At 41.3% G+C, this 86,644-nt stretch carries 75 protein-coding genes, 2 pseudogenes and 1 riboswitch (1 of these 78 running past the window's edge); of the genes and pseudogenes, 52 read left to right on the forward strand and 25 right to left on the reverse strand.

Annotation, left to right across the window (positions count from 1 at the left end):
• A protein-coding gene (locus tag J3455_RS08245) for an EAL domain-containing protein (protein WP_349561514.1) crosses the window boundary here: on the reverse strand, nt 1–262 show its beginning. It extends 1,589 nt beyond the left edge of the window; the window shows 262 of its 1,851 coding nt (coding positions 1–262); the start codon lies at nt 260–262; the stop codon falls past the left edge of the window.
• Nucleotides 263–510: 248 nt separating this feature from the next.
• On the opposite strand from J3455_RS08245, the gene panP reads away from it, so the two are divergent.
• Nucleotides 511–2,139 (forward strand): pyridoxal-dependent aspartate 1-decarboxylase PanP, encoded by a 1,629-nt coding sequence (gene panP / locus J3455_RS08250; RefSeq protein WP_130050653.1) that lies wholly within the window; start codon nt 511–513, stop codon nt 2,137–2,139.
• A 33-nt stretch (nt 2,140–2,172) separates the two neighbouring features.
• Here the strand turns inward: panP and argE are convergent, their stop codons facing one another.
• Nucleotides 2,173–3,324 carry an acetylornithine deacetylase gene (gene argE, locus J3455_RS08255; RefSeq protein WP_130050654.1) on the reverse strand — a complete coding sequence of 384 codons (1,152 nt, stop codon included), beginning with the start codon at nt 3,322–3,324 and terminating at the stop codon, nt 2,173–2,175.
• A 221-nt stretch (nt 3,325–3,545) separates the two neighbouring features.
• On the opposite strand from argE, the gene argC reads away from it, so the two are divergent.
• From argC to J3455_RS08300, 9 genes and pseudogenes are all read left to right on the forward strand, one after another.
• Entirely contained in the window at nt 3,546–4,556 is a 1,011-nt protein-coding gene (argC, locus tag J3455_RS08260) for an N-acetyl-gamma-glutamyl-phosphate reductase (protein WP_349561515.1), read from the forward strand.
• A complete protein-coding gene (gene argB / locus J3455_RS08265) occupies nt 4,556–5,317 on the forward strand; it encodes an acetylglutamate kinase (protein ID WP_130050656.1) in 762 nt (253 codons plus the stop codon). The genes argC and argB overlap by 1 nt, the downstream gene beginning before the upstream one ends.
• A 7-nt stretch (nt 5,318–5,324) precedes the next feature.
• Nucleotides 5,325–6,245 (forward strand): ornithine carbamoyltransferase, encoded by a 921-nt coding sequence (locus J3455_RS08270; protein ID WP_130050657.1) that lies wholly within the window; start codon nt 5,325–5,327, stop codon nt 6,243–6,245.
• Between the two features lie 9 nt (nt 6,246–6,254).
• Nucleotides 6,255–7,457, forward strand: coding sequence for an argininosuccinate synthase (locus J3455_RS08275; RefSeq protein ID WP_130050658.1), 1,203 nt, complete (start codon nt 6,255–6,257; stop codon nt 7,455–7,457).
• 52 nt (nt 7,458–7,509) lie between these two features.
• Nucleotides 7,510–9,374, forward strand: a pseudogene (argH, locus tag J3455_RS08280) (argininosuccinate lyase).
• A 251-nt stretch (nt 9,375–9,625) separates the two neighbouring features.
• A complete protein-coding gene (locus tag J3455_RS08285) occupies nt 9,626–9,832 on the forward strand; it encodes a hypothetical protein (protein WP_130050659.1) in 207 nt (68 codons plus the stop codon).
• Between the two features lie 7 nt (nt 9,833–9,839).
• Entirely contained in the window at nt 9,840–10,367 is a 528-nt protein-coding gene (locus J3455_RS08290) for a hypothetical protein (RefSeq protein ID WP_250661191.1), read from the forward strand.
• A gap of 144 nt (nt 10,368–10,511) precedes the next feature.
• Complete coding sequence (locus J3455_RS08295; protein ID WP_349561516.1) at nt 10,512–10,913, forward strand: hypothetical protein; 402 nt, start codon at nt 10,512–10,514, stop codon at nt 10,911–10,913.
• Between the two features lie 48 nt (nt 10,914–10,961).
• Complete coding sequence (locus tag J3455_RS08300; protein ID WP_167658536.1) at nt 10,962–11,495, forward strand: hypothetical protein; 534 nt, start codon at nt 10,962–10,964, stop codon at nt 11,493–11,495.
• Between the two features lie 10 nt (nt 11,496–11,505).
• On the opposite strand, the gene J3455_RS08305 is transcribed toward J3455_RS08300, so the two are convergent.
• A complete protein-coding gene (locus tag J3455_RS08305) occupies nt 11,506–12,882 on the reverse strand; it encodes a capsule assembly Wzi family protein (protein WP_349561517.1) in 1,377 nt (458 codons plus the stop codon).
• Entirely contained in the window at nt 12,879–13,361 is a 483-nt protein-coding gene (coaD, locus tag J3455_RS08310; RefSeq protein WP_130050664.1) for a pantetheine-phosphate adenylyltransferase, read from the reverse strand. Before coaD ends, J3455_RS08305 begins: the two co-directional genes overlap by 4 nt.
• Nucleotides 13,362–13,578: 217 nt before the next feature.
• Here coaD and J3455_RS08315 point away from each other — a divergent pair, with 217 nt between their 5' ends.
• Together J3455_RS08315 and thiI are read left to right on the forward strand one after the other, a co-directional pair.
• A complete protein-coding gene (locus tag J3455_RS08315) occupies nt 13,579–14,232 on the forward strand; it encodes a TetR/AcrR family transcriptional regulator (protein WP_130050665.1) in 654 nt (217 codons plus the stop codon).
• Between the two features lie 108 nt (nt 14,233–14,340).
• On the forward strand, nt 14,341–15,798 hold the full coding sequence (gene thiI, locus J3455_RS08320) for a tRNA uracil 4-sulfurtransferase ThiI (RefSeq protein ID WP_130050666.1): 1,458 nt from the start codon (nt 14,341–14,343) through the stop codon (nt 15,796–15,798).
• A gap of 93 nt (nt 15,799–15,891) precedes the next feature.
• On the opposite strand, the gene J3455_RS08325 is transcribed toward thiI, so the two are convergent.
• On the reverse strand, nt 15,892–16,785 hold the full coding sequence (locus tag J3455_RS08325) for a ketopantoate reductase family protein (RefSeq protein ID WP_349561518.1): 894 nt from the start codon (nt 16,783–16,785) through the stop codon (nt 15,892–15,894).
• Nucleotides 16,778–17,128, reverse strand: a complete 351-nt coding sequence (locus tag J3455_RS08330) for a VanZ family protein (RefSeq protein WP_130050668.1) — start codon at nt 17,126–17,128, stop codon at nt 16,778–16,780. Before J3455_RS08330 ends, J3455_RS08325 begins: the two co-directional genes overlap by 8 nt.
• A 157-nt stretch (nt 17,129–17,285) precedes the next feature.
• Between J3455_RS08330 and J3455_RS08335 the strand changes: the two genes are divergently transcribed.
• The 3 genes from J3455_RS08335 to J3455_RS08345 all read left to right on the forward strand — a co-directional run bounded on the left by J3455_RS08335 (nt 17,286) and on the right by J3455_RS08345 (nt 20,368).
• Nucleotides 17,286–17,768, forward strand: a complete 483-nt coding sequence (locus tag J3455_RS08335; protein ID WP_063703177.1) for a YajQ family cyclic di-GMP-binding protein — start codon at nt 17,286–17,288, stop codon at nt 17,766–17,768.
• A gap of 143 nt (nt 17,769–17,911) precedes the next feature.
• Nucleotides 17,912–18,151 carry a hypothetical protein gene (locus J3455_RS08340; protein ID WP_130050669.1) on the forward strand — a complete coding sequence of 80 codons (240 nt, stop codon included), beginning with the start codon at nt 17,912–17,914 and terminating at the stop codon, nt 18,149–18,151.
• A gap of 173 nt (nt 18,152–18,324) precedes the next feature.
• Nucleotides 18,325–18,480, forward strand: a riboswitch (cobalamin riboswitch).
• 34 nt (nt 18,481–18,514) lie between these two features.
• Nucleotides 18,515–20,368: a TonB-dependent receptor domain-containing protein gene (locus J3455_RS08345; protein WP_349561519.1), complete on the forward strand. Its 1,854-nt coding sequence runs from the start codon at nt 18,515–18,517 to the stop codon at nt 20,366–20,368.
• A 148-nt stretch (nt 20,369–20,516) separates the two neighbouring features.
• Here the strand turns inward: J3455_RS08345 and msrA are convergent, their stop codons facing one another.
• From msrA to J3455_RS08360, 3 genes are all read right to left on the reverse strand, one after another.
• Complete coding sequence (gene msrA / locus J3455_RS08350; protein ID WP_130050671.1) at nt 20,517–21,050, reverse strand: peptide-methionine (S)-S-oxide reductase MsrA; 534 nt, start codon at nt 21,048–21,050, stop codon at nt 20,517–20,519.
• An 84-nt stretch (nt 21,051–21,134) separates the two neighbouring features.
• On the reverse strand, nt 21,135–24,233 hold the full coding sequence (locus tag J3455_RS08355) for an efflux RND transporter permease subunit (protein WP_130050672.1): 3,099 nt from the start codon (nt 24,231–24,233) through the stop codon (nt 21,135–21,137).
• Between the two features lie 3 nt (nt 24,234–24,236).
• Nucleotides 24,237–25,289: an efflux RND transporter periplasmic adaptor subunit gene (locus tag J3455_RS08360; RefSeq protein WP_130052251.1), complete on the reverse strand. Its 1,053-nt coding sequence runs from the start codon at nt 25,287–25,289 to the stop codon at nt 24,237–24,239.
• A gap of 241 nt (nt 25,290–25,530) precedes the next feature.
• Here J3455_RS08360 and J3455_RS08365 point away from each other — a divergent pair, with 241 nt between their 5' ends.
• From J3455_RS08365 to J3455_RS08380, 4 genes are all read left to right on the forward strand, one after another.
• A complete protein-coding gene (locus J3455_RS08365) occupies nt 25,531–26,238 on the forward strand; it encodes a DUF2982 domain-containing protein (protein WP_130050673.1) in 708 nt (235 codons plus the stop codon).
• 33 nt (nt 26,239–26,271) lie between these two features.
• Nucleotides 26,272–26,604 (forward strand): hypothetical protein, encoded by a 333-nt coding sequence (locus J3455_RS08370; RefSeq protein WP_130050674.1) that lies wholly within the window; start codon nt 26,272–26,274, stop codon nt 26,602–26,604.
• Between the two features lie 83 nt (nt 26,605–26,687).
• The gene (locus J3455_RS08375; protein ID WP_349561521.1) at nt 26,688–28,364 is read left to right on the forward strand and encodes an Lcl C-terminal domain-containing protein; all 1,677 of its coding nucleotides are present in this window, start codon (nt 26,688–26,690) and stop codon (nt 28,362–28,364) included.
• Between the two features lies 1 nt (nt 28,365).
• Complete coding sequence (locus J3455_RS08380; protein ID WP_130050676.1) at nt 28,366–28,887, forward strand: Lcl C-terminal domain-containing protein; 522 nt, start codon at nt 28,366–28,368, stop codon at nt 28,885–28,887.
• Here J3455_RS08380 and J3455_RS08385 read toward each other — a convergent pair.
• A complete protein-coding gene (locus tag J3455_RS08385) occupies nt 28,875–29,984 on the reverse strand; it encodes a tRNA nucleotidyltransferase/poly(A) polymerase-related protein (protein ID WP_130050677.1) in 1,110 nt (369 codons plus the stop codon). The two genes, J3455_RS08380 and J3455_RS08385, sit on opposite strands and share 13 nt — an antisense overlap.
• Nucleotides 29,985–30,109: 125 nt before the next feature.
• Here J3455_RS08385 and J3455_RS08390 point away from each other — a divergent pair, with 125 nt between their 5' ends.
• Both J3455_RS08390 and J3455_RS08395 read left to right on the forward strand, forming a co-directional pair.
• Nucleotides 30,110–31,030 carry an ExeA family protein gene (locus J3455_RS08390; RefSeq protein WP_130050678.1) on the forward strand — a complete coding sequence of 307 codons (921 nt, stop codon included), beginning with the start codon at nt 30,110–30,112 and terminating at the stop codon, nt 31,028–31,030.
• Nucleotides 31,031–31,043: 13 nt separating this feature from the next.
• Nucleotides 31,044–32,099: a general secretion pathway protein GspB gene (locus tag J3455_RS08395; protein WP_348708834.1), complete on the forward strand. Its 1,056-nt coding sequence runs from the start codon at nt 31,044–31,046 to the stop codon at nt 32,097–32,099.
• Between the two features lie 16 nt (nt 32,100–32,115).
• Here the strand turns inward: J3455_RS08395 and J3455_RS08400 are convergent, their stop codons facing one another.
• Both J3455_RS08400 and putA read right to left on the reverse strand, forming a co-directional pair.
• Nucleotides 32,116–33,324: a cyclic di-GMP phosphodiesterase gene (locus J3455_RS08400; RefSeq protein ID WP_239976506.1), complete on the reverse strand. Its 1,209-nt coding sequence runs from the start codon at nt 33,322–33,324 to the stop codon at nt 32,116–32,118.
• Nucleotides 33,325–33,486: 162 nt separating this feature from the next.
• Nucleotides 33,487–37,290 (reverse strand): bifunctional proline dehydrogenase/L-glutamate gamma-semialdehyde dehydrogenase PutA, encoded by a 3,804-nt coding sequence (gene putA, locus J3455_RS08405; protein WP_130050681.1) that lies wholly within the window; start codon nt 37,288–37,290, stop codon nt 33,487–33,489.
• Nucleotides 37,291–37,457: 167 nt separating this feature from the next.
• Between putA and J3455_RS08410 the strand changes: the two genes are divergently transcribed.
• Nucleotides 37,458–37,940 (forward strand): winged helix-turn-helix transcriptional regulator, encoded by a 483-nt coding sequence (locus tag J3455_RS08410; RefSeq protein ID WP_130050682.1) that lies wholly within the window; start codon nt 37,458–37,460, stop codon nt 37,938–37,940.
• A gap of 44 nt (nt 37,941–37,984) precedes the next feature.
• Here the strand turns inward: J3455_RS08410 and J3455_RS08415 are convergent, their stop codons facing one another.
• Nucleotides 37,985–38,584, reverse strand: coding sequence for a TIGR04211 family SH3 domain-containing protein (locus J3455_RS08415; RefSeq protein WP_297330628.1), 600 nt, complete (start codon nt 38,582–38,584; stop codon nt 37,985–37,987).
• Nucleotides 38,585–38,797: 213 nt separating this feature from the next.
• Between J3455_RS08415 and J3455_RS08420 the strand changes: the two genes are divergently transcribed.
• The 4 genes from J3455_RS08420 (at nt 38,798) to J3455_RS08435 (ending at nt 43,469) form a co-directional block, all read left to right on the forward strand.
• Complete coding sequence (locus J3455_RS08420) at nt 38,798–40,318, forward strand: CYTH and CHAD domain-containing protein (RefSeq protein WP_167658545.1); 1,521 nt, start codon at nt 38,798–38,800, stop codon at nt 40,316–40,318.
• Between the two features lie 4 nt (nt 40,319–40,322).
• Complete coding sequence (locus tag J3455_RS08425) at nt 40,323–40,976, forward strand: START domain-containing protein (RefSeq protein ID WP_130050685.1); 654 nt, start codon at nt 40,323–40,325, stop codon at nt 40,974–40,976.
• A 98-nt stretch (nt 40,977–41,074) separates the two neighbouring features.
• Nucleotides 41,075–43,057, forward strand: a complete 1,983-nt coding sequence (locus J3455_RS08430; protein WP_349561523.1) for an LTA synthase family protein — start codon at nt 41,075–41,077, stop codon at nt 43,055–43,057.
• A 7-nt stretch (nt 43,058–43,064) separates the two neighbouring features.
• Nucleotides 43,065–43,469, forward strand: coding sequence for a diacylglycerol kinase (locus tag J3455_RS08435; protein WP_130050687.1), 405 nt, complete (start codon nt 43,065–43,067; stop codon nt 43,467–43,469).
• 59 nt (nt 43,470–43,528) lie between these two features.
• Here the strand turns inward: J3455_RS08435 and metK are convergent, their stop codons facing one another.
• On the reverse strand, nt 43,529–44,680 hold the full coding sequence (metK, locus tag J3455_RS08440) for a methionine adenosyltransferase (protein WP_130050688.1): 1,152 nt from the start codon (nt 44,678–44,680) through the stop codon (nt 43,529–43,531).
• A 266-nt stretch (nt 44,681–44,946) separates the two neighbouring features.
• Here metK and tkt point away from each other — a divergent pair, with 266 nt between their 5' ends.
• The gene (gene tkt, locus J3455_RS08445; RefSeq protein WP_130050689.1) at nt 44,947–46,938 is read left to right on the forward strand and encodes a transketolase; all 1,992 of its coding nucleotides are present in this window, start codon (nt 44,947–44,949) and stop codon (nt 46,936–46,938) included.
• Between the two features lie 232 nt (nt 46,939–47,170).
• Here tkt and J3455_RS08450 read toward each other — a convergent pair.
• Nucleotides 47,171–47,443 (reverse strand): annotated as a pseudogene (locus tag J3455_RS08450) (type II toxin-antitoxin system RelE/ParE family toxin); the annotation flags it as partial.
• A gap of 23 nt (nt 47,444–47,466) precedes the next feature.
• A complete protein-coding gene (locus tag J3455_RS08455; protein WP_205987941.1) occupies nt 47,467–47,691 on the reverse strand; it encodes a type II toxin-antitoxin system ParD family antitoxin in 225 nt (74 codons plus the stop codon).
• Between the two features lie 282 nt (nt 47,692–47,973).
• Between J3455_RS08455 and ppnP the strand changes: the two genes are divergently transcribed.
• The 3 genes from ppnP to J3455_RS08470 all read left to right on the forward strand — a co-directional run bounded on the left by ppnP (nt 47,974) and on the right by J3455_RS08470 (nt 50,618).
• Nucleotides 47,974–48,285, forward strand: a complete 312-nt coding sequence (gene ppnP / locus J3455_RS08460) for a pyrimidine/purine nucleoside phosphorylase (RefSeq protein ID WP_349561524.1) — start codon at nt 47,974–47,976, stop codon at nt 48,283–48,285.
• A 182-nt stretch (nt 48,286–48,467) separates the two neighbouring features.
• Complete coding sequence (gene hpf, locus J3455_RS08465; RefSeq protein ID WP_130050692.1) at nt 48,468–48,824, forward strand: ribosome hibernation-promoting factor, HPF/YfiA family; 357 nt, start codon at nt 48,468–48,470, stop codon at nt 48,822–48,824.
• Nucleotides 48,825–49,430: 606 nt separating this feature from the next.
• The gene (locus J3455_RS08470) at nt 49,431–50,618 is read left to right on the forward strand and encodes an NRAMP family divalent metal transporter (protein WP_434784473.1); all 1,188 of its coding nucleotides are present in this window, start codon (nt 49,431–49,433) and stop codon (nt 50,616–50,618) included.
• A gap of 127 nt (nt 50,619–50,745) precedes the next feature.
• Here the strand turns inward: J3455_RS08470 and J3455_RS08475 are convergent, their stop codons facing one another.
• From J3455_RS08475 to J3455_RS08485, 3 genes are read right to left on the reverse strand one after another with little or no spacing between them, the layout of a single operon-like run.
• Nucleotides 50,746–51,933, reverse strand: coding sequence for a vWA domain-containing protein (locus J3455_RS08475; protein ID WP_054551134.1), 1,188 nt, complete (start codon nt 51,931–51,933; stop codon nt 50,746–50,748).
• Between the two features lies 1 nt (nt 51,934).
• The gene (locus tag J3455_RS08480) at nt 51,935–52,783 is read right to left on the reverse strand and encodes an AAA family ATPase (protein WP_063703233.1); all 849 of its coding nucleotides are present in this window, start codon (nt 52,781–52,783) and stop codon (nt 51,935–51,937) included.
• A gap of 52 nt (nt 52,784–52,835) precedes the next feature.
• A complete protein-coding gene (locus tag J3455_RS08485; RefSeq protein ID WP_484581185.1) occupies nt 52,836–53,069 on the reverse strand; it encodes a DUF1653 domain-containing protein in 234 nt (77 codons plus the stop codon).
• A gap of 63 nt (nt 53,070–53,132) precedes the next feature.
• Between J3455_RS08485 and J3455_RS08490 the strand changes: the two genes are divergently transcribed.
• Genes J3455_RS08490 through rpoS form a run of 11 tightly spaced genes read left to right on the forward strand, consistent with a single transcriptional unit; the run spans nt 53,133 to nt 60,709 of the window.
• Nucleotides 53,133–53,615, forward strand: a complete 483-nt coding sequence (locus J3455_RS08490) for a DUF2947 domain-containing protein (protein WP_349561525.1) — start codon at nt 53,133–53,135, stop codon at nt 53,613–53,615.
• 59 nt (nt 53,616–53,674) lie between these two features.
• Nucleotides 53,675–54,307, forward strand: a complete 633-nt coding sequence (locus J3455_RS08495) for a hypothetical protein (RefSeq protein WP_130050695.1) — start codon at nt 53,675–53,677, stop codon at nt 54,305–54,307.
• A 22-nt stretch (nt 54,308–54,329) separates the two neighbouring features.
• Nucleotides 54,330–54,620: a cell division protein FtsB gene (gene ftsB / locus J3455_RS08500; RefSeq protein WP_167658562.1), complete on the forward strand. Its 291-nt coding sequence runs from the start codon at nt 54,330–54,332 to the stop codon at nt 54,618–54,620.
• On the forward strand, nt 54,610–55,311 hold the full coding sequence (gene ispD / locus J3455_RS08505; protein ID WP_178927361.1) for a 2-C-methyl-D-erythritol 4-phosphate cytidylyltransferase: 702 nt from the start codon (nt 54,610–54,612) through the stop codon (nt 55,309–55,311). The genes ftsB and ispD overlap by 11 nt, the downstream gene beginning before the upstream one ends.
• Nucleotides 55,308–55,790 carry a 2-C-methyl-D-erythritol 2,4-cyclodiphosphate synthase gene (ispF, locus tag J3455_RS08510; protein ID WP_349561527.1) on the forward strand — a complete coding sequence of 161 codons (483 nt, stop codon included), beginning with the start codon at nt 55,308–55,310 and terminating at the stop codon, nt 55,788–55,790. The genes ispD and ispF overlap by 4 nt, the downstream gene beginning before the upstream one ends.
• The gene (gene truD / locus J3455_RS08515; protein ID WP_167658563.1) at nt 55,787–56,815 is read left to right on the forward strand and encodes a tRNA pseudouridine(13) synthase TruD; all 1,029 of its coding nucleotides are present in this window, start codon (nt 55,787–55,789) and stop codon (nt 56,813–56,815) included. Before ispF ends, truD begins: the two co-directional genes overlap by 4 nt.
• Nucleotides 56,816–57,580 (forward strand): 5'/3'-nucleotidase SurE, encoded by a 765-nt coding sequence (gene surE / locus J3455_RS08520; protein ID WP_130050700.1) that lies wholly within the window; start codon nt 56,816–56,818, stop codon nt 57,578–57,580.
• Nucleotides 57,570–58,208: a protein-L-isoaspartate(D-aspartate) O-methyltransferase gene (locus J3455_RS08525; protein WP_349561529.1), complete on the forward strand. Its 639-nt coding sequence runs from the start codon at nt 57,570–57,572 to the stop codon at nt 58,206–58,208. The genes surE and J3455_RS08525 overlap by 11 nt, the downstream gene beginning before the upstream one ends.
• A gap of 11 nt (nt 58,209–58,219) precedes the next feature.
• Entirely contained in the window at nt 58,220–58,798 is a 579-nt protein-coding gene (locus J3455_RS08530) for a YqaA family protein (protein WP_349561531.1), read from the forward strand.
• 42 nt (nt 58,799–58,840) lie between these two features.
• Nucleotides 58,841–59,665: a peptidoglycan DD-metalloendopeptidase family protein gene (locus J3455_RS08535; protein ID WP_130050702.1), complete on the forward strand. Its 825-nt coding sequence runs from the start codon at nt 58,841–58,843 to the stop codon at nt 59,663–59,665.
• A gap of 60 nt (nt 59,666–59,725) precedes the next feature.
• The gene (gene rpoS, locus J3455_RS08540; protein WP_130050703.1) at nt 59,726–60,709 is read left to right on the forward strand and encodes an RNA polymerase sigma factor RpoS; all 984 of its coding nucleotides are present in this window, start codon (nt 59,726–59,728) and stop codon (nt 60,707–60,709) included.
• Nucleotides 60,710–60,810: 101 nt separating this feature from the next.
• On the opposite strand, the gene mutS is transcribed toward rpoS, so the two are convergent.
• On the reverse strand, nt 60,811–63,384 hold the full coding sequence (mutS, locus tag J3455_RS08545) for a DNA mismatch repair protein MutS (RefSeq protein WP_286259437.1): 2,574 nt from the start codon (nt 63,382–63,384) through the stop codon (nt 60,811–60,813).
• Between the two features lie 21 nt (nt 63,385–63,405).
• On the opposite strand from mutS, the gene J3455_RS08550 reads away from it, so the two are divergent.
• The gene (locus J3455_RS08550; protein ID WP_130050705.1) at nt 63,406–63,903 is read left to right on the forward strand and encodes a nicotinamide-nucleotide amidohydrolase family protein; all 498 of its coding nucleotides are present in this window, start codon (nt 63,406–63,408) and stop codon (nt 63,901–63,903) included.
• Between the two features lie 58 nt (nt 63,904–63,961).
• Nucleotides 63,962–65,008 (forward strand): recombinase RecA, encoded by a 1,047-nt coding sequence (recA, locus tag J3455_RS08555; RefSeq protein ID WP_130050706.1) that lies wholly within the window; start codon nt 63,962–63,964, stop codon nt 65,006–65,008.
• 206 nt (nt 65,009–65,214) lie between these two features.
• Here recA and J3455_RS08560 read toward each other — a convergent pair whose 3' ends face one another.
• From J3455_RS08560 to J3455_RS08570, 3 genes are all read right to left on the reverse strand, one after another.
• Nucleotides 65,215–65,568, reverse strand: a complete 354-nt coding sequence (locus tag J3455_RS08560) for a hypothetical protein (RefSeq protein ID WP_167658565.1) — start codon at nt 65,566–65,568, stop codon at nt 65,215–65,217.
• Nucleotides 65,569–65,721: 153 nt separating this feature from the next.
• A complete protein-coding gene (locus J3455_RS08565; protein ID WP_349561532.1) occupies nt 65,722–67,845 on the reverse strand; it encodes a TonB-dependent siderophore receptor in 2,124 nt (707 codons plus the stop codon).
• A gap of 192 nt (nt 67,846–68,037) precedes the next feature.
• Complete coding sequence (locus tag J3455_RS08570) at nt 68,038–69,204, reverse strand: DcaP family trimeric outer membrane transporter (protein ID WP_130050708.1); 1,167 nt, start codon at nt 69,202–69,204, stop codon at nt 68,038–68,040.
• A gap of 282 nt (nt 69,205–69,486) precedes the next feature.
• On the opposite strand from J3455_RS08570, the gene acs reads away from it, so the two are divergent.
• The gene (gene acs / locus J3455_RS08575; protein WP_297330876.1) at nt 69,487–71,427 is read left to right on the forward strand and encodes an acetate--CoA ligase; all 1,941 of its coding nucleotides are present in this window, start codon (nt 69,487–69,489) and stop codon (nt 71,425–71,427) included.
• A gap of 96 nt (nt 71,428–71,523) precedes the next feature.
• Complete coding sequence (locus J3455_RS08580) at nt 71,524–72,174, forward strand: response regulator transcription factor (protein ID WP_130050710.1); 651 nt, start codon at nt 71,524–71,526, stop codon at nt 72,172–72,174.
• 55 nt (nt 72,175–72,229) lie between these two features.
• Here J3455_RS08580 and purU read toward each other — a convergent pair whose 3' ends face one another.
• Nucleotides 72,230–73,060: a formyltetrahydrofolate deformylase gene (gene purU / locus J3455_RS08585; protein ID WP_130050711.1), complete on the reverse strand. Its 831-nt coding sequence runs from the start codon at nt 73,058–73,060 to the stop codon at nt 72,230–72,232.
• Between the two features lie 340 nt (nt 73,061–73,400).
• Between purU and J3455_RS08590 the strand changes: the two genes are divergently transcribed.
• Entirely contained in the window at nt 73,401–74,762 is a 1,362-nt protein-coding gene (locus tag J3455_RS08590) for a hypothetical protein (protein ID WP_167658566.1), read from the forward strand.
• A 105-nt stretch (nt 74,763–74,867) separates the two neighbouring features.
• Entirely contained in the window at nt 74,868–77,471 is a 2,604-nt protein-coding gene (locus J3455_RS08595; protein ID WP_349561533.1) for a DUF2339 domain-containing protein, read from the forward strand.
• 23 nt (nt 77,472–77,494) lie between these two features.
• On the opposite strand, the gene J3455_RS08600 is transcribed toward J3455_RS08595, so the two are convergent.
• Nucleotides 77,495–80,935: a PAS domain-containing hybrid sensor histidine kinase/response regulator gene (locus tag J3455_RS08600; protein WP_130050714.1), complete on the reverse strand. Its 3,441-nt coding sequence runs from the start codon at nt 80,933–80,935 to the stop codon at nt 77,495–77,497.
• Between the two features lie 387 nt (nt 80,936–81,322).
• Here J3455_RS08600 and J3455_RS08605 point away from each other — a divergent pair, with 387 nt between their 5' ends.
• The 5 genes from J3455_RS08605 to J3455_RS08625 all read left to right on the forward strand — a co-directional run bounded on the left by J3455_RS08605 (nt 81,323) and on the right by J3455_RS08625 (nt 86,369).
• Nucleotides 81,323–81,586, forward strand: coding sequence for a DUF4212 domain-containing protein (locus J3455_RS08605; protein WP_130050715.1), 264 nt, complete (start codon nt 81,323–81,325; stop codon nt 81,584–81,586).
• A gap of 10 nt (nt 81,587–81,596) precedes the next feature.
• Complete coding sequence (locus tag J3455_RS08610; protein WP_130050716.1) at nt 81,597–83,321, forward strand: sodium:solute symporter family protein; 1,725 nt, start codon at nt 81,597–81,599, stop codon at nt 83,319–83,321.
• 119 nt (nt 83,322–83,440) lie between these two features.
• Nucleotides 83,441–85,279, forward strand: coding sequence for a DUF294 nucleotidyltransferase-like domain-containing protein (locus J3455_RS08615; protein ID WP_167658570.1), 1,839 nt, complete (start codon nt 83,441–83,443; stop codon nt 85,277–85,279).
• Nucleotides 85,280–85,287: 8 nt separating this feature from the next.
• A complete protein-coding gene (locus J3455_RS08620; RefSeq protein ID WP_130050718.1) occupies nt 85,288–85,911 on the forward strand; it encodes a 3'-5' exonuclease in 624 nt (207 codons plus the stop codon).
• Nucleotides 85,908–86,369, forward strand: coding sequence for a methyltransferase family protein (locus J3455_RS08625; RefSeq protein WP_239976523.1), 462 nt, complete (start codon nt 85,908–85,910; stop codon nt 86,367–86,369). The genes J3455_RS08620 and J3455_RS08625 overlap by 4 nt, the downstream gene beginning before the upstream one ends.
• Nucleotides 86,370–86,644 lie beyond the last annotated feature (275 nt).

Here is an 86,644-nt window from a genome sequence, read left to right on the forward strand (position 1 = left end):
GTTTTGCATATTCAGAAAGGGCACGACTTTTTTCTTTATACATTGATGCGGAGATAGGTAAACCTGCATTGACTATATTGTGGTAGTCATCACCGAGGATATGTCTGACACTGACCGCGGCATTGAACAATTTACTATCGATATTCGCCATGATCTCGCTACGCGAAGTTTCATAGGTGTAATAGATATAGCCAAATAAGCTAATAAAAAATGCGGCGAAGCCATATAGTAGCCAACTGGTTTTTTGCAATCCTTTGGGCATAGACGTTCCCTTAGCAGTTATCACTTGATTATACTAAAAAAACATTTGTCTGATAGTAGAAAATAACCGTAAATTTCATTAACGGTTCACTTTTTTGTCATCGAAATTAGGGCTTTTTTGCTTTATACGAGACATTTTCGTGATATTCCAGTAAAGTTAGCCAATTTCGTAGAAACAGTGCCGCAAAAGTGCTCTCTTAGGTGTTCCATCATCGGGTGCATTTTTAGCTGCTAATTATGGGTATTAGGATGGATCAAAAGCGTTGTGCCGTCGCCTCTAAAGAAAGCTTGATTCGTATTTTTACGGTGCCAGAAGCACCAGACTCGACATTAAGTAAAATCGAATCTGAAATTTCTAGTAATTTAGCTGGGTTCTTGAATGAGAACATAGCTGCAATTGAAAAGCCTTTGCACGAAATTGAAAAAGACTTTCAAACGGCCACTATTCCAGAAGAGCCAACTTTTGTTTCTGATTATGCTCAAGACATTATGGAGCAGTTAGTTGCTCATTCTGTTCATACGGCTGCACCAAGCTTCATTGGTCATATGACCTCTGCGTTACCGCATTTTGTATTACCGCTTTCTAAGTTAATGGTAGGTCTTAACCAAAATTTAGTAAAAATTGAAACTTCAAAGGCATTCACACCACTTGAAAGACAAGTCTTAGGGATGATGCATCACCTTGCTTATGGCGAAGCTGAGAGTTTTTATAGCAAGTGGATGCACAGTGCAAAAACCTCTTTAGGCGCATTTTGCTCAGGCGGAACCGTAGCTAACATTACTGCGTTATGGATTGCTCGCAACCGCTTATTGAAAGCCGATGGCGATTATAAAGGTATTGCAGCACAGGGATTAATCGCTGGGATGCTGCACTATGGTTATAAAGGCTTAGCGGTACTGGTTTCTGAGCGAGGTCACTATTCATTAGGCAAGACTGTTGATTTGCTAGGTATTGGTCGCGATAACATTGTCGCAATTGCGACAGGCGAAAATAATAAAGTTGATGTCGATGCTATGCGCAAAAAAGCCCATGAACTGGAAGCGTCTGGTATAAAGGTAATGGCACTCGTTGGTGTTGCTGGGACGACAGAAACTGGCAGCATAGACCCGCTAAATGAAATGGCTGATTTAAGCGAAGAGCTTGGCTGTCATTTTCATGTGGACGCCGCATGGGGTGGGTCAACCTTACTTTCTTCAAACTATCGCCATCTTTTAAGCGGTATTGAACGTGCTGACTCAATTACTATTGATGCGCATAAACAAATGTATGTGCCAATGGGCGCGGGTCTTGTGTTATTTAAAGACCCCGCTGCGACAGATGCTATTGAGCATCATGCTGAATATATTCTTCGTAAAGGCTCTAAAGATTTAGGTAGTCATACATTAGAGGGAAGCCGCCCAGGTATGGCAATGTTAGTGCATGCTTGCTTACGTGTTATTGGCCGTAAAGGCTACGAGATGTTGATTGACCGTAGTATTGTTAAAGCGCGCACTTTTGCCGAAATGATCAAACAAGATGAAGATTTTGAATTAATCTCTGAACCTGAGCTGTGCCTATTAACATATCGTTACGTTCCAAAAGAAATTCAAGCTAAGCTCAAAGGTGCTAACGAAGAAACTAAATTAGATATTTACGCTTCGTTGAATCGCTTCACTGCAAGTATGCAAAAGCGCCAGCGTGAAGCTGGACGCTCTTTTGTATCTCGTACTCGTTTAACACCAGCAAAATATGACCATCAACCCACCGTGGTTTTTCGTGTCGTATTAGCCAATCCATTAACCTCAAAAGCTATTCTAAAAGATATTTTAGCGGAGCAAAAAGAGCTAGCGAAAACTGACCCAGTATTTAAAAAGTACTTAAGTAAATATATGAGTTAGTGATAAAAAAGGAGCATGATGCTCCTTTTTTAATTAGTCGTTAAAGCAGCTAGCTTTGATCATGTTACTGATAATCGCTTGCGAAGGTTTGATTTTTTCCATCGCTAAAAACTCATCTGGTTGGTGAGCTTGGTTAATTGAGCCTGGCCCCATGACAATTGTTTCGCAGCCAAGTTGTTGAATAAAAGGGGCTTCTGTACAATAGTTTACAGCGACAGCTGGCTGACCGGAGACTTTTTCGGCCAGTTTCACAAGTGCAGTATCTGTACTTCCGCTAAACGCAGGGATTGGTTCATGCATATCGATAACACTCACTGCGTTGGGGTATTGAGTATTAATTTCCTCTGCGGCACTAAGCAAAATCGCTTGTAGTTCTTGTACACTTAAACCGGGTAACGGTCGCATATCAATATGCATTTCACAGCAGCCACAAATGCGGTTGGCATTATCACCGCCATGAATATGGCCAAGGTTCAAAGTAGGGTACGGAATTTCAAAGTGTTCTACTGAATATTTATTCTTTAATTCTTCTTTTATGATTAACAATTTTGTAATCATTTTATGCATGACTTCGATGGCGTTCAAACCTCGTTCAGGATCTGAGCTATGGCCCGAGCGACCAATTACGCGAATAGCTGTACTCATATGACCTTTATGTGTAAATACCGGAGTCATATCTGTTGGCTCACCAATAATACAGCGTGCAGGTTTTAAGTTCGGGTGACGGCAGATTTGCTGTGCACCCGCCATTGTAGTTTCTTCATCGGCTGTGGCTAGAATTAATAGAGGCTCAGTTTGCTTGCTTGCATCAAGTTCGCTAATAGCTTGCAGTACGAAAGCAAAAAAGCCTTTCATATCAATACTACCTAAACCATAAAGTTTATTGTTATCTTCGCTGAGTTTGAACGGATCATAATTCCAACGACTATCATCAAATGGTACAGTGTCAGTATGGCCGGCAAGCATTAAACCGCCGTCTCCTTCACCACGTCTAGCTAATAAGTTGTAACGCCCTTTACCGTTTTCAAGCTCTGTGATTTCACATGTAAACCCAAGGCTTTCGCACCACTGTGCGAGCAAGGTAATAACCCCTTTATTGCTCATGCACAAAGAATCTTCAATCGCGCTAATTGAAGGAGCAGCAATTAGCTGCTGATACATAGATAAAAAAGAGGGTAGCGACATAAAAAAATCCAAAAATAATTATTCAATCTAATTGCATAACAATATAAAAGTATTTATGATGAATATCAATTCACTTTTTAAGCATAAATATTAGTAAAGCTTTACGATGAACACGAAACGACGATAACCTGATTTCATTACTTTAGACAGTGTTTTTATTCGCATTTGAGCGAGTATTTTTAGGCGTATCGATAAATAGATTGAATAGGTAAAAGTAAGCAATGAATGTAGTGATTATTGGCGCAAGTGGTTATAGCGGCGCAGAGCTAGCAAGTTTAGTTGCTAAGCACCCAAAACTGACCCTGAAAGCATGTTATGTATCTGAAGGAAGCTTAGATAAAGGCAAATTATTAAGCGATTTATATCCAGAGCACCTTGGATTGTTAGAGTATCCACTACAGCCTCTGACTGCCCAAGCGTATAAGGATATCGAAAGTAATGCGGACTATGTATGTCTATGTACAGATCACAAGGTAAGCGTTGACCTTGCACCACAATTTTTAGCCATGGGTAAAAAAGTATTCGACCTGTCTGGTGGTTTCCGTTTAGCTGGGAATGAGGATTACCTAACTTATTACGGTTTCGCACATGAACACCCTGAGCTTTTAGAGCAAGCGGCTTATGGCTTAGCTGAATGGAATAGCGATGCTATAAGTAAAGCAAAGCTTGTTGCTGTAGCAGGTTGTTACCCAACAGCAGCACTCAATTCTTTAAAACCACTTAAAGAAGCTGGTTTATTAGCTGAGCAAGCCATTATTGTTAATGCTGTGTCTGGAGTTACTGGCGCAGGTAGAAAAGCCAGTGTTAATACGCATTTTTGTGAAGTATCACTTGCCCCTTATGGTTTATTTAATCACAGACACACACCTGAGATTGAGCAGCACCTTGATCACCCTGTGTTATTCACCCCTCATTTAGGTAATTTCCCCCGTGGAATTTTAGAAACTATTTATGTGCAATTAAAGCCAGGTGTGACAGCAGAGCAAGTGGATGCAGCATATCAAGTGTTAGCTAATGAGCCTTTAATCCGTTTACTTGGAAATAAAGTTCCAAGTATTAAAGGCGTGGCTAAACAACCATTTGTTGATATTGCATGGCAACAAAAAGGTGAACAACTCATTGTTATGTCAGCAATTGATAACCTATTAAAAGGCGCGGCTGGGCAAGCATTACAGTGTATTAATTTAGCTATGGGTGAACCTCACCACACTGGTTTAGTAGGAGCGCTGTAATGAAAACTTGGATCATTAAAGTCGGTGGTGCTGTGCTAAATAGCGCTGATGCTGCAAAAGCTCTTTTTGATGTTTTAGCCACTGAGCAACAAGATAACTTTGTCATTGTGCATGGTGGTGGAGCCTTGGTTGATGCTTGGCTTAAAGACGCAGGCTTTGTAACAGCAAAACATCAAGGCTTACGTATTAGCCCAAATGAGCAAATGCCTTATATTGTTGGCGCCCTGGCAGGTTGTGCCAATAAACAATTGATGAGTCAAGCAATCAGCGCTGGCCACAAACCTGTGGGTTTAAGCCTTTATGAAGCGGGTGTACTGGTATCTGAAAAACTTAAAGTATTGGCGCAAGTTGGCCAGTGTTCAGGTAGTTGTGACAGCGTATTGCCAAGCTTACTTGGGCAAGGTCGTTTACCACTGGTGAGCTCTATTGGCTTTGGCGAAGATGGTCAATGGTACAACGTCAATGCGGATGAAGCCGCGGCGGCTATTGCTAAAGAACTCGATGCAGAACTTATTTTTATGACTGACGTAGAAGCTGTGCTTGATGCAAATAAGCAGCCACTACATCACCTTAATACGCAGCAAATCGAAACACTAATCCTTGAAGGAGTTATTCAGGGCGGGATGGAGGTCAAAGTAAAGACCAGCCTTCTTGCTGCCCAACATTTACGACGTGGTGTGTATATCTCCAGCTGGCTAAAGCCAGAAAATTTAGTCGCCTTATTAAAAGGCGAGCATGTAGGAACAAAAATTACACCATAGGTATTTCATGTTAAAAAATTTCTTAAACGGTCTTGAATTAGACCAAAAGGGCGCTCTTAAATTACTTAATTTAGCGCAAAAAATTAAAGCAAATCCAGCAGACTTTAGCCAAGCATTAGCAGGCAAATCTGTCGTTACACTTTTTGAAAAACCAAGTTTACGTACACGTTTATCATTTGATATAGGTATTAATAAACTGGGTGGTCACGCGGTTTATCTAGATTCACAAAACGGTGCTATGGGTGGTCGTGAATCGGTTAAAGACTTTGCTCTCAATATGTCAGCTTGGGCTGATGGCATTGTTGCTCGCGTGTATGCACACAAAACATTGACTACGCTTGCTGAGTATTCATCTGTGCCTGTAGTGAATAGCTTATGTGATTTATATCACCCATGCCAAGCACTTGCAGACTTTTTGACGCTACAAGAAGTACATGGCGACGTAAGTAAGCTTAAGCTTGCTTACTTAGGTGAAGGTAACAACGTAACACACTCTCTAATGTTATTAGCTGCCACGTTAGGCACTGATTTTGTAGCTGTTTGTCCTAAAGGTAGCTCACCGGATTCACAAATTCTTAAGCAAGCAGAGCAAATTGCAGCGATGAATGGTGCTTCGGTAATGGTCAGTGACAGAATTGAGGCGGCAGTCGGAGCAAATGCAGTCTATGCTGATACCTGGGTTTCAATGGGTGATAAAACACCGCTTGAGCAGGTGAAAGCTAAATATATGCCTTATCAGCTCAATCAAGCCCTATTAGAGAAAACGGGTGCGCAAACTGTACTGCATTGTCAGCCAGCGCATCGTGAGTTTGAAATTACCTCTGAGGTAATGGATGGCCCAGCATCAAAAATTATTCAACAAGCAGAGAATCGTATGCACGCGCAAAATGCTCTACTTGTCACATTATTAAATCCAAATTTTGTTTAAGGAACACCAATGAGTTCAATTAAAAAAGTCGTATTAGCCTATTCTGGTGGTCTTGATACATCGGCAATTGTGCCATGGTTAAAAGAAAACTACGGCTGTGAAGTAATCGCGTTTGTTGCTGATGTAGGCCAAGGTGCTGAAGAGCTTGAAGGCGTTGAAGAAAAAGCAATTGCTTCGGGTGCCTCAGAGTGCCACATCGTTGACTTAAAAGACGAAATGGTAAGTGACTATATTTACCCAACATTAAAAACGGGTTCTATTTACGAAGGCACTTATTTACTAGGTACGTCTATGGCACGTCCGATTATTGCTAAAGCACAGGTTGAAATTGCCCGTAAAGTAGGTGCTGATGCGCTTTCGCATGGTTGTACTGGTAAAGGTAATGATCAGGTACGTTTTGAATCATGTTTCGCAGCCCTTGCACCAGATCTAAAAGTCATTGCACCATGGCGTGAGTGGGACTTATCAAGTCGTGAATCATTACTTGATTACTTAGCAGAGCGTAATATTCCGTGCTCTGCATCTGCGACAAAAATCTATAGTCGTGATGCTAACGCATGGCACATTTCTCACGAAGGTGGAGAGCTTGAAGATCCATGGTGTCAACCAAGTGAGCAAGTATGGACTTGGACAAACTCACCTGAGCAAGCGCCTAATGAAGCAGAATATGTGACATTAAATGTTGTTGAAGGTGAAGTGGTTGCTGTAAATGGCGAGTCACTTAAACCATATGACTGCTTAGTTAAATTAAACGACATTGCTGCGCCACATGGTGTAGGTCGTGTTGATATTGTAGAAAACCGTTTAGTCGGTATGAAGTCTCGTGGCTGTTATGAAACACCAGGGGGCACAGTGATCATGGCTGCTCTTCAAGCGATTGACGAGCTAGTATTAGACAAATCAAGCCGTAAGTGGAAAGAAGTGCTTGGTGGTGAGTTCTCTCACTTAGTCTACGACGGTCGTTGGTTTACACCATTAAAAGACTCGATTCTAGCTGGTGCTGAATCACTGTCTAAGTTAGCAACCGGTGAAGTGGTGCTTAAGCTTTATAAAGGCCAAGTAACTGCGGTACAGAAAAAATCACCGAATAGCTTATACAGTGAAGATTTCGCAACCTTCGGTGAAGATGATGTATATGATCAATCACATGCAGAAGGCTTCATTCGTTTATTCTCGCTATCAAGCAGAATCTCAGCACTAACGAAAAAGTAATTTAATTATTGCCCTGCACGGCAGGGCAATAGCCGAATTTGGAGACAGTTCAATGGCACTATGGGGCGGACGTTTTTCTACGGGTCCAGATGAAGCGTTTAAACAATTCAACGATTCACTTCCTTTTGATTATCAACTTGCAGAGCAAGACATTATTGGTTCAGTTGCTTGGGCAGGAGCGTTAAAACAAGTTAACGTACTTAATCAGCAAGAATACGATGACCTAGTTGCAGCACTTAATAAGCTGCTAGATGAGGTTAAAGCAAACCCACAAGCAGTAGCTGTCGCAGGGCATGAAGACATTCATTCTTATGTTGAGTCAGCGCTAATTGATAAAGTGGGCGACCTAGCTAAAAAGTTACATACAGGTCGTAGTCGTAATGACCAAGTCGCGACCGATTTCCGCTTATGGTGTCGTGATACAGCTGAGCATATTCTTGAAGCAATCGCAGAGCTGAAAGGTGAGTTTATTGCCTTGGCTGAGCGTGAACTAGGCACTATCTTACCTGGTTACACACACCTACAGCGTGCACAACCTGTATTATTTAGCCACTGGTGCATGGCCTATGTTGAAATGCTTGAACGTGATGAAAGCCGTTTAACCGATGCTAAGAATCGTATGAATTATTGCCCTCTTGGTAGTGGTGCTTTAGCTGGAACGGCGTACCCAATTGATAGGCAAATTCTTGCCGAAGGGTTAGGTTTTACCGGTGCAACACGTAATAGCCTTGATGCAGTATCTGATCGTGACTTTGTGGTTGAGCTACTAAGCTGCGCATCAATTTCAATGATTCACTTATCGCGTATGGCAGAAGACTTAATTTTCTATAACTCTGGTGAAGCAGGCTTTATTGAGCTTTCTGATGGGGTAACATCAGGCTCTTCACTTATGCCGCAGAAGAAAAACCCAGATGCTCTTGAGTTAATCCGTGGTAAAACAGGCCGTGTTTTTGGTGCATTCAGTGCCATGATGATGACACTTAAAGCGCTACCACTTGCTTATAACAAAGATATGCAAGAGGACAAAGAAGGCTTATTTGATGCAATGCCGACCTGGTTGGCATGTATTCATATGGCACAGGCGTGTATCAAAGGCATCAAAGTTAATGCTGATAAAACATTAGCAGCAGCAAAAGGTGGTCACTCAAATGCGACTGAACTTGCTGACTATCTAGTGGCTAAAGGTATTCCATTTAGAGAAGGTCATCATATTGTTGGTACGCTCGTGCAAATGGCTATTGCACAAGGGAATAACTTAGAAGATTTAAGTTTAGAGCAATTTAAGTCTGTGCATAGCATTTTCGAGTCAGATGTATATGCTGTATTAGAAATAGACGCCTGCATTAAAGCAAGACAAGCACAGGGTGGCACCTCTATCGAGCAAGTAACGAGTGCCATTAAATACGCAAAAAAAAACAGCAGATAGCGGTACGTGACGCAACCTTAAATGATGTTGAGTCTATTGCTAAGCTAATTCAGCATTGGGCAACGGTAGGTGAAAATCTACCACGGGCTAAGAGCGATATGATTCACTCAATTAATGAGTTTGCTGTCACTGAAGTTGAAAACCAAGTGGCTGGCTGTGCCTCGCTATATATTTACGATACAGGTCTTGCTGAAATTCGTTCGCTTGGTGTGAGCCCTGAATCACGTATTGCTGGGCAGGGGCGTCGACTTGTTGAACATTTGCTTAAAAAAGCTAAAAGCTTGGCGCTTAGTCGCGTAATTGTTCTGACGCGGGTGCCAGAGTTCTTTGCAAGCCAAGGCTTTATCTTTTGTAGTAAAGATAGTTTGCCAGAAAAAGTGATCAAAGATTGCGAGCTTTGTCTTCGCAAAGATAATTGCGATGAAGTAGCGATGGAATATATTTTAAAGCCAAGTAATAGCGCGGTGATCCCGTGTAAACACGTGGCTTAATTTCCCTGGATAAGAAAAACGCACGGTTACCCCTGTGCGTTTTTTTATGCCTGAAATTTTGGTTTATTAACTTTTATGATCAAAAAAGATCACTTTTAGAAAAGTTGGATCGTTAATTGCTTTTATTATCGACGCGGCGACAATGTCGCGTTAAAGTATAAAAAAGCGTCAAAAAAATGAGAACGCTTAACTCAGCTTGCAAGCTATTGTAAGCTGTACTGAAAAAACAATTAACTTAAAGGAATTAACTCATGCAAATTTCAAACAATAGCCAGTTGCAAATGCAAGCATACAGCCAAATGCAACAAACAAAGCCTGCTTTGGAACAAACTACTAGTAATAAAACCCTGCAATCTGATACAGTAACTTTATCAAGTGAAGCGCTGGCTTTATCAGGCGGTGCAGAGATTCAACGTGGCGGTGGTGCAATGCTTCCACCTAGCAAGAAAGAGTACTAGGAACTGAATGTCTTTTATAGAGCAACTAGGTTTTTTTTCCCTATCCGCAATGAGTGCATGGGGATTTTTAATGGCGTTCTTTTTTAATATTTTTGTTTATTGTATAGATGAAAATAAAAGAAAAACCACGTTGCTCTTAAGTTCATTTATTATGATGCTCTCTTATCTAGGAGGGGATTATTTTTTTAATTGGTTAACTTACACAGCTACAACATTCCTAGATTGGGCTCTTTATGATCTAGCGACACTTACATTTTTAGCTGTTTCTTTTTATTTTGTAAAACGAACTACACCTTCATTTATATATCTTATTGTAGGCTTGATAATTAACACAGTATTGTTTCTTGCCGTTTATTTAGATGTGGAAGTCTATAAAAATACAACCCATTGGATTTTATGGGACATATATTCGATTGGAGTCAATATCGTTGATTTTACAATGATCATTGCTTTAATTGTTGATCGTGATTTTCTATTATTGAACAAACTCAAAAGCTTTGTAGTGTCTTCTGCAAATAACCATAAATTAGCTTAATAATTCAAAGCTATGTACATAAGTGATGTTGTTGGAAGTTTGATAGGAGCCTTCATCGAATGGGGGTTCTTAATGGTTTTTCTTTTTAATTTAGTGACACATATTAATAAACCTGATAAACGCTTGGTAATCTTGGCATTTATAATGATGGTTTCATACTTCCTAAGTGGCATTTTTAACTTATCTATCTATATCTATCTAAACTGGTTTTATTTTGATCTACTAACCATAACAACTGTTTTGGCGTGGATTTACGTTGCAAAAATAGGCTCTTTTAGTGCAATTTACTACATTGTATTGGGATTGTTCTCAAACGCTCTTTTGATGCTTAGCATATTTGTAGATATTGTGGTTATCGAAAATAGAACTCCTTGGGCACTATGGAGTATCTATTCGTTTGGAGTAAATACTATTGATATGATGATGCTAATAGCATTAATTACTAATCGCGACTTTTTACTACTTCATAAACTATGCCGGTTTGTGAAAGGTAAAAAAATTAAGCCGTGGTTTATAGATGAATCTGAAAAGCCCACCAACGCTTAATGAAACTCGTTTTATTTTTAAGAGTATCTGAATTTTAAGACTTACTTCATGCTTAAACTAATCCAAGACAATTTTGGAGTGTACCTCGCAGCATTTATCATGTGGGGTTTCTTGATGTCCTTTCTTTATAACATGGTAAAGAAATCATCTGCGCCAAATGGTGACAAAACAGTGATGTGGATCTCACTTGCACTGTTTATTTCTTACATGATGAGTGACCCATTACTCAATATAGCGCTTGGCTATAATATTTTAGATTCAAGTTTTGCCTATGTGATTTGGGCGCTATCTGATTTAACAATACTATTAGTTGTGTGGTTAATTACTCGAAAGCGAAATCTTACTCAGGCTCCTGCAAAGCTTTATGTATACATTGGGCTTTTAGTTAACTCATCACTGTTTTTAGGCATGTATTTTGATATTAACTATGCCTATACAGGAAGCTGGTGGTTTTGGAATGTCTATAGTATCACAGTGAACCTGATGGACATTATGATGCTCATTGCACTTTTCAGTAATAAAGATTTTCTGGGTTTTGTTAAGCTTTATCGGAAAGTTCAAGGCCAAGCTGGAGCAGCTTGACCTCAATTCGTTAGAAACGGTATTCCCAACTGGTTCTAAGGGCTGTGTTTGTTTCTGACTCATCACCTATTTCATCTTTTGAAATAAGCCCTGTCACTTTCCACAAACCATTAAACATAGATTGTTGATAACCGAGCTCTAACTGCAACTGACTCATCTCAGATGCGACCTCAGCGTGTGTGGTTTCGCTTTCAATCCAACGTAACTTTGCATGGCCACCATAGCCATTTAAAGTGTGGTAATAGGCACCAAGGATAGCAGATTTAATTTGCAGTGGTGTTGAGCTGCCAAGTAAACGTGAGCGTTGTGTATAGCTGCCAGAGCCATATACGCAATCGCTAATTTGCTCACAAGTTTGCTCTGTATTTGAGTATTCAAAATAACTCTTTAGTAAATCCTCTGTTGAACCAAAGTAGCTTTCAACACCCAGCGTATAGAATGGCTCGCTCGGTGCTAAACCGCTTTTATTTCGACCCATAACTTCAGCATAAAAGGCAACAGGCTGCGTCATTAGAGTTGTAGAATACTTTACATCTAAACTGGTTAATCGGTGTTTTGATTCGATGCTCTCAAGGGTAACAGGGTCAATTTTTAGGTTAGTTAAATAGTCAGAGCCTGCACTATTAATAGCAACTTCAAGCCCTGTTAATGGTGTACTTGCAAACCTTAACGCCCAAAAGTCACCGTCTTCGGAATTATTAAGAAATGGCTTTTGTTTGGCGTAAATACCCGTTAACTGCCAGTTACCGATAAACGATAACCAACTTGGGCCTACATATTGCGTATTCGCTCTCGTAAAGCGCAGGCCTTTCATTGGCGCGGCATTATTTGATAGCAGTAGGGCGTTATCGTTACTTGGCCCCCACCAATGACTTACTTGTTCAGCACTGATTGACCAATTACCTAGTAAAACTGCTAAATAGCTATCTTGATAGGTCACATGTTGTTTATCAAGTGCATCATCGGCGTAATTAACACTGACCTTAGCACTTACGCGCTTCCCTGTGATAGAACCATAGCTATTTATGCCACTTTCTTGCTGGTGGCGTTTACCAAACCCTTGCTGGGTTAGTGGTTCGCTGTTGTAATTCAGGCGAATGCCTGAGCTCGACTTTTGTTTTGCATTATCAAGGGCATGCTTAACATGCTGATAAGCAAATAAGCTCTGCTCATCAAGTTGACTGGTATCTGCAATGTTTAGATCACGTGCAATACCTTGCCACATTAAGGGGTAACTATTAATAGGTTGTTTTATGACACCTTGGTTAAATAGCATTTCGATTGAAGCACGAAGTAAAGGGTCGTCGCTTTCTATCCATGGTTCTGCAAGACTTGGCGCAGAGCACATTAGTAATGCAGTTAAGCTAATGAACTTTTTTAATTTCATCCGTGAATTTTTTCCTGTAGTGCTTTGGCTACGATAGGGTCAACAAACTCGCTTACATCACCATTGTGGCGTGCTACTTCTTTGACTAGAGTAGATGAAATAAATGAATTTTTTTCTGCAGGTGTCAAAAATACACTTTCTAGATCTGGATTTAGTCGACGATTCATATTTGCTAACTGAAATTCATAATCAAAGTCAGACACTGCACGAATACCTCGAATAAGTACTTCGGCTTTATGCTCGCGAGCTAAATCAGCTAATAAGCCAGAAAAGCCAATCACACTTACATTATCAAGGTGCGCTAAGATTTTATTGGCAAGCTCAACACGCTCATCGAGTGTAAAGCACGGCTGCTTACTAGGGTTATGTGCAATAGCAACAATAACTTTTTCGAACATTTTTGCAGCTCGATGAATTAAGTCGGTATGGCCATTTGTAAGGGGGTCGAAGGTACCCGGATAGATTGCAGTAACGTTCATAACTATCAGCGATTTATAAATTTGCCTGCTATATTAACAGTGTTTTCTCGACTATGCAGCTTAGAAAATACGCGTATCGGATTAGGAACCTTCACCTATATAAGGTAGTAAACTGATTGAGGTTATTATTTTTCAAGGTAGTATTTAATTGCCACGCATTTGTTTATACTGCTTGGCTGGGGAACGTAATAATCATAAAAAACAGAGTAAATAGGCTATGAGCACAAAGGACAAAATCATACACACCAGCATTGAGTTATTTAATCGCCACGGTGAGCGTGCCATAACAACCAACCATATCGCCTCGCATATGGGGATAAGCCCAGGAAACTTGTATTATCACTTTAAAAATAAAGAAGATATTATTCGTCACATATTTGCTTTGTACAGCGACCATCTACACACTCATTTCAAGCCACTGACTCCTGATGACGATGCGCTTGAAAACCTAGCGGGTTATCTTGATTCGTTGTTTGAACAAATGTGGCGCTTTCAGTTTTTCTACGACAACTTAGGCGATATTTTATCTCGTGATGAAGAGCTGAAAAAAGGCTACATTGCGTTTCAAACTGAGCTTTTAGAGCAAGTTAAAGATGTACTTTTTGCATTACGTGAAGGCGGTGTTATTTGCATTGCAGACGAAGATGTTACAGAGCTTGCGCATATGCTTAAAATGACTGTGAGCTTTTGGACGCCTTATATCAAAGCTCGCCGCTTAAGTGGTGAACTTGCCAGAGCTGATATTTATAACGGTATTTTAAAAGTATTACTGCTATTAAAAGCTCATTGCACAGAGCAACATCTAGAGCAAGTTAACCAATTAAGAGCTAAGTATTTAGCCCTTGCTGAAACAGAGCAAAGCGAACAATAATCCCGCAAAGCAGTTTATTTCCTAGACGCTATAATTTTTGTTATAATCGCGCGCCCTTGAGGTTGCTTAACCTTGGGGCGTGTGAAATCCACAGTCTAAGAGTGAACTATGCTTAAATTTATCGTCAAACTACACCCTGAAATCGCGATCAAGAGTAAATCTGTTCGTAAACGTTTTACCAAGTTATTAGAAAATAATATTAAGATCGTTTTGCGTCGCGTTGACGAAAAAGTTCAGGTAAGAAACAACTGGGATAATATCTCTGTTGTCAGTTTGCTAGACTCTGAGCAAGTTCGCTTAGATATTATCGATGGCTTAAAACGCATTCCAGGTATCGTACAGTTTATTGAAGTAACAGAAACAGACTTCGACTCAATCGACGATATTTACCAAAAAGCACTTGAACTAATCGGTCATACCATTGCAGGCAAAACATTCTGTGTGCGTTGTAAACGTTCAGGTAAGCATGATTTCACATCAAGCGATGTAGAGCGCTACGTAGGTGGTGGCTTAAACCAGCATGTTGAAGGTGCACGCGTTAAATTATCTCACCCAGAGGTGACAGTTCGTTTAGAAGTGCGTGATGATAAAGCTTATATCGTTACTCAAACTCACTACGGTATGGCAGGCTTCCCGCTACCAACACAAGAAGATGTACTATCGCTAATGTCGGGTGGCTTTGACTCAGGTGTTGCAAGCTATCAAATGATCCGTAAAGGTGCACGTACTCACTTCTTGTTCTTTAACCTAGGTGGTGCGGCTCACGAAATCGGTGTTAAGCAAGCGAGTTACTACATCTGGAAGCAGTTTAGTTCTACTCATAAAGTGAAGTTCGTTACGGTTGATTTTGAACCTGTAGTCGCTGAAATTTTAGAAAACGTTGAAAACAGCCAAATGGGTGTTGTTCTTAAACGTATGATGATGCGTGCAGGTAGCCAAGTTGCAGAAAAGCTAGGTGTACAAGCACTGGTAACTGGTGAAAGCATTGGTCAGGTATCGAGCCAAACGCTTGCTAATTTAAGTGTTATTGACCGTGTAACTGAAACCTTAATTATTCGTCCGTTAATCCAACACGATAAACAAGATATTATTAATATTGCACGTCAAATTGGTACGGCTGAAATGGCAGAAAGCATGCCTGAGTACTGTGGTGTTATTTCTAAGAAGCCAACAGTTAAAGCAAAAATCAAAACGATTCTTGCTGAAGAAGCTAAGTTTGACTTCGACGTGCTAAATACGGTTGTTGAGAATGCCCGTGTGATGGATATTCGCGATATCGACACCGAAGCAAAAGAAGAAGTGAAAGAAGCTGAGTCTGTATCTGACTTACCAGAGGGGGCAGTTGTTGTTGATATTCGCTCACCTGAAGAAGAAGATGCAAATCCATTAGAGCTTGAAGGTATTGAAGTTGTTCATTTACCTTTCTTCCGCTTAGCGACTAAATTTGGTGACTTACCAAAAGATAAAGAATATTACTTATATTGTGCTAAAGGTGTGATGAGCCAGCTACAAGCACTGATCCTTCACGAAGAAGGCTACAGCAACGTAAAAGTGTATCGCCCGTAAGGGATAGTGATAAAAGCGCGACATGTTCGCGCTTTTTTAATACCGAAAATAACTGCGAGAAACGAAAGCTAGTAACTTTACTCTTTCCCCTCGCTAACTTTTTATTTTTATCATGCTAAGCATTGCTTGATTATAAGGTGTTTTTACGCCTAATTTAGCGCCTTGTTCACACACATAACCACAAATTGCATCAATTTCAGACTCTCGATTATGGCTGATGTCTTGCTGCATAGAAGAAAAGTTTTCAGCGGTTGCCGTCATCACTGAATAGGCTTGGTCCAGTGCCTCGCTAAGCTTTACGTCAACACCTTGTTTATTGGCAACAAGGCATGCTTCATTGAGCAAGTTAATGATACGAGTACTAAATTGCGGTGCACGTAATTGGCCATTTTTAATGTTATGAATCGCTGTTAACGGGTTTATGGCAATATTCACTAACAGCTTTTGCCAACGCAATGAGTGGATATCATCACTAACAGAAAAGTGTGGTAAGTAGCTAAACTGCTGCTTTAGCTCATTGAGCTTTCCACTAGCAGCGTTATTGCAAGCACCCAGCACGCTTTCGCCATTACCAGTATGGCTCACACTATAAGGCGTTGTTTTAAAGCCAGCTAAACGCGTTGTTAAAAACGCTAACCCTTGAGAGTCTAACAACTGGGCATTAACTTCATCAACATTACCCATACCATTATGAGAAATAACGATTTGGCATTTTTTACTAAGGTAAGGTTTTACTTGTCCAAAGGCAGCTTGCACCTGAAATGCTTTAACTGTGATTAATACTAAGTCAAAGGGGGCGGATTGACTAAGCTCTTTGTGGTGAATAAGGCGAGCTTTAATTGGATGTGATTTACCATTACTGGCTTGATAAAAGCGCGTGGTCAGGGTTGGCTTACGGGTCAGTAATGTAATGTCATGTTGTGCAGATAAAAAATGGCTAAACAACAAGCCAATCGCACCGTCGCCAACAATTAATATGTTAGCCATTACGTTGCTTACTACCTACATGAAAACCAAGTTTTATAATAAAATAGCTTACAGCACCGATAAAATCAGCGACAAAATCCCCAACCGAAGCTTGACGGTAAGGCAGCATATCTTGCATAAACTCTATGGCCGCACCATATCCGGCTAATAGTAAAATTTGCACCAAAAGAGGCAATTTAAAGGCTTTGTCCATCACCATAGCCAGTACAAAGAAAATACCAAAATGCGCCACTTTATCTACGTGTGGAAAGAGGTTGCTCACCCCTTTAATTTCTTTGGCAAATAAAATTGTAAAGCCAATAATGCTGGCTAAAAAGATAACTTGGTAAACACGCCTTGTCACAATAAACCCTAAAAATGCCGAAATTGAATGGTCAGTATATCAAACAATTTTTGCATCGCACCTGAACAAATCGGATAAAAATAGAAAGAATCGACAAATAAGCGTTATAATTGCCAACCATAAATGAATTTAAAAAAGACTATGTTAGGAGAACCCCATGCCTTCATTTGATATTGTTTCTGAAGTAGAAATGAACGAAGCGCAGAATGCAGTAGATAATGCAAAGCGTGAACTAGAGACGCGTTTTGATTTTCGTGGTGTTGATGCATCAATCGAACTAAGTGATAAAGTAATCAAGTTAAAAGCAGAAGCACCACAACAAGTTATGCAACTTTTTGACATTCTTGCTGCGAAAATTTCAAAGCGTGGCTTAGATGTATCTAGCTTAGAATTAAGAGATGAGTCGCGTAGTGGTAAATACGTAATGCGTGACGTTGCGCTTAAGCAAGGTATTGAAAAAGACGTAGCGAAGAAAATCGTTAAATTAATCAAGGACTCAAAAATCAAAGTACAAGCCGCTATTCAAGGTGAAGAATTACGTGTAACAGGTAAAAAACGTGATGATTTACAAGAAGCAATGCAAGTTGTTCGTACTGCTGATTTAGGTCAACCATTCCAGTTCAAAAACTTCCGCGATTAATACTCTGTGTTTATAGCTTTGAGCTGTAGGTTTTAAGCTATAAACCTGCAAGTTTCTGAACTTTACAAGGAGCGTATTTTGAGACGAATATTAGGTTACACAGAAAAAGATATCTTCTAGCTATTTTCAGCTAGAGGATATTTATGTCAGTAAAGAACAAAACAATTGACCGTAATAAACACGGTAAAATAAACAGAAAATACACAGGCCCACACAGTACTTATTTTTACCAACAAACACCAAGTTGGTGGGTGAAAATGACGATGACCAAGCCAAGAAGACGCTTAAATAAAGCTCTTTGCAAGCTTGTGCTGAATGGTGCTGACCCAGAAGGAATTGTTTTTCCGTTAGGAAATTCAAAACCTCACGAGTACTTCTGGTAATCATTGTTTTATAAAAGCCAATCACCATGCTGATTGGCTTTTTTGATCTGACTCCACTTACAGTTTGAAGCTTTAGGCTTAAAGCTTTGCTTTAGAAGTATAGCCGTCCATTGACTTTCTTCCCCAAAATCATCACAATAACGGCCTATTTTCGAGGTGCTTGCTGTATCTTCAGATACGTTATATTTCAAAGGGTGAAATAGTCGCAAGATAATCGGGAAGTCGGTGCGTTTTCAGGGAGAAAACAATGCCAACACTGCCCCCGCAACGGTAATGTATATGCCATGCATGTACAGAGTCCGGAGACCGGCCTTGAATTAACTTACTATTCGCGTGTGCGGTGGGCACAGGCTAGGGGATATCATGCTAAATAAATCTGCGTTATGCGTAGCGGTTGCTGCTGCGTTATCTTTTTCTGTATCTGCTGACGAGCAATCAATAGAGCACATCACAGTTACTGCCAATAAATTCGAACAATCAATTAATGATGTATTAGCCAGTGTCACTGTTATTGACCGTGCTGATATTGAAGCAAGCTATGTGCGTGACTTACCAAGCTTACTGGCGACTCAAGCAGGCTTTCAAATTAATGCTAATGGTGGTTTTGGGCAAAGCTCAGGTGTTTCTTTACGTGGTGCAAGCTCTCGTCATACGCTTATTTTAATTGATGGTGTACGTACAGGCTCTGCAACACTTGGTTATAAAAGTATTAGCAATATTCCTTTAAACAGTATTGAGCGTGTTGAAGTAATTAAAGGCTCACGTGCTGCTGTATATGGCTCTGATGCGCTAGCAGGTGTGATTAATATCATTACGCGTAAAGCACAAAACACGACCTTAGACGTGACTTTTGGCTCAGACTCTTATCAAGCGTACCAAGTAGCGACGGGTGGTCAGTTTGCGGGTGTTGATGTTGCTGTTAATGCTGGTTATGAAAAAACAGATGGTTTTGATGTTCTTCAAGGTCTAGCGCCAGATGAAGACGGCTACGAAAACAAAAACATTGGCTTTAATCTAGGTTATCAAAATGAGCAATTAGGTGAATTTTTAGCTCAAGCACAGTACTCAGAAGGCGAAGCCAAATACGACAGTGCTTATAGCCCAGCAAACAGTACCGTAGAAAAAGGCGAGTTCGAAAATTACCAAGCTTCATTAGGTTGGAAAAAAGCCTTCGAAAAACACAGCCATGCCATCGATATTGCCATATCAAGTGATAGTTCAGATGACTCACGTATTGATTACACTGGTGCAACGGTGGTTGATAAGTTTGAAACTGAGCGTGAGCAAATCGATTACAATGGCCAATACTTTTTCAATCAAGCACTGACTCTTAGTGGCGGTTTGAATTGGTATAAAGATGAAGTGAACACTAACTCAGGTACATACTTAAAAGACAGCCGTGAAGTATTCGCTGTGTTTGTTGGCGCATATTATGATGACGAACAAGTACTCGCTAACCTGACAGTTCGCCAAGATGATGATCAGCAGTTTGGTGATGAAACAACATACACTGCAGCTGTAGGCTATCACTTAAATGACATCGCCACATTCCGTGTTAGTCAAAGTACTGGTTTTAAATCTCCAACATTTAATGATCTATATTACCCAGGCTCAGGTAATCCAGAGTTAAACCCTGAAACATCAGATAACCAAGAGCTTGGTTTATCACTCAATGTGAATGATATTAGTCTTGATATTGCGATTTTCCGCAGCGAAATCGACAATAAAATCGCTTGGGCACCAAATGCATCAGGGCAATGGATCCCAACCAATATAAACGAAGCTCGCCACGAAGGTGTTGAGTTTAGTTTTAAAAACCAAGTGTTTGGCTTTGATCATAGCTTTAACTTTACCTACCTTTCAGCGGAAGATACACAAACAGGTCAGTCACTCACCTATGTGTCAAATCACAGTGTGAATTGGTCATTGCACAAAGCATGGGGTGATTTTGATGCCGGTATTGATATGCAATACCGTGGTGATCGTGATGGTAAGTTAACGCACTTACCTTCATATACATTATGGAATTTAGTAGGTCACTACCAAGCGACTGACAACTTAACTGTGTCACTACGAATAGAAAACCTATTCGATAAAGATTACAACGCCGTTGATGCTTATGGCACTGACTTAGATGGTGACTTCATCAACGATGAATATTACTACTACAACACGGCTGAGCGGCGCTTGTTTGTAGGTGCCCGTTATCAGTTCTAATAGTTATTAAGGCCAGCTGAGCTGTTTGCTTAAAGCGAGTAATTGACATTAATTTGCCCATTCATGTCATTTGTATAAGTAAAAAACAAGCTCAGCTTCATTATTAGTTCTGCGTCTAAAAGCTCGCTACCTACTTAGCGGGCTTTTTTCATTTTAGTTTATCAGCGAAATATTGCTCGAACTTAGCAAGCTTTGGGGCAATAAGTATGCTGCAATAACCTTGATTCGGGTTTTCATTGTAATAGTCTTGGTGGTACTGCTCTGCAGGATAAAAGTTTGATAGAGGGCTGAGTTCAGTCACAATGGGTTCACGAATTTGCTTTTGTAAAGCATCAATCATGGCTTGTGACTCAGTTTTTTGTTGTTCATCATGATAATAAATCACACTGCGATACTGCGTGCCGACATCATTACCTTGACGGTTTAACTGTGTGGCATCATGTAAAGTGAAGAACATTTCAAGTAGGGTGTTATAGCTCACAACACTGCTGTCGAAATCAAGCTGAACAACCTCGGCATGACCTGTTAAGCCAGTACAAATTTGCTGATAACTTGGGTTTTCAATCTCGCCGCCAGCATAGCCAGAGCTGACATTAAGTACTCCTTTCACACGTCTAAATGCTGCATCAATACACCAAAAGCAGCCGCCGCCAAAAGTAGCTATTTGTATGTTGTTATCCATATTTAACTTCCTTACCTTTTTGCTGACTATAGCTGAAAAAACAAAACGCCGTAAAGACGGCGTTTTGTAACATCTTAAACTCGTTTAAATTTCTTCTAACGGCTTATCTTTTGCCTGTTGTTCTAACTTGCTTTGTAAGTACTCAGGCGACTGGGTATTTCTGGCTAGCGCACTGTATGCTGCAGGTACTACGAATAAGGTAAGTAAGGTTGCAACAATAACACCAGTAAATACCACCACACCAATTACCATACGGCTTTCTGCACCTGGGCCACTTGCAAGTACTAGCGGTACCGAGCTCATTACAGTGGTCAGTGAGGTCATGATAATGGGGCGTAAACGCTGCGTAGCTGCTTGAGTAATCGCTTCGTCAAACTCAACGCCTTTATCGCGTAGTTGGTTAGCAAACTCAACAATCAAAATACCGTTTTTCGCACTCAAACCAATTAGCATTACGATACCAATTTGGCTGTAAATATTCAGAGTGAGATCTGTGTACCATAAGCCAAATAATGCGCCGACTAAACCAAGCGGAACGGTAAGCATGATCACAAACGGGTGAATGAAGCTTTCAAACTGGGCTGCAAGTACTAAGAAAGTTACAGTTAGTGCAAGAATGAACACATAGGTCATTGCTGATGCGCCTTCATAGAATAGTTGCGATTCACCTTTGTAGTCAATTGCACCGTCTATGTCATTTTCTTCAGCCGCAACTTGATTTAAGAAGTTCAGCGCTTCTTCTAAGGTATAGCCATCTGCTAAATTCGCACTTAACGTAATTGCGCGCATACGGTTATAGCGGTTCAAACGAGACGCTGTGGCTTCTTCTTTTAAACTAATTAAGCTATCTAGCGGAACCAATTCGCCACTGCGTGATTTTAAGTAGATATTTGAAATATCAGTCGGGTTAGCAAAATCTTCTTTGGTCCCTTTTAAAATTACATCGTATTCTTCACCGCGGTCGATAAAGGTCGTTACGCGACGTTGGCCTAACATGGTTTCTAGCGTGCGACCTACATCAGATACAGAAACACCTAAATCTGCAGCTTTGTTTTTATCAATGTTGATTAAAAACTGCGGGAAGGTTTCTTTGTAATCATGGTCGATTCTCACCAAACCAGGGTTTTTCTCTGCACGCTGGATAATACGGTCTCGCCAATCAGCTAGTTGATCGTAATCGTTACCTTGCAATACAAACTCAATTGGGCGTGATGAACCACCGCCACCGATACCACGGCGCATAATCGCAAAAGCCCGTACGTCGGTCACTTCCGTCATCTTACCGCTAATTTCATCCATTACTTCCCAAGTTGAGCGCTTGCGTTTATCCCAATCAGCCATTCCTATGATAGCCACGCCACCTTGACCACCCCAACCCGGGACTCGAATAAGCACGCGACTTAATTCACCAGATTCAGAGTAAGGCATCAAACGCTCTTCAATTTTTGCCATGTTAGCCGCATTATTCTCATAACTAGCGCCTTCTGGGCCGCTCATCATGATAAAGAATGTTCCACGGTCTTCTTTTGGCGTCAGCTCTGATGGCACTTTTTGAAATAGCATAAAGCTGGCAACACCAGCCAAAATCATCATTAGTAGTAAGCTCCACTTACGACTCATATTTGAAGTAAGTGAATTACGATAGGCGTTTTCAATTTTGTTAAATGTTCTATCCATCCACTGGCTAAACTTACTTTCTTTTTCTGATGGCTTCAGTACTTTTGAGCAAAGTGCCGGAGAAAGGGTTAAGGCTGTAATACTAGAGAAGAACACTGCGGCGCTTACTGCCATAGCAAATTCGGTGAATAGTGCGCCGATACGGCCATCCATAAACACCAGTGGTACGAAGACCGCAATTAGTACGAGCGTAGTGGCGATAATCGCAAAGCCAACTTCACGGGCACCACGAAACGCAGCAAGAAGAGGCGGTTCACCTAACTCTATTCGGCGGTGAATATTTTCAAGCATTACAATTGCGTCATCTACGACTAAACCTATCGCAAGAACGAGAGCTAATAGAGTCAGTAAGTTGATTGAGTAACCCATAGCAAGCAAGAACATAAAGCTACCAACTAGCGCTACTGGTACCGTGACTGCAGGTACGAGTGTTGCACGAATATTACCTAAGAATAGGTAGATAACCAATACAACCAGTGCCATTGAAATCCCAAGCGTTCTATATACTTCATCAATTGATTCTTTGATAAAAATAGATGAGTCATAGCTGTCTTGAATGGTTGTGCCTTCTGGCAGGTTACGCTTGATTTTTTCAAGTTCTGCGCGGGCATTATCAACGACGGTAAGAGTATTGGCTTTGGCCTGCTTTACAATGCCTAAGCCAATCATATTTCTGCCATTACCGCGAAACAGACTTTCGTCGTCAGCGGCTTCTAAGTGAACATCAGCCACTTCACCTAAACGTACTAAATAGCCATCTTCACCACGTTTAATAACCAAGTTTCTAAAGTCTCGCTGATCTTTATAACTACGGGCGGTACGTACTGTAAAATCACGGTCGATAGACTCGATTTCTCCAGCGGGTAATTCAACGTTTTCAGTTCGTAACGTGTTTTCGATATCGCTACTGGTTATACCGCGTGCAGCCATCGCTTTACGGTTTAACCAGATTTTCATTGCGTATTTACGTTCACCACCAACACGCACGTTTGAGACACCGTCAACAACGGCTAATCGGTCAACAATAAAGCGTTGTGCATAATCAGATAACTGTAATGAATCCATGGTAGTACTGTTTAGTACGAACCATGCAATTGGGCTTTCATCGCTGTTTGATTTAGATACCTCTGGCGGGCGAACTTGCTCAGGTAAGCTATCTAGGGCACGGGCTACACGTTCGCGTACATCGTTTGATGCAGCATCGATATCACGGCTGATATTAAACTCAATGGTGATATTTGAGCGACCATTACGGCTCGATGAATTAATACTTTTGATGCCTTCGATACCCGAAATGCGGTTTTCGAGTACTTGGGTGATTTTGGTTTCAATAATCTCTGCGCTGGCACCAGTGTAATCAGTGCTAACGCTGACAATCGGTGTTTCAATATCCGGGTATTCTCGCAGTGGGAGCATAGAAAATGCCACCAAACCAAAGGTAAGTAATAACAGGTTGATTACGATCGCAAAGACCGGGCGTTTAACGCTAGTATCAGTAATTTTCATGGTTTAGCCCTTGATACTTACTTTGCTGCCAGTACGGATCTTAATAATGCCTTCAGTCACAACTTGCTGACCACTTTCAAGGCCTTTATCAATGGCTACCCAGCCATTGTGACGACCTGCCACATGTACTTCTACTTTGTTAGCAACGCCATCTTCAATTTGGAACACATAGTGTTTGTCTTGCTGAGGGATTACGGCTTTCTCTGGCACCATTAGCGCTTGGTTTGAACTTAACTCTAACGCCGTGTTCAGCAACATGCCTGGTCGCAATAAACCACTTTTATTAATAAAGCTTGCAGTTACTTCAACGCTACGTGTTATAGAATCAATACGAGAACTAATGTGGGTCACTTTACCGTTAAAGGTTTTTTCTGGGTAGGCATCATTTTGCGTCATCACTTTCATACCAAGCTGCAACTGAGCTAGGTATTTTTCTGGCACTTTAAAGTCGACCTTAATAATGCTGATATCATCAAGTGTGGTAATGTTTGTTGTATTGCTAACATAAGTACCAATTGAAATTTCGCGCTTGCCTAGCAAGCCAGAAAATGGCGCTTTGATGGTCATTTCTGCCAGCTTTGTTTTAGCACTTTCAAGTTGTGCTTCGGTTGCGTCAACCCGCGATAATTGCTCTTCAAGTAATGATTTAGCAGTCGCTTGTGAGCGAGATAACTCAGTGAGGCGCTCAAGTTGGCGGCGTTCTTCGCGTAAATTAATACTTAGCTCTTTTACTGCTAATTCTTCTTCTTGAGATTGCAATTGAACTAGTTTTTGACCTTTACTCACTAAGTCGCCATCATTGAAAAAGATATCGGTAACATAATCGTTTTGCGCGCTGCGAATATAAATCGCTTGGTTAGCACGAGCGCTACCAATTGCTTCAATGAGTACTGCATTTTCCTCGGCTGTAACAGTGTGCGCTGTTACTTGTGTTGCACGGTTGCCAAAGTTGCTTTGCTCCCCTTGGCTTGAAGGTAAATACAAATAAATACATAACCCAAGTAAAAGGGTAATAATAAAAGGAAAAAGTGCTTTACCAGATTGTGTAGAATACATCATCGTGTTACCAGAAAATTAGTTGAGTGTAGTGTACAAAATTAGTACGTGCCCCGTATGTCAGGTATCTCATAAATTTGTGCATTTGGCGTAAAAGTTAAAAGTTCGGCTAATTTGTTCCTTTATTGTGACTAAAAGAGAGGTTTTAGTATGGGTAAAGAACCAAAGTGTAATTATTGTTTAACGCTTAGAAAGATAGTTTTGGTCACAATTGTGATGTTTATTTTTTACTTTTCAGTATATGGATAAGAAACTTCCTGCACTCAAAGTGCGTGCTCAAGCATCTCGCCATGGCAGCGAGTTTTTAATTGTTGGCGGTATTGGGTTAATCATTATTATGTTGGTTAACTTATTGAGGCCCGGTGAAATTAGCATTGTTGAGATTTTTTTAGCAACAACCTGTATTGCCGCAATTTTTATTGGCTTTTTAAAAACTCAAGAACCATACTTTAGCCTAACATTTACTCAGAATTTACTTATTTATCATCACAAAATTGGGAATTGGCAGCTAAATCGTGCTAATTTTCATCATAGTGGTATACCAAAAGTGGAACAAGGCTTAGAATACCTTGAGTTAAACGCAGTTGGTATTAAACTCAATAACATAGATGAATTTTTAACTCAGATTTCCCCGAGAATTGCTGGACGATTACTGATAGAGCAACGTCATTTATTTATGCAAGTCATTCAAAAATATTGCAAAAATGGTGATTGCCCATCAGAATGGTTAATAGAAGAGACGGACTACACTGCCCCTAGTGGTCAGCTTTACAAAGGATTGATTGCCATGTTTGCTAATCGTACGCAGCATTTAAGGCAATTAACAGGATACGATTTATTGTTGCCAGCCAATGTTCTTGATGTTGATATTTGGCAATTTAGTGCTGATTTAAATCGTTGGAAACTGAATCCTAATGAGTTTATTGAGGCGCGTTTACAGAAAAAGTAAGCAGTTAGGTGCAGTAAGTAGCAGGATAAGACTATGAGTCAAGAACGTTCTTTTATTAAAAGCGGTCGAAACACAATAATACACAAAGATAAAAAACTCGACTTAGTGGTTGTGAATGGTGAGAATCACCCACGCATTAAAGTTACTCAAAATGGTTTAGAGCCGTTTAAAGACGACCTGCCAAAAAACCGTCGTGAAGCCAAAGAGCGCTACTTAGAGATGGTGTATGTAGCAAGCCCTGATGTATTTGCAGAAGAAAAACGTTTGTTGTTTATCCAAGCCCTCGATGGCAGAGAATACAAAGTCGATTACAGTAAAGTAGGTACAAAGCTTTTCGTTCGTATCCATCAAGAAAGTTATTTATAAACCCGAGTCTGGCACTTTAATTGCTTGTTATTAGCTTATTTGGCAGTCGGCCATGACCGACTTTGCATTTTAAGGTGGTAAACATGAGATTAGTGCCTCTTACCCTAGTTGCATTAACGACATTAACAGCCTGTGGCGGCGGTGGTGGTTCGAGTGATTCGAATCCAGTCGCAGCAACAGTTAATGCAGGCTCAGATCAGCAAATTATTGAAAAAAGTGAATTTACTGTCTTTGCCAAAGGCTCTCCAGCAGATGGCACTTTTACCTGGGAGCGAGTCAGTGGCCCAGCAGTAGAAGGCTTTCCAGCTGAAGGCGCAGAACAAACCATTACCGCTCCTGATATTAAACTCGACTCTGAACTTGTTTTAAAAGTAAATTATCAAACTGATGGGCAACTTGTTTCCGATCAAGTTAGTATTTTTATTACCTCTAATAATCAACTGCCAGTTGCAGTGATCACTCAAACCGCGCCAGAAGAGTTACCATCACAATACAATGATGTGATTACATTAAGTGGCGAAGAGTCTGCTGATATCGATGAAAATGGTTCGGTTGATAGCTACTTATGGACTCAACTTGATGGCCATGAATTAACGGCTGATAGTTACGACAAGCAAACCATTAGTTTCACTCACCCACTACTTGAATCAAATACAGCGATGACTTGGCGCTTGACTGTAACCGACGATGAAGGTGGTTCAGCGAGCACTGAAGCGTCGTTTACATTAAATAAAACGGTTGAAGTAATTATTGCTGATGCGGGCGTTGATCAACAAGTTATCGAGTTTGATACCGTGACGCTTGATGCTAGCAATAGTGAAATCGTGACGGCAACAAAATCATGTTTTTGGCAGCAATTAACAGGCGAAACAGTGACTTTGGCAAACCAGAATCAATGTATCACAACTTTCGTCGCTCCTGATGTTGATACCGATTCAGAGCTGAGCTTTGAAGTTACCGTGACAGACAGTAAATCACGTAGCGACACGGATATTGTGATTATAGATATAAGCCCAAAACCTCTGGGTTTAATTAATGATACCGGCATGAGTGATTGCTACAACAACTCACAAAAAATTAATTGTGACAGCGAAGACTTTCCAAGCCAAGACGCTGATATAGGTCGTGACAGCGTCGCAAATCAACTCGATAAAGTTGGTCAGGGTGACTTGGCGTTTGATTTTACGAAAATGAATGAATTTGCCGATGAACTACCTGATGATGCTACTCGCTTTAGCTGCGTACGCGATAACGTGACAGGGCTTATATGGGAAGTGAAAGAAGCAAGTTCAACATTGCCACCGTCAACCACCGAGCGTGCTGGATCAAATCATTATACTTGGTATCTAAATGGTTCAACTGGAGTGCAAACTGGCAGTGTACAAGGGGCTGCGGGCTCTACATGCCCAAGTACTAGTAACTGTGGCTTGCAAACTTATATTGATGATGTAAATAGCCGCGACTTTTGCGGTGGTACAAACTGGCGTGTGCCCACTTACACTGAATTATTAGGGCTATTAGATTATGCCAAACAAGGTGAGTCTACGTTACTTAATACAGACTTTTTCCCTAATCAGCCTAGTGATACTCAGCTAAGTACTAGTAGCAGTTCGTTTATGCCATATTGGACTTCACAAACAGCGGCAGATGGTACAAGTCTATCGCAGGCCTATATTATTGATATGAGTAGTGCTAATGATTTAGCGTACCCCAAAAATAACACCGCCTTTGTGCGCTTAGTCAGAACGCCGGGAGAGTAATATGCGAAAGTTACCTTTAATTACCGCACTTACCGTTATTGCTTTGCAATCGGGTTATGTCGCAGCGCAAGTATGTTATAACGCCGTCACAGAGACCACCCCTGATAGCCGTTTTGTGATTAACGAAGATGGTACAGTCAGCGACAGCGCAACGGGCCTTATGTGGCAACGTTGTACATTTGGTCAAAGCTATAATAGTGAAACGGATACCTGTGAAGGGACCAGCCAGCAACTTACCTGGGGTGAGGCACTGCGCGGGGCTGAAAATGCAACCTTTGCTGATTACAGCGATTGGCATGTGCCAAATGTTAAGGAGTTAGCAAGCATTTTAGAGCACAGTTGTGTGCAGCCTAGTATTAACGAAACGGCGTTTTTATCAACTAAGCTGCAAAACTATTGGAGTAGCACTTCAGGGATCAGTCGCACTGATCTTGCTTGGGTGTATCAATTTGATAAAGGCATAAATAGCCTTCATGCAAAAACATCTGATGTTTATTTGCGTTTGGTGCGCTACGAAAAGTAATTTTTAATAACCTCTAACCGCGCTTGCTCAAGCGCGGTTTTTATTTCTGCCCCTTTAATACCTTGCGCAATAAACTGCTGCGGATTAACTGCACGCGCTTGCGCTGCTGCTTTTATTATTGACTCATAGCAGGCAACTGACTGTTGATGACTAACCTCTAAAACCTTTAATACCTGTTCAAAGCGTTCTGGGCGACGCCATAAATCAAGTTGATTAAAGCTGCTAAAAATAGCCTCGCTAGTCGGTTTTTCTGCGCTTAACGTTGTTTGATGTATTTGACTAAATAGCGCTAAATCACGTACTTCATTAGGTAAGCGTATGCTAGTTGCAATGATCTTTATCTCGTCACTTGAAAGCGATAAGGTGACTTGACTGAATAACACTGCAATGTCATTAATTTGCAGTTTATTAGCATAGGCAAAGCGTGCTTGTAGCGTGTTGTAAAGCTCATCGCACCACTTTTCTTCAAGCTCCGCGCTTACGACATGCAGACCGCCAATACTAGCAAGCACATTTAGAAACTCGCTAAATGCACCGTCACTGAGAGACTTTTCGCACTCTAACCACACTCGTTCAGCGGTGAGAGTGTTAAGTTCACCCGCCTTCACCATATCAATTAAAAGAGCTTTGGTTTCTGGAGCAATAGTAAAACCTAGGTAATGATAACGAGCTGCAAAACGGGCTACCCGTAATATTCTCAATGGATCTTCACTAAAGGCATCAGAAACATGACGAAGTAAGCGATTTTCTAAGTCTTGTTGGCCAGAAAAAGGGTCAATTAAGCTGCCATCTTCAGCTTGTGCAATGGCATTTACAGTGAGATCTCGGCGAATTAAGTCTTGCTCTAGTGTCACATCCGGCGCGAAATCACAAATAAAGCCGTTATAGCCTTGGCCTTGTTTTCGCTCGGTGCGAGCTAGCGCGTATTCTTCTTTACTTTGAGGATGTAAAAATACCGGGAAGTCTTTACCAACTTGTTGATAGCCTTGACTAATAAGTTGCTCAGGCGTTGCGCCAACCACCACATAGTCACGCTCTTTAATGTCACGACCAAGTAGTGCATCTCTGACTGCGCCACCGACTAAATAAACCTGCATAAAACACCTCTAATTTTTCCTTTTGGCTATTTTACGTTATTTAACCAATAAAATGTAAACAAGGTTTTAAGTAGCGAGGTTTTTTGCCATTATAGACCGTGATTTTAAACGCAAGGAATAACACGGTGTATTTAAGCTATTTTGGCTTGTCAGAAAAACCCTTTTCAATTGCCCCAAATCCTGAGTATTTATTTCTTAGTGAGCGTCATAAAGAGGCATTAGCACACCTTACCTACGGATTAGGTGAAGCGGGTGGCTTCGTTTTATTAACAGGTGAAGTCGGTACAGGTAAAACAACACTAACGAGAAGCCTGCAAGAGCAGCTACCTGAAAATACTCAAGTAGCACAAATTCATAACCCTGCTTTGTCACAGCTTGAACTGCTTGCCAGTATTTGTGATGAATTGAATATCGACTATGACAGCACTAATGCGACCTTAAAGACCCTCACTGATGTAATCAAAAAACACCTTGAGGCAAATAATCAAGCAGGCGGCCATACCATCTTAATTATTGATGAAGCACAACTACTCGCGCCAGATGTGTTAGAACAGTTGCGGCTGTTAACCAATATCGAAACAGATCATAAGAAGCTGCTGCAAATTGTGTTAGTAGGGCAACCTGAGCTTCAAGAGCTACTAAAACGCACTGAATTAAGACAACTTGCTCAGCGAATCACTGCGCGTTATCACTTATTGCCACTAACTGAAGGGCAAGTGTTTGCCTATGTTAAGCATCGTTTGTTTAAAGCGGGGACAGAACAAGCTTTATTCTCGGGTGATGCATTAAAAGCGATTTATCAAGTTACTCAAGGCGTTCCAAGGTTAATCAATTTACTGTGTGAGCGTTGCCTAGTCGGCGCGTTTTCTCAACAAAAACTGAGTATTGACAGTGAGCTTGTGATGCGCTCTGCCGCCGAAGCACTACCGCCAACCAGCACTCCTGTTGCTGCAGTAGAAAATAAAGAGCCGAGTTATGTTTGGCTTTATCCAGTTTCATTTTTAGCCGTATTAGGGATGGGTATTGGTTTATCCTACCTAATATAACGAGTTTACATTTATGTCATTATTATTAGATGCAATTAAACAGTCTGGTCAGCACGAACAAACCGCGGTTGATCACGATCAAGCTGCACTAGCGCTCAAACAACAGCAAGAACTTAAACGTTATCGTCGATTAGCTTTTTTATTTGGCCTATTACTAGCGGCAATATTAACGCTTATGGCTGGATTTTCGATTGGTAAATGGTTACAGAAAACTAAACCATTTGCCGAGCAGCCAAAGGTCGTTAATAACAACAATGAAGTGGCCGAAAGCACCTCGACTGAGATTAAGACAAGCCCTGAAAACGAACAGCCTGCTAAACAAGAGCAAGTAGCACAAATTCAACCTCAGCAAGCTACAAATAATGCAGGACAAGCAGCTGCGATTCAGCAAGGTCAAGTAATGCAACAAGCAGCGGTACAGCAACAAATGATGCAGCAAGTTCCGGTGCAAGGTCAGCAATATCAATGGGTGCAAGTGCCAGTTAATTCAGCTCCTGTGTACGCCAATCAAGGCTATCAAGTACAACCTCAGTACCAGCAACCGGTATACCAAAATCAGCCTGCGTATCAATCACAGCCACAGTTCTCGCAACCAATGCAGCAAATTAATCCTCAACAAATGAGTAGTAACGGTGTCGATTTAAGTAAATATAAGGTGCTTGGTAAACCACTCGGTAGTCAGCCAGTTCAACCTGTTTCTACATCATCAGCCAATGATGAGTTAAGAGATGTGCCAGATACATTGAAAGACGCTTTTGCTAAGGCTGTTGAAGATGTTGACAGCAAACGTAGTGTCGATATTACTCGAAGTACTAAAAACACGTCCTATGCAGAGCCTATTGAACTCTTGCCAGATGCATTACAAAGCCTTATTCCAACAATTAAATACCAAGCACACATCTATGCTTCAGAAACGTCTAAGCGTTGGATAAAGCTTAATGGCCGAGAGTTATATGAAGGAGATAACATCGGCGTTTTATCTGTGGTGGAAATCACCCCAGAGCAAACTTTATTAAGCTACGATGGTTATGAGTTTACATTAAAAGCATTACAAGACTGGCCTGAGTAGCCAGTCTTACTAAGGGCTAAGGTAAAATAGAGTTCTTAAAGAAGCGGATCAGATCGATATTAAAGTCAGTCGGTCTGACAGCTGCTTCTAAGCTATCGTGACAGCGGCTGTTTGCTAAATCGATATCTTGTACTTCGGTATAGTGTGCATGTTTGGCATTATAAAAAACCTTTACAGAGGGCTTTAATGGGCTGGTAGGGTTACTACGTGTTACCACTCCTAATTTTTGGCTTTCAAGTTTTACCAAGGTGCCAACAGGGTGAATACCGATACACTGTATAAATTTGGTTACTAGGTCTCCATCAAAGCTATCTGGGCAGCCATCTTTAAGTATCTTAAACGCCTTTATTGGCTCCATACCTGCTTTATAGACCCGCTCAGCGGTTAATGCATCATAGACATCAACAATCGATGCCATTCGCACATACAAGCTTATCTCATCAGCGCTTTTACCAAATGGGTAGCCACTGCCATCTAGGCGCTCATGGTGGAACCCTGCTATATCAACAGCAATACCGCTCAAGCCTGCTTGCTCTAAAATCTCTTTACTAAAGCGAGCATGATCTTGAATGGCTTTATATTCGTCATCTGTTAACTTGCCTGGCTTATTGAGAATTTCATCCGGAATATTAATTTTGCCGATATCGTGCAGTAATGCACCTGTGGCAATTTCTTGGATTATCGATCTTTCTATCCCTAAATGTTTGGCAAAAATACTCATTAAAATTGATACGTTGATTGAATGCTCAAGTAGATAAGCATCTTTCTCACGCATACGAGTGATACAGGCGAGGGCGTCTTGATTACGAAAAACCGAATCAATAAAACCGTTTGCTAGGTCTTTAAAAGGAGCTATATCAATTTTATTACCATCACGTATATCGTCAAAGGCTTTGTTTTGTAATGACTTTGCTTCGTTATATAAGCTATTTGCCTTACTCATTTCTGCCGACACACTATGAGTGGTGTGCCAGGGATCAAAAGCAGTGGTGTCGTCAGCAGGTTGTGGGTTATTTTGCTGCTCAACCACTTTATTCTCACTGTCTAAAGTCAGTGTTTTGTTTGGGTCGATAGCTATTTCTAATATCCCAGCCTTGATCAGCTTGTCTATGCTTCCCTGTGTTTTTACCCAACCTTGGTTTTTAATACGGATCTTGCCAGTCTGTTTCGTTACACTTTGGACAAACATGCCCGGCTTAAGTTGATTGATAGGGAGTGTTTTCAAGGCCTTTACTTCTAATCGAGTTCAATACTATAAAACTAGCAGAAAATTTGTATCTCGGTAAACAAGAATAATGAAAAGGTATCTTTAAAAATCAAAAAGCCCTCGCAATTGCGAGGGCTTTTATTTAGCTCAGGAGGGGTTAATTTCCTTTAATCAATACGATTACTCGTCGTCTTCAACCAATGTCATTAGTGATGTGTTACCACCAGATGCGGTTGTATCAACACTAATTGTTTTCTCAGTTAATAAACGCTTGATTAGCGTGTCGTAGTACTCTGAGCTGATCACTGGCAGAATCGCACCTTTACGCTGTGCTAGCTGCTGGCTGAAGTAGCCTAAACGTGATGAGCGTGCAGCTACAACAGCACCAGCAAGGTGAGGATGTGCTAAAATTGCTTGTAACTGATTAGGTTTAGCAACTTGGAATACACCCTCAGCAATACCTGTTGAAATAAACTTATCTCTAAATGCAACTGCTTCATCAAAGAATAACTCAGAAGCAACCGTGATTACTGTGTTACCAGCAGCTAATGCTGTGATAATTGAAATTGCCCAGAAGTTAAACGATGTGCTCTTGTCGGCATAACAAACTACACAACCACGAGGCTCTAAGTGCAGCGTATTAGACTCACCCGTTGGCCCAGGCAACACAGTGTGTTTACGCATGTGTTTTTCAAGACGGTTAAGCTGTGCACGTGCATCAGCTAAGGTTAACGCTAAGTCATCAGCAAGTTCATCAATGATTTCAACAGTCGCTACTTTTGCAAGTAATTGACGAACAGCAGAAACTCGGTCGTTAAGTGGTGTTGCACGCCAGATTTTTTCATCACGTAATGAGTTATCCATCAGCTTAGCAACTTGCTCAGCAGCACCTGAGTAGTGGTGAGTATCTAACTCATCAGGTGTTAGATTTGTCATTTGTACGTTATCTGGTGATGCTTTTTCTTTCACAAGACGTTGTAAGTAGTTAGGGCCACCGGCTTTAGGGCCTGTACCAGATAAACCACGGCCACCGAAAGGTTGTACGCCAACAATCGCACCGATCATATTACGGTTGATGTAAACGTTACCTGCACGTGACATTTTCGCTAAGTACTCGCAGCGCTCTTCGATACGTGAGTGCACACCCATGGTTAAGCCAAAGCCAGTGCCATTGATTTGATCAATCACATTATCAAGCTCTGTGCCTTTGAAGCGGATGATATGTACACACGGGCCAAAAACTTCGCGTTTAAGCACCGATAAATCTTTGATCTCGTATAAACGAGGTGCAAAGAAATAAGCACCGTTTTCGCTGTTATCAGGAATTGCACATTCATAGTGAAGTGTTGCATTACCTTTTAAGTACTCAACGTGGTCAGTTAAGTTTTTAAGTGCTTTTTCGTCGATAACAGGACCGATATCCGTTGAAAGTAATGAAGGGTCGCCAACGTGAAGCTCTTTTAAAGCGCCTTTAAGCATCTCAATGATGCCATCAGCAACATCTTCTTGTAAGAATAATACACGTAGTGCAGAACAGCGTTGACCAGCACTTTGGAAACCTGAACTGATCACATCATCAACAACTTGTTCTGGTAGAGCTGTTGAGTCAACGATCATACAGTTTTGACCACCGGTTTCAGCGATAAGCGGTACTTGAATATCGTTACGCGCAGCAAGTGTTTGCGAAATGAGAGTCCCTGTTTCTGTAGAACCTGTGAACATAACAGCTTGAATTCGCTCATCAGGAACGATAGTTTTACCTACTTCGCTACCACGAGCAATAACAGGTTGTACAACATGCTCTGGTAAACCTACAGATAGCATAAGTTCAATGGTACGAAGAGCAATTAGGCTGGTTTGCTCAGCAGGTTTAGCAATAACTGTGTTACCAGTTACGATTGCTGCGGCAACTTGACCTAAGAAGATAGCAAGCGGGAAGTTCCATGGGCTGATACATAAGATCACACCACGCGCTTCAAAGCGTTCATCTTCTGATAGTTCCTCAGCGCGTGCTGCGTAGTAGCGGCAGAAATCCACTGCTTCACGAACTTCATCGATACCATCTTGGGTAATTTTACCTGCTTCTTTAATACAAATAGCGACAAGTTCATCGTGGTGACGCTCTAGGATATCAGCAACGCGGCGTAGTAAGTTTGCGCGCTCTTTAACAGGTGTCTGTGACCATGATTCAAATGCTTTCTCTGCATTTTCTAAAAGTGCAGTCATCTCTTCTGATGATTGTAATTTCACATGACCAATGATTTCTTTATGGTTTGCAGGGTTCTTCACAGGGATAGAACCTTCAGGCACATCGCTTAATTCAATACGATGCTCTTCAAACCACGTATCAAGGTTTTCTTTAAATGGTGTGATTACATTGATGTCAGTCAAGTCCATGCCTTTTGAGTTAGCACGTTCTTCACCATATAAATCAATTGGCATTTTAATTTGCGTATTGTATTTATTACGTAAACCTTGCAGCGTTTCGACAGGATCAGGTAATAGTGATTCAACAGGCTTAGTGGTATCAACTATCGCATTTACGAATGATGAATTAGCACCGTTTTCTAATAAACGACGTACTAAGTACGCAAGTAAGTCTTCGTGCTGACCAACTGGTGCGTAAACACGACATTGAATTTTTTCTTTCTCAACGATTTGATCAAATAATGACTCGCCCATACCGTGCAAGCGTTGGAACTCAAAACCTTCGTTGTCGCCTTTCGCCACTTCTAAAATTGTTGCTGCAGTATATGCGTTGTGTGTAGCAAATTGCGGATACAGAACATCACGAGCTTCAAGTAGTTTGATAGCACACGCTTTGTAAGAAACGTCAGTGGTCGCTTTACGTGTGAATACAGGGTAGTGATCTAAACCATCTTGCTGAGTCGTTTTGATTTCGGTATCCCAGTATGCGCCTTTTACAAGGCGAACCATTAATTTACGACCAACGCGACGAGCAAGTTCTGCAACCCACTCAACCACAAAAATAGCGCGTTTTTGATATGCTTGAACTGCTAAACCAAAGCCGTTCCAGTTACCTAAATCGTCATCGCTAAATACTGCTTCAATCACATCTAGTGAGATATCTAAACGGTCAGCTTCTTCAGCATCAACAGTAAAGCCGATATCGTAGCTTTTCGCTGCAAGCGCAAGCTCTTTTAACTTAGGTACGATTTCAGCGATAACACGCTCGCGATGAGTGAATTCATAGCGCGGGTGAATTGCAGATATCTTAACTGAGATACCCGGGCTTTTGATTGGACCACGGCCATTTGCCGCTTTACCAATTGCGTGGATAGCAGTCATATAGCTTTGGAAGTAACGCTCAGCATCTTTCATGGTGCGTGCGCCTTCACCTAGCATATCGTATGAATATACGTAGCCTTTTTGCTCTTTATCCGCTGCACGTTCAATTGCTTCGTCAATAGTACGACCCATAACGAATTGCTTACCCATGATCTTCATCGCGAAGTTCACAGATTTACGAATAACAGGCTCACCTAGACGACCTATTGTTTTCTTAAGCACACCGAACTGTTGCTCTTTCGATTTGTCGCTGTAATTAACCATTTTACCGGTTACTAACAGACCCCAAGATGAGGCGTTTACAAATAAAGAATCGCTGCTACCTAAATGAGAGCTCCAGTCACCTTTAGCAAGTTTGTCACGAATTAGTGACTCTTGCGTCGCTTTATCTGGAACGCGTAATAGTGCTTCTGCAAGACACATTAAAACAACGCCTTCTTCACTTGAAAGTGAAAACTCATTTAATAGTGCATCTACACCGCTTTGACCATCCTGATCGCGACGGATATTTAAAACCATTTGACGAGCACGTTCCCACGCTCGGCTACGCGCTTTCACGCCTACTTCAGCCAAAGGCAAAATGTGATCAATAACCGCATTTTCGTCAATACGGTAGAAATCACGGATCTTTTGTCTAATTGGACATTCAGTTGTCAAATCGCCATTAAATAGCATATGTAACCCTCTGGTGTGTGGAGTCTAAAAAATGAACTAATTGCATTTCTTACCATTGATATAATTCGTGCATTCTAATTAAAATCCAGCAGAATATGCTGGTTAAATTTTTCGATTTACGATAATTTACAGGGCATACCGTTAACTTAGCCGCATAAAATTCTGTTATGACCAGTCCGAATAGATTACGCATGTTAGATCGCATCGATTTAGCAATTTTAGACGCTCTGCAAAAAAATGGCAGAATATCGAACGTAAACCTCGCAAAACAGGTAAACCTGAGCCCAAGCCCGTGTCTAGACCGTGTAAAACGTTTAGAGCAAGAAGGCTACATCGAAGGCTACTACGCAAAGCTTAGCGAAGGTAAACTTAACCAGAGCTTGTTAGCGCACGTGCAAGTATCCTTGGTGACATCTAATACATCAGTTTTTAAAGTGTTTCGCGAGTATATTTTAAATATTCCTCAAGTCGTTGAATGTGACATGGTTGCTGGTGGCTATGACTATTTATTAAAAGTGCGAGTCTCAGATATGGATGAATACCGCCAAGTGCTTGGCGATTTAGTTGATATTCCGGGGGTTGGTACACATCATACTTATATGGTTATCGAAAAAATTAAACAAGATACCGGACTTAGATTCGATATATAGATACAAAAAAAGCACCAATAGGTGCTTTTTTGCAGTTTTACCGGTTATGCCCAGCCGTCATAGCGTTTACGGCGAGATAACACTACAGTTAGGATAATGCCTAACAGTAAACCAATAAATGCAATGGCACCGCCATAAGTTAATAGCTGGCGTTTCTCTTTAGCACTTGCGGTTTGTTTTGCATTACGCTCAGACTCGATGGTGCTCTTAAGGGTTTCGATTTGCTTGCTAAGTGCTAGGTTTTGATCTGTCAGTGCTCTATTTTGTTCTTGTAATTGCGGCAGCTCAATCTCTGCTTGACGAAGTTGCTCTTGCATTAACGTCATATCATTATTTAGGGCTTGAAATTGTTGTTGGATACCTGCATTTTCGGTTACGAATTTTGCTTCTACCCAGCCTTCACGATCTTTATCATCACGAATTTTAAAGTAACCATTATCTTCATCCGATAACAACATAACTTGTGTACCTGCATCGACTGAGCCCAGTATACGGTAGTTTTTGCTTGGACCAGAGTGCATAAAGGTGTACAGATTATCGACTATATAGGCGGTGTTTTGGCTGTCGCTGCTTGGCGCTTCTTCTGCGTAACTAATAAAAGAGGTGGCCGCAAGGAGCAACCCAAAAATACACTGTTTTAACATCAATCTACCTTGTTAATGTGATCTTGCCTAGAAGTGGCTAAATTTATAATTTCTTTAAGTATAGAGATAGTAGGGATTTCAACTATCAATAGCAAGGCTGATATTGTAATCCGTGATTAGACTTGGTCGCAAAAATCAGGAAAAAATTTGCATTAAGTAGCTGCTTTGTTTATTTTGAGCACTTATTTATTTTAAATGTACTCCGCAAAACGAATGGATACTGAGATAGAACTGAAGTTTTTGGTGTCAGATGCCGTTGTTCCACTGATCCCCGCATTAATTACCCAATTTGCAAAAACCGTTACTAATAAACCGTCGCGAAGCTTACAAAATGCTTATTACGATACGCCAAGCCGAGAATTACGTGCTTTAGATATTGGCCTACGAACTCGTTGTTGCGATAGTGATTGTGAGCAAACCATCAAACTTGCCGGCGAAGTGGTTGGTGGTCTTCATCAGCGCCCTGAATACAACTTACCACTCACAGGTAATCGCCCTGATTTACTTGCTTTTGATGCCGCTATTTGGCCGCATGGAATGCAAGTATCTGCCATTGCTGAGAATCTATACCCAATTTTTAGTACAAATTTCATTCGCCGTACATGGTTACTCGAAACCGAAAATGGTGCAAAAATTGAAGTGGTGTTAGATAAAGGTGAAGTTGCTGCATCGGGTCAGGTTGAGCCAATTTCTGAACTTGAAATCGAACTTATCGAAGGTAGCCGCAATGAACTGTTTGCATTAGCGGATAAATTAGTTAGTGAGAGTCATGTTCGCTTAGGTCTTTATTCTAAAGCTGCACGTGGTTATGGGCTTGCCGATGACAAGCCATTAAAAGCAAGTAAATCAATCGGCTTTGTGCCGTTAAAACGTGATGCTACGCAAGAGCAAGCATTAATCGAAAGTATCAACTACGCGATTCGTTTTGTACAAAAACATGAAGCGTGTTACTTCATTAAACCGAGTTTAAAAACGCTTAAGCGTGTGACCGACGGTATTCGTTTAATTCGTCATACATTTTGGCTTTTTGACGACATTGTTAGCAAAGACGACACTGAATCATTGCGCACTGAGTTAAAGTGGTTATTAAGTGAATTAGCTTGGGTTGAAAATGCAATTCAGCTAAAAACGTACACTTCAAAGCGCCATGCATACTACAAAAAAATCAACAGTGCGCCAGAGCTCACACAGGTTATTAATGACTTAAAAGAACTACAGCCAAGTATTGACGATATTGAAACACTATTCCATAGCACCCGTTACAACCGCTTGCTATTACAGCTAACGACGTGGTTAATTGAAAAGCAATGGCGCAAATCATGGGGGCAAGCTGAGTTTCAGGCTGCGGAAAAACCGGTTGCCGATATTGCTAAGCGTTTATTTGCTAAAGATTGGCACGACATGCACGAGCTCATTCCTGAGCAACAAGTGTTTACAGATAAAGATTATTTGGCACTGCGCACGCGTCTTGAAAACTCATTACTTAGCGGCAACTGCTTAGGGGCTTTGTTCGATAGAGAAGATCGAAATGAGTTTCGTATGCCGTGGGTCGATATCTCGCATGGTATTTATGAGTTAAGTACCCTTGAGTACTTAAAGCAATTATGTGCAGGACAAGACGACTTAGAGCTGACAAAAATTCAATCATGGCTTGATCAAAAGTCTGAATTTTTAGTGAGTGCAATGGAGCAAAGTCGCCACGCTTCATTTAATACAGACCCTTACTGGCTGTAAATCAATGCGCTTTGGCCTATGGATTGGGTTAGCATGGTTGAGTTTATCGGCATTTGCTAATCCTATCGAATGGAAAACTTACAAACAGCAAGACGATATTAAAGTTAGCTATAAAAAACACGACACTGGCATTGTAGAAATTAATGCCTCTGTGCTGGTTAAAAATGCCAAAGCAAGTGACTTTATGGCGTTGTTAAGTGATACCGACAATGCACCAAATTGGCTTGAAAATGTAAAAAGCGTGACCTTAATGGAGCGCTTAAGCCCCTCGGAAACGCTTGTTTACACCCATTTTAATTCGCCTTGGCCGGTGTCAGACCGAGATTTAGTGAGTTACTCTTGTTATCATGCTTTGGATGAACACAAAACAGAGTTACAAATCAAAAGCCAACCGTATGCAAAAGCCGAAGTTGCAGGCATTGTGCGTATTAAAGACCTTACCGCTTATTGGCGTTTAGAAGAGCAACAAAGCAATTTGTTGGTACGCCATCAAGCCTATGCAGATCCAAGTGGCTCAATTCCCCGCTGGTTAAGTAATAAAGTGTCGTTAAAAAGCGTCTATAAAACTCTAGAAGCACTCCGAGAACAATTAGCTAATAATCAATTTTCTCGTATCAAATCACCCAGCCGTATCGGTTCATGCCCTCATTTTGAGTAGTAATACAAAAATATTACATATAATTACAAAAGATTGATTGAAATTGTTCCTTTTTTAAATACACTCTGTTTCGTTTTTATTACAGGGATATTGTATTTATGGAACTTAAGCCGTTTGCTACAAGTAGGTGGTATGCCTTTGTTGAGGAAAATACTCGGTTGGCAATGTTATGGCTAGCTGGTGTCACTTTATTTATGGCATTTAGAGTGTTTTTCTTATTCTATTTTTATGACCATCTTAGTAGTCCTTTAACACTCGATACATTTGCAACGACATTAAAAGCAGGCTTTGCCTTTGATTCTGCTGCTGCTGGTGTTTGCTTAACAATTCCATTTATTTTTAACTGTTTCTTACAACCAATTCGAAAATCGCATTGGGTTGCTAGTGTTCGTCATTACAGTGCTCAGATATATCTTAGTTTAAGCGTGTTACTATGTGTTGTTAGTGTGACCTACATAGCTGAGTATGGTAGTCAGTTTAATTACTTCATGTTTGAAGGGCTGCATGACGATCAGGCCGCAATTCTCAAGACAGTCGCTATGCAATATAAACCATGGGGTAGTGTCATTACATTATGTGTTTTATTGTATTTTTCATTTAACATTTGCAATTGGATTAATCGGCATCAGCTTCATGTACTGAGTAATTTGTTTACGGATTGTAAAGTCAAGCGCACAGTGCTTGTTATAATCATGGTTGTTTTAACAATTTGTGCTGTAAGAGGGTCTTTTGAATCTCGCCCTGCAATGCGCAAATGGTCTGCAGTGACACCAGATCCTTTCGCCAATAACTTAGTCATAAATCCGTTGAGAAGCTTTATATACGCAATCAGAGATTATAATGAACTTCAGAGTCATGGTGCTAACTCCAAGAATCCTTATTTAGCTAATGATCAATCTATTAGCGAACCGCTAATTAATTTAAAGCATACTACAACTGGCGTACTTACTACGCAGCCATCGAGAATATTTCTTATCATAATGGAAAGTTATGATTCGTGGCCATTGCAAGAAAAGTATTTTGGGCTAGGTCTTACAACACAGTTACAAAAACTGGCTGAAAAAGGTTTGTATTTCCCAGATGCATTGCCTGCAGCGAGTAGCACAATGAACTCGCTTTCAAGCATCTTATCCGGCATTCCTTATGCAGGCGTTAATATGAGCAAGATTGGCCCACAAAAACCAGCTAGTCCAATGTCGTTATTCGAGCAATTGGAACAGCAAGGCTATCGCAGCCAGTTTTTTTATGGGGGGTTATTGTCTTGGCAGAATATTGGGACATACGCAAAATCACAAGGTGTTGATAGATTATATTCAGCAGCAGACATGGGAGGTAAAGGTTCAGCAGGTGTGTGGGGTATAGATGATCAACAACTATTCGAACTGGTTGCTAATAAAGCGAAAGAAAATACCTTTAATGTTGTAATGACAACCAGTTATCACGGACCTTTTAATTTAAATTTAAAACAGTATGGCTACCCCTTGGAGTCTATTGATGATTACCCTTCAGCATTACGAGAGTTAAACTCAGAACTTTTGTCGCCCTATACACTTGGCCACCTTTGGTATGCGGACCATATGCTTGGAGAGTTTGTTGATAAGATGGAGTCGCAATACCCAGATGCACTTTTTGTTATTACTGGCGATCATTACAGCCGTCGTTACATTCATGACCAGCCTAATTTATATGAACTCACTCATGTACCCATTGTTTTTTATGGTCAAGCTATACAGCAACTAAAGGCAGAACCGCAGCTGGCCAGCCATATGGATATTGCTCCTACAATTTTGAATTTGGTGGCAAAGCCAAATAGTGCATTCTATAGCGTTGGTAAATCACTATTATCACCAACAACAGACCGGACAATTTTTGGCTTTCAGACAGCTCGCAAAGGACAACAATTATGGCGAGGTGACTTTTCGGGGATTTATGAATATCATTTGATCAACGAAAAGCAGCGATATGATGTGCGTTACAACAAACAAAGCACACCTTTTGCAAAAATAGATAACGCAACATTCAACGCATATAACCAATATATGGGCATAGCGTGGCACTTGTTGCTAAAAGGCGAGCAGTAGGAAAAGCATGAAAGAACCAAAAATTCCCTTGGTTAATAAGCCAAATGGTATTGGTATTGGACGCATTTTTAAAGCAACTAAATGTTCAGTTAAAGGATTTAAAGCGGCATTTAAAGAAGAGTCCGCATTTCGCTCTGAAATCTACCTAGGGGTGTGTTTATTACCTTTATCAGTCGTGCTTGCACAGTCGTTGAATCATTGGTTAGTGCTGTTTATTCCTTACTTATTACTATTAATCGTCGAGTTACTTAACTCGTCAATAGAAGCACTGACTGACCGAGTAGGGATTGAGTATCATGTATTATCAGGGCGTGCTAAAGATATGGCTTCAGCGGCAGTGACATTGGCGTTGCTAATTCTAGCCTTAGTCTGGGGTGTGGCAGTTTACGAAAAAATTATAAGTTATCTTTAAATCAGATAAGCCAGAAATAAAAAAAAGCGCCGAAGCGCTTTTTTATTTTATCTAACCTATTACAGACCAGCTGCTGCGCGAAGTGCGTCTGCTTTGTCTGTGCGCTCCCAAGGGAACTCTTCACGACCGAAGTGACCGTAAGCCGCAGTCGGTTGATAGATAGGACGCTCAAGATCAAGCATATGGATTAAGCCGTAAGGGCGAAGATCGAAGTGCTCACGTACTAATTCGATTAGACGCGCTTCTTCTAATTTACCTGTACCAAATGTCTCGATACTGATTGATGTTGGCTCTGCAACACCGATAGCGTAAGAAACTTGTAGCTCACATTTATCAGCAAGGCCAGCAGCAACCACGTTTTTAGCAACGTAACGTGCAGCGTATGCAGCGCTGCGGTCAACTTTTGATGGATCTTTACCAGAGAATGCACCACCACCGTGACGAGCCATACCACCGTATGTATCAACGATGATTTTACGACCTGTAAGACCACAGTCACCCATTGGGCCACCGATTACGAAACGGCCAGTTGGGTTGATGAAGAACTTAGTTGCGCTTGAGATAAGCTCAGCAGGAAGAACCGGTTTAATGATAGTTTCCATTACCGCTTCAACTAAGTCGTTTTGTGAGATTGAATCACAGTGTTGAGTTGAAAGAACAACTGCATCAATGCCAACAGGCTTGCCATTTTCGTATGCAAACGTTACTTGAGATTTTGCATCTGGGCGTAACCAGTTAAGCTCACCGCTTTTACGAACTTCAGCTTGACGCTGAACTAGACGGTGTGAATAAGTGATTGGTGCAGGCATTAAAACGTCAGTTTCGTTACATGCATAACCGAACATTAGACCTTGGTCACCAGCACCTTGCTCTTCAGGACGAGCACGGTCAACACCTTGGTTGATGTCTGGAGATTGCTTACCGATAGTGTTTAGGATTGCACAAGAGTCAGCATCGAAACCCATGTCAGAGTGCGTGTAACCGATTTCACGTACTGTTTTACGTGTGATTTCTTCGATATCAACCCAAGCGCTAGTTGTGATTTCACCACCAACCATCACCATACCAGTTTTAACGTAAGTCTCACATGCAACACGGGCATGAGAATCTTGCTCTAAGATAGCATCTAGAACCGCGTCAGAGATTTGGTCCGCGATTTTATCCGGATGACCTTCAGAAACAGATTCAGAAGTAAATAAATGTTTTGCCATTGTATTTCTGCTCACAAATATTGCGCTTCACAAACGTCGGTAATAGCGCTAAAAAATTAAGGGGCGTATTTTATCTAAAACAAATATGTTTGCATAGTAATTTTACGCCTAGACGTCCATTTAAAATTACTAATAACGTATTGTTCTTAATAAACGCCCATAATTGGTGCATTTAATGCGGATTTTTAATTGCACTGTACCCTTACAATAAGTAAGAATGGGGCTTCATAAACAACCAGCGCAAATACATAAAGGTAGGAGAATTCATGCCATCACGCAAAGAACTTGCAAATGCTATTCGCGTCTTATCAATGGACGCAGTACAACAGGCCAAATCTGGCCACCCTGGCGCCCCTATGGGCATGGCAGATATCGCGGAAGTACTATGGCGCGATTATCTAAAGCACAACCCTACGAATCCAGAGTGGGCAGACCGCGATCGATTTATTCTTTCGAATGGTCACGGTTCAATGCTGATCTATTCTCTACTGCACTTAAGTGGCTATGACTTACCACTAGAAGAAATTAAAAACTTCCGTCAAATGCACTCAAAAACACCAGGTCACCCAGAGTATGGTTACGCTCCTGGTATTGAGACTACTACGGGCCCATTAGGTCAAGGGATCACAAATGCAGTGGGCATGGCAATCGCCGAAAAAGCGCTAGCTGCACAGTTTAACCGTGAAGGCCACGATATTGTTGATCACTTCACGTACGCATTCATGGGCGATGGCTGCTTAATGGAAGGTATTTCTCACGAAGCCTGTTCATTGGCGGGTACATTAGGCCTAGGTAAACTAGTTGCGTTTTGGGATGACAATGGCATCTCAATTGATGGTGAAGTAGAAGGTTGGTTCAGCGATGACACACCAGCACGCTTCAAAGCATACGGCTGGCACGTAGTAAGCGATGTAGATGGTCATAACCCAGATGCAATTCGCGCCGCAATCGAAGAAGCTCGCAGCATTACTGATAAGCCATCACTCATTTGTTGTAAAACAGTGATTGGTTACGGTTCACCTAACAAATCAGGTAGCCATGACTGTCACGGTGCACCTCTAGGCGAAGACGAAATTAAAGCATCTCGTGAGTTCCTAGGTTGGACTGGCGATGCATTTGAGATCCCTGCTGATATCTACAGCGAGTGGGATGGCAAAGAAAAAGGTAAGCAACTAGAAGCAAGCTGGGACGAAAAATTTGCCGCTTACGCAAGCGCATACCCTGAACTTGCTGCTGAGTTTAAACGCCGTACAAATGGTGAGTTACCAGCTGATTGGGCTGAAAAGTCACAAGCTTACATCGAAGAGTTACAAGCAAACCCAGCAAACCCAGCAACTCGTAAAGCATCACAAAATGCATTAAACGCGTTTGGTCCATTATTACCAGAATTCATGGGGGGCTCTGCTGACCTTGCTGGTTCAAACTTAACACTTTGGGATGGTTCAAAAGGCTTAGAAGCAAACGATGCAAGCGGTAACTATATTTTCTACGGTGTACGTGAATTTGGTATGTCAGCGATTATGAATGGTATTGCACTGCACAAAGGCTTTATTCCTTACGGTGCTACTTTCTTAATGTTCATGGAATACGCTCGTAACGCAGTACGTATGGCGGCATTAATGAAGCAGCCGAGCATCTTCGTATACACGCATGATTCAATTGGTTTAGGTGAAGATGGTCCAACGCACCAACCAGTAGAGCAAATTGCTAGCATGCGTTTAACGCCAAACTTAGTGAACTGGCGCCCATGTGACCAAGTTGAGTCTGCAATTGCGTGGCAACAAGCTATTGAACGTAAAGATGGCCCAACGTCACTGATTTTCACTCGCCAAGGCCTTGAGCAACAAACGCGAACTGCACAGCAGTTAGCTGATGTGAAAAAAGGTGGTTACGTACTTAGCTGTGACGGTGAGCCAGAACTTATCCTTATCGCAACGGGCTCTGAAGTACAGCTTGCACAAGATGCCGCTGCAGAACTTCGTTCACAAGGTAAAAAAGTACGCGTGGTATCTATGCCTTCAACTGATTTATTTGATGAGCAAGACGCTGCTTATAAAGAAAGCGTACTACCAGCAAGCGTAACACGCCGCGTAGCAATTGAAGCGGGCATCGCAGACTACTGGTACAAATACGTAGGCCTAAATGGCGCAGTAGTTGGTATGACGACCTTCGGTGAGTCAGCACCGGCAGGCGAACTATTCAAGCACTTTGGTTTCACTGTTGAAAACATCGTAAACAAAGCAAACGCTTTGTTCTAAGCTTTAGCCGCTAAAATTTAAAAGCCCGCCCTGTATAACCACAGCGCGGGCTTTTTTATGGCGATTTAAAGAGCAGAGTGAAACCTAACGGTTTTAGCTCTCAGCTTTCAGCCGTCAGCTTTAAAAATTCCTCACCGTAGGCGTGAAATTTATTTGGCGGGAAAAGTCATGTTTCTAAGTTAAATACCAGAAGTCAGATTTGAGTTTGCTACTTTCGCCTTTTAAATGAAGGCTATGCGCCAAAAATTGGATTCACATCCATACTTTTGTGGAGAATACGGATAATCTCAATATTTTGACTGCCGATTTGACGATAAAAGATTACGTGGCTTCCTTGTGGAAATTTTCTGTAGCTATCGCGAATTTCGTCACAGTCTTTATCAATTTCAGGGTTTTCGGCTAATAGCCAGAATATGTCATCAAACTGTTTTAGATAAATATTTCGCTGTTTACGACCCCTGCGTCGAGATGTAAACAAGGCTGCATCTTTTAAATCAGATTTTGCCTTGTTAGTTAACTAAAATGGCCTCATTTTATTTCATTTTTATCTAATTCATTGATAAACGAATCAAGGTCATAATCCGCAACTCCACTATTTTCACCTTCAATAAGTAATTGGCGTAAAGTGTTCATTTTCGTTTTTTGGCTTTCAAGTAAACGTAAAGCGGCGCGTATGACTTCACTTGCTGAGCCATAGCGGCCGCTTTGGAGTTGATTAGCAATAAAACTGTCAAAATGGTCACCCAAAGTAATGCTAGTGTTTTAGCCATGATATAGCCCTTAATACCAATAGATACCTAAATATGGTATCGGTTTGAGCTTGGATGCAAGGCGCGTTACAAAGCGTTAAAGCCATATTCTTTGAGGTTCCATTAAAACGATCCATTCAGATACTCGCGCTAAAGCCTGTCCTACAACAATTGTACGATCTTACAGCTAATCCGGCTTGATTATTTCTCACCCAGCCCTACTTGAATACTAAACCGACAACTGGCAATGTTTATACGTTAATAACAAAACATCTCAGGAGTAAGTATGACTCAGTTTGACAGTGTAAGTGTTGTAAAAAAAGCGAATGTCTATTTTGATGGAAAAGTTTCGAGCCGTGTTGTGCTATTTGCCGATGGCAGCATTAAAACATTGGGCTTTATGCAGCCAGGAGAATTTGAGTTTGGCACAAATCAAAAAGAGCACATGGAGCTGCTAGCGGGAGAGTGGCAAGTATTACTGCCTGGCGAAACACAGTGGCAAACCATGAAGGCGGGAGATTCATTTAATGTAGACGCGAACGTTACCTTCCGCGTCAAGGTAACTGATTTCGCAGATTATTGTTGCTCGTACACTTAATGAGCAGATGTTAACCTCTCTGAACAGCCCGTGTGGTGCGGGCTTTTGCATACTTTATCCGCAACGCATGATCTAAATCATCAGTGGTTACAATCAATTACTAATTATCTGCAATTTTCGCTTGTGTTAATTCAATTCGCCCCCAATACTAACTGTGAGGTAACAATAAAAAAGGATACCCTATGAAGATTAATATTTCTGGTCATCATGTTGACGTTACTGACTCTGTAAGAGAGCACATCAACGAGAAGTTCTCGAAAATTGCAAGCCATTTTCCATCACTAATATCTCTTGATATTATTCTTTCAAAAGAACATCACAAACATCAAGCTGAGATCAGCACAACCTATGAAGGTGCAAGTTTATCAGTAAAAGCTGAGGATGATGTGATGTACCCAGCAATTGCAAGTGCCGCAAAAAAACTAGATGCATCTCTGAAGCATCGTAAAGGGCAAATGAAAGCCAAACTACACGAAAAGCCGGTCAGTACTACACCGGAAATTGCCCACGAAATCATTCAGGAAATGAATCTGAGCTAATTATAATTCGCCAGTCCAAGTGACTAGCCTTAAAACTTAACCTAAAAAAGCCAACCGTTGCGAAACGCTTGGCTTTTTTAGTCTTATTATTCAGCCTTCAGCCGTCACTCAGGTTGAAATTCAAAAAGTTAGCGAGTTACTAGGGGAAAGAGTAAAGTTAGTGAGATACGAGACGTAGGAGGCGTTTTAACGCCGAACAAAAATGGAGATATTAGATATCAGTCGTTAGAAGTCAGATTAAAAAAACCAACGAGTAGCGAGTTACTTGACACAAGTGATAGGTAGTCTAGTGTTGCTAACTTGCTAACTTGCTAACTTGCTAACTTGCTAACTTGCTAACTTGCTAACTTGTTAACTTGCTAACTTGCTAACTTGCTAACTTGCTAACTTGCTAACTTGCTAACTTGCTAACTTGCTAACTTGCTAACTTGCTAACTTGCTAACTTGCTAACTTGCTAACTTGCTAACTTGCTAACTTGCTCTGCTTCCAATCTCACCTAAAACGCTGTAAGTTGCTTGTAACTAAGAATAAAATACACAAAGCGTATGCAATCAGCAGTATCAAATTGGCAATCTAAATTAAATGCTCTAGGGCCGGGTATTTTAATGGCTACAGCCGCCATTGGTGGCTCACATCTAGTAGCCTCAACACAAGCAGGGTCGTTATTCGGCTGGCAGCTATTTTGGCTAATCATTGTAGTAAACGTATTGAAGTACCCATTCTTTCGATTTGGCATGGAGTACACACTCGCGACTAAGCAAAGTTTAGTTGAGGGCTATAAGCAAAAAGGGCCTGGGTATTTCTATAGTTTTATTGCGCTTAATATTGTTGCCGCTGTGGTGAACACTGCAGGGGTTTTATTATTAACGGCTAGCCTGCTGCACTACGCATTACCTATTACTATTTCTGTAACCTTATTATGCTGGCTGATTTTGGCTGTATGTTTGCTTATTTTGTTATTGGGGCACTTTAAAGCGCTCGATAATGTTTCTAAGCTAATTATGGGGCTGCTAACGGTTACAACAGTAGCTGCGTTGATAGTAGCGATTAATAATGGCGTTATGAATAATGGAACAGCGGCGTCTGTTGACTATGTGGGCCCGTCGCCTTATGAACTTGCCATGCTTGGCTTTATGGTTGCTTTGATGGGCTGGATGCCTGCACCTATCGAAATATCAGCAATTAGCTCACTGTGGCTAAAAGAAAAGCAGCACCAACAAGCGGTGACAAAACAACAAGGCTTGTTTGATTTTAATTTGGGTTACTGGCTTACCGCAGCACTGGCGCTCGTGTTTTTCTCACTAGGTGTATTAGTGCAATATGGTCAAGCACAAGCTGTGCAATTAGGTGGCGTGGCCTTTGCTAAGCAGCTAATTGATATGTATGCCCTCACTATGGGCGAGTGGGCAAGGCCGCTGGTTTCGGGTATCGCTTTTTTATGTATGTTTGGTACTACGCTAACAGTGCTTGACGGCTATGCCAGAACATTAAATGAGTCGCATAAACTGCTATCGATTAAACAATCTAAACATAGTTTAAATATGTGGTTATTACTGCAAGCATTTGCTGGCATGGCAGTGATTTTATTTTTTAAATCAGCCCTTGGGCCAATGCTTACTTTTGCAATGACCCTCGCTTTTGTAACGACTCCCGTATTTGCATGGCTGAACTTTAGTTTAGTGCGCTCAGAACCTAGCATTCATCACTCACCCTTATTACGTACCCTAAGCTGGCTGGGTTTGCTTTATTTAGTTGGCTTTGCACTGGTGTTTTTGGTTTGGAAGGTAATGTAAAGGGAGCTATCAGCTTTCAGCCGTCAGTTTTTAGCTGTTCGAGAAGGGGCTTAGTTATTTGTGTTTATAAACAATTGTAACTTTACATTCATTTCTCGGTTTTTATGCTGTTTGACGGCTGACAGGTTTAGCTCAACTCCCTAATGGCATTACTAATCCCGTCTAGCGTAAGTGGGTACATGCGGTTGTCCATTAGCTGCTTTATAAAATCAATCGATTGATAATAGCGCCAGTGTTCAACAGGTTGTGGGTTGAGCCAAGCGACTTTATCAAAGTGATTAGTTATGCGATTTAGCCAGGCACTGCCAGGCTCTTCATTCCAATGTTCTACGCTGCCACCGGGGTAGGCTATTTCGTAGGGCCCCATAGTGGCATCGCCAACAAAGATCACCTTGTAGTCGCTGGTGAACTTGTTAATCAAGGTCATGGTATCAATCACATTTGAGTGGCGACGTTCGTTGTCTTGCCAAACATGTTCATATAAACAGTTGTGAAAATAGTAAAACTCAAGGTGTTTAAACTCGCTGTGTGCAGCGCTAAATAACTCTTCACAGGTATGAATGTAATCATCCATTGAACCGCCGATATCAAACAGCATCAATACTTTTACTGCATTGTGGCGCTCTGGAGCCATTTTTACATCTAGCATACCGCCTTGCTTTGCCGTTGCGCGGATAGTTTCGGTTAGATCGAGTGTATCGCTGGCACCAGTGCGGGCAAATTTACGCAGTTTTTTAAGAGCAAGTTTAATGGTGCGAGAACCTATTTCACGGTCGCTATCAAGGTTTCGGTAGCTGCGTTTATCCCATACTTTCACTGCACGGCGATGTCGATTACCGTCTTGACCTATTCGCACACCTTCTGGGTTATAACCATAGGCGCCAAATGGCGAAGTGCCACCAGTACCCACCCACTTATTACCCCCAGCATGGCGCTTTTGTTGCTCTTCAAGGCGTTGCTTGAGGGTCTCCATGAGTTTATCAAGGCCGCCCATGGCTTGTAATTGCGCTTTTTCTTCTTCGCTTAAATGCTTTTCAAACTCTTTACGCAGCCAATCATCAGGCAAGGCATGTTGTTGTTTTAAGCTTTCGAGAAGATCAAGGTCAGCGACTCCACTAAAGTAATCAGCAAAGGCTTTATCAAAACGGTCAAAATGGGTTTCATCTTTAACCATGATGGTACGCGCTAAGTAATAAAACGCGTCAACGTCTGCAAAAATAACCCCTTGCTTGAGCGCATTGATCAAATCAAGTAGCTCTCGCAAACTAACTGGTAAGCGGTATTCGCGAAGCTTAAAGAAAAACGCAATTAACATCTTAACGGCGGCTCATAAAAGCAAGTTTTTCGATTAAGCTAATGTCTTGCTCGTTCTTTAATAACGCCCCAAACATCGGCATTAAGCCACCTTTTTGGCTTTTATCATGCAGTGTTTTAGCGTCTATATCTTCAGCCATCAGTAGCTTTAACCAATCAAGCAATTCGCTGGTTGATGGCTTTTTCTTAATGCCGTTTACTTCACGTAGATTAAAGAACACCTCAAGTGCTTGGCGAACTAAATCTTGTTTAACGTGAGGGTGGTGTACATCGATAATCTGTGCCATTTCTTCGCTACTTGGAAAATCAATGTAATGGAAAAAACAACGACGTAAAAAGGCATCTGGCAGCTCTTTTTCGTTATTCGAGGTAATGATCACAATCGGACGTTGCTTAGCAATCACTCGCTCGCCGGTTTCATAAACATGAAACTCCATTTTATCGAGTTCTAATAGCAAGTCGTTTGGAAATTCGATATCGGCTTTGTCGATTTCATCAATCAATAGCACTGGGCGTTTATTATGTTGCTCTCCATAGGTAAAGGCTTGCCATAATTTGCCTTTTACAATGTAGTTGCTGATATCGTGCACACGCTCATCACCTAACTGACTGTCGCGCAGGCGTGATACCGCATCATATTCATAAAGGCCTTGCTGCGCTTTAGTGGTTGATTTGATGTGCCATTGAATCAGCGTGGTGTCTAAGCTTTTCGCAAGCTCTTCCGCCAGCATGGTCTTGCCTGTGCCTGGCTCACCTTTTATAAGCAGGGGTTTTTCGAGCAAGATTGCTGCGTTAACCGCTTGTTTTAATGAGTTACTGGCAATGTAGTTATCGGTTGAATTAAAAAGCACGATGTCACCTTATCTGGTCTGAGCAGTGATTAATAACGTCATGATGCCACAGTTAGACGACGTCTGAAAGGTATGCAAAACGCGGTACAGTTTTCCCCTCTACAATGACTGTTTCTGTAAACATACTGAGCGGGCGTGCCCACATACCAAATTCTCCGTATAGCGCTTGGTAAATTACCAGTGGCTCATTGCTTTCGCTATGAGTAGCAACATATTCAACTTTATATTTTGGGCCTTTGTAATGTTGGTAAATACCAGGTTTGATTGTCATGTGTTTATCTCGCATCTTGGAGTCATTTGGGTATAATTGCAGTTTGCACATTATACGCTGAAACAAACTGCCTAAACTATGAAATATATTTCGTTAGATGAATACAAAAAAGCCTGGGTTTTCCGTCATAAAGATATGCCTATAAGCAGCGAAGACGCAACGCAAATCAAACCTATGAGCGCTGAACGCGCTGCGGTTTTATGGACCACTATGGTAAGCCGTGAGCATGACCACCCGGACTTTTTTGATAAAACAGATTGGTGTGGCAAAGAAGACAGCTTTTCAGAAACCATTAACTGGGAAAATGCGTGGGAAGCTGGTGATGAGCAGTTACCAGAAGAGATCCTTAACCACTTAGCGTGGGAAGCAAACACCACTGTGTATTTTTGTATGGCTCGCGACAATATTATTGAAACCAGCTTTGCGGTTTTTAAACGTTGTTGGCAAAACTTTATGTTTTTAGCTGATGGTAGTTTGTTATTAGGTAAAAAGCGTGATGCAGTGGTGCAGTTTTTAGAAACTGGCAACGCAAAATTGGGTAAAAAAGGCGCAGTAAAGTAGCGCTCAATAAACGCTCTATGCTATAAAACAGTCAAGCATTTGTTTTATAAGAGCGCGCATTGTCTAAACCAACTTCACAGAGCGAACACTCGCAACAAGCCGAAATTTGGCAGACTGATGCCGATCGTGCTTTGTATGCGCAGTTATGCAACGCATTTTATGCTCGTGAGATCCCACGTTTGGTTGATGAACCAGATGCTGCAAGGCTAAAACGCTTATTAGCAAGCTTGCCCTACTACATAGAGCGTTTGGCTATGCGTATTGTGAGTGGTGATGCGCCATTGCAGCTAGATTCACAAAACGGTAGTTGGCTTGAAAAACAAAAAACAACGCCGCCAGTTTATAACAAAAAAGACTCAGAAGAGTTTTATAGTCACCATGCTAAGCGCGGGTTAATTGTTCCCGTGCTAATTAATGACGAACAATGTACTACGGTGCGCATAGACAGCTTAGATCAAGTAAGCGACAATAAGGTACATTGCAACGAGCTTGGTTGGTTTGATAATTCAGGTGAATCGTTAGAGCACACACATGTACACCTGTTAAAGCCTGCAAAAGCGGTGATGGCAGCTGCGTGCTGTGGCCATCAATGGCAATTTAATAAACGCACTACACCTAAGCGTTTGTCATTAAGAGAAATGCTACTTGCAAGCAATATAAATTGGCGTAATTTAAAACGCCCTTTGACTTAATTTAACCGCGAAGGAGTGTTCAATGCGGGTTTTTCAATTCGCCTTGTTATGTTTGGCTTTATTTATTCAGTATCGCTTATGGTTTGGCCATAATGGAGTGCAAGATTACACTCGTTTAAAACAGGCGGTTACCTCTCATCAAGACACTAATGCAAAATTATTAAAGCGCAACAAGGTCCTCAAAGCCGATATTCAAGATTTAAAACTCGGTCAAGAGGGAATCGAAGAGCGAGCGCGCAATGAATTAGGAATGATCAAACCTGGCGAAACCTTTATTCGTGTATTACCAGGTCAACAGCAAAATGAACACTAAGCAAATTATAACCGCCATTGTTCCCGCTGCGGGAGTAGGGAGTCGAATGCAGCATTCGGCGCCAAAACAGTATATTGAACTTGCGGGTAAGACTATTTTAGAACATACCCTGAGTAAGCTTGCCGAACTAAACGATTTACATACTATTAAAGTAGCAATCAGCGATGATGATGGTTATTTTGCTGATTTACCTCATATTGATAAGCGTATTGAACGCGTTTCAGGTGGCAAAGAGCGCGCTGATTCTGTGCTAAATGCCTTGGTATCACTTGCCGACAACCCGCCAGATTGGGTGCTTGTTCACGATGCAGCAAGACCATTAGTGTGTTTGGCTGATATTCAGCGTTTAATAACTGAATGTATAAAAGATAATGAAGGCGGTATTTTAGCGTCAAAAGTAAAAGACACCATCAAGCGCGGCCATACGCACAGTGAGCAAACGGTGCCACGTGATGATTTATGGCTGGCTTTAACCCCTCAATTTTTCCCTTATCAGGCGCTGACAGATGCGCTATCACAAGCTCTTAAAAGTGGTGTGACTATCACCGATGAGGCATCGGCAATTGAATGGGCTAAGCAGCCTGTTAAGCTGGTTGTTGGTCGTAGTGATAATATTAAAATCACCACCCCAGAAGATTTAGATTTAGCAACATTTTTACTGCAAAAACAACAAAACGAGAGTACCTCATGATTCGAATTGGCCATGGCTTTGATGTACACAAATTTGGCGGCGAAGGACCGCTGGTAATTTGTGGTGAAAAAATAGATTATCCGCAAGGTTTCTTAGCTCATTCAGACGGTGATGTAGCAATCCACGCATTATGTGATGCCATTTTAGGTGCATTAGCAATGGGTGATATTGGCAAACATTTCCCTGATACCGCCAGCGAATACGAAAATATTGATAGCCGAATTTTGCTACGCCACGTGGTTGGTCTTGTTAAAGAGCAAGGTTACGTACTTGGCAATGCCGATGTCACGATTGTTGCTCAAGCGCCAAAAATGTTGCCGCATATTCAAGCTATGCGTGAAAACTTATGCCAAGACCTTGAAGCTGATATTTCTCAAGTAAATGTGAAGGCAACAACCACAGAAAAGTTAGGGTTTGAAGGCCGTAAAGAAGGTATCTCTAGCCACGCTGTAGTGATTATGAGCAAACAAAACGCATGAGTGAGTTAAACTACTTATACGGTAAACCCCTTTCTAAGGCTGATTTTAAAACCCACGCCGAAGACTTCATGGTTGATGAAGATTTAGGTATTGAGTTTACAGGCTCTGGTGAGCATGTTTGCTTACAGGTTGTAAAAAAAGGCGAAAATACTCAGTTTGTTGCTAAACGCATTGCCGAAAAAGCTGGCGTATCCCCACGTGATGTAAGTTATGCGGGTTTAAAAGACCGCCATGGTGTGTGTACACAATGGTTTAGTGTGCCAGTACCGATTAAAAAGCACATTGAATTTAGTGAGTTAAATAACGAGCAGTTTTTTGTTGTATCGCAACAGCGTCATAATCGTAAGCTTCGAACCGGCTGCCATAAAGGCAATCGCTTTAGCATTACTTTACGAAATGTGACTGAGCCACTGGATATTTTGTGTCGTATTAATGCGGTGCGCGCAGGGGTGCCTAATTACTTTGGTGAGCAGCGCTTTGGTCATGGTGGCCACAACCTTGAAATGGCAAAGCGAATGTTTGCTGGAGAGCGTATCCGTGATAAAAAATTGCGTGGTTTAGTTATTTCAGCTGCACGCTCTTATGTCTTTAATGAAATAGTAAGCAAGCGTGTTGCCGAGCATGGCCTTGCTAAAACAATGCACCGCGAAGTGTTTATGCTTAGCGGAAGTAATGCGTTTTTTGAAGACAATATAAGTGATGACAATATAGCGCGTTTAGCGTCTGGCGATATTATGATGTCGGCCCCTATGGTTGGTAAAGGCGAAAAGGGTTTGACCAAGACCGAAAAAATGTGGCTCGAACCTTATCAATCTTGGATAGATGGGCTAAGCGAGTTAGGCCTTAAGAACGAACGTAGAATGTTACGTCTTATTCCAGACTCATTGGCAGTTGAAACCATTGACGAAAGCACTTTAAAGTTAAGTTTTGGTTTGCCAAAAGGTTGTTTTGCTACAGCCTTGTTAAGAGAGCTGGTGGAGTATCAAGACGCTAGCCCTAAAGAACAAAAACAAAAGGATGCGTAAATGAAAATCTTACTAAGCAATGATGATGGCGTGCATGCTAAAGGGATTGCGGTTTTGTATCATGCGTTAACGCAAATTGCTGATGTGACCTTAGTGGCTCCAGATCGCAATTGTAGTGGCGCAAGTAATTCATTAACGCTAATGAATCCATTGCGTGCAACCACGCTTGATAATGGCTTTATTTCGATTAATGGCACGCCGACTGACTGTGTGCATTTAGGGGTTAATGAACTAGTTGAACAGCAGCCAGATCTAGTTGTAGCCGGTATAAACCACGGTGCAAATTTAGGTGATGATACCTTGTATTCAGGTACTGTTGCAGCTGCTACCGAAGGACGCCATCTAGGACTACCTGCTATTGCTGTTTCGTTATGCTCTAAAGAAGGAAATCATTTTGAGACTGCTGCGGCCGTTGCTGTAAGCATTATTAAAGAGTTGGCCTCGCACCCATTACCGAAAGATCAAATCATCAACTTAAACGTGCCAGATATTCCGCTAACTGAGCTAAAAGGCGTAAAGGTAACCCGTTTAGGTTCGCGCCATAAAGCTGAAACCATGACTAAACAACAAGATCCATGGGGTCGTGATATTTATTGGTATGGGACTTTAGGTGCTGAAAGTGATGCTGGTGAAGGTACTGATTTTTACGCCATTAATAATGGTTTCGCATCAGTCACACCTCTCAGTGTTGATATGACGGCGAAAGAAAGCTTACAAGCCGTTGATAGCTGGTTAGCAAATATGGAGATTAATAGTGCTGACTAATTATAATCGCAGCGCACTCGCATTAGCTGAATTATTAAAACGCGAGGGTGTAGAAGATAGCACTGTGCTTGAAGCGATTGCCTCGACACCCAGACATATTTTCATCGATGATGTTTTACAGCACAAAGCTTATCAGAATACCGCATTGCCAATTGGTCAAGGACAAACGATTTCGCAGCCCTATATTGTGGCGCGCATGACAGAATTACTTCGCTTAGCTGGGGTACGTGACAAAGTGCTTGAAATTGGTACTGGGTCCGGCTATCAAACCGCAATACTGGCAAAAACCTTTACTAAAGTGTGCTCGGTGGAGCGTATCAAAGCACTGCAATGGCAAGCAAAGCGCCGTTTACACAAGCTTGATTTATACAATGTCACCATGAAACACGGAGACGGTTGGCTGGGCTGGCAGTCACAAGCACCTTTTGAAGGAATTATTGTTACAGCTGCAGCTGCCACTATGCCGCAAGGGCTACTTGCACAACTTGCTGATGGGGGCGTTATGATTGCACCTATTGGTGAGCAAGATCAGCAATTAATGATGGTCGTTAGAAATGGCGACACATTTACAGAACATAAAGTTGCACCAGTACGATTTGTACCTTTGGTACCTGGTGATATTGAATAGGACGTTAAACTTTGAAGTTGTTTACTAAGTTATATGATATGGCGCTTATATGGGCTAAACACCGCCATGCAGAGCGCTATTTAGCAGGGATGAGCTTTGCTGAATCCGTTTTTTTTCCGGTGCCGCCGGATGTCATGCTAGCGCCTATGTCGCTAGCCCAACCAGATAAAGCGTGGCGCTTTGCCAGCTTTACCACCATAGCTTCTGTAATCGGTGGTATTTTAGGTTACTTACTTGGTTTTTGGTTATTTGAACCTGTGGTTGAACCACTCATCATACAAATGGGTTGGCAAGCTAAATTTGATACTGCATTAAGCTGGTTCGAAAACTATGGTGTATGGGTTGTTTTCTTAGCGGGCTTTTCACCTATACCTTATAAGGTTTTCACCATAGGTGCAGGCTTGATGCAAATGGCATTCTTGCCGTTTTTAATTGCCTCGACAATAGGCCGTGGTGCACGCTTCTTCTTAGTGTCGGCTTTAATGAAGTGGGGGGGTGTTAAAATGGAACAAAAATTACGTCAATATGTTGAAGCGCTTGGCTGGGGATTAGTTGTTTTAGTAGTGGTTGCGTACTTTTTACTGCGATAACCCGCAAAACCATTAAATTAGTACGATAAGGAGCATTTTACGATGAGCAGGCAGTTAACAGTCTATGTTACTTTGTTTCTTAGTATTTTGCTCTTTGGTTGTACTTCTCGCGAAGCACCGGCGCCTGTCAGTAGTTTAGATAATAAAGTTAAACCAGCCACTCGCAAAGTAAATATCTCTGGCTCAAAATATGTAGTCAAAAAGGGAGATACTTTGTACTCAATTGCCTTCAGCGCTCAGCAAGATTTTCGCACTCTTGCAAAAATAAACGATATTCCAGCACCTTATACTATCTTCCCGGGGCAGAGAGTGCTGCTTAAAAAATCGGCACAAAAACCAAAAAAGACGAAAAAATATACGAATTTGAGTAAAAAGTCTACTGTTTATACACAAAAAAATAACAAAAAATTAAAGAAAGAGCTTGATCAGCCAAAACAACGAGAGTATGTTCAGAAACAAGCCAACAAAATAATTAGTGATAAAAACAGTAATTCTAATGCAAAAGTTGTATGGAGCTGGCCTGCAAAAGGTAAAGTAACACAACGATTCTCTAATAAAGAGAATGGCTTTAAAGGATTACAAATTACTAATAAACAAGGGGCTTCTGTTTTAGCTGCTGCACATGGAACTGTGGTATACGCGGGCAACGCATTGAGGGGGTATGGTAATTTAATTATTCTGAAACATAATGATGATTACCTAAGTGCTTATGCGCACAATTCAAAGTTGCTTGTAAAGGAAAAACAGGAAGTAAAGGCGGGGCAGAAAATAGCAGAAATGGGCAGTTCAGACTCTTCGGTTACGGCTTTGAGATTTGAAATTCGTTATCGGGGTCAAGCAGTCAATCCTGCTAAGTATCTACCTTAGCCATTTAGGGTATTGATAAAGTGATTTAGCTCAATCACATATTTGCTCGGGAGGACGCTTATGGGTCACACAGCAAAACTTGAGAAAAAAACTGACACGATTGACGATAAATTTGAAGACACGGTAGTCGAAGAAGAATCTTCTGAATTATTAGAAGAAGTCGACAACGAAGATGAAATTTTTGCAAAAGAAGAAGTTGCCAAAAATCTAGATGCTACACAACTGTATCTAGGTGAGATTGGTTTTTCTCCGCTGCTAAGTGCAGAAGAAGAAGTCTATTTTGCTCGAAAAGCACTGAAAGGCTGCGAAGCCTCTCGCAAGCGAATGATCGAAAGTAATTTACGTTTAGTGGTAAAAATTGCCCGCCGCTACAACAACCGTGGCCTTGCGCTACTTGACCTTATCGAAGAAGGTAATTTAGGCCTTATCAGAGCCGTTGAGAAATTTGACCCTGAACGAGGATTCCGTTTTTCAACTTACGCTACTTGGTGGATACGTCAAACCATTGAACGTGCCATCATGAACCAAACACGTACGATTCGATTACCTATTCATGTGGTAAAAGAGCTTAATGTTTATTTAAGAACTGCCCGTGAATTGACGCAAAAACTTGATCATGAACCAACCGCAGAAGAAATTGCAGAGTGCTTAGATAAGCCGGTTGAAGATGTTACTAAGATGCTGCGTTTGAATGAAAAAATCACCTCTGTAGACACACCTATTGGTGGTGAAAATGACAAAGCGCTATTAGATATAATCGCCGATGAAAAAGACTATGGTCCTGAGGGCGAAGTACAAAACAACGACATTAATAAACACATTGTTGATTGGCTTGGGGAATTAAATCCAAAACAACGTGAAGTACTTGCTCGTCGTTTTGGTTTGCTAGGCTACGAGCCATCAACACTTGAAGATGTTGGTCGTGAAATTGGTTTAACACGTGAACGAGTTAGACAAATTCAAGTGGAAGCATTACGTCGCTTAAAAGATATTTTGCAACACGAAGGCTTAAGCACAGACAGCCTATTCGATCAATTCACCTAATTTGACAACAATGTATACCTGATCAAGGGTATTAGGCCTTTGGGTCTAGAACACACAAAAAAGCTGACGTAATGTCAGCTTTTTTTATATCAACTTTATACCTATAGTAAATCTTTTAATTGATACAGTAGTTGGTGAGCTTGCCTTGGCGTTAAGCTATCTGGGTCAAGCTGTTCTAAGGTTAATTCAAGCTCGGAAGGTTCATCATCAAAACTTAATGTTTGTTGTTGCTGCTCAATTGGGGCTGTAACAGGTTGGTGATTTTCGAGCATTTTAAGTTTCTGTTTTGCTTGTTGGATTACCGCCTTTGGCACACCTGCTAGGGCCGCAACTTGTAAGCCAAAGCTCTTGCTTGCAGCGCCTTCAAGAACGGTATGCATAAAGGCAATTGTGTCGTTATGCTCAATGGCATCTAGGTGCACATTCACCAGTCCTGTTTTTTGCTCGGCGAGTTCTGTCAACTCAAAATAATGGGTCGCAAATAAGGTTTTGGCGGCAATTTTTGATGCTAAATAGTCAGCTGTTGCATAGGCAAGCGATAACCCATCATAGGTTGAGGTGCCGCGACCAATTTCATCCATCAGCACCAGTGATTGTGCTGTAGCATTATTTAAAATCGTTGCAGTTTCTGTCATTTCAACCATGAAGGTTGAGCGCCCTGATGCTAAGTCATCACTTGCGCCAATACGCGTAAAGATACGGTCAATATTACCGATTTCTGCACTATCAGCAGGAACGTAACAGCCAATGTGGGCCATCAGAACAATAAGCGCAGTTTGACGCATGTAGGTTGATTTACCACCCATATTTGGACCTGTGATAATCAACATTTTACGGTCGTTATTAAGCTCTACTGGATTGGCAATAAACGGGTCTTTCATAACCTGCTCTACCACCGGGTGGCGACCTTGTTTAATACTGATGTTATCGTTATCGCACAGTATTGGCTTAGCATAATTAAGCGCCTGCGCTCGTTCTGCTAAATTGTTCAGTACATCTAAGTCTGCCAGTACTGCTGCCATTGTTTGTAGCTGCTCAATGTGCGGAGCAATAAGCTCAAATAATTGCTCATATAGCTGTTTTTCAAGCGCGAGGGCTTTTGATTGGCTACCAAGTACTTTATCTTCGTGCTCTTTAAGCTCAGGGATGATATAGCGCTCATTATTTTTTAGCGTTTGGCGGCGAATATAATCCGCAGGAACTAAATGTGAATTAGCGCGGCTTACTTCAATAAAAAAGCCGTGGACCTTGTTATAGCCAATTTTTAAGGTGCTAATGCCTGTACGTTCACGCTCACGTTCTTCAAGCTTTTCAAGAATATCGGTTGCACCTTGGCTTAGCGCACGCCACTCATCAAGTTCGCTGTTATAACCTGGTGCAATTACACCGCCATCACGGATAAGCACCGGTGGGGTTTCGATTACAGCACGTTCTAGTAAATCTTGTAGTTCAGGTAACTGTTGTGACTTTGCAATAATTTGGCTAATACGCGGATCGTTAGCATCCATAAGTAATTCGTGAAGTGGCGCTAGAGCCTGCAGTGCACTTCGAAGGCGCGTTAAATCACGCGGCCTTGCTGTGCAAAGCGCTAAACGTGCAATAACACGTTCAATATCGCCAATTTGCTTTAACGATTCTTGTAGCTCACCACATAATTGAGCATCGATAATTGCGCTGATAGCGTTTAGTCGCGAATTGAGCTCTGTTTTGCTGCGCACTGGGGTATGAATACGGCGTTTTAATAAGCGAGAACCCATTGCAGTCGCTGTTTTATCAAGTACTTGTGCAAGTGTATTCTCGTAACCGCCCGATAAATTAACTGTTAGTTCAAGGTTTTTACGGGTCGCTGCATCTAAGATCACCGCGTGTTCATTTTGCTCAAGGGTAATAGCACGAATATGCGGTAAGGCAATGCGCTGAGTATCTTTTACGTATTGCATTAAGCAGCCTGCAGCAACTAAAGCCGCGTGTGCTTTTTCTACACCAAAACCTACTAAATCTTTGGTGCCAAATTGGTCGCATAGTAAATGCTGAGCAGTATCTAAATCAAACTCCCATTCTGGGCGGCGACGCGCCCCTTTGATATGCTCAATTAGGTGAACATTTGCAAATGTTTCACTATAAAGCAGTTCAGCAGGGGCTAAACGCTGTAATGTTGAACTAAACGCTTCATCCGTATTAACTTCTAATACATTGAATCGGCCAGAGTTAATATCTAAATAAGCAATACCATAAGCGCCTTGTTTATTTTGCCAAACACTGGTTAGCAGGTTGTCTTGGCGTTCTTGTAACAGCGCTTCGTCAGAAATCGTGCCCGGCGTAACAATACGTACTACTTTACGTTCAACTGGGCCTTTGCTGGTAGCAGGATCACCAACTTGTTCACAAATAGCCACTGATTCACCCATTTGTACAAGGCGAGCTAAGTAGTTTTCGACTGCGTGATAGGGTACGCCTGCCATTGGTATTGGATCACCACCGGCTTTACCACGATGTGTTTGAGAAATATCAAGAAGTTGTGCTGCACGCTTGGCATCATCAAAGAAAAGTTCGTAAAAGTCGCCCATACGATAAAACAATAAAATGTCCCGATGCTCGGCTTTTATTTTTAGATACTGCTGCATCATAGGGGTTTGTTGTTTTATAGTGTGCGGTGCATAAAGATCAAACGACATGTATTTACCCAAAGGCTGAATATGAAATTACATCAAGAGATTAAAACACTTGCTGCGAAATTAGGATCTATTTTAACGGATAAACGCTTATGGATCACTACCGCAGAATCATGCACCGGTGGTGGCGTTAGTTATGCCTTAACTGATACCCCTGGTAGTTCTAACTATATTGATCGAGCGTTTGTCACTTATAGTAATCAAGCAAAACAAGAGCTAATTGGCGTAAATGAGCAAACTTTAAACAGTTTCGGTGCAGTTAGTGAACAAACAGTTGTTGAAATGGCATCGGGTGCTGCTAAAGCTGCAAACGCAGATATCGCAATAGCTATTTCTGGTATTGCAGGCCCCGGTGGTGGAACACTGGATAAGCCTGTGGGCTTAGTATGGTTTTGTATTCATTTTTCAGGTAAAAACTACCCAAGCCAGCAGGTTTTTTCTGGCGATAGAGCTGAAGTTAGGCTGCAAGCTATTGTTTATTCATTAAAAAGTATAATTGAACTGATAAAATCTGAAAATTAGCTTGATACTGTGATTTCATACAGTATACTGTCTGCATTAGCCGGATTTGGAGAACAGAATGAACGATAACAAACAAAAAGCCTTAGACGCTGCTTTATCACAAATTGAGCGTCAATTTGGTAAAGGCTCAATTATGAAACTGGGCGACAACAAAGCCCTAGATATTGAAGCAATCTCAACAGGTTCACTGGGTATCGATATCGCATTAGGTATTGGTGGTTTACCTACGGGTCGTATTGTTGAAGTGTATGGTCCTGAATCATCAGGTAAAACAACGCTTACTTTACAAGTTATCGCTGAAGCTCAAAAGCAAGGTAAAACCTGTGCATTCGTAGATGCTGAGCACGCTCTAGATCCTGTATACGCACAAAAATTGGGTGTAAACATCGATGACTTACTTGTTTCTCAGCCAGATACTGGTGAGCAAGCATTAGAAATCTGTGACATGTTAGTTCGTTCAAGTGCTGTTGATGTTGTGATTGTTGACTCGGTAGCAGCTTTAACACCTAAAGCTGAAATCGAAGGCGACATGGGTGACTCACATATGGGTCTTCAAGCTCGCTTAATGTCACAAGCATTACGTAAGCTTACAGGTAACATCAAGCGTTCAAACACGCTATGTATTTTCATCAACCAAATCCGTATGAAAATTGGTGTTATGTTTGGTAACCCTGAAACAACAACGGGTGGTAACGCACTTAAGTTCTACGCTTCAGTACGTATCGATATTCGTCGTATTGGTTCAGTGAAAGAAGGCGATGAGGTTGTAGGTAATGAAACCCGCGTTAAAGTAGTTAAGAATAAGGTTGCTCCGCCGTTTAAACAAGCTGAGTTCATCATTATGTATGGTGAAGGTATTTCTAAACAAGGCGAGTTAATAGACCTAGGTGTTAAGCATAAGATTGTTGAAAAATCAGGTGCTTGGTATAGCTACAATGGCAACAAAGTTGGTCAAGGTAAAGCAAACTCAATTAAGTTCTTAAAAGACAACCCTGAGATCGCAGATGAGATCGAAGGTAAGTTACGTGAGATGCTATTACTTCAAGCAACTGTGCAACCTGAAGATGGTGAAGATGCAGGCCTAATAGCTGAAGACGAGCTATAAGTACCGCTAAAAAATACAGTTAAGCGTGATTTGACCCGCACTTAACACAAAAAGACCGCTACATTGTTAGCGGTTTTTTTATGGTTGCTTGTAGCAGCGATTTTATATCGCGTTTAATTGCTTGATGCGTAATAACGCGGGATAAACCCGCAGCTGTTGGAGTAGGCAGTAGTTTGTCGCATTTTCAATTCAGTGACAATTTTAAGTTATTTTACACGTTCAATATATTCGCTACGACGCCATAAAATAGCAGCAAGAGTTGCCAGAGGGATTATCAAAAAAATCGCTATTGTTTCAAATAGCGCATTATCGTCATATATGAATGCCAAGCTGGTAGCCGGTATTGTCATCAGTGTGAAGATTCGATACATCAGTTCTGTGTCGGTTCGATATATTAGAGCTGTTTGGCAATCAGGGCAAGTGAATAGTTTACCATTAACCCTGTCTATTGGTGTACTCGCTTTGGCTATTGGAAACTTCCATCCACAATCTGGACATCTTCTAGAGCGTTTCGATTTTTTAGCATCCATTAATCTGTACCAAATAACTAAAATATTCATTTTTTAATACACTACAGAAAAATTTATAAGGTGCAATGAAGTGAAGGTTATTCGCTATGTTTTTTGCTCTTAGAGTAAAATGGGGTAATAAAAAAGCCGCATATGATGCGGCTTTTAATGTACTTAAAGCTTAAAACTTGTCGCTTTATAAAATTATAGCTGCCAGTTGAAAGACACTGAGTAGTTACGCGGTGCACCGTAATAGCCTTGCGCCCAGAAAAGACTGTGGATGTACTTTTCGTTGGTCACGTTATTAACGTTCAAGTTAACACTCATATTGTCGTTAATATCGTACGTTGCCATTAGGTTTAATAGGCCGTACGCATCTTGCGTTGTGGTGATAAGTGCAGCATTCGTAGCCGCATCACGCACTTGTACGCGCTTTGTATCGTCTTGCCAACGATAGTTTAGGCCAAAGGTTAAACCATCAACTTCAGGCACTTTATGAGTTACAGCAAGTTTGAATTGGTTTTCAGGTGTGTAGTCTTTGACTAACTCATCACCATCAATGTTTAGGTTGCTGTAGCTAAAGCTTGCACTTAGTGTTTCGTTGATTTGACCACTAAGTTCTACTTCAATACCATCGCTGTTAATACCATCTGCGCCATAGTAGCGAGTGTCATCAGGTAATGAATCAGGGATAGCAACAGCAAGGCCAACTTGTTTAGCGTCAAAGTAAGCAACTGTTACAAATAAGTCGTCATCAAGTAGCTGAGCTTTTACACCTATTTCGCTGCTTTTACCTGTGATAGGGTCTAAGTAATCGCCATTGATGTCACGCTCTGTTTGCGGTACGAAGGTTTCTGTGTAGCTTGCATAAGTTGAGAAGCTTTCGTTGATATCATACACAGCACCGAAGTAAGGCACAGTTTGGTCGCTATCTTTGTCTTTTGCAACGCCGTAAGAGGCACCTTCAGTTTCCCAATTTACTTGGCTCACACCTGCTAAAATGCTGAATGCGTCAGTTGCACGAATGCGTGTTGAAATATATGCAGAGCGTTGACGGCTAGTGATATCAGCACCTGTTAAACCATCAGTAAGTGTTGGTACTGGCGCAACACCATCCCAACCACCTAGCTCAGGCATTGCAGGGAAACCATTGCCTGTAGTGTAGTCATACAATGATTTATCTTTGTTATCCATATCTGCTTGGTTTACACCAAACGACAGATCATGTTCCATACCAAATAAATCAAATTTACCTGTTGCGTAGATATCTAAAATGTCGTGCTTATCTTTGTGGTCATATTCACTGGCATAACCCGTTAAGCCAAGACCTGTTTCTCTGTCTGGTGTGCCGTAAACATAGAAAAGCTCCGAGTCTTGCTCATTTTCTAAGTGCGCGTAGCTTGCTTTTAAGAACCAAGTATTGGTGATTGCTTGCTCAATTGATAAGAACAGCTGCTCAGTTGTATTATTCCAATAAGACCAATCAGACGCTGTGCTGGTTGAAGCATCAAAGTTTGTAGCTGAACCATCGCTGTAATAAAGCGGTAAGGCTCCCCACAGTGGGCTGTCGGCATCTTTCTTTTGATTTACATAGTTTGCAGTTACTACTGTGCTATCAGTTAGCTGGCCTTCGTAGGCTAGGTAGTAAATTGTTTTATCTTGCTCGTAACGGTCAAGGTATGACTCGGTTTTATGCTTAGTGAATACTGCACGTACAGCGTGGTTTTCGTTGATAGCTGTAGAGGCGTCAAGCTCTAAACGTTTGTTGTCCCACGAACCATACGATACAGACGCATTTACTTGCGTTTGATAAGTAGGGCGCTTTAGAACCATGTTGACTGTTGCTGATGGGTTACCCGCACCTGTCATTAAACCATTGGCACCACGTACAATTTCAACACTATCGAAAATAGAAGTATCTAGAGTACCTTGGATTGAACCGTTGTCTTGCGGCATACCCATGCCATTAACTTGAAAGTTGGTGATCTCAAAACCACGAGCTTTAAAATAAGTACGGTCAGTTTCGATTTGCTCAACAGTGACACCCGGTGTGCTTTCAAGTACAGCGTTTAGATTATCGAGTGAGAAGTCATCCATTAACGCACGTGAAACAACAGAGATTGACTGTGGTGTTTCTTTAATTGTTAGCCCTAATTTGGTTGCCGACTGTGCTTCTTCAGTGATGTAGTTTTTATGATGCTGGCCATAAACGGCAATTTTTTCAATTGCTTGTTCTTCTTTTTGTTGTTCTGCAAAAGCGTGGCCACTTAAAAGTGCTGAGGTCACAAGGCTTAATTGAGATAAGCGCAAAAATTTTGTTGATGACATGCAAAGTTCCAATTAGTTCAATGAATAGTGAAATTAATGCGTAATTTAATCTAAATGAAAACAATTTGCAATTAGGTCTTGCTGTTTTGGTGAGTAATTGTTTGCAAAAAATTTTAAAGGGCACAGAAATATAAAAAGGAGATATAAAAAAAGCGGCCGAAGCCGCTTCAGGAAGTAAAATAAGTTTAAATTTTAAAATACATATTTTGCAGAGAACTGTAGACGATCCATATCGCCGTCTGCGCCGCTTTCTAACTCACGCTCAGCATGTTTAAACTCAACACCAAATGTTAGCTTTTTAACAGGCGAATATAAAAGGTTGGCACTATAGCTTTGGCTCATTTCTGTAGGGTCGCCAGTCACAGCAAGTAAATCTGTGTTGTTATCTGCTGAGAAGAATGAGTAAAGGAAAGTTGAGCGCCATTGGCTGTTCCAGTGTTGTTGGTAGGCAATAAAGCCTGATGTTGAATCAATTGCATCTAGATCATCACCGTCAAGAACAGCACCATTAGCTACATTTAGACCAATGTAGCGGCCTAAACCTGAACCCTGAGTAAGCATAAATTTAAGGTTATTTTGGCCAAAATTAACTTTACCTGAGGCACTGATACCAAACGATGATGTATCAGCATCAATACCATTTTGTTTATAAGTTAACTGGCGAGCAAGACCGGTAAATACTAATTCACCCCAATCAGCTTTATGTGCGTAACGTGCTGTAAAGTCTGGCATTGATGCATCATCGGTAGCTACGCGTGCTCCGCCAACAGTGACTGTACTCTCTGGGTTTTCGATAGAGAATGACCAATTACCTGTGGTGTAGCGTGCCTGTGCTTGACGGACGAACACAGTACCTTCAGCAGGACCAACGAAGTCGAGCGTTTCAGGTAATGCGCCTACGTTTTGGAAGTTTGACCAAGCTTGACCAAATAACCAACCATCATAAGTCACAAATGCTTGACGAATACGAGGCGCGTAAGAGTTACTAACACGTTCATTACCGCCTGGCGCTGAAGCAATAAAGTCGATTTCAATTTTAGTTTTAATGGTTTTACCATCGTCTAACTTTGTTGCTGTGCCTAGGTTAAAGCGAGATTGGCGTGCATGCATGTCAAACACAGCATCGCTGTCGCTGTCTGCGCCTACCGGTGTTGTACCCGGTACGTAAAAGTCACGGCCAATACTGCCGCCAGCTGGTACGCCTGCAGAGTAATCACTCCACATGGCATCAAGTTTTACATAGCCACCATAAGAAACGTCAGTGTTGCCAATGGTTGCGGCGTTAGCGGTACCTGCAAGTGCACATAAAACAGCTGAAGCTGTGAGTGTTTTTAATGCGGTTACTTTTGTTGTTGTCATAATGTGTATTCCTGTCGAAGCTACTTGTTGATTGCATTAATGTTGTTGTATCACTGTTGTTTAAGAAATGACTTCTCTCAATTATCTATTGGTCTATTAGACTAAGGTGGAATGGGTCGTTAAATCGCATCCAACCTAACATTGGACTAGATTATAGAAGGCAATTTCGAAGTTTTTTGTTAAATGGCAAGATATACAACTAAGGTCTAATACTTTCAGGGGCTTTGCTGAGTGATCCTTGAAGCAGGCCGTAGGCAAGTAATTAAAATGGAGACGACAACAATGTCAGAAAGTATCTATCCAGTACCAGCGCATATCAAGAATGCAGCACTAGTTGATAACGATAAATATAATACACTGTACAAGCAATCTATTGATGACCCTGAAGGATTTTGGCGAGAGCACGGTAAACGTCTTGATTGGTCAACTCCTTATAATAAAGTAAAGAACACCTCATTCGACAAAGGCCACATCAGCATTCGCTGGTATGAAGACGGCCAACTTAACGCATCTTATAACTGTATTGACCGTCACCTTGCCACTAAAGCCGATAAAACAGCCCTCATTTGGGAAGGCGACAACCCTGAACACAACGAAAATATTAGCTACCAACAGCTTCATGACGAAGTAGCTAAACTAGCCAATGGTCTTAAAAAATTAGGCGTATCAAAAGGTGACCGTGTCGCTATTTACATGCCAATGACACCACAGGCTATTTACGCTATGCAAGCTTGTGCACGTATTGGTGCGATTCACTCTGTGGTATTTGGTGGTTTCTCTCCATCAGCGATTGCTGACCGAATTAATGATTCAGGCGCTAAAGTGGTAATTACTTCAGACGAAGGTCGTCGTGCTGGCAATTGCGTACCACTTAAGGCAAATGTTGATGAAGCGGTATCACAAGATTCAGTTACCACGGTTGAGCACGTTATTGTGCATCAGTTAACCGGTGGTGAAGTTGAGTGGAATAGCCATGATATTTGGTGGCATGAACTTGTCGCTGACTTACCTGCTAAGTGTGAACCAGAGCCAATGAATGCAGAAGATCCGCTTTTCATTCTTTATACCTCAGGCTCAACGGGTCAACCAAAAGGTGTAGTTCATACAACCGGGGGTTATCTCGTTTATGCATCGATGACACATGAATACGTGTTTGATCTAAAAGAAGATGATATTTTCTGGTGTAGTGCTGATGTGGGCTGGATCACAGGTCACAGCTACATTGCTTATGGTCCATTAGTGAATGGCTGCACACAAGTGGTATTTGAAGGTGTACCAACCTACCCAACAGCGGGCCGTATGGGTGAAGTGATTGATAAGCACAACGTGACTATCCTGTATACAGCACCAACGGCTATTCGTGCTCTAATGGCAAAAGGTGATGAACCAACAGCTACCTCAACACGCAAAAGCTTACGCGTAATGGGGTCAGTGGGTGAGCCAATTAACCCAGAAGCTTGGGCGTGGTATTACGAGCATATTGGTAACGAAAATTGCCCAATCGTAGATACTTGGTGGCAAACAGAGACTGGTGGCATCATGATCACACCATTACCAGGTGCGACAGATATGAAACCAGGCTCAGCAACACGTCCGTTCTTTGGTATTGCCCCTGCACTATTTGATGCTGAAGGGAATACACTAGAAGGCGCGGTTGACGGCAACCTTGTTATTTTAGATAGCTGGCCATCACAAGCACGTACAGTTTATGGCGACCATGAACGCTTTGAACAAACCTATTTCTCAGCGTACCCAGGCGTGTACTTCACAGGTGATGGTTGTCGTCGTGATGAAGATGGCTACTACTGGATCACAGGCCGTGTAGATGACGTACTTAACGTATCAGGTCACCGCCTAGGTACTGCAGAAATCGAAAGTGCATTGGTTGCTCACGAAGCAGTAGCAGAAGCTGCAGTAGTCGGTTACCCGCATGATATTAAAGGTCAGGGCATCTATGTTTACATCACACCAAATGAAGGTGTTGTAGTGAGCGATGAACTAACGAAAGAGGTACGTAACTGGGTTCGTAAAGAATTAAGCCCAATCGCTTCACCAGATATGATCCAATGGTCTCCGGGTCTACCAAAAACACGTTCTGGTAAGATCATGCGTCGAATTTTACGTAAAATTGCGGCAAACGAGCACCAACAGCTTGGTGATACGTCTACACTAGCCGATCCAAGTGTTGTTGATGAGCTAATCGAAAACCGATTAAATCGTTAAAATCGCGTTAAAAACTTGATTAGAAGTTGATTCTAAACGTAGTATATCGGCTGTCACTTAGAAATAGGTGTCAGCCGAATTTATTAGGAGTGAACCATGAGTCAGTTTTTAATAGCGGACGATCATCCGTTATTTCGTGAAGCGCTGAAAGGGGCATTAAGTGCTAAGTTCGCTGATTTAGAAGTGTTTGAATCAGAAAACTTTGAGACCACTTTGCAGGTGCTAAGCGAACAAGAAGATCTTGATATCTTACTACTAGACCTTCACATGCCAGGCAATGGCGATTTATACGGCCTTATTCGCATTCGCGAAGACTATCCAAGCTTACCAATAGCTGTTGTTTCTGGCAGCGAAGACATCAATGTAGTTTCTAAAGTAATGGGGTATGGTGCGATGGGATTTATTCCTAAGTCATCTTCATCAGATGATATTGCATTGGCAATCAACCACATTCTTGAAGGCGATGTTTGGCTTCCACTTGAACTTAAAGACAAAGTGGCTGCTGTTGATGGCGAAGACAAAGAAATTGCAGCGCAAGTGGCCTCACTTACGCCACAACAATATAAGGTTTTACAATACTTACATGAAGGCTTGTTAAACAAACAAATTGCTTACGAATTACATATTTCTGAAGCAACAGTTAAAGCACACATTACAGCAATTTTTAGAAAGCTAGGTGTGTATAATCGTACTCAAGCGGTATTAATTGCTTCTAAATTACAATTAGAGCCTATTGAGTCGGCATAAAAATTACTGATAACAAAAATAATAAAGAGGCCATATAGCCTCTTCATTTTATAGCTTAAGCGAACACCACTGTTCGATTACCATTAATAAACAGTTTATGCTCAGATGCTAGTTGCAGTGCTTTGCAGAACACCGTTTTCTCTACATCTTTACCCATTTTTGCCATCATCTCTGCGGTATCAGCATGACTGACATGCGTCACATCCTGTAAAATAATCGGTCCTTCATCAAGCTCGTTATTAACAAAGTGTGCGGTAGCACCGATAATTTTCACGCCGCGTTCAAATGCTTGATGGTAAGGCTTTGCACCAATAAAGGCGGGTAAAAATGAATGGTGGATATTAATAATTTTACCTTCAAAGCGCGCCACAAATTCGGGGCTTAAAATACGCATATATTTAGCTAGACCAATAATATCTGGCTGATAGCTGGCAATTAAATCACCTACTTGTTGATCATGCTCTGCACGGCTTAAACCTTCGTGCGACACCACATGAAATGGTACGCCAAAGCCTGCAGCTAGCGGAGCTAAATCTGCATAGTTGGCAATCACAGCCAGTACTTCGATATTTAATGCTTTTTCGAATTGCTTAAGTAATACACCGCCTAAACAATGGGCTTCTTTGGTGGCAAGCAATACTACTTTGGTTTTTTCGTTGCTATGCAGGGCAAGCTCTGCGCCATCAGGCAGTAGCTCAGCAAGGCTTGGTAAAAAATCATCTGAAATAACGCCGCTTAACTCTGTACGCATAAAAAAGCGTTTAGCGTCTTTATCTACAAATTCGTTATTACGTGTAATGTTTAAATTATGCTGATGACAAAGACCGGTGATCTTGGCAATTAGACCAACATCATCATCGCATTGTGTGGTTAAAATAGTGTTCATAGTCCTCATTCTAATCCCGTTTGTGTGAACACCATTATTTGCTAATTTTTTAGCGCTGCATAGCGCAAATTGAACTATCTAATAATTTATCTTATTTGATTGCTTAGGCGCCTAAAATGTAACCATTATTTACTTTTTGTGTAAAAGTAGGCTTCTTTCATTATAAATGTGATTTTCTGTCCATAATTATGATTAATTAAGTGCTTTTCTACATCATTTTCTACACTTTTTAACCTTAACGTAAGTAACTGTAAGTGAAGGTAATCGTTTGTAAAATATAGAATTTTATTGCTTTAGTTGAGTCAAAGTAGATTATTACAAACAATAAGGAATAAACTCCATGAAAAGTACTCTGCTTAAAACAATTGTTGTCACAAGTTTGCTTTCGGTGCTGGCTGCCTGTTCTAGTGACGACAGCAGCAATAGCAACAGCGGCTATGTGCAACTGTACAATGGCTCTTATAATAGCCCCTATACACGTTTATTTGTTGATGACACTGAACGTTCGGGCGCAGATTTTGGTGATGTATCAACCCGCCATAATTACAGCTCGGGTGAGTATGAGCTAAGTTTTAAGTATGTTGATGTCAACGATAGCTATATCACTATTGATGAAGAAGCCATTAAAATTAAAGACGATCAAACCCAGTTGCTAGTAATGAATGGTGATTTTGCTGAGCCAACGTTTACTGAGCTCAGTGTGCCATCTTCAAGCGAAGAGGATGAGTTTAATGTTGGCTTTTTTAATATCGTCGGCGAAGACAAGATTTACGATGTTTACATTGCCACTGATGACGGTTTATTTGATACCGCAGAGTTACTGATGACTTCGCAGTACCTGGTAGAGCCAGAACTATCTACGCTTGAGGAAGGTTATTACACTATTTATGTCACTGCCAGTGGTAGCACTGATGTGATTTTTGAATCACCAAAATTGTACTTTAATGATGAAGCAACTTACATGGCGATGATCCGCCCAAGTTATGCAACAGAAGAAGACGGCATTACCCTTGATGTAGTGACGGCAAGTAGCTCGGTGACTCAACTAAACCACCAAGACGCACAAGGCCAGTTGCGATTTATTAATACTATTGATGATTACACACAAACCCAATTTAAAGTAACAAGAGGAACAACGTCTACCAATACCGAAGTTGTAAGCAACGATAATTACTCTGAATACATGAGTATGTCACCAAATAGTTATAGCGTAGCCATGTTAGATGAGGCTGGCGACAAGATTGTTGATAACTTCTTAATGACATTAGAGCGTGAGCAAAGTGCGGTTGGTCTATTCTACAATGACAAAGATTACGGCCCTCGTATGATGACCATTGAAGAAAACCTAACACCTAGCAGCTATAGCCACACAGTTACTGTGGTTAATTTAATTGATAACTATGTAGGGCAACAGATTGATGAAGTCGATGTGTATTTCACTCTCAATGGTGAAACCGTTGATGATACTAGTAATGTCGTTGAAGGTTTAGATCAATACGACCAAAAAGAGCAGGTGGTTGATAACGAAGTTTATACAACCTATGTGGTGTTTGAAGATAACGGCCAACAGATTGTGCTATTACAACAGAGCGATATGGATTTTACTGAAGAAGGTAACTATATCTTGGTGATTGAACACGATGAAACTACTTATTCAGGTTATAAAATGACCTTAGAGCGTACGGTGACTGAACAGTCTTAACCGGCTTGAACGCAATATCGTTGTTTCTTTACTCTTGCTAAGTGTTTATTATATAAACAATTAAGGTTTTTGCTTTTTTGTTTAAAGCGTACACATGGAGTGAGTATGGACGACGGTATTGCGTTACTAATATTACTAGCATTAGTTGTTGTAGGTGGCTCAATTGCTGGCATTATTGCCTTTTTTCAACTGTCTAGTTTGAAGCGAGAAGTGGCTGCTCTTCGAATAAAACTTAACGCGCCATATATTCATAATTCACAAGCAAATACTGTAAATTCGTTTGATAGTTTAAACGAAGATCTGACCGACACTTCAAAACTAGAACCAAAGCCTGAAGCCATTAATAAGCCAAGTGAGGCAATGGCTAAAAAGCCACAGCAAACGAAACCCAAGCCTGCAACTTTTAATCCGCTAGTTAGCCAACTCGTTACACAAATTAAAGCCAATTGGCTAACTTGGGTAGGAGCGGTTGCTCTTGCCTTTGGTGGTATCTTTTTGGCCCGCTATTCACTTGAAGCCGGTTTATTATCCGAAACCATGCGACTCATACTTGGCGCTATTTTTGGTTTGAGCTTAATTGTCGCGGCTGAGGTTTTACATCGTAAAGGTATTATCTTTGATGGGTTTAGCAACTATATTCCCGCGGCGCTGGCAAGTGGCGGCTTTATTAGTTGTTTTGCATTGACCTTACTAGCCTACAGCCATTATGGCTTACTACAAGCCTTACCAGCATTTAGCATTTTAACCTTGGTCTCTTTGGCTGCAAGCTGGATGGCATTACGTTTTGGCCCCGTGCTGGCTGTAATTGGTATTATTGGCGCTTACAGTGTGCCTGTATGGGTAGATACTGGGAGTAATGACTTTGTTGCACTCCTTACTTATGTTGCTTTTGTCAGTGTATCAGCTTCGCTAGTCGCACATTACGTAAAACGGCATTGGTTGTGGTATCTGTTATGGGCGGGGCATTTAGGCTGGTATTGCTTGGTTGCAATGAGTGCCGCGAAAAACCTGCACTGGTTTATTAATCTTTATGCGCTGTTTAGCATTGTATTGTTAATTGCGATTCCACGCTTAGGGCTGACTATTAAACAAGTTGAATACCGCCCACACCGCTTTAAAACGCTACTGAAACAACTGCCCGATAACCTTCTGTTATTAGCTGTTGTCATGCCACTTTATCTTTTACTCATAAGCAGTAACCAGCTACTAACCTGGCAGCTTAGTATGTTGTCGTTAGTGGCTTTACTGTTGTTTTTGGTATTAAAAAACAGTGTATGGGATCACTGGCTGATAATAGCTGTAGTGAGTGTGGTGTGCTTGCTTACAGGGCAATACAATGCAGTAGATTATTCTGAGCAGCTTTTTGTTTTTAGAAAAAATTATGGAGCAGGGCTATTTTTTATTGCTTTGTTTGCTGGTTATGGGTTTTTGTTTGGTCGAAAATACCCTAAACGCTTAGGTTTTGCTTTACTCGCTTCACTTTCAGGCTTTGTGATTATTAGTTGCTTATATGTCATTACTCCCGATCATGCCTTGATGACGGCGTATCCGGTTTGGTGCTTTGTATTATTGGCACTATCTGCTTGGCTATTTAAGTTATCAATCAATAGTACAAATCCAATGCAGGTATTTAGTTACTGGCTTGGTGGTAATGCCAACATTAGTTTAGCGTTAACCATGCTATTAGAGGGTAGCAGCTTAACCTTAGCGCTTGCTGCGCAAGTGTTGTTAGTCAGTTTTTATGTCAATAAACATAAACTCAGTATTCCTACTTGGCCCCTTAAAGGCTTAGTTGGCGCTTTACTTGTTAGGTTAAGCTTTGCTCCTTGGTCAGCTGACTACAGTGATGCGCTGTTGCTCGGGATGCATTGGAGTTTAGTTGTGTACCCTGTATGTGCAGGCTTATTTTACATGGCAGCAAGGCACTGGCAGCAGCAAACTGTTCGCGTTTGGCTAGAAGGTGCCATGCTTCATTGTATCGCTTTATTTATTACCACAGAGACGAGCTATCAGTTGGTAGGGCACTATCCTGACTTTGCGGATTTGTCTGTGTATGAATATATTTTGCTGACTTGTAACTGGGGAATATTGGGATGTGTCTACCTAATGCGTTCACGATTTACTGAGCAATTAGGTAAACTTTATGAAGTTGCAGGTTTTGCTTTATTAACATTGAGTGGCTTGCTCGTACTGAAAAGCTTTACCGCTGTAAATCCGTTTTTTGAGCCGATAAATATAGGCAGTTGGCCGATTGTTAACTGGTTACTCTTACTCTGGTTAGTTCCTGCTAGTATTGCAATTTGGGCAAGCCAACTGACAAAATCTCAGCGCTATTTGCATAAGCTGTTTACAGTATTTTCAGGTGTGTTGAGTGTGTTATACATCAATGCGGAAATTCGCCACAACTGGCAAGGAGAATTTATAAATCTTGCTTTGCCGACCTCAGATGCAGAGCTTTACAGTTATTCTTTAGCTTGGCTTATCATCGGTGCTTTGGTAGTCGTGGTAGGGCAGTTAAAAACCATTACGGTATTACAAAAGTTCGGCCTAGGGATATTGGCGCTGGTGGTATTAAAAGTGTTCTTGGTTGATATGGCAAACTTAACCGGGTTACTGCGTGCTATTTCGTTTATCGGATTAGGCTTATCGCTAGTTGCACTTAGTTGGTTGTTCCAAAAATTTAAGGCAAAGCCCTCAGCTTTGCCTTAAATCGATGTTGTTAAAAACTTTGGTTAAGCACTGTGGTTAAGCAGTGCCTTTAGTTTAGCGGGCTTAACAGGCTTACTAAGGTAATGAATTTGCTCTTTTTTGGTTTGCTGCTTTAGCGCTTCATCACGTACTGCTGTGATTAAAATTGCCGGTACTGGGCTTTGCCAGATTTCTCTTAGAGTTTTAATAAGCGTAATACCATCGCAATCATGGCCAAGCTGATAATCCATTAAAATCACATCTGGCGCACGGTGCTCTTTGGCATAGGCCATCACGGTCTCAACTTGATCAAATAGTTGATAATTTGCCTGCCATTTTTGTAATAGGCTTGCCATAGCATTAAGGTTTTCCGGGTCATCATCAACCGCAATAATGTTCATTGCGCTGCGATTCTCAACACCTTTCTTAGGAGTATCTTTTTGTTGGATAAATTGGCTTTCACCATAAGGCACTTCAATACTAAAGCGGCTACCTTTTCCTGGTGTTGAGCTTACATCTAAACGTAAAGAGAGTAAGTCAGCCATTCGTTTTACTACCCCTAAGCCAAGACCAACTCCTTTGTTATCACCGGCTTCAATACGATAAAAGTCATTGAAGATTTTTGCTTGCTCTACCTCACTAATACCAGGACCTGTATCCCATACTTCAATGCGTAAATGATGTTTACGTTTGCGACAAGCAATTAAAACTCGACCACTCTCGGTGTATTTAACTGCATTTGAAACCAAGTTTTGAATAATTCGGCGTAGGTAAGTGATATCACTGTGAACGATAATCCCCTGTGAACGTATTGTCAGTTTTAAACCTTTTTCGCTCGACATAATAGCGTATTCATTTTTCAGCGGGGCAAGTATGTCATCAATACTAAAGTGACGCGGGGTAGGGGTCATTGCCCCTTGCTCTAGCTTAGCGATTTCTAAAAGTGCCGACATTAAATGCACTGTCGAATCTAAACTAGCACCAAGCTTTTCAAAGTTGTTTAGGTTGTTACTCGAAAGGGTTTTATCATCTATAGCCGCAAGGTACAGGCGCGCCGCATTCAGCGGTTGTAAAATATCGTGGCTAGCTAAGGCCAGAAAGCGCGTTTTACTATCATTGGCTTGCTCTGCCTCTTTTTTAGCTAAAGTAAGTGCTTGCTCAGTTTGTACCCGGCTATCGATTTGTGCTTGTAAATCTTTATTGATAGTACGAATTTCTTGAGTACGCGCTTCAATGCGGTTTTCAAGATCCATGTTTACTTCTTCAAGTGCATTTTGCGTTTCGATATGCGTGGTAATATCAGAGAAACTTGTCACAAAGCCGCCATCTGGTAGTGGGTTACCAATCATTTCGAACACTTGGCCATTACGGCGGTGGCGAATAAAGTGATGGGGTGTACCGTTTTTAAGATGCTGCACGCGCTTTTCTACATGGCGCTCAACTTCACCGGGGCCACATTCACCGCGCTCGGCATTGTATCTAAGTACATCTTCAATAGGTTGGCCTACTTCGAGAAAGTCATCTGGGTAGGCAAACATCTCTGCGTAGCGTTTATTCCATGCCACCAAATTCAGTTCTTTATCAACAACCGAAATACCATGACTGAGGTTTTCAAGAGAGGTAAATAGTAAGTTTTGGTTAAATTGCAGAGCTTGCGTGGTTTCATCAAAAAAGTTAACGACTTCTTCAAAGGCCATGCGTTTACCAGAAGCAACCGTGTGGATCAGCGCTTGTGCTGAAGATGCACCAAGCACACCGGTTAAGGCACGTTCACAATAAGCAATAAACTCAGGCTCTGGGTGTGCGTTGTTATCATCTAAGTTATGGGATAACGCAAAGTGAGCCAATACTTGTTGTGAGCGCTGCACACCTAAGAAGGTTTGTAGCAGCACTTTAAAGTCATAAACAGTGGCTTTAACGTTTTTATTTAAGCGTCTTGCGAATACTGCTTGCTCTTTAGGATTAACAAAAGCAGCTGCTTGAATTTTATCAATTAAACGTTCATCCGCTCCGAGCGAAAAACTAATGTAACAACCTATATTTGCAAATAAAGCGATTAGGGTGCCACGAGTAATAAGTGTTTGTTGCAGCTCTGCGTTTAGGCTATTACCCGCATCTAAAATAGGCAGCATTAAGAACAAGACCCAACAAATGAAGCCTGCTAATAATCCGGCATAAACTCCATAAGCATGACCTTTTCGCCAATATAAGCCACCAACAATGGCTGGGAGTAATTGTGATACCAAAGAAAAGGCGACTAAACCCATACTAGCGAGTGCTTTACCATGGCCAAACCATTGCTGGTAGAAATACGACAAAATCAAAATACCAGCAATTGTGAAGCGTCTTACTAAGAGAATTTGTGACTTATAGCTGCTGGTGATGAGGTTACGTTTAAACTTACGACGCAGCATTAACGGCAACACCACATCATTTGAGATCATGGTGCTGAGTGTGAGTGTGGCTACTACAATCATCGCCGTCGCCGCAGATAGACCACCAATAAATACAAAGGTCGTTAAAAAAGCGTTCTCGTGCATTAGCGGCAGTGCTAACACAAAGCTATCAGGTGAAAAACCACTGCCAATGCCTGGGTGTATAGCTGCAGTGGCAATAGGAAAAATCATTGCTGCTGTAAGCAACAAATAAAGTGGGAATGCCCACCGGGCAGTATAAAGGTGGCGTTTATCTTGGTTATCGACCACCGTAACGTGGAATTGCCTTGGTAAACAGATAATCGCTGCTGCCGCCATTAGTGATTGGCCAATAAAGTTAAAACTAAAAAAGTCGAAGTTCTGCCAGTGCTGCCAAATAGAGCCCGTTAGCTGCTCGGTTTGCACCGTACTTAAATTAAATAATGTGTATAAGGCAAGCCCAGCAACGGCCACTAAAGCCAGTAGTTTAATCATAGATTCAAAGGCAACAGCAAGCATCAGCCCTGAGCGATATTCGGTTACATCCACCTTACGAGTACCAAAGAATATCGCAAACATTGCCATGATGAGTGTTGCTGAAAGTGCCAGCATAGAGCCGGAGATACGATTGTCGTTTTGTAACAGCAAGAAGCTGCTGCTAAGTGCTTTTAATTGGAGTGCGATATACGGAATCGTCGCTAATAAAGCGATAATCGTCACCATAATGGCGGTGGTTTGCCGCTTACCATAGCGAGCTGAAATAAAGTCGGCGATGGTGGTGATATTTTGCTTTTTACTTACTAGTACTAATTTGCGTAAAAATCCTTGGCCGAAGAAAAATAACAGCGCAGGGCCAATTAATATAGGTAAGTAATTCCAACTGCTGGTGGCTGCTGTTCCGACCGAACCGTAATAAGTCCAAGATGTACAGTAAATTCCTAATGAAAAAGAATAAACAAATGGGTGGTGACTAATTCTTTTTGCAAGAGGAGTGGTTTTGTCTCCCCAATTTGCCAACCAAAACAACACGCCAATATAGGCGAGTGCAACAAATAAAAGCGCAGCTGTCATGTTTAAATTCAGTAATTATTGTAATAACACTACCTTACCAGAATTATGAGCGATTTCGATGGCAAGATTTTTTGCAATAATTATTAATAAAATACAAGTTATTGATATTTAATAAATAGTGTTGTTTTTTGTGTTGTTATTAGACTAATGTCGCAGATCATTCGTTTTTACTATTTTCGCTATTTCGTAAATTTATCTTTGTAGGTTAAGTCATTGTTAAATATCGTTTTTTACTGTTTGTTAACAAATGGTGTTCTGCAGTTTACGTAAACGTAAACTAGCTGTTACGACTATGGTCTCAATTCCATAAATCAGAACCCTTGCTAACTTAGTTAATGACAACTAATACCACTCATTACTTTTTTGTAATGCATAAGGGGATAAAAAATGGCTTTTAAAGATGAAGAACAAGCAAAAGCTTATTGGGCGGAAAACCTCGCACTGCTATTTAAATTATTAGCAATTTGGTTTGTCGTGTCATTTGGCTTCGGCATTTTACTGGTAGACGTACTTAACGAGGTACGTTTCTTTGGGTTTAAACTCGGCTTCTGGTTCTCCCAGCAAGGCGCTATTTACACCTTTGTTGCTTTGATTTTTGTTTACGTTTTCAAAATGAATACGTTAGATAAAAAATACGGCGTAGACGAATAGGAGCTAAGCAATGGATGTTCAAACACTCACGTTTATTATCGTCGGTTTAAGCTTCGCGCTTTATATCGGCATCGCAATCTGGGCTCGTGCTGGGTCAACAAATGAATTCTATGTTGCAGGGGGTGGTGTACCGCCGCTGGCAAATGGTATGGCAACCGCTGCTGACTGGATGAGTGCGGCATCGTTTATCTCAATGGCGGGTATTATCTCGTTTGCGGGTTATGACGGTGGTGTATATCTAATGGGTTGGACAGGTGGTTATGTACTACTTGCACTTTGTTTAGCTCCTTACCTACGTAAGTTTGGTAAGTTCACGGTACCAGATTTCATTGGTGACCGTTACTACTCACAAGCTGCACGTGTTGTTGCAATTTTATGTGCCATCTTTATTTGTTTCACATACATCGCAGGTCAAATGCGTGGTGTAGGTGTGGTTTTCTCTCGCTTCTTAGAAGTAGATATTGAGACCGGTGTTTACATTGGTATGGTGATTGTATTCTTCTACGCTGTATTAGGCGGTATGAAGGGGATTACTTACACGCAAGTAGCTCAGTACTGTGTATTAGTATTTGCTTACCTTGTTCCAGCAATCTTCATTTCAATGATGATGACAGGTCACTTCTTCCCACAAACAGGTTTTGGTGCAACGCTTAGCGATGGCTCAGGACAGTTTGTACTCGATAAACTAGATGGACTCAGTACCGAGCTTGGCTTTGCGCAATACACTGAAGGCTCGAAGAGCATGATTGATGTATTCGCAATCACAGGCGCGCTAATGGTGGGTACTGCAGGTTTACCGCACGTAATCGTTCGTTTCTTCACTGTTCCTCGTGTTAAAGACACGCGTATCTCAGCTGCATGGACACTTGTTTTCATTGCAATCGTTTATACAACAGCACCTGCTGTAGCGTCATTCGCTCGTGTAAACATGATTGATACAATTAACGGTAAAGACGGTAGCGGTACAGAGTACGCAGAAGCACCAGCATGGGTTAAAAATTGGGAAAGAACAGGCTTAATCACCTTTAACGATAAAAATGGTGACGGCAAAATGTTCTACTCAGCAGGTAAGATTGAGGATCCAAACAGCGCAAACGAAGTTAAAGTTGACCGCGACATCATGGTACTTGCAAACCCTGAGATTGCAGACTTACCAGCATGGGTGATTGCATTAGTAGCAGCAGGCGGTATCGCAGCAGCGCTATCAACAACCGCAGGCTTACTATTGGTAATCTCGACCTCGGTATCACACGATTTATTAAAACGTACCTTAAAACCAGATATTAGCGACAAACAAGAACTACTTGCTGCGCGCCTAGCAGCGATGATAGCGATTGTTATTTCAGCTTACTTTGGTATTAACCCGCCAGGGTTCGTGGCCTCGGTTGTTGCCTTTGCCTTCGGCTTAGCAGCGGCGAGCTTCTTCCCTGCAATCATTATGGGTATCTTCTCTAAGAAGATGAATAAAGAAGGTGCGATTGCGGGTATGGTGACAGGTATTACATTCACAGCGGCTTATATTATCTACTTCAAGTTCGTAAGCCCTGAATTGAATGCACCGGCACACTGGTTATTTGGTATCTCACCTGAGGGTATCGGTCTAGTTGGTATGATTGTTAACTTTGTAGTTGCAGGTATCGTACTTAAACTAACAGCTGAAACACCGGTTGAAATCCAAGAAATGGTCGAAGGTATCCGTAACCCTAAAGGTTCGAGCGCAGCACACGCGCACTAATAAAACCATTTTATGAGAACACACTCTTGAAGTTCAAAAGCCCGACTTAAGTCGGGCTTTTTATTTATTTCAAACAGGGGTAGTGTAGATATTGTCTCTATTCTATAGCGAGAATGACCATGAATACCGAGCAACAGGAAGTCGCCCAATTTGTGATGCAACAAACGCCATTTAATCAGCTTGATAGCGCTGCATGCGAGTACTTTGTTAACCATCTCGATATTATTTATCTGACCCGAGAAAATCAAAACCAGTGGTTAAGTTCAGATAACTTAAGATTATTTTTAATTCGTTCTGGCGATTACGATTTAGTTGACCCAAAAGGAGATGTGATCACTAAGTTATCGAGTGGCGATTACTTTGGTTTTCCTTCACTGTTAACTGGCGAAGCGATTCAAAATAGCATTTCAGTGCAAAAGGAAGGCATTGTTTACATGTTAAACCAAGCGGCATTTGATTATTTACGCCGTGAGTACAAGGTATTTGAGCAGTACTTTGTTCGCGCCCATAAAAACCGTTTATTGTCGTCCCATTATAAGAGTCAAAACGAAAGTTGGTCCGAGAAAAAAATCTGCGAATTGATGAATCGTAAGGCCGTTACCTTGGCGCCAGATGCAAGTATTCGTCAAACTGCTAAAAAAATGAAACAACAGGGGGTTTCGTCGATTATGTTAACTGAACATGATCGCCTCGTTGGGGTTGTCACCGACAGAGACTTACGTAACCGCGTATTGGCAGATGAGGTTGACCCACAAGAGCCTGTTAGCAGTATCATGACTTGTAAGCCCAAGTTTATTTTTGAAAATAATCGCGTGTTTTCTGCTTTACACTTAATGCTTAAACACAATATTCACCATCTACCAGTGCTTGATGAATATCACAAACCACTTGGTATGCTCACCAGTACCGATTTGCTGCGGCAGCAAAAAAGCGACCCAGTGCAATTGATTGGGCGAATTTATAAAGCACATAGTGTGGTTGATTTAAAACGTTATTCGCAAGAGATACCCGGTTTATTAAAAGGCTTTTCGAACAATATTGATGACATCTCCTTAATTGGTAAGTTATTAAGTGGCTTAACCGATGCGCTGACTTCGCGCTTGATTCGTTTGTTTCAAGAAGATAATGGTGCTGCACCAACCAGCTTTAGCTTTATCTGTTTTGGCTCTCAAGCACGAGAAGAGCAGACACTCCATTCAGACCAAGATAATGGTCTGTTGCTACCAGATGATTTAACTGAAGAGCAACAAGCGTACTTTAAACGCATGGGCGAATATGTTTGTGAGCATTTAATCGAATGCGGTATAAAGCGTTGTCCTGGCAATATTATGGCGAGCAACTCTGAGTGTCGAATGGGAATAAGCGCGTGGAGCAATAAATTTTATAAGTGGATCACCTCACCGACTCCAGAGGCGATGCTTAATTGTAAGATATTTTTTGACTTACGTTTTATTGAAGGCTCAACTACTTTGTATGAGCGCTTTTGTGAGCAGTTAAAGCGCATTTCTAAAAATGACTTATTCTATGCGGCCATGGCGAGCGACATTAAAAATACCCCTGTGCCTATTGGTTTGTTTAATCAATTTAAATTAGAGAAAGACGAAAAGCAGCATAAGTATCTCGACTTAAAAAAACGCGGTGTGGTGATAATCAACGACATAGTACGTTTATATTCTCTCAAAGCAGGTATTCAGCGCGCTAATACCCAAGAGCGTATTGATGCATTAATGAAATTTTCACTACTTAATAAAGATGACCTTTATAACTTAAAAGATTGTTGGCGCTTTTTAACTCAGTTGCGTTTAGGTACACAAATTAACGAAGAGGGGTTGCCTAGCAACTGCATTAACCCAAATGCTTTGAATTCATTGGAACGACATCAATTAAAAGAAGCATTTTATTTGGTTAAACAGGCGCAGCAAGCCGCCGCATTTAAGTTTGCTCGCGGTAGTTTATAGGAGGCGTTATGGTTAAACGCTGGTTAAGTCGGTATTTAGCGCGCAAGCAACTTTTGGCAGCCGATGCTTATAAAGAGCGCTATGTAGTGATAGACATGGAATTAACAGGCCTTGACCCTCGCCAGCACGAAATTGTCTCGGTGGCGTGGGTGATGATAGAAGATCAGTGCATTAAGCTCAGCGGCGCAAAGCATTTAATAAATAAAGATGTGCAAAGTTTAGAGCAAAGCCCGATTTATCACGGTATTGCAAAACAAGACATAGATACAGGCGAAAGCTTAGCAATGATCCTTGGCAAGCTGCATGAGCATTTTGACGAGTGTATTTTAGTGTTTCATAACGCGGCGCTAGACTGGGGATTTTTAAAACAGGCATGCAGAACGCTTGGCTTAGATGCTAAAGCGCGTTTAATTCTTGATACCTTTGTTATAGAAAAAAAGCGCCTGCACCAGCAAGGGCACGAAATAGGCCACGATGATTTAACTCTTAGTGAATGCCGCAAGCGATACAGCTTACCGCATTATAGTTCGCACCACGCCCTCACTGATGCCATGGCAACGGCCGAGTTATTCTTAGCCCAGTGTCATCAAATTAGTCGTGGTAAGGCATTGAAAGTAGGGGAGCTAGTGTGAATCAGTTAGAATTAAAAATTCCTCCTGTCGCGCTGCTGCTGATCATTGCGTTGATGATGTGGGGCATAGCAGACTTGTTTATGAGTTTTAGCTTCTCGTTTTTCGCATCATCTTTTGTAGCACTACTCATTGCATTTTTAGGTGTGGTGTTTGCTTTATTAGGTGTTTATCAATTTCGCATGCAAGGCACGACCGTTGATCCTCGAATTCCAGAACAGTCAGCGAGTCTTGTTACAAGTGGTGTTTATCAGTTTAGCCGTAACCCAATGTATGTTGGTATGTTATTAATGCTAGTTGGTTGGGGAATTTATCTTGGCAATATTGCGAGTTTTTTAATGCTGCCGGTATTTATTCTCTATATGAATCGATTTCAAATTATGCCAGAAGAAACGTTTATGGCAGAGAAGTTTGGATTAGCTTACCAGCAATACATAAAATCTGTTCGTCGTTGGCTATAAAGGAAAAAAGTAAGAGAATGAGGTCGCTGAAGCAGTTTGACTTATCTTGACCTCTTATAAAAACTTCAAAGGTCGATTACCAAAACTGCGCCATCTAAAACATGCTAAGCAACTTTTATTTCACCTGACCTCATATAAAAATGTCTAAGGTCGATTACCAAAACTGCGCCATCTAAAACATGCTAAGCAACTTTTATTTCACCTGACCTCTTATAAAAATGTCTAAGGTCGATTACCAAAACTGCGCCATCTAAAACATGCTAAGCAACTTTTAT

Origin of the sequence: Pseudoalteromonas sp. NFXS39, assembly GCF_040148775.1 — a bacterium.
Lineage (GTDB): Bacteria > Pseudomonadota > Gammaproteobacteria > Enterobacterales > Alteromonadaceae > Pseudoalteromonas > Pseudoalteromonas apostichopi.

What these genes read in the sequence shown, in the direction of transcription:
- J3455_RS08285 (WP_130050659.1), top strand. Translation starts at nt 9,626, where the DNA reads ATGCAAATTTCAAACAATAGCCAGTTGCAAATGCAAGCATACAGCCAA.
- J3455_RS08425 (WP_130050685.1), top strand. Translation starts at nt 40,323, where the DNA reads ATGCGCTTTGGCCTATGGATTGGGTTAGCATGGTTGAGTTTATCGGCA.
- J3455_RS08420 (WP_167658545.1), top strand. Translation starts at nt 38,798, where the DNA reads ATGGATACTGAGATAGAACTGAAGTTTTTGGTGTCAGATGCCGTTGTT.
- J3455_RS08595 (WP_349561533.1), top strand. Translation starts at nt 74,868, where the DNA reads ATGGACGACGGTATTGCGTTACTAATATTACTAGCATTAGTTGTTGTA.
- J3455_RS08345 (WP_349561519.1), top strand. Translation starts at nt 18,515, where the DNA reads ATGCTAAATAAATCTGCGTTATGCGTAGCGGTTGCTGCTGCGTTATCT.
- J3455_RS08550 (WP_130050705.1), top strand. Translation starts at nt 63,406, where the DNA reads ATGAAATTACATCAAGAGATTAAAACACTTGCTGCGAAATTAGGATCT.
- hpf (WP_130050692.1), top strand. Translation starts at nt 48,468, where the DNA reads ATGAAGATTAATATTTCTGGTCATCATGTTGACGTTACTGACTCTGTA.
- J3455_RS08475 (WP_054551134.1), bottom strand. Translation starts at nt 51,933, where the DNA reads ATGTTAATTGCGTTTTTCTTTAAGCTTCGCGAATACCGCTTACCAGTT.
- J3455_RS08410 (WP_130050682.1), top strand. Translation starts at nt 37,458, where the DNA reads ATGACCAGTCCGAATAGATTACGCATGTTAGATCGCATCGATTTAGCA.
- J3455_RS08600 (WP_130050714.1), bottom strand. Translation starts at nt 80,935, where the DNA reads ATGACAGCTGCGCTTTTATTTGTTGCACTCGCCTATATTGGCGTGTTG.
- J3455_RS08300 (WP_167658536.1), top strand. Translation starts at nt 10,962, where the DNA reads ATGCTTAAACTAATCCAAGACAATTTTGGAGTGTACCTCGCAGCATTT.
- J3455_RS08335 (WP_063703177.1), top strand. Translation starts at nt 17,286, where the DNA reads ATGCCTTCATTTGATATTGTTTCTGAAGTAGAAATGAACGAAGCGCAG.
- J3455_RS08430 (WP_349561523.1), top strand. Translation starts at nt 41,075, where the DNA reads ATGGAACTTAAGCCGTTTGCTACAAGTAGGTGGTATGCCTTTGTTGAG.
- truD (WP_167658563.1), top strand. Translation starts at nt 55,787, where the DNA reads ATGAGTGAGTTAAACTACTTATACGGTAAACCCCTTTCTAAGGCTGAT.
- J3455_RS08385 (WP_130050677.1), bottom strand. Translation starts at nt 29,984, where the DNA reads ATGCAGGTTTATTTAGTCGGTGGCGCAGTCAGAGATGCACTACTTGGT.
- J3455_RS08620 (WP_130050718.1), top strand. Translation starts at nt 85,288, where the DNA reads ATGGTTAAACGCTGGTTAAGTCGGTATTTAGCGCGCAAGCAACTTTTG.
- msrA (WP_130050671.1), bottom strand. Translation starts at nt 21,050, where the DNA reads ATGGATAACAACATACAAATAGCTACTTTTGGCGGCGGCTGCTTTTGG.
- J3455_RS08590 (WP_167658566.1), top strand. Translation starts at nt 73,401, where the DNA reads ATGAAAAGTACTCTGCTTAAAACAATTGTTGTCACAAGTTTGCTTTCG.
- panP (WP_130050653.1), top strand. Translation starts at nt 511, where the DNA reads ATGGATCAAAAGCGTTGTGCCGTCGCCTCTAAAGAAAGCTTGATTCGT.
- J3455_RS08490 (WP_349561525.1), top strand. Translation starts at nt 53,133, where the DNA reads ATGAAATATATTTCGTTAGATGAATACAAAAAAGCCTGGGTTTTCCGT.
- J3455_RS08610 (WP_130050716.1), top strand. Translation starts at nt 81,597, where the DNA reads ATGGATGTTCAAACACTCACGTTTATTATCGTCGGTTTAAGCTTCGCG.
- J3455_RS08380 (WP_130050676.1), top strand. Translation starts at nt 28,366, where the DNA reads ATGCGAAAGTTACCTTTAATTACCGCACTTACCGTTATTGCTTTGCAA.
- J3455_RS08580 (WP_130050710.1), top strand. Translation starts at nt 71,524, where the DNA reads ATGAGTCAGTTTTTAATAGCGGACGATCATCCGTTATTTCGTGAAGCG.
- J3455_RS08560 (WP_167658565.1), bottom strand. Translation starts at nt 65,568, where the DNA reads ATGAATATTTTAGTTATTTGGTACAGATTAATGGATGCTAAAAAATCG.
- ispF (WP_349561527.1), top strand. Translation starts at nt 55,308, where the DNA reads ATGATTCGAATTGGCCATGGCTTTGATGTACACAAATTTGGCGGCGAA.
- J3455_RS08365 (WP_130050673.1), top strand. Translation starts at nt 25,531, where the DNA reads ATGGATAAGAAACTTCCTGCACTCAAAGTGCGTGCTCAAGCATCTCGC.
- argC (WP_349561515.1), top strand. Translation starts at nt 3,546, where the DNA reads ATGAATGTAGTGATTATTGGCGCAAGTGGTTATAGCGGCGCAGAGCTA.
- J3455_RS08470 (WP_434784473.1), top strand. Translation starts at nt 49,431, where the DNA reads ATGGCTACAGCCGCCATTGGTGGCTCACATCTAGTAGCCTCAACACAA.
- J3455_RS08355 (WP_130050672.1), bottom strand. Translation starts at nt 24,233, where the DNA reads ATGAAAATTACTGATACTAGCGTTAAACGCCCGGTCTTTGCGATCGTA.
- J3455_RS08565 (WP_349561532.1), bottom strand. Translation starts at nt 67,845, where the DNA reads ATGTCATCAACAAAATTTTTGCGCTTATCTCAATTAAGCCTTGTGACC.
- J3455_RS08570 (WP_130050708.1), bottom strand. Translation starts at nt 69,204, where the DNA reads ATGACAACAACAAAAGTAACCGCATTAAAAACACTCACAGCTTCAGCT.
- recA (WP_130050706.1), top strand. Translation starts at nt 63,962, where the DNA reads ATGAACGATAACAAACAAAAAGCCTTAGACGCTGCTTTATCACAAATT.
- ftsB (WP_167658562.1), top strand. Translation starts at nt 54,330, where the DNA reads ATGCGGGTTTTTCAATTCGCCTTGTTATGTTTGGCTTTATTTATTCAG.
- J3455_RS08415 (WP_297330628.1), bottom strand. Translation starts at nt 38,584, where the DNA reads ATGTTAAAACAGTGTATTTTTGGGTTGCTCCTTGCGGCCACCTCTTTT.
- J3455_RS08605 (WP_130050715.1), top strand. Translation starts at nt 81,323, where the DNA reads ATGGCTTTTAAAGATGAAGAACAAGCAAAAGCTTATTGGGCGGAAAAC.
- J3455_RS08485 (WP_484581185.1), bottom strand. Translation starts at nt 53,069, where the DNA reads ATGCGAGATAAACACATGACAATCAAACCTGGTATTTACCAACATTAC.
- J3455_RS08395 (WP_348708834.1), top strand. Translation starts at nt 31,044, where the DNA reads ATGTCATTATTATTAGATGCAATTAAACAGTCTGGTCAGCACGAACAA.
- acs (WP_297330876.1), top strand. Translation starts at nt 69,487, where the DNA reads ATGTCAGAAAGTATCTATCCAGTACCAGCGCATATCAAGAATGCAGCA.
- J3455_RS08435 (WP_130050687.1), top strand. Translation starts at nt 43,065, where the DNA reads ATGAAAGAACCAAAAATTCCCTTGGTTAATAAGCCAAATGGTATTGGT.
- putA (WP_130050681.1), bottom strand. Translation starts at nt 37,290, where the DNA reads ATGCTATTTAATGGCGATTTGACAACTGAATGTCCAATTAGACAAAAG.
- J3455_RS08360 (WP_130052251.1), bottom strand. Translation starts at nt 25,289, where the DNA reads ATGTATTCTACACAATCTGGTAAAGCACTTTTTCCTTTTATTATTACC.
- J3455_RS08375 (WP_349561521.1), top strand. Translation starts at nt 26,688, where the DNA reads ATGAGATTAGTGCCTCTTACCCTAGTTGCATTAACGACATTAACAGCC.
- J3455_RS08370 (WP_130050674.1), top strand. Translation starts at nt 26,272, where the DNA reads ATGAGTCAAGAACGTTCTTTTATTAAAAGCGGTCGAAACACAATAATA.
- J3455_RS08325 (WP_349561518.1), bottom strand. Translation starts at nt 16,785, where the DNA reads ATGGCTAACATATTAATTGTTGGCGACGGTGCGATTGGCTTGTTGTTT.
- J3455_RS08340 (WP_130050669.1), top strand. Translation starts at nt 17,912, where the DNA reads ATGTCAGTAAAGAACAAAACAATTGACCGTAATAAACACGGTAAAATA.
- argB (WP_130050656.1), top strand. Translation starts at nt 4,556, where the DNA reads ATGAAAACTTGGATCATTAAAGTCGGTGGTGCTGTGCTAAATAGCGCT.
- surE (WP_130050700.1), top strand. Translation starts at nt 56,816, where the DNA reads ATGAAAATCTTACTAAGCAATGATGATGGCGTGCATGCTAAAGGGATT.
- purU (WP_130050711.1), bottom strand. Translation starts at nt 73,060, where the DNA reads ATGAACACTATTTTAACCACACAATGCGATGATGATGTTGGTCTAATT.
- rpoS (WP_130050703.1), top strand. Translation starts at nt 59,726, where the DNA reads ATGGGTCACACAGCAAAACTTGAGAAAAAAACTGACACGATTGACGAT.
- J3455_RS08275 (WP_130050658.1), top strand. Translation starts at nt 6,255, where the DNA reads ATGAGTTCAATTAAAAAAGTCGTATTAGCCTATTCTGGTGGTCTTGAT.
- J3455_RS08270 (WP_130050657.1), top strand. Translation starts at nt 5,325, where the DNA reads ATGTTAAAAAATTTCTTAAACGGTCTTGAATTAGACCAAAAGGGCGCT.
- tkt (WP_130050689.1), top strand. Translation starts at nt 44,947, where the DNA reads ATGCCATCACGCAAAGAACTTGCAAATGCTATTCGCGTCTTATCAATG.
- thiI (WP_130050666.1), top strand. Translation starts at nt 14,341, where the DNA reads ATGCTTAAATTTATCGTCAAACTACACCCTGAAATCGCGATCAAGAGT.
- metK (WP_130050688.1), bottom strand. Translation starts at nt 44,680, where the DNA reads ATGGCAAAACATTTATTTACTTCTGAATCTGTTTCTGAAGGTCATCCG.
- J3455_RS08315 (WP_130050665.1), top strand. Translation starts at nt 13,579, where the DNA reads ATGAGCACAAAGGACAAAATCATACACACCAGCATTGAGTTATTTAAT.
- J3455_RS08305 (WP_349561517.1), bottom strand. Translation starts at nt 12,882, where the DNA reads ATGAAATTAAAAAAGTTCATTAGCTTAACTGCATTACTAATGTGCTCT.
- coaD (WP_130050664.1), bottom strand. Translation starts at nt 13,361, where the DNA reads ATGAACGTTACTGCAATCTATCCGGGTACCTTCGACCCCCTTACAAAT.
- J3455_RS08535 (WP_130050702.1), top strand. Translation starts at nt 58,841, where the DNA reads ATGAGCAGGCAGTTAACAGTCTATGTTACTTTGTTTCTTAGTATTTTG.
- mutS (WP_286259437.1), bottom strand. Translation starts at nt 63,384, where the DNA reads ATGTCGTTTGATCTTTATGCACCGCACACTATAAAACAACAAACCCCT.
- ppnP (WP_349561524.1), top strand. Translation starts at nt 47,974, where the DNA reads ATGACTCAGTTTGACAGTGTAAGTGTTGTAAAAAAAGCGAATGTCTAT.
- J3455_RS08615 (WP_167658570.1), top strand. Translation starts at nt 83,441, where the DNA reads ATGAATACCGAGCAACAGGAAGTCGCCCAATTTGTGATGCAACAAACG.
- ispD (WP_178927361.1), top strand. Translation starts at nt 54,610, where the DNA reads ATGAACACTAAGCAAATTATAACCGCCATTGTTCCCGCTGCGGGAGTA.
- J3455_RS08290 (WP_250661191.1), top strand. Translation starts at nt 9,840, where the DNA reads ATGTCTTTTATAGAGCAACTAGGTTTTTTTTCCCTATCCGCAATGAGT.
- J3455_RS08295 (WP_349561516.1), top strand. Translation starts at nt 10,512, where the DNA reads ATGATGGTTTCATACTTCCTAAGTGGCATTTTTAACTTATCTATCTAT.
- argE (WP_130050654.1), bottom strand. Translation starts at nt 3,324, where the DNA reads ATGTCGCTACCCTCTTTTTTATCTATGTATCAGCAGCTAATTGCTGCT.